Origin of the sequence: Pseudomonas fragi, from assembly GCF_025426255.1 — a bacterium.
GTDB classification, from domain to species: domain Bacteria; phylum Pseudomonadota; class Gammaproteobacteria; order Pseudomonadales; family Pseudomonadaceae; genus Aquipseudomonas; species Aquipseudomonas kulmbachensis.
Genome location: NZ_CP104861.1, coordinates 2,352,746 through 2,468,088, shown reverse-complemented (window position 1 = coordinate 2,468,088; position 115,343 = coordinate 2,352,746). Strand labels below are relative to the sequence as shown.

General features: G+C 57.6%; 86 protein-coding genes, 4 pseudogenes and 1 riboswitch (2 of these 91 running past the window's edge). Of the genes and pseudogenes, 47 read left to right on the top strand and 43 right to left on the bottom strand.

From position 1 onward, the window contains the following. On the bottom strand, positions 1 to 1,189 hold the 5' end (the start) of the coding sequence (locus N7D90_RS11240; RefSeq protein ID WP_261742223.1) for an amino acid adenylation domain-containing protein. The gene continues 3,152 nt to the left of window position 1, outside the view; the window shows 1,189 of its 4,341 coding nt (coding positions 1–1,189); the start codon lies at positions 1,187 to 1,189; the stop codon falls past the left edge of the window. 113 nt (positions 1,190 to 1,302) lie between these two features. Between N7D90_RS11240 and N7D90_RS11235 the strand changes: the two genes are divergently transcribed. The 13 genes and pseudogenes from N7D90_RS11235 to N7D90_RS11175 all read left to right on the top strand — a co-directional run bounded on the left by N7D90_RS11235 (position 1,303) and on the right by N7D90_RS11175 (position 16,634). Continuing rightward, entirely contained in the window at positions 1,303 to 2,478 is a 1,176-nt protein-coding gene (locus tag N7D90_RS11235) for an isochorismate synthase MenF (protein ID WP_410012290.1), read from the top strand. A 26-nt stretch (positions 2,479 to 2,504) separates the two neighbouring features. Continuing rightward, a complete protein-coding gene (locus tag N7D90_RS11230; RefSeq protein WP_261742221.1) occupies positions 2,505 to 4,340 on the top strand; it encodes a (2,3-dihydroxybenzoyl)adenylate synthase in 1,836 nt (611 codons plus the stop codon). A 39-nt stretch (positions 4,341 to 4,379) separates the two neighbouring features. Next, complete coding sequence (locus N7D90_RS11225) at positions 4,380 to 5,603, top strand: histidine decarboxylase (protein WP_261742220.1); 1,224 nt, start codon at positions 4,380 to 4,382, stop codon at positions 5,601 to 5,603. A 30-nt stretch (positions 5,604 to 5,633) separates the two neighbouring features. Then, entirely contained in the window at positions 5,634 to 5,966 is a 333-nt protein-coding gene (locus tag N7D90_RS11220) for an isochorismate lyase (protein WP_261742219.1), read from the top strand. Positions 5,967 to 6,230: 264 nt separating this feature from the next. After that, a pseudogene (locus N7D90_RS11215) lies at positions 6,231 to 6,377 on the top strand (ATP-binding protein); the annotation flags it as partial. A 1,577-nt stretch (positions 6,378 to 7,954) separates the two neighbouring features. Continuing rightward, complete coding sequence (locus N7D90_RS11210; RefSeq protein ID WP_019822637.1) at positions 7,955 to 8,482, top strand: fimbrial protein; 528 nt, start codon at positions 7,955 to 7,957, stop codon at positions 8,480 to 8,482. 61 nt (positions 8,483 to 8,543) lie between these two features. Then, on the top strand, positions 8,544 to 9,227 hold the full coding sequence (locus N7D90_RS11205) for a molecular chaperone (protein ID WP_019822636.1): 684 nt from the start codon (positions 8,544 to 8,546) through the stop codon (positions 9,225 to 9,227). Positions 9,228 to 9,330: 103 nt separating this feature from the next. Next, positions 9,331 to 11,868 (top strand): fimbria/pilus outer membrane usher protein, encoded by a 2,538-nt coding sequence (locus N7D90_RS11200; RefSeq protein ID WP_261742218.1) that lies wholly within the window; start codon positions 9,331 to 9,333, stop codon positions 11,866 to 11,868. Between the two features lie 11 nt (positions 11,869 to 11,879). Further along, the gene (locus N7D90_RS11195; protein ID WP_019822634.1) at positions 11,880 to 12,920 is read left to right on the top strand and encodes a fimbrial protein; all 1,041 of its coding nucleotides are present in this window, start codon (positions 11,880 to 11,882) and stop codon (positions 12,918 to 12,920) included. 328 nt (positions 12,921 to 13,248) lie between these two features. Beyond that, entirely contained in the window at positions 13,249 to 13,695 is a 447-nt protein-coding gene (locus N7D90_RS11190; RefSeq protein ID WP_261742217.1) for a hypothetical protein, read from the top strand. 182 nt (positions 13,696 to 13,877) lie between these two features. Continuing rightward, complete coding sequence (locus N7D90_RS11185; RefSeq protein ID WP_261742216.1) at positions 13,878 to 15,083, top strand: EAL domain-containing protein; 1,206 nt, start codon at positions 13,878 to 13,880, stop codon at positions 15,081 to 15,083. Positions 15,084 to 15,231: 148 nt separating this feature from the next. Continuing rightward, positions 15,232 to 16,024 (top strand): annotated as a pseudogene (locus N7D90_RS11180) (IS3 family transposase); the annotation flags it as partial. Between the two features lie 229 nt (positions 16,025 to 16,253). Continuing rightward, complete coding sequence (locus N7D90_RS11175; protein WP_261742215.1) at positions 16,254 to 16,634, top strand: type 1 fimbrial protein; 381 nt, start codon at positions 16,254 to 16,256, stop codon at positions 16,632 to 16,634. A 393-nt stretch (positions 16,635 to 17,027) separates the two neighbouring features. On the opposite strand, the gene N7D90_RS11170 is transcribed toward N7D90_RS11175, so the two are convergent. The 3 genes from N7D90_RS11170 to msuE all read right to left on the bottom strand — a co-directional run bounded on the left by N7D90_RS11170 (position 17,028) and on the right by msuE (position 19,377). Continuing rightward, positions 17,028 to 17,369 carry a hypothetical protein gene (locus N7D90_RS11170; RefSeq protein WP_261742214.1) on the bottom strand — a complete coding sequence of 114 codons (342 nt, stop codon included), beginning with the start codon at positions 17,367 to 17,369 and terminating at the stop codon, positions 17,028 to 17,030. A gap of 303 nt (positions 17,370 to 17,672) precedes the next feature. Further along, positions 17,673 to 18,767, bottom strand: a complete 1,095-nt coding sequence (sfnG, locus tag N7D90_RS11165) for a dimethylsulfone monooxygenase SfnG (RefSeq protein WP_261742213.1) — start codon at positions 18,765 to 18,767, stop codon at positions 17,673 to 17,675. 46 nt (positions 18,768 to 18,813) lie between these two features. Further along, positions 18,814 to 19,377, bottom strand: a complete 564-nt coding sequence (gene msuE / locus N7D90_RS11160) for an FMN reductase (protein WP_261742212.1) — start codon at positions 19,375 to 19,377, stop codon at positions 18,814 to 18,816. Positions 19,378 to 19,766: 389 nt separating this feature from the next. Between msuE and N7D90_RS11155 the strand changes: the two are divergent. Further along, a pseudogene (locus N7D90_RS11155) lies at positions 19,767 to 21,006 on the top strand (acyl-CoA dehydrogenase family protein). Between the two features lie 38 nt (positions 21,007 to 21,044). On the opposite strand, the pseudogene N7D90_RS11150 reads toward N7D90_RS11155, so the two are convergent. The 6 genes and pseudogenes from N7D90_RS11150 to lysA all read right to left on the bottom strand — a co-directional run. Continuing rightward, positions 21,045 to 21,197: pseudogene (locus tag N7D90_RS11150) on the bottom strand (aldehyde dehydrogenase family protein); the annotation flags it as partial. A gap of 133 nt (positions 21,198 to 21,330) precedes the next feature. Then, positions 21,331 to 22,695, bottom strand: a complete 1,365-nt coding sequence (locus tag N7D90_RS11145; protein ID WP_261742211.1) for an MFS transporter — start codon at positions 22,693 to 22,695, stop codon at positions 21,331 to 21,333. 327 nt (positions 22,696 to 23,022) lie between these two features. After that, complete coding sequence (locus N7D90_RS11140) at positions 23,023 to 23,724, bottom strand: FadR/GntR family transcriptional regulator (protein WP_261742210.1); 702 nt, start codon at positions 23,722 to 23,724, stop codon at positions 23,023 to 23,025. Positions 23,725 to 23,817: 93 nt separating this feature from the next. After that, on the bottom strand, positions 23,818 to 25,347 hold the full coding sequence (locus N7D90_RS11135) for a UxaA family hydrolase (protein ID WP_261742209.1): 1,530 nt from the start codon (positions 25,345 to 25,347) through the stop codon (positions 23,818 to 23,820). A 63-nt stretch (positions 25,348 to 25,410) separates the two neighbouring features. Beyond that, complete coding sequence (locus N7D90_RS11130; RefSeq protein ID WP_261742208.1) at positions 25,411 to 26,421, bottom strand: zinc-binding alcohol dehydrogenase family protein; 1,011 nt, start codon at positions 26,419 to 26,421, stop codon at positions 25,411 to 25,413. A gap of 234 nt (positions 26,422 to 26,655) precedes the next feature. After that, the gene (lysA, locus tag N7D90_RS11125) at positions 26,656 to 27,972 is read right to left on the bottom strand and encodes a diaminopimelate decarboxylase (RefSeq protein ID WP_261742207.1); all 1,317 of its coding nucleotides are present in this window, start codon (positions 27,970 to 27,972) and stop codon (positions 26,656 to 26,658) included. Positions 27,973 to 28,116: 144 nt separating this feature from the next. Between lysA and N7D90_RS11120 the strand changes: the two genes are divergently transcribed. Continuing rightward, complete coding sequence (locus N7D90_RS11120; protein WP_261742206.1) at positions 28,117 to 29,052, top strand: LysR family transcriptional regulator; 936 nt, start codon at positions 28,117 to 28,119, stop codon at positions 29,050 to 29,052. 97 nt (positions 29,053 to 29,149) lie between these two features. Here the strand turns inward: N7D90_RS11120 and N7D90_RS11115 are convergent, their stop codons facing one another. Beyond that, positions 29,150 to 31,354 carry an OsmC domain/YcaO domain-containing protein gene (locus N7D90_RS11115; RefSeq protein ID WP_261742205.1) on the bottom strand — a complete coding sequence of 735 codons (2,205 nt, stop codon included), beginning with the start codon at positions 31,352 to 31,354 and terminating at the stop codon, positions 29,150 to 29,152. 185 nt (positions 31,355 to 31,539) lie between these two features. Continuing rightward, positions 31,540 to 32,538 carry a LacI family DNA-binding transcriptional regulator gene (locus tag N7D90_RS11110; protein ID WP_261742204.1) on the bottom strand — a complete coding sequence of 333 codons (999 nt, stop codon included), beginning with the start codon at positions 32,536 to 32,538 and terminating at the stop codon, positions 31,540 to 31,542. 131 nt (positions 32,539 to 32,669) lie between these two features. Between N7D90_RS11110 and N7D90_RS11105 the strand changes: the two genes are divergently transcribed. Further along, entirely contained in the window at positions 32,670 to 32,828 is a 159-nt protein-coding gene (locus N7D90_RS11105; protein WP_261742203.1) for a hypothetical protein, read from the top strand. 139 nt (positions 32,829 to 32,967) lie between these two features. Further along, the gene (locus N7D90_RS11100) at positions 32,968 to 33,639 is read left to right on the top strand and encodes a GntR family transcriptional regulator (RefSeq protein WP_261742202.1); all 672 of its coding nucleotides are present in this window, start codon (positions 32,968 to 32,970) and stop codon (positions 33,637 to 33,639) included. 138 nt (positions 33,640 to 33,777) lie between these two features. Here N7D90_RS11100 and N7D90_RS11095 read toward each other — a convergent pair whose 3' ends face one another. Further along, the gene (locus N7D90_RS11095; RefSeq protein WP_261742201.1) at positions 33,778 to 34,167 is read right to left on the bottom strand and encodes a UDP-glycosyltransferase family protein; all 390 of its coding nucleotides are present in this window, start codon (positions 34,165 to 34,167) and stop codon (positions 33,778 to 33,780) included. Positions 34,168 to 34,479: 312 nt separating this feature from the next. Here N7D90_RS11095 and N7D90_RS11090 point away from each other — a divergent pair, with 312 nt between their 5' ends. The 8 genes from N7D90_RS11090 to abaF all read left to right on the top strand — a co-directional run bounded on the left by N7D90_RS11090 (position 34,480) and on the right by abaF (position 42,686). After that, positions 34,480 to 35,298, top strand: coding sequence for a transporter substrate-binding domain-containing protein (locus N7D90_RS11090; RefSeq protein ID WP_261742200.1), 819 nt, complete (start codon positions 34,480 to 34,482; stop codon positions 35,296 to 35,298). 10 nt (positions 35,299 to 35,308) lie between these two features. Continuing rightward, positions 35,309 to 37,081, top strand: coding sequence for an aconitase family protein (locus N7D90_RS11085; RefSeq protein WP_261742199.1), 1,773 nt, complete (start codon positions 35,309 to 35,311; stop codon positions 37,079 to 37,081). After that, positions 37,074 to 37,739, top strand: coding sequence for an amino acid ABC transporter permease (locus N7D90_RS11080; RefSeq protein ID WP_261742198.1), 666 nt, complete (start codon positions 37,074 to 37,076; stop codon positions 37,737 to 37,739). Before N7D90_RS11085 ends, N7D90_RS11080 begins: the two co-directional genes overlap by 8 nt. A gap of 10 nt (positions 37,740 to 37,749) precedes the next feature. Continuing rightward, positions 37,750 to 38,400 (top strand): amino acid ABC transporter permease, encoded by a 651-nt coding sequence (locus N7D90_RS11075; RefSeq protein ID WP_261742197.1) that lies wholly within the window; start codon positions 37,750 to 37,752, stop codon positions 38,398 to 38,400. Further along, positions 38,393 to 39,115, top strand: coding sequence for an amino acid ABC transporter ATP-binding protein (locus N7D90_RS11070; protein ID WP_261742196.1), 723 nt, complete (start codon positions 38,393 to 38,395; stop codon positions 39,113 to 39,115). Before N7D90_RS11075 ends, N7D90_RS11070 begins: the two co-directional genes overlap by 8 nt. A 9-nt stretch (positions 39,116 to 39,124) precedes the next feature. Beyond that, the gene (locus N7D90_RS11065; RefSeq protein ID WP_261742195.1) at positions 39,125 to 40,153 is read left to right on the top strand and encodes a trans-3-hydroxy-L-proline dehydratase; all 1,029 of its coding nucleotides are present in this window, start codon (positions 39,125 to 39,127) and stop codon (positions 40,151 to 40,153) included. A gap of 148 nt (positions 40,154 to 40,301) precedes the next feature. Beyond that, positions 40,302 to 41,219 (top strand): dihydrodipicolinate synthase family protein, encoded by a 918-nt coding sequence (locus tag N7D90_RS11060; protein ID WP_261742194.1) that lies wholly within the window; start codon positions 40,302 to 40,304, stop codon positions 41,217 to 41,219. Positions 41,220 to 41,291: 72 nt separating this feature from the next. Next, positions 41,292 to 42,686 carry a fosfomycin efflux MFS transporter AbaF gene (gene abaF / locus N7D90_RS11055; RefSeq protein WP_261742193.1) on the top strand — a complete coding sequence of 465 codons (1,395 nt, stop codon included), beginning with the start codon at positions 41,292 to 41,294 and terminating at the stop codon, positions 42,684 to 42,686. Between the two features lie 127 nt (positions 42,687 to 42,813). Here the strand turns inward: abaF and N7D90_RS11050 are convergent, their stop codons facing one another. The 3 genes from N7D90_RS11050 to N7D90_RS11040 all read right to left on the bottom strand — a co-directional run bounded on the left by N7D90_RS11050 (position 42,814) and on the right by N7D90_RS11040 (position 47,848). Continuing rightward, the gene (locus N7D90_RS11050; RefSeq protein WP_261742192.1) at positions 42,814 to 43,824 is read right to left on the bottom strand and encodes an Ldh family oxidoreductase; all 1,011 of its coding nucleotides are present in this window, start codon (positions 43,822 to 43,824) and stop codon (positions 42,814 to 42,816) included. Positions 43,825 to 43,885: 61 nt separating this feature from the next. Next, on the bottom strand, positions 43,886 to 46,012 hold the full coding sequence (mtlD, locus tag N7D90_RS11045; RefSeq protein ID WP_261742191.1) for a bifunctional mannitol-1-phosphate dehydrogenase/phosphatase: 2,127 nt from the start codon (positions 46,010 to 46,012) through the stop codon (positions 43,886 to 43,888). Between the two features lie 564 nt (positions 46,013 to 46,576). After that, positions 46,577 to 47,848: a hypothetical protein gene (locus N7D90_RS11040; RefSeq protein WP_261742190.1), complete on the bottom strand. Its 1,272-nt coding sequence runs from the start codon at positions 47,846 to 47,848 to the stop codon at positions 46,577 to 46,579. Between the two features lie 351 nt (positions 47,849 to 48,199). Here N7D90_RS11040 and N7D90_RS11035 point away from each other — a divergent pair, with 351 nt between their 5' ends. From N7D90_RS11035 to N7D90_RS11015, 5 genes are all read left to right on the top strand, one after another. Then, positions 48,200 to 50,389: a TonB-dependent siderophore receptor gene (locus N7D90_RS11035; protein ID WP_261742189.1), complete on the top strand. Its 2,190-nt coding sequence runs from the start codon at positions 48,200 to 48,202 to the stop codon at positions 50,387 to 50,389. A gap of 259 nt (positions 50,390 to 50,648) precedes the next feature. Further along, the gene (mexE, locus tag N7D90_RS11030; protein WP_261742188.1) at positions 50,649 to 51,893 is read left to right on the top strand and encodes a multidrug efflux RND transporter periplasmic adaptor subunit MexE; all 1,245 of its coding nucleotides are present in this window, start codon (positions 50,649 to 50,651) and stop codon (positions 51,891 to 51,893) included. A gap of 15 nt (positions 51,894 to 51,908) precedes the next feature. Further along, positions 51,909 to 55,088, top strand: a complete 3,180-nt coding sequence (locus N7D90_RS11025) for an efflux RND transporter permease subunit (protein ID WP_261742187.1) — start codon at positions 51,909 to 51,911, stop codon at positions 55,086 to 55,088. Then, positions 55,085 to 56,494, top strand: coding sequence for an efflux transporter outer membrane subunit (locus tag N7D90_RS11020; protein ID WP_261742186.1), 1,410 nt, complete (start codon positions 55,085 to 55,087; stop codon positions 56,492 to 56,494). Before N7D90_RS11025 ends, N7D90_RS11020 begins: the two co-directional genes overlap by 4 nt. Positions 56,495 to 56,700: 206 nt before the next feature. Next, positions 56,701 to 57,756: a tetratricopeptide repeat protein gene (locus N7D90_RS11015; RefSeq protein ID WP_261742185.1), complete on the top strand. Its 1,056-nt coding sequence runs from the start codon at positions 56,701 to 56,703 to the stop codon at positions 57,754 to 57,756. A gap of 166 nt (positions 57,757 to 57,922) precedes the next feature. Here N7D90_RS11015 and N7D90_RS11010 read toward each other — a convergent pair whose 3' ends face one another. From N7D90_RS11010 to N7D90_RS10990, 5 genes are all read right to left on the bottom strand, one after another. Continuing rightward, complete coding sequence (locus N7D90_RS11010; RefSeq protein WP_095000393.1) at positions 57,923 to 58,300, bottom strand: response regulator; 378 nt, start codon at positions 58,298 to 58,300, stop codon at positions 57,923 to 57,925. 67 nt (positions 58,301 to 58,367) lie between these two features. After that, positions 58,368 to 59,564: a hybrid sensor histidine kinase/response regulator gene (locus N7D90_RS11005; protein ID WP_261742184.1), complete on the bottom strand. Its 1,197-nt coding sequence runs from the start codon at positions 59,562 to 59,564 to the stop codon at positions 58,368 to 58,370. Next, positions 59,555 to 60,163, bottom strand: coding sequence for a chemotaxis protein CheB (locus N7D90_RS11000; RefSeq protein ID WP_261742183.1), 609 nt, complete (start codon positions 60,161 to 60,163; stop codon positions 59,555 to 59,557). The genes N7D90_RS11005 and N7D90_RS11000 overlap by 10 nt, the downstream gene beginning before the upstream one ends. Further along, positions 60,160 to 60,975, bottom strand: a complete 816-nt coding sequence (locus N7D90_RS10995) for a CheR family methyltransferase (protein WP_261742182.1) — start codon at positions 60,973 to 60,975, stop codon at positions 60,160 to 60,162. Before N7D90_RS10995 ends, N7D90_RS11000 begins: the two co-directional genes overlap by 4 nt. A 1-nt stretch (position 60,976) precedes the next feature. Then, the gene (locus N7D90_RS10990) at positions 60,977 to 64,453 is read right to left on the bottom strand and encodes a response regulator (RefSeq protein ID WP_261742181.1); all 3,477 of its coding nucleotides are present in this window, start codon (positions 64,451 to 64,453) and stop codon (positions 60,977 to 60,979) included. A 176-nt stretch (positions 64,454 to 64,629) separates the two neighbouring features. Here N7D90_RS10990 and N7D90_RS10985 point away from each other — a divergent pair, with 176 nt between their 5' ends. The 5 genes from N7D90_RS10985 to cobM all read left to right on the top strand — a co-directional run bounded on the left by N7D90_RS10985 (position 64,630) and on the right by cobM (position 67,556). Beyond that, a complete protein-coding gene (locus N7D90_RS10985; RefSeq protein ID WP_261742180.1) occupies positions 64,630 to 64,995 on the top strand; it encodes a response regulator in 366 nt (121 codons plus the stop codon). Positions 64,996 to 65,095: 100 nt separating this feature from the next. Beyond that, positions 65,096 to 65,308: riboswitch (cobalamin riboswitch) on the top strand. Positions 65,309 to 65,403: 95 nt separating this feature from the next. Beyond that, positions 65,404 to 65,592, top strand: coding sequence for a CbtB-domain containing protein (locus tag N7D90_RS10980; RefSeq protein WP_019827274.1), 189 nt, complete (start codon positions 65,404 to 65,406; stop codon positions 65,590 to 65,592). 11 nt (positions 65,593 to 65,603) lie between these two features. Beyond that, positions 65,604 to 66,305, top strand: coding sequence for a CbtA family protein (locus N7D90_RS10975; protein ID WP_261742179.1), 702 nt, complete (start codon positions 65,604 to 65,606; stop codon positions 66,303 to 66,305). Continuing rightward, positions 66,302 to 66,727 (top strand): cobalamin biosynthesis protein, encoded by a 426-nt coding sequence (locus tag N7D90_RS10970; protein ID WP_261742178.1) that lies wholly within the window; start codon positions 66,302 to 66,304, stop codon positions 66,725 to 66,727. Before N7D90_RS10975 ends, N7D90_RS10970 begins: the two co-directional genes overlap by 4 nt. 64 nt (positions 66,728 to 66,791) lie before the next feature. Further along, entirely contained in the window at positions 66,792 to 67,556 is a 765-nt protein-coding gene (cobM, locus tag N7D90_RS10965; protein WP_261742177.1) for a precorrin-4 C(11)-methyltransferase, read from the top strand. Between the two features lie 237 nt (positions 67,557 to 67,793). Here cobM and nfuA read toward each other — a convergent pair whose 3' ends face one another. Continuing rightward, on the bottom strand, positions 67,794 to 68,378 hold the full coding sequence (gene nfuA / locus N7D90_RS10960; protein WP_019827280.1) for a Fe-S biogenesis protein NfuA: 585 nt from the start codon (positions 68,376 to 68,378) through the stop codon (positions 67,794 to 67,796). Between the two features lie 112 nt (positions 68,379 to 68,490). After that, positions 68,491 to 70,788 carry a fatty acid cis/trans isomerase gene (locus tag N7D90_RS10955; protein WP_261742176.1) on the bottom strand — a complete coding sequence of 766 codons (2,298 nt, stop codon included), beginning with the start codon at positions 70,786 to 70,788 and terminating at the stop codon, positions 68,491 to 68,493. A 154-nt stretch (positions 70,789 to 70,942) separates the two neighbouring features. On the opposite strand from N7D90_RS10955, the gene metH reads away from it, so the two are divergent. After that, the gene (gene metH, locus N7D90_RS10950) at positions 70,943 to 74,653 is read left to right on the top strand and encodes a methionine synthase (RefSeq protein ID WP_261742175.1); all 3,711 of its coding nucleotides are present in this window, start codon (positions 70,943 to 70,945) and stop codon (positions 74,651 to 74,653) included. Between the two features lie 46 nt (positions 74,654 to 74,699). On the opposite strand, the gene N7D90_RS10945 is transcribed toward metH, so the two are convergent. Continuing rightward, positions 74,700 to 81,119 (bottom strand): NEL-type E3 ubiquitin ligase domain-containing protein, encoded by a 6,420-nt coding sequence (locus tag N7D90_RS10945; RefSeq protein WP_261742174.1) that lies wholly within the window; start codon positions 81,117 to 81,119, stop codon positions 74,700 to 74,702. Positions 81,120 to 81,272: 153 nt separating this feature from the next. Here N7D90_RS10945 and N7D90_RS10940 point away from each other — a divergent pair, with 153 nt between their 5' ends. Beyond that, entirely contained in the window at positions 81,273 to 81,488 is a 216-nt protein-coding gene (locus tag N7D90_RS10940; RefSeq protein WP_261742173.1) for a DUF2970 domain-containing protein, read from the top strand. On the opposite strand, the gene N7D90_RS10935 is transcribed toward N7D90_RS10940, so the two are convergent. Further along, positions 81,485 to 82,576 (bottom strand): ABC transporter substrate-binding protein, encoded by a 1,092-nt coding sequence (locus tag N7D90_RS10935; protein WP_261742172.1) that lies wholly within the window; start codon positions 82,574 to 82,576, stop codon positions 81,485 to 81,487. The two genes, N7D90_RS10940 and N7D90_RS10935, sit on opposite strands and share 4 nt — an antisense overlap. A gap of 482 nt (positions 82,577 to 83,058) precedes the next feature. Here N7D90_RS10935 and N7D90_RS10930 point away from each other — a divergent pair, with 482 nt between their 5' ends. Both N7D90_RS10930 and N7D90_RS10925 read left to right on the top strand, forming a co-directional pair. Then, positions 83,059 to 84,717, top strand: coding sequence for a nitrite/sulfite reductase (locus N7D90_RS10930; RefSeq protein WP_261742171.1), 1,659 nt, complete (start codon positions 83,059 to 83,061; stop codon positions 84,715 to 84,717). Further along, positions 84,701 to 85,195: a DUF934 domain-containing protein gene (locus tag N7D90_RS10925; protein ID WP_261742170.1), complete on the top strand. Its 495-nt coding sequence runs from the start codon at positions 84,701 to 84,703 to the stop codon at positions 85,193 to 85,195. The genes N7D90_RS10930 and N7D90_RS10925 overlap by 17 nt, the downstream gene beginning before the upstream one ends. A gap of 45 nt (positions 85,196 to 85,240) precedes the next feature. Here N7D90_RS10925 and N7D90_RS10920 read toward each other — a convergent pair whose 3' ends face one another. From N7D90_RS10920 to sohB, 4 genes are all read right to left on the bottom strand, one after another. Continuing rightward, on the bottom strand, positions 85,241 to 88,027 hold the full coding sequence (locus N7D90_RS10920; protein ID WP_261742169.1) for an NEL-type E3 ubiquitin ligase domain-containing protein: 2,787 nt from the start codon (positions 88,025 to 88,027) through the stop codon (positions 85,241 to 85,243). Beyond that, entirely contained in the window at positions 88,012 to 88,470 is a 459-nt protein-coding gene (locus tag N7D90_RS24690; protein WP_261742168.1) for a DUF6543 domain-containing protein, read from the bottom strand. The genes N7D90_RS10920 and N7D90_RS24690 overlap by 16 nt, the downstream gene beginning before the upstream one ends. Positions 88,471 to 88,635: 165 nt before the next feature. Continuing rightward, complete coding sequence (locus N7D90_RS24640) at positions 88,636 to 90,357, bottom strand: dermonecrotic toxin domain-containing protein (protein ID WP_410012180.1); 1,722 nt, start codon at positions 90,355 to 90,357, stop codon at positions 88,636 to 88,638. Between the two features lie 200 nt (positions 90,358 to 90,557). Beyond that, positions 90,558 to 91,577, bottom strand: coding sequence for a protease SohB (gene sohB, locus N7D90_RS10905; RefSeq protein ID WP_261742166.1), 1,020 nt, complete (start codon positions 91,575 to 91,577; stop codon positions 90,558 to 90,560). A gap of 206 nt (positions 91,578 to 91,783) precedes the next feature. Here sohB and N7D90_RS10900 point away from each other — a divergent pair, with 206 nt between their 5' ends. The 4 genes from N7D90_RS10900 (at position 91,784) to N7D90_RS10885 (ending at position 94,923) form a co-directional block, all read left to right on the top strand. Next, on the top strand, positions 91,784 to 92,494 hold the full coding sequence (locus tag N7D90_RS10900; RefSeq protein WP_261742165.1) for a histidine phosphatase family protein: 711 nt from the start codon (positions 91,784 to 91,786) through the stop codon (positions 92,492 to 92,494). Positions 92,495 to 92,548: 54 nt separating this feature from the next. Then, positions 92,549 to 92,863 (top strand): SCP2 sterol-binding domain-containing protein, encoded by a 315-nt coding sequence (locus tag N7D90_RS10895; RefSeq protein WP_048358034.1) that lies wholly within the window; start codon positions 92,549 to 92,551, stop codon positions 92,861 to 92,863. A 201-nt stretch (positions 92,864 to 93,064) separates the two neighbouring features. Next, on the top strand, positions 93,065 to 94,132 hold the full coding sequence (locus N7D90_RS10890) for a phosphotransferase family protein (RefSeq protein WP_261742164.1): 1,068 nt from the start codon (positions 93,065 to 93,067) through the stop codon (positions 94,130 to 94,132). A gap of 23 nt (positions 94,133 to 94,155) precedes the next feature. After that, a complete protein-coding gene (locus N7D90_RS10885) occupies positions 94,156 to 94,923 on the top strand; it encodes an SDR family oxidoreductase (RefSeq protein ID WP_261742163.1) in 768 nt (255 codons plus the stop codon). 88 nt (positions 94,924 to 95,011) lie between these two features. Here the strand turns inward: N7D90_RS10885 and N7D90_RS10880 are convergent, their stop codons facing one another. The 14 genes from N7D90_RS10880 to N7D90_RS10815 all read right to left on the bottom strand — a co-directional run bounded on the left by N7D90_RS10880 (position 95,012) and on the right by N7D90_RS10815 (position 110,058). Next, positions 95,012 to 96,118, bottom strand: a complete 1,107-nt coding sequence (locus N7D90_RS10880) for an NAD(P)H-dependent flavin oxidoreductase (RefSeq protein WP_261742162.1) — start codon at positions 96,116 to 96,118, stop codon at positions 95,012 to 95,014. Beyond that, positions 96,115 to 97,020 carry an enoyl-CoA hydratase gene (locus N7D90_RS10875; protein WP_261742161.1) on the bottom strand — a complete coding sequence of 302 codons (906 nt, stop codon included), beginning with the start codon at positions 97,018 to 97,020 and terminating at the stop codon, positions 96,115 to 96,117. The genes N7D90_RS10880 and N7D90_RS10875 overlap by 4 nt, the downstream gene beginning before the upstream one ends. 15 nt (positions 97,021 to 97,035) lie before the next feature. Beyond that, entirely contained in the window at positions 97,036 to 97,833 is a 798-nt protein-coding gene (locus tag N7D90_RS10870) for a CoA-transferase subunit beta (protein ID WP_261742160.1), read from the bottom strand. Positions 97,834 to 97,844: 11 nt separating this feature from the next. Further along, positions 97,845 to 98,720 carry a CoA transferase subunit A gene (locus tag N7D90_RS10865; protein WP_261742159.1) on the bottom strand — a complete coding sequence of 292 codons (876 nt, stop codon included), beginning with the start codon at positions 98,718 to 98,720 and terminating at the stop codon, positions 97,845 to 97,847. A 9-nt stretch (positions 98,721 to 98,729) separates the two neighbouring features. Then, positions 98,730 to 99,623: a VOC family protein gene (locus tag N7D90_RS10860; protein WP_261742158.1), complete on the bottom strand. Its 894-nt coding sequence runs from the start codon at positions 99,621 to 99,623 to the stop codon at positions 98,730 to 98,732. A gap of 193 nt (positions 99,624 to 99,816) precedes the next feature. Then, entirely contained in the window at positions 99,817 to 100,752 is a 936-nt protein-coding gene (locus tag N7D90_RS10855) for an OB-fold domain-containing protein (protein ID WP_261742157.1), read from the bottom strand. A gap of 5 nt (positions 100,753 to 100,757) precedes the next feature. After that, positions 100,758 to 101,969: a thiolase family protein gene (locus N7D90_RS10850; RefSeq protein WP_261742156.1), complete on the bottom strand. Its 1,212-nt coding sequence runs from the start codon at positions 101,967 to 101,969 to the stop codon at positions 100,758 to 100,760. A gap of 137 nt (positions 101,970 to 102,106) precedes the next feature. After that, positions 102,107 to 103,774, bottom strand: coding sequence for a DUF1302 domain-containing protein (locus tag N7D90_RS10845; protein ID WP_261742155.1), 1,668 nt, complete (start codon positions 103,772 to 103,774; stop codon positions 102,107 to 102,109). Positions 103,775 to 103,860: 86 nt separating this feature from the next. Continuing rightward, positions 103,861 to 104,946 carry an MBL fold metallo-hydrolase gene (locus N7D90_RS10840; RefSeq protein WP_261742154.1) on the bottom strand — a complete coding sequence of 362 codons (1,086 nt, stop codon included), beginning with the start codon at positions 104,944 to 104,946 and terminating at the stop codon, positions 103,861 to 103,863. Further along, positions 104,939 to 106,801: a long-chain-acyl-CoA synthetase gene (locus N7D90_RS10835; protein WP_261742153.1), complete on the bottom strand. Its 1,863-nt coding sequence runs from the start codon at positions 106,799 to 106,801 to the stop codon at positions 104,939 to 104,941. The genes N7D90_RS10840 and N7D90_RS10835 overlap by 8 nt, the downstream gene beginning before the upstream one ends. Further along, positions 106,798 to 107,871 carry an alkene reductase gene (locus N7D90_RS10830; RefSeq protein WP_261742152.1) on the bottom strand — a complete coding sequence of 358 codons (1,074 nt, stop codon included), beginning with the start codon at positions 107,869 to 107,871 and terminating at the stop codon, positions 106,798 to 106,800. The genes N7D90_RS10835 and N7D90_RS10830 overlap by 4 nt, the downstream gene beginning before the upstream one ends. 9 nt (positions 107,872 to 107,880) lie before the next feature. Then, the gene (locus N7D90_RS10825) at positions 107,881 to 108,510 is read right to left on the bottom strand and encodes a nuclear transport factor 2 family protein (protein WP_261742151.1); all 630 of its coding nucleotides are present in this window, start codon (positions 108,508 to 108,510) and stop codon (positions 107,881 to 107,883) included. A 9-nt stretch (positions 108,511 to 108,519) separates the two neighbouring features. Continuing rightward, positions 108,520 to 109,293 carry an SDR family NAD(P)-dependent oxidoreductase gene (locus N7D90_RS10820; RefSeq protein WP_261742150.1) on the bottom strand — a complete coding sequence of 258 codons (774 nt, stop codon included), beginning with the start codon at positions 109,291 to 109,293 and terminating at the stop codon, positions 108,520 to 108,522. A 30-nt stretch (positions 109,294 to 109,323) separates the two neighbouring features. Continuing rightward, a complete protein-coding gene (locus N7D90_RS10815; protein WP_261742149.1) occupies positions 109,324 to 110,058 on the bottom strand; it encodes an SDR family NAD(P)-dependent oxidoreductase in 735 nt (244 codons plus the stop codon). Positions 110,059 to 110,477: 419 nt separating this feature from the next. Here N7D90_RS10815 and N7D90_RS10810 point away from each other — a divergent pair, with 419 nt between their 5' ends. The 4 genes from N7D90_RS10810 to N7D90_RS10795 form a co-directional block, all read left to right on the top strand. Then, complete coding sequence (locus N7D90_RS10810) at positions 110,478 to 111,809, top strand: spinster family MFS transporter (protein ID WP_261742148.1); 1,332 nt, start codon at positions 110,478 to 110,480, stop codon at positions 111,807 to 111,809. Positions 111,810 to 111,827: 18 nt separating this feature from the next. Next, positions 111,828 to 112,655, top strand: coding sequence for an alpha/beta fold hydrolase (locus N7D90_RS10805; RefSeq protein ID WP_261742147.1), 828 nt, complete (start codon positions 111,828 to 111,830; stop codon positions 112,653 to 112,655). Positions 112,656 to 112,733: 78 nt separating this feature from the next. Beyond that, complete coding sequence (locus tag N7D90_RS10800; protein WP_261742146.1) at positions 112,734 to 114,863, top strand: FAD-dependent oxidoreductase; 2,130 nt, start codon at positions 112,734 to 112,736, stop codon at positions 114,861 to 114,863. A gap of 214 nt (positions 114,864 to 115,077) precedes the next feature. Then, positions 115,078 to 115,343, top strand: partial view of a VOC family protein gene (locus N7D90_RS10795; RefSeq protein WP_261742145.1) — the 5' portion only. Its footprint extends 88 nt past the window's final position; only the first 266 of its 354 coding nucleotides appear in the window; the start codon lies at positions 115,078 to 115,080; the stop codon falls past the right edge of the window.

The following is a 115,343-nucleotide window of genomic DNA, read 5'->3' as shown; positions in this document are numbered from 1 at the left end:
GGATATCCCAATTGATCAGGATACCGCCATCGGCGCAGGCAATCTGTGCATCAAGAGCCACCTGCGGCCCTTGGGAGATGACCCAATTCATCGAGCCGAATACACGCCGCACGCGCGGCGAAAGCAAGTCGCCGCCGGGCATGTCCAGCGCGGCAGTAAAGACCACCGGCGCCAGCTGTGGTGAGCCCTGATGGCGGGACAGATCGCGCATCACATTCACGCCCGGATAGGCACAATGCTCAAGCAGGCCGACCACTTTTTTCGCCAGTTGCGCACACAGCGCGGCCGGCGTGGCGGCGGACTCGATGTCAACATCCAGAATCAACACATTGGCGAAGTCACCCACCACGCGCTCAACATCATCCACCAACGGCTGGCGCCAGAACGTCGGTACATTGAGACGGAAACTACGGTCGCCGGTCTGCGCCCCGAGCGCCGCCGCAAACAGCCCCATCATCAAGGTCGACAGGGTAATCCTGCGTTCCCGTGCCACTTGTTCCAAGGCCTGGCGCTCGGCGGGACCCAGCCAGGTATGGAGTCGGTGGCTATGCGCTTGCTCCGGCGGGTGTTCAAGCAATGGCAAGGTGGGTGCCGGGGCAACGTGCGCCAGGCGCTCACGCCACCAGGCACGGTCGCGATCGCGGGCGGCCTTGAGTGCCGGGTCGACACGGACCTTATCGTACCAATCAAAGAAGGATGGCGTATTCGGCAGCGTGTCATCGGGCTGCTCGTAAAGCCGGGCCAGGTCTTCCATCAGCGTGCGGAAACTGGATGGATCGATGGCGATCATGTCGGTATCGACATGCAGGCGAAACCTATCGTCCGCCAACAGGCTCACTGAAAACCGGGCGCCCGGCTCATGACCGAGGTCCAGTTGCTGATGTGTCCACGTTTCCCGTTTGGCTAGCAGGTGCCGGGCGGCCTCCGGCTCGGTCATCGCACGCAGGTCTTCGACTTCCAACTGAGGCGATTGGTCCACGGCAGCAATGGATTGCAGCCCTTGCGCATCCACCCGCATCCGCAGCATCGGATGCAGCAGGCTGGCCCGCCCAAGCGCTTCGCGTAACCGGTCGAGTTCGATGGAATGTCCATCGAACTCGACATAAAGATGAGCCGAAACTCTCCCTAAAAAGGCATGAGCAGTACGCCCGATCCAACAGGCGGCTTGCATCGAAGTTAACTCTCTCATGGTCCACTCATGTGATTGACAAATCTAAATGATTAGCGTCACCTATTAGAAACGATAATGATTATATTTCAAGGTAAAAATTTTTGACCACAAGCCACGGAGGCTTTCTGCAAATGAGAACGGGCACCCTTAGGACGAGCGACATGGATGAGGTGCAACAGCTGGACCCAACGCGGAGTTTTTCATTCACCTCCGGTGATCATGAACTAGCTGTCAGCGGCATATTGCAACGCATCGAAACTCCGGCCATCGCCGGCGAAAACGCCAGCAGCCTGTTTCAAAAAACCGTTTCGCATGCCTTTGAACAAGCGCGCAAAGCGGGCCAGGCCAACCCGATCATCGTCGGCGCCATCCCCTTCGATCCCGCTGAAGCGTCCTGCCTCTACATCCCCGAACACGCCGAGTGGCGCGCCCGCAGCGGTGCCGTGCAAACCGGTGCGGCCTCAATGCCGGAACTGCTTGAACAAAAAAACATACCGGACGAGCAAGGCTTCAAGCGCACGGTCGAACACGCCATCGTCAACTTCCGCTACAGCGACGTACGCAAGGCAGTGCTCTCGGTTCAGCGCGAATTGCTGTTTGCCCAAGATGTGGACGTGAGCACCATGCAGAACAATCTGCGTGCCCAGAACCCCAGCGGCTACCACTTCCGCGTGCCCATGCCGGACGGCGCCACGCTGATCGGCGTCAGCCCCGAATTGCTTGTGCACAAGGACGGCCTGGACTTCGTGTCCAACCCCCTGGCCGGCTCGGCCAAGCGCATGGCTGACCCCGAAGCCGACCGTCGCAACGCCGACTGGCTGGCCGCCTCGGAAAAAGACCACTACGAACACCGCCTGGTGACCGAAGACATCGCCTCCCAGCTCGGTGAATTGTGCACACAACTGAACGTGCCACGGCGCCCCAGCCTGATCAGCACGCCTGCGCTGTGGCACCTCTCCACCCGTATCGAAGGCACCCTGGCCGACCCCAATATCTCGGCCCTGCAGCTGGCTTGCCGCCTGCACCCTACCCCTGCGGTCTGTGGTTTCCCGACCGAACGCGCCCGGCACCTGATCCGCTTCGTCGAACACGTCGAGCGAGGCCTGTTCACCGGCATGGTCGGCTGGTGCGACGCCCAAGGTAACGGCGAATGGGTCGTGACCATCCGCTGCGGCACCATCAAGCGCAACAAGGTCCGCCTGTTCGCCGGCGCCGGCATCGTCGAAGCCTCAAGCCCCGACTCCGAATGGACAGAAGTCCAGACCAAGCTCGGCACCATGCTGCGCGCATGCGGCCTGGCCCACTAACTTCCCCATTTTTATCAGTGACCCCCATGACTCTAGAATTCACGCACTGGCCCCTCGACAGAGCACAACGCTATCGGGAAAACGGCTACTGGATCGATCAACCCCTCACCCACTTGCTCCAGGCCCGCAGCCAAGCACAGCCCCAGGCTTGCGCGATCATTTGCGGCGAGCGTCGCTTCAATTACGGCGAGCTGGACCAACTGTCCTCCAACCTGGCCTCGCACCTGGCCGCCAACGGGCTTGGCCACGGCGACACCGCGCTGGTGCAACTGCCCAACATCGCCGAGTTCTACATCGTGCTGTTCGCGTTGCTCAAGGCCGGCATCGTGCCGCTCAACGCGCTCTACAGCCATCGCAAACTGGAACTCAAGAGCTACGCCAAACAAATAACGCCGAAGCTGTTGATCGCCTCCCGTGAGCATGAAGTGTTTCGTGATGACGGCTACCTCGCCGACCTCAACGAAGTCGGCGCAAGCCCTCAGGTCACGCTGTTCCTCGGCGAACAGCACGCCCCCAACAACCTGGCTGCCTGGATCAAAAGCCCAAGCGACAGCCGCGTGGATTTCTCCCCCAGCGCACCGGATGAAGTTGCCCTCTTCCAGTTGTCCGGCGGCAGCACCGGAACCCCCAAGCTCATCCCACGCACCCACAATGACTACCACTACAACGCCCGTACCAGTGCCGAGGTGTGCGGCCTGACCGCACAAACACGCTTCCTGTGTGCCCTGCCGGCAGCGCATAACTTCCTGCTCAGCTCGCCGGGCGCTCTGGGCGTGTTGTACGCGGGCGGTACCATCATCATGGCACCGAGCCCAGAGCCGCAGACCTGCTTCGCAATGATCCAGCGCCACGAAGTCAACACCGTCGCCCTGGTGCCCAGTGCCGTCGCGTTGTGGCTGCAAGCCGCGCCGGAGCACAGCGAGCAACTGCAATCGCTTGAATACCTCCAGGTCGGCGGCGCTGTATTCGCCGACTCGCTGGCCCGCCAGGTCCCCGGTGTGCTCGGCTGCAAGCTGCAGCAGGTGTTCGGCATGGCCGAGGGCCTGATCAACTACACCCGCCTAGATGACACCGACGAGCAAATCTTTACTACCCAAGGCCGCCCGATCAGCCCAGGGGACGAAATCAAAATCGTCGATGAACAAGGTGTGCCCGTAGCGAACGGCGAGCCCGGCATGTTGGCTACCCGGGGCCCCTACACCTTCTGCGGCTACTACAAGAGCCCCGAACAGAACGCCCAAGCCTTCGATAACGAGGGTTACTACTACTCCGGTGACCTGGTGCAAATGACGCCCAGCGGTGACCTGCGCGTCGTCGGCCGGGTCAAGGATCAGATCAACCGAGGTGGCGAAAAAGTCGCTTCCGAAGAGATCGAAAACCTCATCGTGTTGCACCCCGACGTCACCCATGCCGGGCTGGTCGCCATGCCCGACGCCGCACTGGGGGAAAAGAGCTGCGCCTTCGTCGTCTCGCGCAATCCCAACCTCAAGCCGCCCGCCCTGCGCCGCCACCTGATGGAGCTGGGCATCGCCGAATACAAACTGCCCGACCGCATACGGCTGATCGACACCATGCCGCTCACCGCCGTAGGCAAGATCGACAAAAAACAGCTGCGCCAACTGCTGACGGCGGAAACCACCCGCGCCTGGCTGAAAACCCGCGTGTTGCAATTGATCGAAGACGGTGAAGAACTGGACCCGGAGGAAAACCTGATTTTCTACGGACTCGACTCCCTGCAAGTGATGAAACTCGCCGCCGAACTCAAGGAACGTGGCATCACCGTCACCTTTGAAGAGCTGGCCGACTCGCCCACGCTCGCCAGCTGGTGGTTGCTGGTGGACACACGGCAAATAGCGGCCTGACCGGGCCGCTTCGCCCAGTCGATTTAAAAGGAGTTAGAGATGACCTTATCAACGGCCGACCAAAGCAGGCTTGAACACTTCTGGCAGCACTGCGTGACCCACCAGTACTTCAATATCGGCTACCCCGAATCCGCCGATTTCGATTACTCCCAGTTGCACCGCTTTCTGCAGTTTTCGATCAACAACTGCGGGGACTGGAACGAGTACAGCAACTATGTGCTGAACTCGTTCGGCTTTGAAAAGGACGTGATGACGTACTTCTCCCAGCTGTTCGACATTGAACTAGAAGACAGCTGGGGCTACGTCACCAATGGCGGCACAGAAGGCAATATGTTCGGCTGCTACCTGGCCCGCGAATTGTTCCCCGACGGCACGCTGTATTACTCCAAGGACACACACTACTCGGTGGCCAAGATCGTCAAGCTGCTGCGCATCAAATGCCGTGCCGTCGAATCCCTGCCCAACGGCGAGATCGACTACGACGACCTGATGCTCAAGATCGCCGCAGACCAGGAGCGTCACCCGATCATCTTCGCCAATATCGGCACGACGATGCGTGGCGCGGTGGACAACATCGCGACCATCCAACAACGCCTGCAACTGGCGGGTATTGCCCGGCACGACTACTACCTGCATGCCGACGCGGCGCTGAGTGGGATGATCCTGCCCTTCGTCGACCATCCGCAACCCTTCACATTTGCAGATGGCATCGATTCGATCTGCGTGTCCGGGCACAAGATGATCGGGTCGCCGATCCCGTGCGGCATCGTGGTGGCAAAGCGCAAGAACGTGGCGCGCATTTCCGTGGAAGTCGACTACATCCTGGCCCATGACAAAACCATCAGCGGCTCACGCAATGGCCACACGCCGTTGATGATGTGGGCAGCGCTGCGCAGCCACTCGTTCGCCGACTGGCGCCAGCGTATCCGCCACTGCCTGGACCAGGCGCAATATGCCGTGGATCGCTTTCAGGCAGCCGGCATCGATGCATGGCGCAATGAAAACTCCATCACCGTGGTGTTTCTATGCCCGTCAGAACGCATCGCGAAAAAGTATTGCCTGGCTACCTCCGGCGACACCGCGCACTTGATCACCACGCCCCATCATCACGACAACTGCATGATCGATGCCTTGATCGATGAGGTCATCGCCGAGCGTGACACCGATGCCTGGGGCATTGGCGCTACCCGTGCCCATCAAGGCACTCACCAACGCCCGCCCGCCGCTTCCCGGCTGGCATGCCCACGATTCGACGTCATCTGAAACCGAACTTTTTTATTAGAGACAAACACCATGTCGTCACTGAAAAAACCCGAGGCGTGCGAAAGCCTCACCGACATCCGCGCCGGCATCGACTTTTTCGACCGCCAGATACTGGAGTCACTGCAACAACGCTTGGGTTACGTGAAGGCCGCCGTGCGCTTCAAGGCCAACGAACAAGCGATCCCCGCACCGGAACGGGTTGCGGCGATGCTGCAGGACCGCCGCGATTGGGCCGTCGACGCTGGATTCGATGTGGATTTTGTGGAAAAACTCTACGAGCACATCATTTACTGGAACATCCAACAGCAGATTTCACATTGGCAGGCGCTTCATTCGGAGCGAAGCACCGAAAAAACCCGCTAAAGCGCCGAGAGCCCCGCCAATTCAAGTCCACCCACGAGGCTGGACTTGAAACTCACCTCGCCCCCTCACCCAATTCTGTCGAATAGTTGCCCGATCCTTTGAACTTGCCGATTAGGGATATCCTGAAGAAGACTTCCTGATTTTGGCAAAATGCTGGGACTCCACCTTTGAAGTACTGAATATCTGGATCGGTCAACGCTGCCGGTCGCTCTGGAGCGAGCTTGTGCATCCGCAGTACAACGGACTGACGGTGGCCGAGGTCTTGAAAAGTACGATGGCAAGGCCGGGAGAATCGCCCAGGGACTGCTTCGCAAAGACCTGGTGATACTTGATGAGCTGGGGTATTTTCCTTTTAACCAAAGCGGGGGCGCCCTGCCATTTCACTTGCTGTCCAAGCTGTACGAGCATACCTGAGCACGCGGGCACTCGCATTCGACCGCCCGCGTGCTGCGCCTCGCTACCCGACATGTGTCGAAACCGAACCGGTTACTTTGCATTAGCAGGGCCGAACAAGAATTGGGTTACGCCTAACCTGCTTTGGTTCCGGTTCACCAAGGGAGAACCTTTGAACGTGCCACTTCCCTACACCCCAGCCAACCCCAGTTTCGCTCGAACACTAGGCGCAATTGGGGGCATAATTCTACCTTTTAAGCTGAAACCACTTTCCTAGAGCCAAGTCAAAATGTTCTTTGGCGACCCTGAGAGTCTTTAGGGGCCGTCTGGCAGGCTGTTTATCTGATCATTTCTGCGTTTTCATAGACCATGGAGCTCCATACACTTCCAGTGGATTGCTACATTGGGGGCATATCTGAAGGCATACTTTGGATGGTTTGAAAAGGATGCCCTCAGCCTGAAGTCCAACAGCCCCCTTCTCGAAAAGTCACACGCTGCTGCTCTCAAATCGCCGTCGAGCGCGATCCAATCACGTCCGTTTGTAGACTTGAAGCGATCTCCTGGCGCCTCTGAAATCCTGAAAATCCTGTCCAGGAACGCCAACCGCAGCGGTCGTTGGAAGAAATAGCAGGAGTAACCATCATTGTTCTCGAACCAGAAGCCATGCGACTCGCAGATCTGATCAAACTAAGCCCGAAAAGGAGGGTCAATATCTTCGTCCAGTAAGCGAGCGAGATCTCCACTGCTCTAAAGGATGAAGACCACTGCCTCCTATCCTGGCTCACCTCACACACGCTCTGCATATGAAGTGAAGCCGCTGTCGTCCCAGAGGTCGTTTCTCTCCGTCCATGACTTGATATCGTTCTGAGCGTTGAGAAATCGTTGCTCGAGATCGCTTCGGCCAACTGCAGGCTCTTCTCCCCGCTCCTGTGATACTTCACTCACCCAATCGTCGACTCGGCGCCTTTGGGTTTCGACCACATTATCCACCCCGGGCCATTCAGGGATTGACCCTTTTGGGAGACATTTGCTCCAGCCAAGAAAAAAAATCACATCTGACGAGTACTAGTTTCAGGGGATATTTGTTCACAAAAAAAATTTAGCGCTGTCTGTTTTTTGACGATGAAGTTCGTTTTTCAAAAACCATGTAAAGCTTCGACCATCTGCCTGACACCTTAGTAAATTGAATTTTAAGGCTATCTATCCACTCAAGATCTCATTGACAAGCTACTTGCTGATCTTAAACACATAAATAATATTAGACAGATGCAAATGCAGCGTCAATAAAACGACACCGAGCATAGTGCTGGAAAAATCCCATTGTATTGACATGCTAGTTTCGGCTCGGCAATAATCTTTCAATGTCATCGAGTATGTTGATGCGAATATCACAAACCAGTGTATTGCCCAGCAATTAAGCGATCTGACATACCTTAATAGAAAGTTACTTAATCCGCCCTTGCCATGACTTGTCATGACTTACGCGGTGGTAATTATTTATTCTGTGAATTTTATTACCCTTTAGTTGCGGGCTCACTCAAAAGAGTGCTGCCAGTTATTTGCTTGCCCCTCTATTAATTGATGAGTAACGAAAAATGAAAAAAATTGTATTGTCCGTAGCTGCACTGACACTGTCCATGAGTGCTTATAACGCAGTGGCTGCAAATGGCAACGTAGCCTTCACCGGCGAAATTGTACAGTCCACCTGTAAAGTGTCGGACCAAGACCAGAACAAACAAGTTTACCTGGGTAAATACCCAACCACTGCATTCCCGACGTCAGGTTCTACCAGCGGCGCGAAAGCATTCGACATCAACCTCGAAAAATGTGAAGCAGGTGATTACACCTTGCGTTTTGATGGCAACACTCCAGCGGGCCATCCAGAACTGTTGTCTGTGACTGGCGGCGCAGGCGGTGTAGGTATTGAAGTACTGGACCACAATGGCGCCACATTGCCAATCAGCCAGAATGTCACCAGCCCCGCGCTCGTCACCGTTGCTGCTGACGGCGCTAACCCGGGCTCTGCCACATTCAACCTGCGCGCCCGTTACAAGTCTTACCAGGACGTTGTAACGGCAGGTCAAGCGAACGCTACCGCGACATTCGCTATCGAGTACAAGTAAATAACCCCGCAGGAGAATCACTGGCCAAGGATGGCCACTTTTCTGAGCGCTTGAACCCCTTATGAAAAAAGTACTCTTGTGTGCGTTGCTCGCCTGTTCCGCGAACACGTTTGCTGGCATTCAGGTAGATGCAACACGCGTTATTTATAACAGTGACAGCAAGTCCGCATCGCTCTCTATCAATAACGACAGCGAGGAAACCTACATGGTTCAAACCTGGCTGGATACGGGCGATGCAAGTCAAATACCGCGCGACATACCGATTATTGTGACGCCACCCATCTTGAAACTGGCGCCTCATAAAGAGGCTGTTTTACGTTTTATCTATTCAGGGAAAGGACTGGCACAAGATCGCGAATCCCTGTTCTGGGTCAATGTACAGGAAATTCCTCCTGCCCCTAAACAGGACAATGTACTGCAAGTAGCGATTCGTACGCGTATTAAATTATTTTATCGGCCACAGGCGTTGCAAACCAATTTGCAAGCCCAGGCTGAAGCCTTGAAATGGCAGCGTCAAGGCCAGGTGTTAACCGTGACCAATAACGGCCCCATGTACGTAACACTAGGTATTTTAACGCTCAGCAACGGCGATAAAACCTGGAAAGTAAATGCCGATATGGTCGGCCCATATGACAGTCTCAAGATTGCCCTGCCATCAAATGCACAGTCCGCAAACGGCCTGTCGTTTACCTATATCAATAATTATGGCGGGCACACCGAGATCAAAAACGTCTCGTTGAAATGAGTCATGCTTCGCAGGGGAAAGAGTCGTGGTGCACCTAAAAACAGCTACACACAAGCTGACACGCAGAATTAAAATGGTTAACCGCGCAGGTTATTTTTATGTTGTGCCATTTCTACTCGCCCCTCTTGCCAAGGCCACGGACCAGTTCAACACGTCATTCATTCGTGGCAACGAAAATGCGGCTCAGGTGGCGGCACTTTCAGGCAGCGACGATATTCTGCCCGGCAGCTATCCGTTCGACGTTTTCCTGAATGGTCAACGCATCGATCATCGTGATATCGAATTCAAAAAGCTCGCCCCCGACCAGCCAATAGTGCCGTGCCTGACGGCTCTGGCTTACCGGGGCTACGGGATCAAACTGTCCGATCGCCAAGTGCAAGATCCCACGGGGTGCTTTGCCTTGAACAAAGAAGTCCAAGGTGCACAGCTGAGTCATGACGCTGCGCTGCAACGCATGGACATTGAGGTGCCGCAATTATTTCTGGAGCCTCGCGCGCAAGGTTCCATCTCACCCAAGGTTTATGATCAGGGCGTGAATGCCGCCTTTATCAATTACAACTTCAATGGTAGCCACAACCGTTACGGCCATCAGCAAGCGGATAAATCTTCGGATTACTCCTTTCTGAGCCTCAACAACGGTATCAACGTCGGCAGCTGGCGATTGCGAAATAACTCTACGCTGAGCCAGCAATCAGGCGCGGGTTCCAGTTTCGATAATATCTCGACCTGGGCTGAAACAGATATTGTGCCCTGGCGTAGCCGTTTGATCATTGGGCAAACCAACACCAACAGTAACGTTTTCGACAGTATTCAGTTCCGTGGCGCGCAACTGTCTAGCGCCAATGACATGTTGGCAGAGAGCCTGCGTGGATACGCCCCGGTAGTGCGCGGGGTTGCATTGACCGCTGCCCGGGTTGAAGTCCGGCAGAATGGTTACACGATCTACAGCACTAACGTCCCCCCTGGCCCGTTTGCGCTTACCGATATTTACCCCAGCTCTTTAAGCGGCAATCTGGATGTAACGATCACTGAAGCCAATGGCTCAAAAAGCAGCTTTACCCTGCCCTTTTCCTCGGTGCCCAACATGTTGCGTGAAGGGATCTGGGACTATCAGCTGACAGCCGGCAAGTACCATGACGGGACTACCCACTACCAACCGTCATTTGTACAGGGCACTTTGTCACGCGGGATGACTTATGACGTTACCCCCTACGGCGGGCTGATGGTGGCGCAGAACTATCGTTCCGCCGTAGCAGGCTTGGGTAAAAACATGGGCCGTTGGGGCGCGGTGTCGTTCGACGCCTCTTACTCCGATACCGACCTGGCCAACGGCGATAGCAAACAAGGTCAGAGCGTGCGCTTCTTGTATTCCAAGTCGCTGAGCGACCTTGGGACCGAATTTCGCATTGCCGGTTACCGTTATTCGACCTCCGGTTATTACGACTTTTCTGATGCTGTAGCTGAACGTGACAGCTATGAAAGCGGCACTTACCGTAACGAGTACTACGATGAAAATGATTACCGCAATCTGGGTGTGCCAGGTTGGGCAGAGTCTCGTCGTCGGACCACTTATACCGACAACTTCGGCAATAAACGCCAACGTGTCGAGCTGTCTATCAACCAGCGCATGGGCGCCAGTTCGACGTTATATGCCAACGTGAGCAATCAGTCTTACTGGGGCGGCTCCAGTGAAGACCGAACGGTGCAGGCAGGTTTTAACAGCAGCTACAAAAATACCAGCTATGGCATTTTCTATCAGGATAGCCGCAGTAACTATGGCTATAAGGACCGCAGTGTGAATGTGACCGTATCGGTTCCGTTCAGCTTTTTCAGTAAGGAATCGTCAGACATGACGGCCAGTTTCAATGTCGGTCACAGCGAGCAGTCGGGTAACACCTACAGCTCTGGCCTGAGTGGCACGGCACTTGACGATGACCGGCTCAATTACGTAGTGCAGACCGGACATGACGAATACTCCGGGCAGACGTCCTCGGCCAACATTGGCTACCAGGGCAACAAGGGCCTGATTAACGCGGGTTATAGCTACAGCAACGACTACCAACAGACCACACTTGGCGTGTCAGGGGGCATCGTGGCACACGCACGTGGGCTCACTCTGACCCAGCCGCTGCAAAGTACATTCGTACTGATCGAAGCCGAAAACGCCAAGGGCGTGCGCCTGGAAAACCAGCCTGGCGTGGAAATTGACAGCTCCGGCTATGCAGTCATGACTTCTGCTACTCCCTATCGTCACAACCGTATCGCGTTAAGGACTGAAGACATTGGCAGCGGCCTGGATATCCCGCTGGCGGCCAGGGATGTGGTGCCAACACGTGGGGCTATTCCTCGTGTGACGTTTGAAACTCACTCCGGCCAAAGCCTTTTGGTACACAGCACGATGAGCGACGGCAACTCGCCTCCCTTGGGTGCCAATATTTTCAGCGCGACAGGCAAAAACAGCGGCACGGTTGGCACTAACGGAGACATCTACATCTCGGGTGCCTCCACGGGTGATCTCTTGTTGGTGAAATGGGGAGCCGGCATAAACGAAACGTGCTCATTGCGCGTGCCCGAGTTGGCCGTCATGGAAGAACAGAACATCGGTTATCAAGAGCTTTCGCTGGCCTGCGTGAAGCCATAAAAGGACACCATATGTTTTTTTTATTAACGCATAAACATCGAGGACTGACCGCCGGATTAATAATCACCCTGGCAGCGGTCTCATCTAATAGTTATGCCTTGTCATGTAAAAAGAACGGCAGCATCCGTCAGGATATTGTGCTCGCTGAACAGATCAAGGTCTCTACTGCCAATACCGTGCCGGGCGCATTGCTGTGGCGCTCCCCGACGTTCACGTCGACCTTCCAGTGTGTTGACGATCGAAACCATCCTGGCGGAGAAAATGCCTACCTGTATTGGGACCCAAAAAACAATTTGAAGAGCATTCATAATTCAATTGAAATAGGGGTTAACTACGGCAGTATTGACTACAAGTTGGTGAATTCAGCACGGCAAGATATCGGTCCTGGAACACGTTGCCGAAAAAGAGGCTCTACCTGCTTGTCGCCTGCGCAATCTCTCAGTTTGACGGTGTCCTATTCGATATATATAAAGGCCACCGGAGCCGCACCGCCACCGGGCGGCAGGATTACCAACACCGGGGCGTACTCCTTGTTCCAGGTCGATGGTGTGGGCGGACTTAACAATGTCGCCGACAGCAACTTCAATGCCTATGTATCCGGGCTGGGCAATATCAGGTTTATCTCGTGTAACCCTAAAGTGACCGTGACTGCAAATAATGGCTCGGCTGTAAATTTTGGTAGCATTCCACGTCAAAATGCCAGGGTGGGGTTCATCGAAAAACAGGTGCCCTTCTCCATAAGCGCCGACATCTCAGGGCCCGACAGTGGCCAGGATTGCCAGGGACAGGTTCTGAACGCCAGCTTCAGCTCGACATACCCCGTGCAGGACACAACCACTATCCTGCCGACCAGCAACAGCGGCTTCGGGATTGTGCTATCACAGCAAAATACACCGATGAGCTTTATCCCTATGAACACCCCCGTAGAACTGGGACTGGTGAATGGCACCAACGTCAGAAAAAACTTTTTAGCGAGCCTTAAGTGGCTCAGTACTACGCCTAAAGTTGGCCCTTTTCGAGCATCTGCGAACATCGATATTACCTTCAAGTAATATATAATGGCCACCTGCCATCAATTATGAGTACCGCAATGCACAAACAATATCAGCCTTTTGAAGCGCTGTACCTTTACCCGCTATTAATGTGAGGTCTCTTTAATAACACCTGGTGCGGACTATGTCCTCACCCTCTATAACCACATTAATGGGCATGGATTTAAATAATCTGTGCCCTGGCATCATCATCACTAAAGCCGATAACTTGATCACCGAGTATTGCCTCTGTGACGGGTGACTGCCGGGCAAAAACCTATTGACCCCGCACATACACACAACATATGCGACATCAGGACTGCATATAGCTCCAGGAGGAAGAAGCGTTATGAATCAAAGTAACAACGTAGAAGTCACATCTGCAGAAAAGCTCGACGTGACCATTCCACAGAACCTCTATGAATCCCTAGTAACTCTTGCTACCCGACACGACCGAAGCATAAGCGGCGAAATAAAACAAGCGTGGATGCAGTGGACCGACCAGCTATCGAGCCTGAAACTCATATTGGCGCTTCTTACATCCCAGAACGGCAACGCGGCTGAATCAACCGATACGCACATCAGTCTTCGTACGGCACCGAGCAACATAAAACACCACCTTTGCAAGTTCAAAACAGGCCAAGTGCACCAAATTAAAGAACAAGCAAACATCTTAATGGTTTCGATGAATACCGTTATTTTGAAAGCATTAGTGTGGTGGGTTAATACCTGGAAGCGTGTAGACCTTCTCAACTCGGGTGTTATGAGCCTCCCGGAAATCCATCTCGACTCGTAACGGAGGTTGCCCGTATCACGATTTAAATCCTGGCGTTGATAACCGTTTGGCACGTTTTTAACTGACTGGACGGCATGGGCATGGATGCCCACTGGTGGCCGGACGGGCTCGCGTGTGAATGCGGGATTGAATAACTGGCTGATCAGGCATTACTGCTTTCAACACAATTTAAGGAGGGACCCGTGAAACCCTATCGTGTACTGATCGTTGAGGCGCATCCTTTTCAGCTTGAGTATGTGCTGAAAGTTTTTAATGAGGTTGGCGGCTTTACCGTAGACACCGTCCGGGATGGCGTTGTCGCGTTGGAGTGTCTAGCCCGTCATGCCTATGATTTGCTTCTCTGCGACTTACTGATGCCCATCATGGACGGCGTGCAATTGATCCAGAAAGTTGCTGCCCTGGAACAACCACCAGCGCTGGCATTGGTCAGTGCCGCGCCGCGCCGCATGCTGGTCAGTGCCGAGTTGGCGGCTAAAAACCTTGGGCTCTCAGTCCTCGGCCTGATCGCCAAGCCGGTTGAGACCGATGCGCTCAGACATTTGAAAGCACGCCTCGCGGTAGCCCGACACAATGCTGAATCGGCCTGCGTACATACCCTCAATATTGACCCGCGCAGTATCGAACTGGCCATGAACAATGGGCAGATTCAAGCCTGGTTCCAACCCAAGATATCGCTGCGTAATGGCAACATTCTCAGTGCCGAAGCCCTGGTGCGCTGGGCCCATCCAGAATCCGGGCTGTTATTGCCCAAAGATTTTCTATCCGCACTGATCAGCCTGGGGCTGGAAGAGCGACTACTGTGGCTGATGCTCGAGCAAACCTTGCAGGCGCAAAGGCAGTGGCGCGCGCTGGGCCGGGATATGCCTGTGTCAATCAACTTGCCTACTCACTTACTGAATGAGCACGACTTGGTTGACCGTTTGCACAATTACGTTGTGAACCATGGTACTGAGCCGAGCCGCATCGTCTTTGAGTTGATGGAAAGCTCAACCACCGAAGAGCTGGGCAATTATTACGCCGGCGCTTGCCGATTGCGCATGATGGGGTTTGGTTTAGCTCAGGATGACTTCGGCAAGGGATTCAGCTCCTACTTCAATCTGGTTTCCACGCCCTTCAGTGAGCTCAAGATAGACCGTTCATTGGTGCATGGTTGTGCTGAAAATGAAAGTCTAGCCTCAGCACTGAGCAGCCTCGTGGATCTGAGTCGAAAACTGGGCCTTACGGTGGTTGCTGAAGGTGTAGAGACCCGAGCAGAACTCGACTTTCTACGCAGTATCGAATGCGACCAAGCGCAAGGCTTCTTCATCGGTGGTGCCACGTCATGCAGCAACTTTGTGGCGGATTTACAAGCTTACCAATTCAACTGCCCATCTTTTAGCGTCAGGTGAAGCCGATGAAAAGTCGGCCCACTATTTACACTCCTCGCTGCGAGTCAAGTGAGTGGTTCCCTTTCAAGAGCTATGGCGTGCTCTTGTAGTGGTCTAATGATTCCGGACACCCATTTAGGCGAGAATGCTCGCCAGATCGAGGTGTCAGATGACCAAACAACGCCGTGTCTTTTCCGCTGAATTCAAACGCGAGGCTGCTGACCTCGTGCTAAGCAAAATCACAGCTTCATCGAAGCCAGTCGCTCATTCGGCATTAGCGAGTCGGCTCTGCGCCGTTGGGTTGGCCAGCTTCAACAGGAACGCACAGGTGTAACCCCACAGAGCAAGGCGTTGACCCCATAGCAGCAAAAAATCCTGGAGCGGGAAGCTCGAATCGCTAGTCTCGAACGAGATAAATCGATACTAAAAAAGACTACCGCGCTCTTGATGTAGGAAGACCTCTAGCGCACGCGCCGATCCATCTGCTAAGCGCACACGAACCCATTGAAAGCTTGTGCGAGGTGTTCGAAATCACCCGTTCGACGTACTACGCCCATCGCCTGAGGCGGCGATCTCCGGGTGTTGAGAGGATTCGATTACGTAGTCGAGTCAACGAGCTGTTCACCCAAAGTCGAAGCGCTGCTGGCAGCCGCAGTATTGTGTTGAGGATACAGGAAGATGGCGAGCAGATCGGACGTTTCAAGGTGCGTGGCTTGATGCGGGAGTTGGGGTTGATCAGCAAGCAGCCTGGCGCACATACCTACAAAAAAGCAACGGTAGAGCGGTCTGACATTCCAAACACACTGAATCGTGAGTTCGATGCTCCCGAGCCAAACAAGGTTTGGTGCGGTGATATCACCTACATCTGGGCGCAAGGAAAATGGCACTACCTGGCCGTGGTTATGGATCTGTATGCGCGTCAGATAGTGGGCTGGGCGTTGTCAGGAAACCCGGATGCTGACCAGGCCGAGACAAAACTTAACGTCGTGTCCGGGATTAGTTGACCACTACACTATCGACCTATAGCTGCCGATAGAGACAGGCAGAAATCGGACAAAAGCGGATCTCCAATGACTCTACAAGATTAGGGACGATTCACTTTCGAGAAAAAACATCTGAAGTTTCCAAAATAAACTCAAAATATCAGCCAGAATTATCGATGCGTTCCTTACAATCCAAAGGAGCATTAGCATGGACAATAATCGATTGGCGATAGGTACATTCCTGGTCTTTGCGTTGAGCGATGTTAGCTTGGCTGCCGTCCCGTTAGGGCAAGGGGTTATCCAGTTTCACGGCAGTATTGAGGAGTCGGGCTGTATCACCAATGTAAAAATGAGTTCGACCTTTGAGTTCAATAGGTGCCCGAGCCCACAGCTTGGCAGTGCGGTAAACGTGCGTAGAGTTGAATCGGTCAGCTCTGTCAGTGCTACCGGACATTCCAACGTCAAAGTCAAGTTGCTCGCTGGCAGCAGTCCAGATGGTCGCTATTACAATCAACAATACGAGTTGGTGGAAGGTTCGGGAAAACCGGTGCTGTCGGGAGCTTACGTGATCACTCTGACTTTGCCCTGAAGACTAATCGCTGGCTTACATTTGGGAGGCACCTTAGATCCAGATTGGAGGTGGAGGGGTAACTACCACAACAATTTACAGCCGTTCATAAATGCGTCGTAAATGGTCACATGTCTCCAGAAACAGGTGCTTTGGGTAAACGGTATATCGCAGCCAATTTGAGCAACTACCAATTCGACATGCAGAAATTCACAAACGAAGCGCAAGTAATGTCCAGTTCAGGCTCAGCAAGCAGCCCAAGCGTGGCAAAACTATGAAAGCAATCGTCCGAAACAGACGTACTGCAACCAGATATGCACTCAAACTCTCTGTAACACCTATTGAAAATTCAACGGCATATGTCATGAGATCCGGCGATTCCATTCGAGAAAGCAAACCGGACCGCAACGAGCATTACCAGCCCATTTGAGCCTTGGTTTGCTTGCAGGTCGCTAACTGACCACGAAGCTTTCCAGCAAACATCTGAGTTTCCATTGACTGAACGGCTTGCGTAGAAGCGTATTCAGTCTGAATCTGGTCCAGCTTCGCCTTGGCATCAGTCAACTGAGATACACAGGCGTTAATGTCAGCAGAGGTCAGACTATGAGTCCCAGCCTCGTTTAGAGCCCCTTGTGGTCGGTTATCGAAAGCGACCTTCACTTCCCCAATCTTCTCCCGCACAACCTTCTCTTTGTCGTCACCACATCCGGCCAGTACAGACACAGCCAACAGCCCTAAAACGAATTGCTTGATCAATGGAATATCCCTTGTTCATTGATGAAAACAGGTCCTACACGCGCTCACAGGGCCACTCAGCGCCCAGCGATTTGCAGAGGGTGAACGCCCTCTCCCAACAGAGCTTTGAGAACGTTAGTCTTTTCAGACTCTCGAAACACGAATGGGTTCTGACACACGTCAAAATCAGCAGCAGTGGCCCCTCGCAGAATGTCACGTCGTAACCCGCCAGTTTCGGGATCGCGACAGACGAGGGCCCCAAGCCCGGCAAACACGCCGACGGCGAGCTCCCAGGCGCTTATGGTGCAGGGCGAAGCCCTCCTCTTACGCCACAGCTTTGGTCGCCACCGCCTCGCGCTCCAGCTCACGCACCAGCGGCAACACCTTGCGGCCGAAGTACTCCACCTCCTCCTGAAAGTGCAGAAAACCACTGAGCACCAGGTCCACGCCCACCGCCTTGAGTGCGACGATGCGTTCGGCAATCTGCTTAGGCGTACCGATCAGATTGGTCTTGAAACCATCGTTGTACTGCACCAAGTCTTCGAAGGTGGACTTGGCCCAGTTGCCTTCGCCTTCCGGGCTGGAAGCTCCGGCGTTCTTCGCCTCGCTGCCGAAACCGTTAACGGCCTCGGGGTCGGCCTTGGCGATAATTTCCTGCAACACCGCGCGGGCCTCGGCCTCGGTTTCGCGGGCGATGACAAAGGCATTCACCCCTACTTTCACCGAGTGGCCATTGATCGCGGCCTTGGCCCGAATGTCGTCGACCTGGGCCTTGATGCCTTCGACAGTGTTGCCGTTGGTGAAGTACCAATCGGAGACCCGAGAAGCCATGTCCCGCGCCGCGCGCGAGCTGCCACCCTGGAAGATTTCCGGGTGCGGTTGCTGCAGTGGCTTGGGTTTGAGGGTGTAGTCGTGGAAACGGTAGAAATCGCCATGAAAACTGAAGTTGTCCTGGGTCCAGATGCCCTTTAGCGCCTGGATAAATTCTTCCGAGCGACGATAGCGCTCATCGTGGTCCAGCCATGGCTCGCCAATGGCGCGAAACTCGCCCTTGAACCAGCCCGACACGATATTCACCGCGACGCGACCGTTGGTGAACTGGTCGATGGTGGCCAGCTGCTTGGCTGCCAGCACCGGACTCCATGGGCCAGGCAGGATGGCCGCGATCACCTTGAGCTTCTCGGTGGCGGCCAACAGTGCGTGGCTGATGGTCACCGATTCGTGCTGATTTTCGGCGCCATAACCGGCGGTAAAGCGGATCTGTGACAAGGCGTATTCGAAGCCGGCCTTTTCGGCGATTTGCGCCAGCTTGCGGTTGTAATCGATGTCCCAGCTAGTGCGCTGTTCGATTTTGCTGACCACAAGGCCGCCACTGACGTTGGGAACCCAGTAGGCAAACTTAATGTTGTCCTGGCTCATTGCATGTACTCCATTGATTCGTTGAAGTGAGGGTTGAGCCGGAACGTCAGGCTGCGCTGGCGTCCGGTTGAACAGTCGGAGTGAGGCTCAATACCGCCGACTCGACAGCGCGCTCGATGCGCTCGAGCAACTGCGGGCTGGTGATTTGGTAATCGGTGAAATCGGCTTCGGCGGCATACACACCGATGGGTAAGCTCAGGGCCTGGAAAAAGCCGAACAGCGGGCGCAACTGGTGATCGATGATCAGGGCATGGCGGTCCGAGCCACCGGTGGCGGCCAGCAACACCGGCACGTTGTTCAACGCCTGGTGATGGACGAAATCGAACAGGTGCTTGAACAGCCCCGTGTACGAGGCACGGTATACCGGACTGGCAGCAATCAGCAGGTTGGCCGTTTCAATGGCCTGCAGATCGGCCTCGACCGCAGCGGGCAAGTCTTCACGGCGCAGCACCCCGGCAAACTGCGGTCCGACCTCGGACAACTCGATCAGGTGCAGCTCGATCGGAAGTTTTTGCGCAAGACCGGCGATCAGTGCCTTAAGCAGCACCAGGGTACGCGTAGGCCGCTGCACGCTCCCGGATACCGCAACCACTTTCAGTGTGCTGCTCATTGCCCGTCCTCGTGATGGCAGAGGCCACCGCGGCACCTGCGCAAGGACTAGAGCAGCAACCGTGCCAATTCAGTAATTCAATATAAATCAATTAGTTATGCATATTTCGTAAACGCTCAGTGTCGCCCGACGGACATGCTGTTGATCAACTGTTGCACTCACAACAGTTGTCACGCGGCGTTTGGCACATAGCCCCACCCGGACCTCTGTTGTCGGGCGGTCAGCGCTTCAACAAATTGCCCGGCAGGCGACAGGAGTGAGGACCGTTGACACCTCGCACGGCCTGTAAAACGGCTTTTACATCGCCAGGCACGACCTGTGCACTGACAGCAGTACGCAACAGATCGACCGCGCTGTTGCGTCTCTTGCCTTCCAAAAGGAGTTGCACCATGACAGTCCAGCAACAACACCTGCCACGCCCCCTCTCCACCGGTACTGACTACCAGGCCCTGGCCGAGCGCTTCCGGCCGATCTTTGCACGCATCGCCGCTGGTGCACTGGAACGCGAGCAAAGCCGCAGCCTGCCCTTTGAACAAGTGAAATGGCTGAAGGAAGCCGGCTTTGGCGCTGTGCGTGTGCCAACCCCGTACGGTGGCGCAGGCGCTTCCCTGCCCCAACTGTTTGAATTATTGATCGAGTTGGCCGAAGCGGACTCCAATCTGCCACAGGCGTTGCGCGGTCACTTTGCCTTTGTCGAAGACCGCCTCAATGCCCAAGCCGACGCACCACAGGACACCTGGTTCAAGCGTTTTGTCGAGGGTGAGCTGGTGGGCAATGCCTGGACCGAAATCGGCAGTGTCAAGATCGGCCAGGTCGGCACTCGTGTCTCGCGTCTGGGCGAACACTGGGTGGTCAATGGCACCAAGTACTACAGCACCGGTAGCATCTTCGCTGATTGCGATCGACCTCTATGCCCAGCGCGATGACAACGGTGCCGACGTGATTGCCGCCGTCCGCGTGCAACAACCGGGCATCACGCAGAGCGACGATTGGGATGGCTTTGGCCAGCGCACCACCGGTAGCGGCACCTCGGTATTCGAAAACGTCGTGGTGGAGCCCGAAAACCTGCTCGACTTCGCCACCCGTTTCAAGTACCAAACGGCCTTCTATCAACTGGTGCTGTTGGCGGTTCAGACCGGTACCGGCCGTGCCGCGGTGCGCGACATCACGGAAGAAGTGCGCACACGCACGCGCATCTTCAGCACCGGCAATGCCAGCCACGTCAGCCAGGACGTCCAGGTGCAGCAAGTGGTAGGAAAGGCATCGGCGCAGGTCTATGCCGCACGCGCCACCACCCTGCGCGCGGCGACCGCCTTGCAGATAGCGTATGAAAGCCGCTTCGCCCATGACGAAGTCGCAGAACGCGAGGCCAACATCGCGGCCGAACTGGAATCGGCCCAGGCCCAAGTGGTGATCGCCGACCTTGTGCTGCGCGCCACCAGTGACCTGTTCAACGCCCTCAGCGCCTCGGCCACCAGCACTGGCAAGGCCCTCGATCGTCACTGGCGCAACGCCCGCACTGCGGCCTCGCACAACCCGATCATTTACAAGGAACGCATTATCGGCGACTGGGAAATCAACAATACCGAGCCGCCCTACGTCTGGCAGATCGGCGCTGGATCGAAGTAAGCCGACATCACGCGGGTGCCAGATACCTCACCAACTAATCATCTGTAATCAGCCTCAAGACAAAACAGATCGAAATCACCTGCAGACGACGGTCGAGCAGGTGAACGGACCGCTCTTTCCAGGTATTCGTCAAACCCCGACTCCCCCCACTCACGCCCATTACCCGACTGCTTATAGCCGCCAAACGGCGCGGCTGCGCTCAAGGGTTGTCGAGGTCGCGCAGTAAACCCTCTCTGGCGCCTTACCGGCAGCACCAGATGCAGGTATTTCTTCATCGGGCGCTGTGATCAACATTGACTATTTAATTGGCAGAGCCTGACCCCTTCAGCTCTGTTCCGGGCTCTGCATCAGGCGCAAACCACTGGCCAGCGCGCCCGCCAGGGCAAAAGCGCAGCCCAGCCACAGCGCGTATTGCGGACCGCTGTCCGTAGACAGGTGAAAACACAACGCCACCAGTGACGCGCCGAGCGTTTGCCCCATCAGCCGCGAGGTGGCGACGATGCCACTGGCACCGCCACTGCGGGCCATCGGGGCGCTGGTCATGATTGCCTTGAGGTTAGGTGACTGGAAGAAACCAAAACCGGCACCGCACAAGGCCATGCGCCAACCGATGTCAAAGGTCGAAGCGTTGTTGCTCAACAGCGCCAGGGACGCCATGCCCGCGCTCAACATCAGCAGCCCGGTCCCGCACAGCAGCGCCAGCGACACCCGGTCCGCCAAGCGCCCGGCAATCAGCGCCATGACTGCCACCACCGCAGGCCAGGGCGTCATCAGAAACCCCGTGGCCACCTGGCTGTGGCCGAGCCCCATCTGCAACAGAAAAGGCAGCGACACAAATGCCAAGCCCTGGGCGCTGAACGCGCAAATGGCAGTCAGGGAGGACAAGGCGAACAGCGGCCGCTTGAACAGATCAATCGCCAGCATCGGCGCTGGATGCCCGGCCTGGCGCCGCATCAGCCATAGCCCACACGCCAGCGCCACGCCGATCAGGCCCAGACTCAACCCTCCCTCGCCCCCGTGCACCGATGAGCCCAAGCCCAGTACCAGCAAGGCGAACAGCCCGGCACACAGGATCGCGGCCAGACGGTCGAAGGTGTGCCCGCTGATGGGGATTACCGGCAATGAACGCAGCCCGAGAACAACGGCCAGCAGGCCCAGCGGCACATTGATCAGGTACAACCAATGCCAGGTGGTTACGGACAGGATCGCCGACGCTGCCGTCGGCCCCAAGGTAAAGGCCAGCCCCACCACCAGTGAGTTATAGCCCAGCCCACGGCCAAGAATTTTCGCCGGGTAGATATGCCGCAACAGCGCGATGTTCACGCTCATGATCGCCGCCGCGCCCAAGCCCTGTACCACTCGCGCTGCTGTGAGCGTCGGCAGTGACCAGGCCAGACCGCAGAACAGTGACGCTACGATAAATACCAGCAGGCCGCCGAGAAACACCCTTCGATGACCCAAAACGTCACTGAGCGCGGCGAAAGGCAGTACCGCAGCAATGGTCGCCAGTTGGTAGGCATTGACCACCCAGATAACTGAGGCAGAGTCAGTGCCGATGCCTTCGGCCAGGGTCGGCAGCGCCGTATTGACGATGGCGGTATCCAGGGTCGCCATGCCGATCCCCAGGGAGATCGCGATGACCGCTGGCAAGCGTGTATTACTGGGCAACCCATCGGCAACTGAAGGCATGGTCAATCCGCACACAGGATAAAGGCGTCTAGATTAAGGGCTCCAGCGGTTTTTTTCAGCTGGTAATTGCGCGATTTCATCTGCCGACAGGGAACGCAGGCCTTGGTAGCCGCTGCCGCAGGAACGAGGCTGAATTCGGTTGCGAGGCAATCGTAAAATCAAGGCCCCTTGTCTGACTGATACACCGCGCTGCCTGAATTCACGACGGCTGCGCCGCCGGACGCAGCCTCGTTCCTACGGCAGCGGCTAGAGGATTTTCGTAACGAGCCTTGCATTTCAGCCGCCCGCCACTGCACGTGTTCGAGCATGTATTCGATGTGTGTGAGGCTAGGGAGCCTCCAGCGCCCCCAACCAACGCGCTTCGGAACACAGTAAATGCTGGCGCATGGCAGTCTGGGCAGCAATGACGTCCTTGCATTCCAGCGCGTGCAAGATCGCTTCATGTTCGATCACTGCGGCATCCCAGGTGCCGTGGTTTTCCGAGCGCTCGCTAAGGTGCGCAGAAATTGGACTGTGACGCTCATCGAACAGCGAAGTTATGATCCTTACCAACGCTGAGTTACCGGTCATTTTTGCCAGGCGGTGGTGAAACTTGCGGTCGTCTTCCAGCGGTGGGCGATTGGCTTCGATGCTCGCACGCATGGCCTCGATGCAATCCTTGAGGTAACGGTAGTCGCTTTTTTTCCCATGCATGCACGCCAGCACCACCGCCTCGCCTTCGATCAGCGCCCGTGCCTGCATCAGTTCGGACGGGCTCTCGCCGAGCGTAACCGTTCGTGCGCCACCCTCGCGCAAGCGTGCAGCGACGTAGACGCCCGACCCCATCCTGATCTCGATGCTGCCTTCAATTTCCAAAGCAATCAGCGCTTCTCGCAGCGACGGTCGCGATACACCGAGCAACTGCGTCAGGTCGCGCTCAGGAGGCAAGCGCATGCCTACCTTGAAGTCACCCTGAACGATGTATTCACGCAACCGGTCGGCGATTTTCTGGTAGAGCTTGCGCTCTGAAGACGCAAAGGAAGAGACCATCGAGGCAGAGTCCGAGAAATGATGCCAAAGGCTACCACAGCGGTCGAGGCGCATTGCACTAACCTCGGTGCTGGGGCCTTTGGCTTGTTGGTCTCACATCACCGCGCCGATTTGCCAGGGCACAAACTCGTTGTCACCCATGTCGTTTTCTTCACTGCAGGTTTTGCGCCCAGAGGCTGTTGCGAGCATGAGTTCGAACAAGCGTGCGCCCGCTTCGGCCACCGATTCTTCACCGTCGACAATCCCTCCGGCATTGAAATCCATGTCCAATGACATGCGTTGAAACAGCCGGGTGTTGGTGGCGATTTTCAGTGACGGGGTGGGTTTGCAACCATAGGTCGATCCACGCCCGGTAGTGAAGCAAATCAGGCTCGCCCCGCCCGCTACCTGGCCAGTGGCCGACACCGGGTCGTACCCGGGAGTGTCCATGAACACCAGGCCTTGGTGCTCGACCCTCTCGGCATATTCATACACCCCCATCAGGCCTGTAGAACCGGCCTTGGCCACTGCGCCGAGAGATTTTTCGAGAATGGTGGTGATACCTCCAGCCTTGTTCCCAGGCGATGGATTGTTGTTCATGTCGCCGTGATGCTGGCGTACGTACTCCTCCCACCAATGAATCCGCCCCATCAGTTTGTCGGCTATCGGCGCCGAGGCCGCGCGGGCCGTCAGCAAGTGCTCGGCACCATAAATCTCAGGGGTTTCCGAGAGGATCGCAGTACCGCCATGACGCACCACCAAGTCAACTGCCGCACCCAGCGCCGGGTTGGCGGTGATCCCGGAATAACCGTCCGAGCCACCGCACTGCAGGCCAACAATGAGGTGGCTGGCCGACACGCTGCTGCGTTGCTGGCTGTTAACCTGCGCGAGCATGGCCCGTACCAGACCGATGCCACGCTGCACCGTTTCACGGGTGCCCCCCGCGTCCTGGATCACCAGACTGGCCTTGAGTACTGCGGTTCGGTCGGCCAACTGCTCCATCAGCGGGGCCAGTTGATTGACTTCACATCCCAGACCGATGACCAGCACACCCGCGAAATTCACATGATCGGCATAGCCGCGAAGTGTGCGCTTGAGGATCTCGATACCTTCGCCCTTGGCCCCCATGCCGCAGCCGCTGCCGTGGGTAATGGCGACCACGCCGTCAACATTGGGGTAATCGCGCAGAAACCCGGCATCGAACGCCGCAGTAATTTGTTTGCACACGGTGGCCGAGCAATTGACGCTGGAAATTACCCCGATGTAATTGCGCGTACCGACACGACCGTCTGCACGAACATAGCCAGCAAAACGAGCCTGGTCAGTGTGGTAAACGGTGGGCTGGTAGACGTTGGCCAACGAGTGGGTGGAACTGGCCAGCGGCATCTGCAGGTTGTGCACGTGAACATGCTCACCGGGACGCAGATCGCTGCTTGCCTGGCCGATGATCTGGCCATATTTGCGTACCGGCTGTCCCTGGGCCACATCGCGCAGGGCGATTTTATGTCCCGACGGGATATCGGCCAGCGCGGTCACGCACAGGCCATCGGCACACAGTAGCTGGCCACAGGCGATATCGCCGCGTGCAACCGCGACGTCATCACCTGCAGTCAGTACCAGTAATGATGAGTTAGCAGGGTTCATGGTGGTTCCTCAACGGTTCAGGTGCGCTGCTCAGGCCTTGGCGGCAGAGGCAGCGCCACGCTCCTAGCACTCGATAATGGCTTTGACCACGCCTTGCTGCGGGTCCAGCAGAGTGGTGAACCGGGTGGCAACTTCGCTAAGCGGGATGCGGTGGGTGTTGAGTGCCTGATCCGGGATCAAACCGTCACGCAGGCATTGCTCGACATAGCGGAAGTCTTCAACGGTGGCATTGCGACTGCCCATCAGGGTGGCTTCGCGCTTGTGGAACTCAGGGTCGGAGAAGGTAATCGAGTCACGCACCACCGAGATCATCACGTAAGTGCCGCCGTGGGCGATAAATTCAAAGCCGCGCTCCATCGCCCGGGCGTTGCCGGTGGCATCGAACACCACGTCATAGAAATCGCCTTCAGTCAGCTCGGCCAGCGCCTCTTTATCACCTTCGCCAATTTTCACTGCCGCGTGAATATTCAAGTGCTTACGGCAAAAATCCAGGCGGTCGTCACGGGTATCGAGCACGGTGACCACAGCCCCGCGCAGCCCGGCAAATATTGCCGCCGCCATGCCTATCGGCCCGGTGCCGACTACCAGCGTACGCTGCCCGGCCTGGAGGTTGGAGCGGCGCACTGCATGGGCACCGATGGACAAAAACTCGATCATTGCCGCTTGGTCCAGCGAAACCCCCACGGCCTTGTGGATGAACTGATGGGCGACGCTCAGGTATTCGGTAAAGGCGCCATCACAGTGCACACCGAGCACCTGGATACGGGTGCAGCAGTTGGTCTTGCCCTGGCGGCAGGCGATGCAAGAGCCACACGAGATGTAGGGCATTACGTAGACAACATCCCCAGCGACCAGGCCACTGCCCTCGTCACTGGCTTCGACGATCCCGGAAAACTCGTGCCCCATTACCCGCGGGTACTCCAGAAACGGCTGGTTGCCGGTGAAAATGTGCAGGTCAGTGCCACACACCCCCACCCGCTTGATTCTGATCAGGGTTTCGCCGGGCTGGCGGTCAGGCATCGGGCTTTCGATAGCGGTGAGCGAGCGCGGCTCGTTACAGATCACAGTCAGCATTTTTTATTCTCCGTCGTTAGTGCAAGGGCTAACGGGTATTGGCGAGACGAGTGAGGGGGGGCAAACAAGGGGGGCGCAGCAACGCAGGGAGCAAGACAGGGCATCTGGATCTCCTATTGTTGTTGGCTGGCTTGAGTGCCGCCTGGATGATCACGCCTCGAAAACTACACGCAGGAAAAAATATTGGCAAGACCAATTTATTATTTATCTTAATTGGCCTTACCAGATAGATCCTCAGCCAATAGCATCCATCTCCCTGGCAACCAGATCCTCAAAGCGCTCTCTGTGACGCACGATCCGATACTCCTCGCCTATGACCAGCACTTCAGCCGGGCGAACTTTCGAGTTGTATTGGCTGGCCATGCTCATGGCGTAAGCACCTGCCGAAAAAATGGCCAGGGTGTCACGCTCCGAAAGTATTGGCAGAGGTCGCGACAACGCAAAAAAGTCGCCGGTTTCACAAATCGGCCCCACTACATCCACGGGCGATAGCGTGGCGTGTGAATCGGACTTCGAAGAAGTGCTCAGGTGTGTCCAGTGCCCGCTGAAATGCCCATATCGGATCGGCCACATGGCATGGTGTGCGCCGTAAAGCGTGGGCCGGAGCAAGATATTCATGCCCGCATCGACAATCACAATCTGCCGATCCCAGCCCTCCTTGATGTATTCGACACGCGTCAACAGCACACCAGCATTGGCGCTGATAGAGCGGCCGGGCTCGATCACGAACCGCACCCCCCGCGCCTTGAGCCCCAGTAGCCGCTGAGAAATAATCCGCCCCATTTCCTGCAACGAAATGCTCGCGCAATCAGAGGCCTCATAAATGGCCGCAAAGCCACCGCCAATATTGATAGTTTCGACAGTGGCGCCTGCCTGCTCCACCTCATCCAGCAGTTTCTCGATGACATCAATGCAAGCCAGATAAGACGCGCTGTCATGGATAGGCGAACCAATGTGTGCATGGATTCCGACAACGTCGACGTTGCCGTACAACCCTGGCGCGTAAAGACGTGCCGAACGTGTCACCGGAATGCCGAACTTGGTTTGACGCCCTCCTGTGGCGGTTTTCTGCGGCGTATCGCGATCCGCCACATCGGGATTGATCCGGATTGAAACCCTGGCCCTGCAGCCGTACTGAGCGGCAATCGCATCGATCCTCGCCAGTTCACCCTCAGACTCGACATTGAACTGATAGATCCCTGCCTGCAGTGCATAGGTGATCTCTTGCACAGACTTGCCCACGCCTGCAAACACAATGGTTTCAGGGCGAGCACCGGCCAACAGCGCACGGTAGATTTCGCCCCCGCTGACCACATCCAGCCCCGCCCCCTGCTCAACCAGAAGCTTCAGGATGCTCAAATTGCTGCAGCTTTTGACCGAAAAACAAATCAGCGGGTCAATCGTTTGAAAAGCGTCACGCATGCTCTTTAAATGCGCCGCCAGGGTACTCGTGGAATAGACAAACAACGGCGTACCCAACTTTTCAGCCAGGACTTCCAAGTCCACCCCTTCGGCATGCAAAACACCTTGCTTGTAACTGAAACCATCCATTGGAACCTCTCTGAAAATCAGCGGGCATACTTGCTTGCCTGCCATTTTCTGCAAGGTTCAGATAGATTAAAAATACTACTTTATACGTAATCAATTCATATCTGATATGGTCAAAAACTCACCATTACCGAGGCAAGGATCGCCATGGCGTCGCTGAACTTCAGGCATATCGAGATATTCTGGGCGGTCATGACAGCCGGTAGCGCTACCGCCGCAGCGGCCCTGTTGCGCACCTCACAACCGACCATCAGTCGAGAACTGGGCAGGCTGGAGTCGCTGACCGGCTTGACCTTGTTCAAGCGCACCAATGCCAGGCTGGTCCCGACTGAACAGGCGCTACTGCTCTTCGATGAGGTCAAGAGGTCTTACTTCGGCCTGGAACGGATCGTCAAGGCAGCTGACGCCATTCGCCAGTACCGGCACGGGCAAATCAGCATCGTTTGCCTGCCAGCTTTCTCCCAGGCAGTGGCGCCCAAGGTCTGCAAACATTTCCTGGATCAATACCCCGCAGTGGGAATCAGCATTACGCCCCAGGATTCGCCGTTGCTCAACGAGTGGCTTTCTTCGCAGCGTTTTGATCTGGGACTGATAGAAGACAACAGCGCTCCCCTGGGCACCGATCTGGAGACCATCTTCACCTCGGATATCGTCTGTATCCTGCACACCGGGCACCCGCTGTGTGCCAAGGCGGTTCTGTACCCCGAAGACTTTGAGCACCAGCCGTTCATTTCTCTGGCGAGCAACGATCCCTATCGCAACAAGATCGACAGTTTATTCGACAGTTCGGGGATCAGCAGGCAATTGGTCGTTGAAACGCACAGCGCAGCGGCAGTTTGCGCAACGGTAGCCCTGGGGGTAGGCATTTCCATTATCAACCCGCTCACGGCACTGGCCTACGCGAAGCTCGGGTTGGAAATTCGCAGGCTGTCACTTTCCATTCCGTTCACCGTCAGTGTGGTGCGCCCCCTGCATCGCCCCTACTCTCCATTGGTCGATAACTTCATCAGTTCATTGAAGCATTGCTGCCTGGAGCTGAGCGATCAATTGCGATCCATCATTGACAGCGATGCCTTGGCATAACTGACTGACCGGCTTGTTGTCATCGCGAGCAAACCCGCTCCCACAGTGGTTATTTAAACCTTGTGGGCGCGGGCTTGTTCGCGATGGCAACGTCAGATCAATCCGACAGGCCCACCGCCTTGGCCCGTGCCGAATGCAGTTTTTTGTAGCTGTCGATCAACCGCAGGTGCCTGTCGAGCCCTTCCAGCTTCATGCTGGTAGGTGTCAGGCCATGGAAACGCACGCTGCTTCGCACCGAGCCGATCGCCGCGTCCATCCGTTCGTTGCCGAACATGCGACGAAAGTTGACCTCGTAGTCTTCCAGTTCCAGGTCTTCGTCCAGTTCCATTTCCAGCACCGCATTCACGGCCTGGTAGAACAAACCACGATCAACGGTGTTGTCGTTGTACTGGAGGAACATTTCCACCGCTTCTTTTGCCTCTTCATACTGCTTGAGGGCAAGGTAGATCAGCAGCTTCAGCTCCAGGATCGTCAGCTGACCCCAGGCGGTATTGTCGTCAAACTCGATGCCGATCAAGGTGGTTATATCGGTGTAGTCATCCAGCTCGCTTTCAACCAGACGCTCAACCAGCGCTTTCAGCTCTTCTTCGTCGAGGCGGTGCAGGTTCAGAATATCGGCGCGGAAGAACAGCGCTTTGTTGGTGTTATCCCAAATCAGATCGTCAGCCGGGTAGATTTCCGAATAGTCCGGTACCAGGATGCGACAGGCCTTAGCCCCGAGATGCTCGTACACCGCCATATACACTTGCTTGCCCATGCCCTCGAGAATGCCGAACAAGGTCGCGGCTTCTTCGGCGTTGGCGTTTTCACCCTGGCTGGTGAAGTCCCATTCAACGAATTCGTAATCGGATTTTGAGCTGAAAAAGCGCCATGACACCACACCGCTGGAGTCAATAAAGTGCTCGACGAAATTATTCGGCTCAGTCACCGCATGACCTTCGAAAGTCGGCTGGGGCAGATCGTTCAGGCCTTCAAAACTGCGCCCCTGAAGCAACTCGGTCAGGCTTCGTTCCAGCGCCACTTCCAGGCTTGGGTGGGCACCGAACGAGGCGAAAACACCGCCGGTACGCGGGTTCATCAAGGTGACGCACATCACCGGAAATTCACCGCCCAGGGACGCATCCTTGACCAGCACAGGAAACCCCTGCTCTTCCAGTGCCTGGATCCCGGCAACAATGGCCGGGTACTTGGCCAGCACCTCTTGCGGCACATCCGGCAAGGCGAACTCACCTTCAATGATTTCGCGTTTTACCGCACGCTCAAAGATCTCCGACAGGCACTGCACCTGAGCTTCAGGCAGGGTATTGCCGGCGCTCATGCCGTTGCTCAGGAACAGGTTTTCGATCAGGTTGGACGGGAAATACACCACCTCGCCATCCGACTGACGCACGAACGGCAGCGAACAGATGCCGCGTTCTTCATTACCGGAGTTGGTGTCGATCAGATGCGAGCCACGCAGCTCGCCTTCGCGGTTGTAAATCTTCAGGCAGTACTCATCAAGAATCTCGCTCGGCAGCGCGTCCTTGGCCCCCGGCTTGAACCAACGCTCTTCCGGGTAATGCACGAACGCTGCATTAGCGATTTCTTCGCCCCAGAACTGATCGTTGTAGAAGAAGTTGCAATTAAGACGCTCGATAAACTCACCCAATGCCGACGCCAGCGCGCCTTCCTTGGTCGCGCCCTTACCGTTGGTAAAACACATCGGCGATTGCGCATCGCGGATGTGCAGCGACCACACATTGGGGACGATATTGCGCCACGAAGCGATTTCGATTTTCATGCCCAGGCCAGCCAGAATGCCGGACATATTGGCGATGGTTTGCTCCAGCGGCAGATCCTTGCCTGCAATGTAAGTGCCGGTCTCTGAATCGGAAACGGGCATCAGCAGCGCCTGGGCATCGGCGTCGAGGTTTTCCACCTCTTCAATCACAAACTCAGGGCCCGCTTGCACGACCTTCTTTACGGTGCAGCGGTCGATGGAACGCAAAATGCCCTGACGGTCCTTTTCAGAGATATCTGCCGGCAGTTCGACCTGAATCTTGAAAATCTGGTTGTAGCGGTTTTCCGGGTCAACAATGTTGTTCTGCGACAGGCGGATGTTTTCCGTGGGAATGTTGCGGGTCGCGCAGTACAACTTTACGAAATACGCCGCACACAACGCCGACGAAGCCAAAAAGTAGTCGAATGGGCCTGGAGCCGAACCATCGCCTTTGTAGCGAATCGGTTGATCGGCAACGACCGTGAAATCATCGAACTTGGCTTCAAGTCGAAGGTTGTCGAGAAAGTTGACCTTAATTTCCATGCGGGATTACCAGAATAACGAGCTAAACAAAATGGCGGCCATTATCCGATTTTTCGGCAGCAAGTGTTGCGCTTTTCAGAAATGAACCCGCCTGCGACAGCGTCCGCCCTTCAAATCGGACGATCCACAGCGGCTGAATCGCCTGCTGCAGCACTCGGACTGAAAGCCGACAAGTGAAGGGGCTGCTACAGGGACAGGCGCTCCACCAGCGGGCAACCCACCCTGTGGGTGAAGGGTTCGTCCTTGCTCTCGATCAGATGCAGAGCTGCACGCTGACCCATTGCGTAATAGGGCAATTGCACAGTGGTCAATGGGGGATAGAACAGCTCTGCAACGCCCACCATATTGTCGAAACCGAGCACGGCAATGTCAGCCGGAATTTTCAGGCCCTGGCCGAGCAGAAACTGGTAGGCGATCAGGGCAATACGATCATTGCCGCAAATCAGCAGATCAAAACCGGGCACTGAGGGCGACTCAGCCAACTGCCGGCTGAGCTCGCTGATGACTTCTTCATAGCCATCATCCGCGGACAGGTCGTATTGCTGGATGCTGTCCAGGGCAAGCCCGGCCTCCTCAAGGGCGCGCGCCAAACCTTGCTGGCGCAGTTGCCAGGCCATGCTGTGGCGCGGCAGATTGATGCACAGCGGGCGTCGATAGCCGCGCTGCAACGCCAGACGCACGCCCTGGTACTGGCCGTCTTCATCATCCGGGACATAGCACGCCACATCAGGACTGCTGCTCAAGCAGTTGCTCAGCACCAAAGGGTAATCGCGCAACACTGCGGGAATATCCAACTCACGCAATTGCATGGCACTGAACACAATCCCGTCAGGTCGATGGGACAGCATCAGGTCGATGGTTTGCTGGTTTGGAGGGGTTTCGAAGACGTTGATGATAAACACGCTCCAACCGTTCTCCCGCGCCGTGCGCTCCAGTGCCAGCAGCATGTCCACGGCGAAAGGCGTGGTTGCGGTGTCAAGGGCGAAAACGCCGATTGTCTTGCTGCTGGAAAGACCGCCGCGCATCTTGCGTGCAGACTCGCTGGGTACATAACCCAGGGTCTCGATGGCCTGGCGCACTGTGGCCAGGGTTTCTGCGTTGAGTTTTTGCGGGGTATTGATCGCTCGGGACACGGTCATCAGGGAGACCCCTGCCAATCGTGCGACATCTTTAACCGAAGCCATTTACAGCTGCCCTTGTGTGATTCTCTGTGCATGAGTCATATCGACCCGGAGCATGACATCAAGCCTGCAGTGGCGCAAACCGCAGCAGGGCAGCCGACTTGCGGCCAGGCGCCCTGCCCGGAAACGGCGGCTTGCAAGCACCAAAAAAACCGGTTGCTGCGAACGTGCTGCCAGTAGACCTGAACGACGGTGCCGCAGACAGCGAGTTCAACGTGCGCCAGACCTACTCCAAACTCGACCATTTGGCGTCGTTCCAGAACAGCCCGATGTTTCGTGATGCACGGCTGTAGGCAGGCAAGCGCCACGACCTGGATAATGACGCGGGTGCAAGCCCGCCCGCACAAAAATCAGACCTGGCCGACCATCGGCACAAGGAATACCCTATGTTTTTCGTATACCATATCTTTTTTCCAGCGAACGATGACCGCCGTGGCCCACCCAAAATTTAATGCTCCCGACTTGGGCAACTCCCCTTCCACGTCGGAAATCATCACCCTGCACCTGCGTGATGCCATCGTTGCCGGGCACTTCGCTGAAGACGAGCCGATCCGTCAGGACGATATCGCCCGCCAGTTCAATGTCAGCAAAATCCCGGTGCGCGAAGCCCTCAAACGCCTCGAAGCTGAAGGGCTGGTGATGTTCCAGCGTAATCGCGGAGCCATGGTCACGCGGATTTCCGAGGTGGAACTGGCACAGATGTTCGAAGTGCGCATGCTACTTGAAGACAAGTTGCTGCGCCTGGCCATTCCTAACATGACCGAAGACACCTTCGCCCGCGCCGAGCGCATCTGCCAGGAATTTGTCGGCGAAGATGATGTGGGGCGCTGGGCCGAACTCAACTGGGAACTGCACGCCTGCCTTTACGAGCCTGCGCAGCGCCCGTTCATGATCAGCCTGATCCGTTCGGTCAATGACAAGCTTGAACGCTACCTGCGTATCCAGATGAGTTTATCGGCAGGCAAGCACCGCGCCGATCACGAACACCGCGAGATTCTCGACGCCTGCCGTGCCGGTGATGTAGAGCGGGCGGTCAAATTGCTCGACGAGCACATTGCCGGTGTATGCAAAACCCTGTTTGAGCATTTGCCGCAGAGCCATTGACCTGCGCAAGGACCAAACACCTGTAGATACTCTGTTCCAGATCAAGCCCTTAGTGGGAGCGAGCCTGCTCGCGAATGATTTTCGCGAGCAGGCTCGCTCCCACGGTTGAAGTATCTCTGTACGCTCCTCAGGCAGGTTTCAGTAAACCGTGATAGCCAGATCAATCCCCAATATGTGCATGCGGGCAAGCGTGCCGAAACAGAGCGGGTAAGTCAGGCTGTGCGATAACTCATCACTTCGAAAACCGATATCCATTGTTTTTTGCGTACAGGCTTGCCACAGGGGTTTCAGCGCTTGCGGGAGCTGCTCAACAGCATCAAGCAGCACATTGATGCTCTCTTCAGGTGTGTCGTAACTACCCTGCGGGCCAAAACTTTCCAAAACCACTCTATGGCCAACACCTTCGAAATAAGAATCTTGCAAACAACTGACCGGACAATTGTCCTCATGCTCCGGCGCCATGGCCTGCGCGAGTAAAGTCAGGTCAACAGGAGCCGTCAGTAGCAAGTCTGTATTGATGTAGCTCACGATGGTTCACGCTCTCAAGAAATCCCCTCGCGCCCATACTGCCTAAAGCCAAAGCCATAACCAATACCGCAAAATGCCACTAAGTGTTCCCTTGTGGGGCATTTCCTACGGCAATGCTCCCTTCTGTAACACCACCCTGCTACCCGGCCATCCCTCCTGCTCCTGAGTGCCATCACACAAGCCAGCAAAAACCTCATTCGCGAACTAATTGCGGGCCTGTAGGAAAAATCGGCACATGATTTGCTAAACAAATATCGTATACGAAATTCTCAATACGACATTTAACAGCACTTCAACGACTTCGAGGCTTCTATGAAAAACCCCGTATTTGCCGTAGCCCTCAGCGCTGTTCTCAGTACCTCCTTTATTGCCACCGCCCAGGCCGACAAGCTTGATGACATTATTGGCTCGGGCAAACTGCGCTGCGCCGTGACCCTGGACTTCCCGCCGATGGGTTCGCGTGATGCCGCCAACAAGCCGGTAGGCTTCGATGTGGACTACTGCAACGACCTGGCGAAAGTACTCGGAGTCGATGCCGAAATTGTCGAAACACCTTTCCCCGACCGTATCCCGGCGCTGGTCTCGGGTCGCGCCGACGTTATCGTGGCATCCACCTCGGACACCCTGGAGCGCGCCAAAACCGTTGGCCTGAGCATTCCGTACTTCGCATTCCAGATGGTGGTGCTGACCCGCGACGATACCGGCATCAACAGCTTCGCCGACCTCAAAGGCAAGGCACTGGGCAACACCAGCGGCACTTATGAAGCCATCGCCCTGGAAAAAGACGTGAAAAACTGGGGCAGCGGCTCGTTCCGTGCCTATCAGTCGCAAAACGACACCTTGTTGGCCGTTGCCCAAGGCCATATTGAAGCCACCGTCGTCACCAATACCGTGGCCGCAGCTACCCTTAAATCAGGCAAGTACAAAAACCTCAAAGTCGCCGGTAACGCGCCTTACGTGGTTGATTACGTGTCCCTGGGCGCCAAGCGCAACGAGTACGGCCTGCTCAACTACCTCAACCTGTTCGTCAACCAGCAAGTACGCACCGGACGCTACAAGGAGCTGTGGGTCAAATGGGTCGGTACCGAGATTCCACCGGCTGATCTGACCGTACCTCACGTCTACTACTGAGGTATCCAGCATGTCCGGGAAAAGTTCTCTTGCCGGTCGCAGCCTGGTTGATGGCGCGGCCTTTGGCCCTTTGCTGTACGCCGATGTCGGCCTGAGTTTCTGGGGCGGCGTCGACCCGTTCAGTGGTGAGGTGATTGACCGTCACCACCCGCTCAGCGGGCAATGCCTGGCTGGCCGGATACTGGCAATTCCAAGCGGGCGCGGCTCCTGTACCGGCAGCAGCGTGATGATGGAATTGATCAGCAACGGCCACGCCCCCGCCGCACTGGTGCTGGCTGAAGCCGATGAGATCCTGACCCTTGGCGTGCTGGTGGCCCGGACCCTGTTCGAACGTTCCCTGCCGGTGCTGTGCATCGGCAAGGAAGCGTTTGGCGCCTTGCGCGGCAAAGCGTTCGCCAGGGTCGACGGCACACACCTGAGCCTGTTCGACTCGGTGCCTGACGACACCACATCAGAACCGCTCAGCGATGTACCCACTACAGATTCCGCTACCCCGATTGAGCTGACCGAGCACGATCGGGCACTGCTCGACGGTAGTTACGGAAAGGCGGCCCAAGTCGCGATGCAAATCGTGCTGCGCATGGCGCAACTACAAGGTGCCGGGCAACTGATTGACATTACCCAGGCCCATATCGACGGCTGCATTTATACCGGGCCTGCGAGCCTGCGCTTTGCCCAGCAACTGGTTGAATGGGGCGCCAAGGTACGAGTGCCCACCACTCTTAATTCGATTTCCGTAGACCAGCGGCGCTGGCGTGAACTGGGCATAGACCCGGCGCTCGGCGTGCCGGCCAGTGCGCTGGGCGATGCGTATATGGCCATGGGCGCGCAACTGAGCTTCACCTGCGCGCCTTACCTGCTCGACAGCGCGCCCAAGGCGGGCGAGCAGATCGTCTGGGCCGAATCCAACGCGGTGGTTTACGCCAACAGCGTGCTTGGCGCACGCACGCTCAAATACCCCGACTATCTGGATATTTGCATCGCCCTCACCGGCCGTGCGCCGTTGATTGGTTGCCATCTGGAAAGTCAGCGCAAGGCCCGTCTGCACGTCGAGTTACCGCCACTGGCCAACCTCGACGACGCCTTCTACCCCCTGCTCGGCTATCACATTGGAGCCCTGGCCGGCAGCCGCATCCCGCTGGTTTCAGGACTGGAGCAGCAGCACCCGGACCACGACGACCTCAAAGCCTTCGGCGCGGCCTTTGCCACCACCAGCGCTGCACCGCTGTTTCATATCGCAGGCGTTACACCCGAAGCGCTGAATCCGGAGCAGGTAGTGGATGGCCCGTTACCGGTGATCAAGATCAGCCTGCAGGACTTGCGGCTGAGCTGGCAGGAACTCAACAGTGCCCGCGACCCCAAGGTGGATGTGGTGTCGCTGGGCAACCCGCACTTCTCCCTCAGCGAATTCGCCCATTTGGCACGCCTGTGTCAGGGCCGCCAGCGCCACCCGGAGGTGGTGCTGGCGATCACCTGTGGTCGCGCCATCCTGGAACAAGCTCGCGCAGCCGGGTATATCGCCGTGCTCGAAGCCTTCGGCGCCACGCTGGTTAGCGATACCTGCTGGTGCATGCTCGGTGAGCCGGTGATCCCGCCTGCCGCCAGAAACCTGATGACCAATTCGGGTAAATACGCCCATTACGCCCCCGGCCTGGTGGGGCGCAAGGTGCATTTCGCCAGCCTCGCCGAGTGTGTGGATGCGGCATGCAGCGCCACGGCCAGCGGTCGCTTGCCGTTGTGGCTGCAAACCACTGCCTCACTGGAGAACCCTGCCCATGTTTGACTACACCTTCCAATGGCGCTCTGCCCTTCGGGCCTTGCCCGACATGCTCGCAGGCGCTGTGGTCACCTTCGAGACCGCCGCACTGTCGATGATTTTCGGCGTGCTGATCGCCCTGGCCCTGACGGTGATGCGCGAAACCAAAAACCCGCTGTTGCGCGGCGTTGGCAATGCCTGGGTATCCATTGCCCGCAATACCCCGTCGCTGTTCCAGATTTATGTCCTGTACTTCGGTCTCGGCTCCCTAGGCCTGCATGTCAGTTCATGGATCGCTCTGTTGGCCGGGATCACGTTCAACAACGCAGGCTACCTGGCGGAAAACTTTCGCGGCGGCCTCAAAGCCGTGCCCGATACCCAGATCCGCGCGGCACGCTCACTGGGCATGAGTGCGTTTCAGACCTACCGCATGATCGTGGTTCCGCAACTGTTGCGCATTGTCTTCTACCCGCTGACCAACCAGATGGTCTGGGCCGTGCTGATGACCTCACTGGGGGTGATCGTGGGGCTCAACAATGACCTCACTGGCGTGACTCAGGACTACAACGTCAAAACGTTCCGCACCTTCGAATACTTCGCCATTGCCGCGGTGCTGTATTACCTGATTGCCAAAGCGATCGTTGCAGTAGCCCGGCTGATGGCCTGGCGACTGTTCCGTTACTGAGGACTCACCCATGTTTTCCACCAGTTTTACCTGGAACGACTTTTTGTTTTTGCTGGACGGGGCCTGGGTCACCCTGCAACTGACAACCTGGGCAATTTTGCTCGGCACCGTTGCCGGGTTGTTGTTCGGTCTGCTGCGCGCCTTGCTGCCACGAGCCAGCCTGCCGCTGGCCTGGGTGCTGGATGTGTTTCGCAGCGTGCCGTTGCTGATCCAGTTTGTGTTGTTCAACTCGCTCAAAAGCATTGTCGGCCTGAACATCAGCGCCTTCAGCGTCGGGTGCATCGTGCTTGGGGTTTACGCCGCCGCGTACTTCACCGAAATCGTGCGCAGCGGTGTGCTCGCGGTGCCATTTACCACGCGCCGGGCCAGCCGCTCGCTGGGCCTGAGCTACTTGCAGGACCTGCGTTACATCGTGCTGCCCATCGCCATGCGGGTGGCCTTTCCCGGCTGGCTCAACCTGGTGCTCAGTGTGATGAAAGACACCGCCCTGGTGATGTGGATCGGCATCGTTGAACTGCTGCGCGCCTCGCAAACCATCGTCACTCGTATTCAGGAACCGATGCTGGTGTTGTGCATCGCGGGCCTTATCTATTACGTCATGAGCCTGGTGGTTGCCCGCCTTGGCGCTCGCCTGGAAAAAAGGTGGCAAGAAAATGATTGAGATCGACAACGTCCACAAATCCTTCGGCGAACTTGAAGTGGTCAAGGGCGTGAGCCTGACCGTCAACAAGGGCGAAGTGGTATCGATTATCGGCGGCTCAGGCTCCGGCAAGTCGACCCTGTTGATGTGCATCAATGGCCTGGAACCGATCCAGAAAGGCCATATCCGCGTCGACGGCATCGAAGTCCACGACCGCGCCACCAACCTCAACCACCTGCGGCAGAAAATCGGCATCGTGTTCCAGCAATGGAACGCCTTCCCGCACCTGACCGTGCTCGAAAACGTGATGCTCGCGCCGCGCAAGGTACTGGGCAAAAGCAAGGCCGAAGCCGAGGCGCTGGCCGTGCAGCAACTGACCCATGTGGGCCTTGGCGACAAGCTTAAAGCTTTCCCCGGCAAGCTCTCCGGCGGCCAGCAACAGCGCATGGCGATTGCCCGCGCCCTGGCCATGTCACCGGACTACATGCTGTTCGACGAAGCCACCTCGGCCCTCGACCCGCAGTTGGTGGGCGAGGTGCTGGACACCATGCGCATGCTCGCCGAAGACGGCATGACCATGGTCCTGGTCACTCACGAAATCCGTTTTGCGCGGGATGTGTCCGACCGTGTGGCGTTCTTTCGCAATGGCCTGGTGCACGAAATCGGCACCCCCGATCAAGTCATCGGCAACCCTGTGCACGCGGAAACCGCGGCGTTCCTCAAATCGGTCAAATAGGAGCAGAACATGCGTTCATCGAAGGTCATTCATGTGGTCAGCTGTCACGCCGAGGGCGAGGTCGGTGACGTGATCGTTGGCGGTGTGGCGCCGCCACCCGGGGCTACGGTGTGGGAGCAGTCACGCTGGATTGCCCAGGACGAAACCCTGCGCAACTTCGTCCTCAATGAACCTCGCGGCGGCGTGTTCCGTCACGTCAACCTGTTGGTGCCAGCCAAGGATCCACGGGCACAAATGGCCTGGATCATCATGGAGCCGGCCGACACGCCGCCGATGTCGGGTTCCAACTCCATCTGCGTGTCCACCGTACTGCTCGACAGCGGCATTTTGCCGATGACCGAACCGCAAACCCGGCTGGTGCTCGAAGCCCCTGGCGGGCTGATCGAAGCGGTTGCCGATTGCCGCGACGGCAAGGTGCAGCGGGTCGAGATCAAGAACGTACCCTCCTTCGCTGACCGTCTGGATGCCTGGATCGAAGTGCAAGGCCTGGGCTCGATCAAGGTCGACACCGCCTATGGCGGCGACAGCTTCGTGCTCGCCGATGCCAAGGAACTGGGCTTTTCCATCAGCCCGGATGAAGCCAAGGACATCGTCGAAGTCGGCTTGAAGATCACCCGCGCCGCCAACGAGCAACTGGGCTTCGTCCACCCGCTGAACCCGGACTGGTCGCATATCTCCTTCTGCCAGATCGCCGCCCCCGTGGTGTATGAAAACGGTATTGCCAGCGGCGCCAACGCCGTAGTGATCCGTCCGGGCAAGATTGACCGCTCCCCCTGCGGTACCGGTTGCTCGGCACGCATGGCGGTGTTGCAGGCCAAGGGCGTGCTGAAGGTTGGGGATCGTTTTGTGGGGCGCTCGATCATCGGCTCCGAGTTCCATTGCCGCATCGACTCCATGACCGAAGTCGCCGGGCGCGCAGCGATCTACCCGTGCATTTCAGGCCGTGCCTGGATTACCGGCACCCACCAGCACCTGCTCGACCCAAGCGACCCGTGGCCGCAGGGCTATCGCCTTTCCGATACCTGGCCGGGGGCCTGAACAACTGGAACCAGATACACCCTGTAGGAGCGAGCCTGCTCGCGAAGGTCGTTATCGCGAGCAGGCTCGCTCCCACAATTGGAATTTGTACAAAACGCTCGAAATTAATCGTATACGAAATACCATTATAAAACCGGAGGCAACAAACATGAGCAAGCGCATCAACTGGAGTGGCGTCTTCCCTGCGGTGACCACTCAATTCAACGATGACTTCACCATCAACCTGGACAAGACCCACCAGGTGATTTCCAACGTGATCCGTGACGGCGTCTCGGGCCTGGTGGTGTGCGGTTCGGTGGGGGAAAACACCTCGTTGACCGCCGAAGAGAAAATCGCCGTGACTGAAGTCGCGGTGGACGCCTCCCGCGGTCGGGTGCCGGTGATCTGCGGCGTGGCCGAATTCACCAGCGTGCAAGCCGCCAAGGTGGCCAACGCGGTGCGCAAGGTCGGCGTCGATGGCGTCATGCTGATGCCCGCGCTGGTCTATGGCTCCAAGCCCTTCGAAACCGCCGAGCATTACCGCTACGTGGCCAAAAACGCCGACGTGCCGCTGATGGTCTACAACAACCCGCCCATCTACAAAAACGACGTAACCCCCGAAATCCTGATTTCCCTGGCCGATTGCGACAACGTGGTGTGCTTCAAGGACTCCTCGGGTGATACCCGCCGCTTTATCGATATTCGCAATGAAGTCGGCGACCGCTTTGTGCTGTTTGCGGGCCTCGACGACGTGGTCCTCGAAAGCCTCGCGGTGGGTGCCGAAGGCTGGGTATCGGGTATGTCCAACGTGTTCCCAAAAGAAGGCGAAACCATCTTCCGTCTGGCCAAGGCCGGGCGTTTTGCCGAAGCCATGCCGATCTATGAGTGGCTGATGCCGATCCTGCACCTGGACGCCCGCGCCGACCTGGTGCAGTGCATCAAGCTGTGTGAAGCGATTGCCGGTCGCGGCAGCGCGCTGACCCGCCCACCGCGTTTGGCCCTGCCCCGGGAAGATCGTGAATTTGTCGAGCGGATCATGGCCAAGGCTCTGGCCAACCGTCCGCATCTGCCCGATGTCGGTCTTTGATTGATTGCCGGGGCGGGCGTTTGAGCGACCGCCCCGGCCCACCTGTTTTCACGGCCCTACAGGACACACTCCATGTCGACCAAACCCTCTCACGCTACAACCACTCCGGCGGGACTGAAACGCGTCGTGGCCGCAGCCATGGCCGGCACAGTCGCCGAGTGGTATGAGTTCTTCCTCTATGGCACCGCCTCGGCACTGGTCTTCGGCCAGCTGTTTTTCCGCCAGACCGACAGCCCGATTGACGGCATCATCGCCGCCTTCGCCCTGTACGCGGTCGGTTTTCTCGCACGGCCAATAGGCGGTCTGGTGTTCGGTCACTACGGTGACAAATTCGGCCGCAAGCGCTTGCTGCAACTGAGCCTGGTGGTGGTCGGTATCACCACCTTCCTGATGGGTTGCCTGCCTGGTTTCGACAGTATTGGCTATGCCGCGCCGGTGCTGCTGGTGCTACTGCGCCTGATTCAGGGCTTCGCCTTCGGCGGAGAATGGGGCGGTGCCATTTTGCTGGTTTCCGAACACTGCCCGGATAACCGCCGGGGCTTTTGGGCCAGTTGGCCGCAAGCCGGAGTGCCCGCAGGCAATCTGGTAGCCACCGTGGCATTGCTGCTGTTGTCGACAACCTTGTCTGAAGCGGACTTTCTCGCTTGGGGCTGGCGTATAGCGTTCTGGTTCTCGGCAGTTGTGGTACTGATCGGCTACTGGATCCGCACCAGCGTCGATGATGCGCCGATCTTCAAGGAAGCCCAGGCGCGCCAGGCGCAAAACAAGCAACAACAGCTTGGTGTGGTTGAAGTGCTGCGTCACCACTGGCGCTCGGTACTGGTGGGCATCGGTGCCCGCTTTGCGGAAAACATTCTGTACTACACCGTGGTGACCTTCTCGATCACCTACCTGAAACTGGTGGTGCACAAGGACACCTCAGAAATACTGCTGCTGATGTTCGGTGCTCACCTGCTGCATTTTTTCATGATCCCGCTGATGGGCTATCTGTCCGATCTGGTCGGGCGCAAGCCAGTATATCTGGTGGGTGCCGTACTCACTGCGTTCTGGGGTTTTGTCGGATTCCCGATGATGGACACCGGCAACAACTGGCTGATCATGGCGGCCATTACGCTGGGGCTGGCGATTGAGTCGATGACCTACGCACCGTACTCGGCGTTGATGGCCGAGATGTTCCCGACCCACGTGCGTTATACAGCGTTGTCGCTGTGCTACCAGGTAGCGCCGATCTTTGCCGGTTCACTGGCCCCGCTGATCGCCATCACCTTGCTCAACAAGTACCACAGCTCGACACCCATCGCCTGGTATCTGGTCGGAGCATCGCTGATCTCGATCGTTGCCGTCGCCCTGACCCGCGAGACTCGTGGCAAGTCGCTGCATCAGGTTGATGCGGAATCTGCGGCGCGGATCTCGGCGCTGGGCGAGCCTGTTGCGCCAGCTTCTCGTCGTAGTGACTCATTGGCGTAAACACAACCGTCGCCGCTGAGGAGATACTTCAAGCGTGGGAGCGAGCCTGCTCGCGAAGAACATTCGCGAGCAGGCTCGCTCCCACCAGAGCTTGACCTAGAACAGAGTATCTACAAACGCAGCAGGATCAGTTAAGCACCAACGCCTGCAGATCGTTATACAAAGCCTGCGGGATCTGCACCCCCTCCACCTCGCTACGCGCCCGTGCCTCATAGCGTCGTTGTGACGGCAAACGCGCACCCTGCCCTTCAATACCGGCAAACAATACCTCGGCCCGCGCCAGATGCTGCTCGGTGGCAGCCCCCAGAAAACGCTGCGGATCGAACGCGATAATCAACTCGCCATGGTACGGCGACGACTTGCTGCCCGCGTCATACGCCAAGGACTCGGCACTGGTCAAATCGCCGATCAAGGGCCCGGCAATCAACTCCACCATCGCCGCCAGCGCCGAGCCTTTATGCCCGCCGAAAGTCAACATCGCCCCCGTATCGAGCACCACATTGGCATCGGTGCTCGGCTGCCCCTGGGCATCAACCCCCCAACCTTCAGGAATCGCCTTGCCCGCCCGGCGATGCAGCTCGATATCGCCACGGGCGATAGCGCTGGTGGCGAAGTCGAACACAAACGGATCACGCCCCTCCCGTGGCCAGCCGAATGCAATGGGGTTGGTGCCGAACACCGGTTGGCTACCGCCCGCCGGCGCCACCCAGGCATGACTCGGGTTGCAGGCCAGCGCCACCAGCCCGGCTGCGGTCAACTGTTCGATCTCCACCCAGAGTGCCGAGAAGTGCACACAACGATTGATCGCCAATGCCGCTATACCGTTAGCCCGGGTTTTTTCCTCCAGCAATGGCAAACCTGCCTGGAATGCCAATTGGGAAAAACCTCCCGCCGCATCCACACGCACAATTGAAGGCGCCTGATCGATCACTTGTGGCACGGCATCAGCACAAACCTTGCCCGCACGCAGTGAGTTCACACAACCGAGTACCCGGTAAAGCCCGTGGGAAGCACAGCCATCGCGCTCCCCGGCCAGCACCGTAGCGCTCACCGCGCGGGCATGGGCCTGGTTGAAACCGTTATGCAACAAGATCGATTCGGCCAGCTCGTAAGCCTCGGCCAGGGTCAGTCGGATCATCATCAGCTCCTTTAACAGACCTTCCAGACTGGCCCATTGCAGACCTCACCGCTTGATCGAATCAGATCACAGGCATGACGAATTCAGCACAGACGGGGCCATGGAAATGTTCGCAGACAGAGGTGATCAGCGCTGCATCCTTGATCGGGTCCAGCCCCGGATACGGCTGGCCGTTGTAGCTCCCGGTATAGGTCAGCACAGCCTCGATGCTGCCGCTGGCCTGATACAGACTACGCATCAGTTGGCACTCCTGATCCTTGCTGTCGGTTGTGCGCAGCGCGTAGTGCAGCGCCAGTGCAGTGCCGAACTCCAGGGCGCTGCTGTCAATTCCGTGCTTTTTGGCCAGGTCGATACTGCGGAAAATCCGCTCATTACGTTGCAGCTTGCGCAGCGGATCACGCCCCACTCGAGCGCAGGGGTCCTTGAAGGAAGTGTTGCAGCGCTGCAGAAAGGTTTTCGAAAACCCGGTCACGGCATCGGCCATATGCGGGTTTTCGGCCACCAGTGCCGGGCCGACTGCCTCGCCGATCAGGCGCTGCGCCAACTCGCTGACCCGTGGATCGCCCATGCCCTGCCCCAACCAGGAATACCCCAGCAGGCTGGCATACCAGGCAATGATTGCGTGGGGGCCGTTCCACAACAGGTTCTTGATTACCTGGGTCTGGGTGATGTCATCAACAGTCTTCACCTGGCGCAAGCGCTCAAGCAAATTACTGCAGCGCTGGGCATAAAGCGGCATGTCCGGCTCACTGTTGAACAGGATCAAATGCAACTGGCTCAAAGCGTTACTGGACTGGGCGAAAGGCCGAAAGCGGCTGATCAGACGCTCGTATTCCGGCACCGGGGTCCGCGGGGCTGCCGTAGGCACAACCGGTTCATCGCTCAAGCTGTTCTGGAACATCTTCGACTTGATCCGCAACTGGCGCACCAGCGCTTCGTTGGACAGTTTGGAGACAATGCGGCTGACCACGGTCTCGACAAAATGGGTGTTGTCGAGAATCTTGCGCGACAGTTCAGGGGATACCAGCAGCTCCAGTTGCGCCTGCACATGTCGACGGACAAAGTCCGCGCCGCCGACTTTGTTCAGCACAATCAGAATCGTCAATTCACGACCACGGCGCTCGTAGCGACGGATCAGGCCCTTGGCAATAACCCCGGCCTGCTTGCGGATTGCCGTTTCAGGGAGGCTCAGCCCAATGATTTCTGCCACGTCGTACATGCGGATCACCGCTTCGGCGTCGTCCATGTCGATCATGTTCAGGTTTTCGATGGTCTGGTCGAAAGACGTGGCGCTGTAACGCACGCTGAAGCGGCCAAACGCCTGAATGGTTTCGCGCAGCATCCGTGAACGGGTCGCGGCGATAATCTCGCACGGTCGGGTGTAGCCATCCCAATGGGAGAAAATTTGCGTCAGGTAGCCGCCCCCCATCGCACCGAAACCATGAATCCCGGCACTGAATTGATTGAGGGTCGGCGGGAAGCTCTCGGTCAGCGCCGGGGTGCCCAGGTCAGGCATGCACTCGTTCAGGTCGCCCAAAAAGCCGTGCATGCTCAGGTACGCCTTGAGTGCCCCGGCCTTGACCTCGGGCGCCGGAGGCTTGATGTCTTCGATCAGGATCGGCTGCCCTTCGGCGCGTATGGCCGACAGCAGACCGTTTTGCGAGTCTTCCAGCATCAGGCAATGCTGTGGCAGACAATTGAGCGCGCTGGCCGCCTTGAGGAAGATTTCGGGATGGGGTTTGCCCTGGCTGACCTCATCACCGCACACCGTGACATCGAAATACTTGAGCACATTGGCATTGATCAAGTACTCCTCGGCGATAGCCCGGCGACTTGAAGTAGCCACGGCCATGGTCAGACCGTATTTGCGCAGGCGCTCCAGCACTTCGAGCAGACCATCCTTGATCGGCACACCATGATCACGCACAAAAGCCAGTTCCAGCTCATCGGCGCGCAACCTGACCTGTGCGTAGGGGAAGTCCTGACCGTGGTTGGCCTTGGCCAGTTCCTCGGCTTTTTTGGCACTCAAACCCAGTGAGCCGATCAGGGTCTCTTCACTAAGCGGCGTACCGTAAATCTCTAGAGCTGCCTGCTTGAGGGTCTTGAACCTCAGGCGCTCGGTGTCGAACATGGTGCCGTCCATATCGAAGATGGCACTGAAAATTCGTTTGCCCTGAAAATAAATCATGAGTACAGCTCCTTGTAGCGCGAACGTCGATGGGGTCGCTCGCTGAAACGCTTCGGATCAAAAAGTGGTTTCAAATACAAAAACCGGGCAGCAGAACGCACCGTTAAAAGCGGGGCATGCGCGAGCCGGAAGGGCTAGTAGTCAGAAATGATCAGGCGGAGGGAAGTAACACAGGCGCCCATTGGCGCAACTGCCTGAGAAGCAGGGTCTCAGCAGAGGTAAAGCGAAGTGTGAAAGAAGGCGGGAAACAAACCCTGTGACTGCACTGAAGCAGCATTTGACGTGAGGCCCACAGCTTGCAATCAGGGATGCGAAGTGTGAGCCCAACTGGCGATTGATACGTGTGATTCCATCCATATGGCGTTGAAATTTCCTGTATTACGTTGAGTCGGCCTATTAGCTATACCCCATCCAAAGCCTCTAAATCAAGGTTTGCCCCACTACCAACCTGCTGGTTGCCAGGCCGTAGCCACTGCAACAGGATGCGATGGGCGGTGCACCAGCCCCGCTTTTGAAGGCCCTTTGGGCCTTGTCGCAGCCTGCGGCAGCGGCTACAGGACAGTTTCAGATTTCACTGTTCCAGATCACCGTGATATTGCCCTTGTATGTGCTACCCGAGTGCTCATCAATCATTGTTTTGACCTGATCTCGATCGACTTCGAAGTGCAACGTAGCATTGCCGTTATCCACGTACTGGCTGGGCGAAATCACCTCAGGGTTGGTACTTAATAGAAAGCGCTCGAGCGTTTGATTCGAGGCATTACGCAAGCCGCCGGGCAACGTTAATCGCGTAGCCACTGGGACAGTGTGGCCCGCAGCGTTCTTGATCGCGCACTGGTCATTCAATGCGTTATCACACTGCAGCGTTACACTGAACGGCGAGGATGCCCATATTTTGAAGCGCTGGTCGGCCCACAACTTTTCCGGACGTCGCCCCTTGTTCAACCATTGCTGCCAACCGCCTGCAGGGTTAAGGGTGACGGAACCGTAGCCAGCCGGAAACTGAAACTTGAGGGTATGTTCAACGGTCAGGGTGAAGTTCAAGGTGACACTGTCGTCGGTGGCGAGCAGATTATCGCCAAAGTCGAAATCCCCACCCGGGCCCACTGAGTAAGTCAGCGAACCCTCATAAGTTCCAGACTCCATTTTCAGCGGATCAGGGGTGGTCATCCGGTAAGACACGCTAGGATTGCTCAGTCTCAGGCTATCGATCTCATATGATGGGCTTTTGGCACAAATTTCTTCACGTGGTGTCCACCAGAAGTAATTGGCGAAGGTATGGGCGGCCCCCATAAAGCTACCAAGCGTACAGGGCATACTTGCAGCCGCCCCCCATGCACCCGCCCAAAGTCTATTTTGGCTATCATTTGCACCCAACCCCAGCATACCAATCATAACTCCAACATTGCTTGTATTGTGGGTCGCGCTAAAAGCTGTAATGGACAACTTGATCTCAACCGACTGCCCCCTCGAATTTGTTACTAGAACGATTCTGTCATTGGCCGGGATCTTGATCATTGCGCCCTCTCGAGGATTGGCATGCTTGGCGAGAATCGCGCGCTGCGTTCGCGCCTCAAATCGCAAGCTAATACTGAACAGATTACTCGCACGGCACAAAGTGGCGTAGATAGCACAAATACCAGAGTCAGCGGTTGTGTTTTTAAACTCGTTAATCTGCGGGTTGCTCGAATCAGGGGAGAAATGGGCAGAAATCGGGATCGTTACCGCCTGCACCGGGAGTGTTGCAAGCCCTGCCAAGAGCGCCAGACAACAACTTGCAAGTACACGCCCCCCGGAACGGGTTCTATCAGAAACTTTCATGATTTGATCTTTCATCCTGGTGCTCTTGTTGCCCTCAATCTGCTCAAACTTGCATATATCGCTGAGGGGAAGTGTAAATTCATTGAGTTGACGAGCGCCGTTAGCCACGCTGGATACAGCAAAGCAACATCTGCGGGTGATACAAAAACAAAATGATAAAAATGGCTTTAAACGCAAAATCCATACTGGAAGTCACGCACTTTAACTTACGTCAGCAAGCTATTTATGTAGGGATTTTCTCAATTTTTAAACTAAAAAAACGCGCCTTAAAATCATCTGACCGCTACCCTGTGCGGACGGTTATGTATGATGCGCGCTTGAGAAACAGGCCTGGCCTCAAGCCTGCCCATCGTTCAGGAGCTTTGCATGAACATGCTTTACCGGACTTTCAACGAGGGAGAGTCCGCCCCGCGGTTCACGCTCAACCTGCTGACCCTTGGCCTGCTGCTGTCCAGCACAGTGCCTGTGGCCCACGCGGCCAACACCGAACTGCCCGCGACGTCCATTACCGCCGATGACACCGGCGGCTACCAGGCTGACAACGCCTGGGTCGGTGGCTTCGAGGCGGCGCCCCTGCTGGATACCCCTGCGGCGATTTCGGTGTTTACCGACACCCTGATCAAGGATCAACAAGCCCGGCTGCTCAGCGAGGTGTTGCGCAATGACGCTTCCGTGGGTGAAAGCTATGCGCCCATTGGTTATTACGAGAACTTCGTGGTGCGCGGTTTCTCGCTGAACTCGGCCAGCAGCTACAAGATCAACGGCCGCACCATCACCGGCGAGCAAAACGTCGGCCTGGAAAACAAACAGCAGGTGGAGTTGCTCAAGGGCCTGTCCGGCCTGCAAAGCGGCGTTTCCGAGCCCGGCGGCGTGGTGAACTACGTGACCAAACGGGCGGCCGATGTGCGTTCGGTCACCGTTTCGACCGACGACCGTGGCAGTGGCTACCTGGCCACCGATGTGGGTGGCTGGTTCGGCAGTGAGCAGCAGTTCGGGCTACGTGCCAACTTCGCCCATGAAGATCTCCACTCCTATGTTGAACACGCCAATGGCCAGCGCGATTTCGCGGCGGTGGCGTTTGACTGGAACATCAGCCCTGACGCGCTGCTGCAACTGGATGTGGAGTATCAAAACAAGGAGCAGCGTTCGGTGCCGGGCTATCAACTGCTCGGTGGCACCGAGTTGCCGCACCATGCCTCGCCGAAAAAACTGCTGGCGCACCAGAGCGGCTCCAGGCCGGTGACCATTGATTCGCTGAATATCAACGGCAACTTCGAATACCACTTCAGCGAAAACTGGAAAGGCAGCCTCAGCGCCTCGCGCAGCAAGGTGGTGATTGATGACTACAGCTCGTTTGCCTGGGGCTGTTACGGCTCAACCAGTTGCACCAGCACGGTGCCCAACTACTTCAGCCCCGAAGGCGGTTACGACATTTACGACTTCCAGAGCCCGGACGATACCCGGCGCAACGACGAAGTACAGGCCGCACTGAGTGGTCAGTTTGATACGGGCGGCATCGGCCATGAACTGACCGTCGGCAGCAGTGCATTCAGACGTGTGGTCGATCAGCGCGAGCTGGTCAACGAAATGATCGGCAGCGGCAATATCGACAGCGAACCGCAGGACTTTGCGCGCTACGACGGGCCGCTCCAAGACAGCTATCGCCGTCTGGACAGCCGCCAATACGGGGTATTTTTCAACGACCGCATCAGCTTTAACGAACAATGGCAGACCGTAATTGGCGGGCGTGAAGTGCGTCTGGATGAGCGTACCTTCGACGATCAGGGCGACACCACCCGCCATACCCAACGCTACGAGTTCCTGCCCCAGGCCGCACTGATCTACAAGCCGGTGCAAAACCTGTCGCTGTATACCCGCTACAGCAAGGGTTTGTCGCTGGGCGGCACAGCGCCGTGGTATGCCAGCAATGCCTTTGAAATCCTGGCCCCTAGCGTGTCGCGGCAGATCGAGGCTGGGGTCAAGTACGACTGGCGGCGCATCAGCCTGAGCGCCACGCTGTTCCAGATCCGTCAGGACTACCAGTACGCACGTCCCGATGCGACTCCGGGTGAGTTCACCTACGTGCAGCAGGGCGAGCAGAAAAACACCGGTCTGGAACTCGCCGCCAATGGTTGGGCCAGCGAGCGCCTGCAGATTGCAGCCAGTGTGGCGGCGATTCGCTCGCGGGTTACGGGTAGCGGCACCCCTGACTATGAAGGGCACCAAACCATCAATGTGCCAACCCTGCGTGCCAGCCTTTACGGCGATTACGCCCTGCCCTGGGTCGATGGGCTGGCGCTGCTGGGTGGCGTGCAATACAGCGGCAAAAAGTACGCCAGCCAGCAAGGTGGGGTACAGGCGGACGCCTACGCCATCTTCAATATCGGCAGCCGTTACAGCACCCGAATCGAGGGCTATGACACAGTGTTCCGGCTGAGCGTCGACAACCTGTTCGACAAGCGCTACTGGCGCGATGTGGGCGGATACATGGGTGACAACTATGCATTCCAGGGTGCTCCGCTGACGGCCAGGTTGAGTGCCTCGATCAACTTTTGAGGATTACAGTGAAGCAACCGTGGGAGCGAGCCTGCTCGCGAAGGTCTCACCAGGGCTCTTCGCGAGCAGGCTCGCTCCACATCAATAATGAGTTCATGCTTTTTTTAATTGATAGTACCCTAACAAAAAGCGCAGGCTAGAGGGCTCGGTTCGGCTTTCTATCATTCCGGATGATATTGATCTTCGCTGGGTTCGATTCGTGCGCCAGCTCGCGTGCCAGCATTATCCGCCCATCTCAATAGATTGGCGGACTCCCCCCATGGAACGGTCACTTAAACATTTGCGCTTCCCACTCGCGGCCTTGGCCATCGTGGTGATGAGCGCATGCGGTAAAACACCACAAGCGACTGCTCCTGCTTCCGCTGCAAAAGTCAGTGTGGCCAAGGTGCTGGAACAGCCGGTCAATGAATGGGACGAATTCACAGGTCGCCTCGAAGCACCGGAAACCGTAGAAATTCGTCCACGCGTGTCGGGCCAGATTGATCAGGTCGCCTTTACCGAGGGCGCCCTGGTGAAAAAGGGCGACCTGCTGTTCCAGATTGATCCGCGCCCGTTCCAGGCTGAAGTACGTCGTCTTGAAGCCGAGGTGCAACAAGCCCGCGCCAACGCTACCCGCAGTGAAAACGAAGCCCAGCGCGGCGAACGTCTGCGCCAAAGCAATGCCATCTCGGCTGAGCTGGCCGACTCGCGCAGCACAGCTTCCCAGGCTGCACGCGCCGGTGTCGCGGCGATCCAGGCACAGCTGGACCTGGCAAAACTCAACCTGAGCTTTACCCGCGTCACCTCGCCAATCAGTGGCCGCGTCAGCCGTGCCGAAATCACCGCAGGCAACATCGTCAGCGCGGATGTCACGCCGCTGACCAGCGTAGTGTCCACCGACAAGGTGTATGCCTACTTTGACGCAGACGAGCGTGTGTTCCTCAAGTACAGCCAGCTTGCCCGCCAGGGCCAACGCGGCCAGAGCACGCCGGTGTACCTCGGCTTGTCCAATGAAGACGGCAACCCGCATCTGGGCCAGATGAATTTCGTCGATAACCAGGTCAACCCGAAAACCGGCACCATCCGTGGTCGCGCCGTGTTCGACAACACCGACGGCAGCTTCACTCCTGGGCTGTATGCGCGATTGAAGCTGGTCGGCAGCGGCACTTACTCCGCTGTGCTGATCAATGACGAAGCGGTCGGCACTGACCTGGGCAAAAAATTCGTGCTGGTGATGGGTGACGACAACAAGTCGGTGTACCGCGCCGTTGATCTTGGTCCGAAAATCGAAGGCCTGCGCATTGTTCGCAGCGGCCTGAACAAGGACGACACGATCATCGTCAAGGGCTTGCAGAAAGTGCGCCCTGGCTCACCGGTGACGCCTGAGGTGATCCCGATGGCCAACGAACAAACCCTCGCCGCACTGGCACAACAACGACAAGCCCTGGAAGCCAGCAACCTGTCACCTGCCAAGCCCGCCTCTGGCGCGCCGAAGCTGGCCAGCGTCGCGACTCCTCGCGGTTAAGGGACGAAAACACCGATGAATTTTTCCCAGTTCTTCATCCAGCGGCCGATTTTCGCCGCTGTGCTTTCACTGTTGATACTGATTGCGGGCGGCATTTCGCTGTTCCAATTACCTATCAGTGAATACCCGGAAGTGGTTCCGCCTACCGTCGTGGTGCGCGCCAGCTTCCCGGGTGCCAACCCTAAAGTGATCGGCGAAACCGTCGCAGCGCCGTTGGAACAAGCCATTACCGGTGTTGAAAACATGTTGTACATGTCTTCGCAGTCCACCGCTGACGGCAAGATCACCCTGACCATCACCTTTGCCCTGGGCACTGACCTGGACAACGCTCAGGTGCAGGTGCAAAACCGCGTCACCCGGACCCAGCCCAAGCTGCCCGAAGAAGTGACGCGCATCGGTATCACGGTAGACAAGGCTTCGCCCGACCTGACCATGGTTGTGCACTTGACCTCCCCGGACCAGCGCTACGACATGCTGTACCTGTCCAACTACGCCATCCTCAATATCAAGGATGAGCTGGCACGGCTGAACGGCATCGGCGATGTGCAACTGTTCGGCATGGGTGACTACTCGTTGCGGGTGTGGCTCGATCCAAACAAGACCGCGTCGCGCAACCTGACCGCTACCGATGTGGTCACCGCCATCCGCGAGCAAAACCGCCAGGTGGCTGCCGGTGCGCTGGGTGCCCCCCCTGCCCCCAACGCAACCAGCTTCCAGCTGTCGGTTAACACCCAGGGCCGACTGGTCAGTGAGGAAGAGTTCGAAAACATCATTATTCGCTCCGGCGATGATGGCCAGATCACTCGCCTCAAAGACATAGCTCGGGTTGAACTGGGTTCCAGCCAGTACGCCCTGCGTTCCTTGCTGAACAACCAACCGGCGGTGGCGATACCGATCTTCCAGCGCCCAGGCTCCAATGCAATCCAGATATCCAATGACGTTCGCGCCAAGATGGCCGAACTGAAACAGAACTTCCCGGAAGGCATGGACTTCGACATCGTGTATGACCCGACAATCTTCGTTCGCGGTTCGATCGAAGCGGTAGTCCATACCCTGTTTGAAGCACTGATTCTGGTAGTACTGGTTGTTATCCTGTTCCTGCAAACTTGGCGCGCCTCGATTATTCCGTTAGTGGCCGTGCCCGTATCGCTGATCGGTACGTTTGCTGTGATGCATATGTTCGGCTTTTCGCTCAACGCCCTGTCGCTGTTCGGGCTGGTGCTGGCCATCGGTATCGTGGTCGACGATGCCATTGTGGTGGTGGAGAACGTCGAGCGGAATATCGAACTGGGGCTCAACCCGGTGGACGCCACCAAGCGGGCCATGCGTGAAGTGACCGGCCCGATCATCGCCACCGCCCTGGTACTGTGTGCGGTGTTTATCCCGGCTGCATTTATCTCGGGCCTGACCGGACAGTTCTATAAGCAGTTCGCTCTGACCATCGCGATTTCGACGGTGATCTCGGCTTTCAACTCGCTGACCTTGTCCCCTGCCCTGGCCGCTGTACTGCTCAAGGGTCATAACGCACCGAAAGACCGCTTCACCCGTGTACTTGATCGACTGTTCGGGAGCTGGCTGTTCGGTCCGTTCAACCGCTTCTTCGTCAAGGCCAGTAATGGCTACGTCGGCACCGTGCGCCGGATTATTCGTGGCAGCGGGATCGCAATGCTGGTGTATGCAGGTTTGATGGTGTTGACCTGGGCCGGTTTTGCCCACACCCCGACCGGTTTTGTACCGCCGCAAGACAAGCAATATCTGGTGGCCTTTGCTCAACTGCCAGACGCCGCGAGCCTGGATCGTAGCGAAGAGGTGATCAAACGCATGTCGGAGCTGGCCCTCAAGCAGCCCGGTGTTGCCAACTCGATCGCCTTCCCCGGCCTGTCGATCAATGGTTTCACCAACAGCCCGAACAGCGGCATCGTGTTTGTCGCGCTCAAGGACTTCGATCAACGCAAGGACCCAAGCCAGTCAGCCGCAGCTATTGCCGCCACGCTGAATGCAGAGTTTGCGGATATCCAGGAAGCCTATATCGCGATCTTCCCGCCACCACCAGTACAAGGGCTGGGCACCATTGGCGGCTTTCGCCTGCAAGTCGAGGACCGCGCTGGCCTGGGCTATGACGAACTGTACAAGGAAGTGCAGAACGTAATTGCCAAGAGCCATAGCGTGCCGGAACTGGCCGGGTTGTTCACCAGCTATCAGGTCAACGTTCCGCAAGTCGATGCTGCCATCGACCGCGAAAAAGCCAAGACTCATGGCGTTGCCATCAGCGACATCTTCGACACCCTGCAGATCTATCTGGGCTCGCTGTATGCCAACGATTTCAACCGCTTCGGTCGCACTTATCAGGTCAACGTACAAGCCGAGCAGCAGTTCCGTCTGGAGCCCGAGCAGATTGGCCAACTGAAAGTGCGCAACAACAAGGGCGAAATGATCCCGCTGGCGACCTTCATCAAGATCAGCGACACCGCAGGCCCGGATCGCGTCATGCACTACAACGGTTTTGTCACCGCAGAAATCAACGGCGCAGCGGCACCGGGCTACAGCTCGGGTCAAGCTGAAGCGGCGATGGAGAAACTGCTCAAGGAAGAACTGCCTAACGGCATGACCTTCGAATGGACTGAGCTGACCTATCAGCAAATCCTTTCAGGCAATACCGCCCTGTTCGTGTTCCCGCTCTGCGTACTGCTGGCGTTCCTGGTACTGGCCGCCCAATACGAAAGCTGGAGCCTGCCGCTGGCGGTGATCCTGATCGTACCGATGACGCTGCTATCAGCGATTACCGGGGTGATTCTGTCGGGAGGCGACAACAACATCTTCACCCAGATCGGATTGATCGTACTGGTGGGGTTGGCGTGCAAGAACGCGATTTTGATTGTCGAGTTTGCCAAGGACAAGCAGGAAGAAGGCATGAACCCGCTGGATGCGGTACTGGAAGCCTGCCGCCTGCGTCTGCGGCCGATCCTGATGACGTCGTTCGCCTTCATCATGGGTGTGGTGCCTCTGGTGCTCTCCAGCGGCGCCGGTGCAGAAATGCGTCACGCCATGGGTGTAGCGGTGTTCTCCGGGATGCTCGGGGTGACCTTCTTCGGTCTGCTGCTGACGCCGGTGTTCTACGTCTTGATCCGCCGTTATGTGGAGCGCAGTGAAGCGCGCAAAGCCGCCAAACACCTCAAGCTGGAGTCGCAACAATGAGCGTGAGAGTATTCCTGCCAAGCCTGTTGGTACTGGCTTTGAGCGCCTGCGCCGTTGGCCCGGACTACAAAACCCCGGCGACAGAACCTGCACATATCAGTGCCGACAACCTCAAGGGTTTTGACCGAGCGCATTTTGAAGGGATCTGGTGGCAGCAGTTTGATGACCCGACCCTCAACCAGTTGGTGACTCAGTCACTGGCTGGCAACCGCGAGCTGCGCGTGGCATTTGCCCGCCTGCGCGCGGCCCGGGCGATCCGTGATGACGTCAGCAATGACGCCATGCCGACCATCACCAGCCGAGTCAGCAGCGATGTCGGCAAGGGCCAGATTCCAGGGACCACCGAGAAGCGCGTCAACAGTGAGCGCTATGACCTGGGCCTGGACATGGCCTGGGAAATCGATCTGTTTGGCCGCATCCAGCGTGAGCTGGAGGCCAGCGACGCCGACGAACAAGGGGCTGCAGCCGATTTGTATCAGTTGCAAGTGACCATGATTGCCGAGCTGGTGGACGCCTACGGTGAGTTGCGCGGTGCACAACTGCGCGAGCGTATTGCCCTGGCCAACCTGAAAAACCAGCAAGATTCCAAGGCCATTACCGAAAGCCTGCGTGACGCAGGCGTTGGTGACGAACTGGACGTGATGCGCGCTGATGCTCGCTTGGCGGCAGTTGAGGCAAGTGTGCCGCAATTGCAGGCCGAACAAGTACGCGAACGCAATCGTATCGCCACCTTGCTGGGCCAACGCCCTGAGCAGCTCAGCGTTGACCTGAGCCCGGCGCAGCTGCCGGCGATTGCCAAAGCCTTGAACATCGGTAACCCCGGTGACCTGCTGCAGCGCCGACCCGACATCATGAGTGCCGAGCGCAAGCTGGCCGCGGCCACTGCCCGGATCGGGGTGGCCAAGGCCGACTTGTTCCCTCGGGTCAGCTTGAGCGGCTTCCTCGGTTTTACCGCCGGGCGTGGTTCGCAAATCGGTTCGGCTGCGGCCAATGCTTGGGCCCTCGGCCCGCGCATTACCTGGCCAGCGTTTGATCTGGGCAGCGTGCGTGCACGCCTGCGCGGTGCCGACGCAGAAGCCGATGGCGCCCTGGCCAGTTATGAACAGCAAGTGCTGTTGGCACTGGAAGAGTCAGAAAACGCTTTTAGTGATTACGGCAAACGCCAGCAGCGTTTGGTGTCGCTGATTCGTCAAAGCGAATCCAGCCGAACTGCCGCTGACCTGGCTGCTATCCGCTACCGCGAAGGCACAGTGGACTTTCTGGTCCTGCTCGACGCCCAGCGCGAGCGTTTGGCGGCTGAAGACAGCCAGGCCCAGGCCGAGGTTGAGCTGTATCGCGGCGTAGTGGCCATCTACAAAGCGCTGGGTGGCGGCTGGCAAGCCGAGACCGTCGCAAGCGCGCACTGATTCAACGAGCTCCTTTGGTTGGCCGCAACCAACCATTTTTTAGCCCCGCGCTCATTCGGTCGCGGGGCTTTTTTTATCCGCCAGTGTCGCCAGGCTGCGGCGCCGGTCGTAGCCTCGCCTCGCTCTTCAACGGCTACAGCGTTTGACTCAAGCCCTCTACTGTCCCAATCTTGCACCTCATACGCTCGCCTGTTTCTGGATATTGGATGACCCAGCCACGCCGCTACCTCGTCATCAGCCTTCTGTCCGCGGTTATTGCTGCGGGTCTTTGGTATTCGATGCGCCCTGCTCCGACTGTCCCGACGCCCACTCTGAGCCAACGTTATTCCATCGCACTGGATATGGCCCAAAACGGTAAGCCCGGTGCCGCTCGCGTGCTCTATCAGCAACTTGCGCGCAACGACTTGACCGATGCGCGCCGCGTCAAACTGCATGCCGAGTTGCCTAACTACCCAAGCCCACAGGCGCTGAAGTTGGCCGACGCCGATTTGCACAGCACCTCACCACTGGTGCGCACGGCTGCGATCCAGAGCATTGTCGGGCTGGTACCCAACGCCCAGCGCACGCTGCTGCTGGGGCCGCTATTGGATGATCCGGAGCAGACTGTGCGTTTTGCTGCGGCCAATGCCCTGCTCGGGTTGTCCCCGGATGAACAGGGGCTGTACTTCGGCCCGTTGCAGCAAGTAATCGACGAGTTCGAGCGCGACCTCAAGACCCGTCCCGACGACCCGCAAGCTCAGGGTCAGCTTGCCCGGCTGTACCTGCACGAAGGGCAACTGGATAACGCCCAGGCTGCACTGGAACAAATGACCCGCCTGGCTCCGGACGACATCAAGGCCGTGGCCGCGCAGATTGACCTGCTGGATAAGCGCGGCCAAGCGGAGCAAGCGCGCCAATTATTGGCCAGCCAACTTGAGGCACATCCTGACTCGGCTTACTTGCAACATACGCTGGGAATCTGGCTGCTCAATCACGGCCAGACCGAGTACGCCCTGCTCGGTCTAGCCAAGGCCGTGGAGCTGGAGCCTGACAACAGTGATTACCGCTACAAGCTGGCCACCGCCCTGCATGACCTCGACCAACTGGAAGCTGCGCAACGCCAGCTCGAAGAGCTGCTGCAACGCCAGCCTGCCAATCGCAAGGCACGGGTGTTGTTGATCGGCTACTGGAAAGAAGCCGGGCAATTGCAGAACGTGCAGGTGTTGCTCGCGCAACTGGAGCAGCAGAACCCGGATGATCCGGCGTTGCAGCAGGGGCTTTGAAACACCTGATTACGTAGCAGCTGCCGAAGGAACGAGGCTGCGTTCGGCGGCGTAGCCGTCGTAAAATCGAGCAACACGGTAATCTGGTACTCCCCGATTGCCGGGATTGCGAGCGCTGCGCACTCGAACGCAGCCTCGTTCCTTCGGCAGCTGCTACAAGTTTGGGTCAGGCCAGCAGTTTCTGGATTTGGGCCTGCAGCGTGTCGAGGTCGAACGGCTTGGCCAGAATCGGCGCCGTCAGGGTAATCGGGCTGCCCGTGTCACGGATTTCTGCCGGGTAACCACTGATAAAGATGACTTTCAAATCAGGTCGCAACTTCAGCGCAGGCTCGGCGATCTGTACCCCCGAAATACCTCCCGGCAGGCGAAAGTCGGTGACCATAAGATCCAGGTGCGGCTTGCTGGCCAATATTTCGAAGGCCTGCTCACCGTTTTCAGCCTGCAATACCCGATAGCCCTCGCCGGACAAGTAGGCACTAAGGACCATCAGGATCGAGGGATCGTCTTCGACAATCAAAACAACATCTTGCGCATCTTCACTCATGGGGAACCTTAATTCATGCAGTCGCTGCCCAGTAAGACTCCGGGCATGGTCACAGGTTGCATCGAGTTTATGTCTTTTGTACCAGCGGCAGGCAAACCCTGAACAAGGCACCCTCGCCCAATGCACTCTGTACGCTGATTGTACCGCTGTGGGCGGCGACTATCTGCTCCGAAATAAACAGGCCCAAACCCAGCCCCGCGATGACATGGCTGGATGAAACCCGTTCAAACTGCTGAAAAACCCGCTGCTGGTTTTCTTCGCTGATGCCAATGCCTTGGTCGCGCACGTCGACCACCGCCTGGCCACTTTCGATATAAACAGACACATCAATGGGCTTTTTTGCGCCATAGCGCAAGGCGTTGGTCAGCAGGTTGGAAATCACCTGCTCGATCCTGAACTCATCCCACTGCCCCACCACTGGCTGCTCTGCCGTGAAGTTGACACTCGACTGCGCCGCGCTGATCTGCGCCGAGAAGCTTTCCAGTAGCTGCGCGACGGTTTGGGCCAAATCGAACTGGCCAGGGCGGATAGACAGCTTGCCGGTGCGGATCCGCGATACGTCGAGCATGTCTTCGATCAGGCGGATCAGGCTCTGGATCTGGCGCTCATCACGCTCGACCATGGCCTGCATCTTGTCCATGGTGAACGCCGCCGCGTTATCGCGGGCCAGGTGCATCTTGCGCAGTTGGGTTTCCAGGATCAGGCCGTTTAGCGGGGTGCGCACCTCATGGGAGACGATCGACATAAAGTCATCGCGCATGCGTACCGCATGTTCCAGTTCAACCTGGGTCAATTGCAACTGTGCCAGCAAAGTTTCCTGCTCGCGACGGCTCTGTTCCAAGGCTTCGACCTGCTGCTTCATTGCCTTGCTCTGGCGATACAGCTCGACAAATACATTGACCTTGCTTTTGACCGCATGGATATCCAGCGGTTTGTGCAAAAAGTCGACCGCGCCGCTTTCGTAGCCCTTGAAGGCATAGTTCATTTCGCGCCCGGCGGCGCTGACAAACACGATCGGGATGTTTTTGGTCTTGGCCGTGCCACGCATCAACTCGGCCAGTTCAAAACCGTTCATGCCGGGCATTTGCACATCAAGAATGGCCATTGCGAACTCATGCTGCAGCAGCAACGACAACGCCTCATCCGCAGACAGGGCCTTGTATACGATGCGGTCCTCGCGCTTGATCAACGCTTCGAGCGCCAGCAGGTTTTCCGGCAGATCATCGACGATCAGCAGTTTGGCTTGAATATCACTTAGTAGCATGCGTTATGTTCCAGCTCGACGAGCAGACGGCCAATGCCGCGCAAGGGAAGAATGCAGTCCGGTTGGCACAGATCCAGTGCCGCTCGCGGCATGGTCGAAACCTGAGCTTCGTCAGGGTCCTGGATGATCGTCAAACCGCCCAATTCCTTGACCAGGCTCATTCCCCGCGCACCATCCTGGTTGGCGCCCGTCAGTAATACCGCAGCCAAACGCTGTTGATACACGTCGGCTGCGGATTCAAAAAGGTAATCAATGGCAGGTCGTGAGTAATGCACTCGCTCCTCCTGACTCAAGGAAAAACTGTGATCATGCTCGATCGACAGGTGATACCCAGGGGCTGCAAAGTACAAGGTGCCCGGCTCGATTGGCTGTTTGTCCTGAGCCTCCCTGACCGGTACTGGCAAGCGCCGGGCAAACACCTCGGCCACTTGGCTGCGACGCTCGTCAGGCAAATGCAGGACCACAATGATCGGCAGGCGAAAACCGGGTTTGAGGTCGGCGAAAATCGTCAGCAAGGCTTCGACGCCGCCCGCAGAAGCCCCGATCACCACCGCTTCGACAGGTCCCTGGTTAGCCCAGTAGCTGTTTTGGACAGTCATAGCTTGCGATAGATCCGTTCTTGTTTGAGCACGGATGTGAATTGCTTGCTGTAGTCCGAAAAATCCAGGGTTTCCTTGCTGCCAAGCATCAAGAAGCCGCGATGGCAGAGCGACTCCTCGAACAGCCCAAAGGCTCTGTTTTGAAGATTTTTATTGAAGTAAATCAATACGTTACGGCATGAAATTAAATTGGTTTCCGAGAACACACTATCGGTCGCCAGGCTGTGATCAGCGAACGTCACGTTCTCGCGCAACGTCTTGTCAAAAATCGCGTAGTCATAGGCGGCGGTGTAGTAATCGGCAAACGAGCGCTGACCACCGGCCTTTTGGTAGTTGTGGGTATAAGCTCGAATGTTCTCCAGGGAAAAAATCCCCTGCTTGGCTTTTTCCAGGGACCGCGGATTGATATCGGTTGCGTAGATAATGGTGCGGTCCAGCAGGCCTTCCTCACGCAGCAGGATGGCCATCGAGTACACCTCCTCGCCGGTGCTGCAACCCGCAATCCAGATTTTCAGCGACGGGTAGGTCTTGAGGATCGGCACCACCTCCTGGCGAATTGCCAGGAAATGCTCCGGGTCGCGAAACATCTCGCTCACGGGAATGGTCAGGAACTGCAGCAACTGCATAAAGGCCGTAGGGTCATGCAGGATGCGCTCCTGCAGGGCCGAAATGGTGTTGCAGTCGAACTGACGCAATGCGTGATTGACCCGACGCTTGATCGAAGCGCCGGAGTAATCGCGAAAGTCATAACTGTATTTGAGATAGATCGCTTCGATCAGCAGCCTTAACTCAATATCGGTGTTTCGATGCACTTTAGAGTCGTTCCATTTTCGGTAGCCAGACCCGGATCAAGGAAAACAGCCGGTCCAGGTCAATCGGTTTGGCCAGGTAATCATTCGAGCCCGCTTGCAGGCAGCGTTCCTGATCGTCCTTCATCGCCTTGGCCGTGACCGCAATGATCGGCAGCTTGCGCCAGCGTGGATTCTTGCGAATTTCAACGGTGGCTTCGTAGCCGTCCATCTCCGGCATCATTACGTCCATCAACACCAGGTCGATGTCTTCAATTTCGTTCAAGCGCTCGATGGCTTCACGGCCATTGCGGCCAATAACCACAATGGCGCCTTTTTGCTCCAGCGCACTGGTCAGGGCAAAGATATTTCGTACATCGTCATCCACCAGCAAAATCTTGCGCCCCTCAAAGACCTTGTCGCGGCTGCGAGCGGTCTTGAGCATCGTTTGCCGCTCATGGGACAACTGAGATTCAACTTTGTGCAGAAATAATGTCACTTCATCCAGCAAGCGCTCCGGCGAGCGGGCACCCTTGATGATGATGGAGCGCGAATACTTGCGCAGCTCGGCCTCTTCATCGCGGGTCAGGTTGCGCCCGGTGTACACGATCACCGGCGGGAACGAGCAGATATCCTCGGTCGACATGCGCTTGAGCAAATCGTTGCCCAGCATGTCCGGCAACTTGAGGTCGATAATCATGCAGTCGTAAATATTGCTGCGCAGCAGGTCGAGTGCCTCTTGGGCGAAGCCAACTGCGGTGATTTGAATATCATCGTCGCCGATCAGGCGGGCAATACTATCGCGCTGCAGGTCATCGTCTTCAACCAGCAACACGCGTTTGACCTTCTGCGTGAGCTTGGCCTCCAGACGGGCGAATACATTTTTCAGTTCCTCGCGACTGGTGGGTTTAACCGCATAGCCCACTGCGCCCATGTGCATCGCCGCCTCGACTCGATCTTCGACGGAAATCACGTGAACCGGGATGTGCCGGGTAGGTGCCAGCGCCTTAAGGCGCTGCAATACAGTCAGTCCGGAGTGATCCGGCAGGCGCATATCGAGCAGGATTGCATCAGGAATAAACTCTGCGGCCAGGCTGAAACCTTCGTCCGCGCCATGGGCAACCAGGCAGCGATAACCCAGCTCATGCGCAAGATCGAAGAGGATGTGCGCAAAATTAGGCTCGTCTTCAATCACCAAAATACAGCGCGTGGAAAACGGAGCCTGTTCCCGGTCATCCATAAAACGTGGGATGTCGAGCGGTGCAACCACCGCTGGCAGCGGTTGGGGCTTGGCGGCCACCAGCGCAACCCGTGGCGCGGCGGCAATCGGCAGTTGGGCAGGTTCTTGCCCGTGCTCTACATACTGCTCAGGCAGGATCAGGGTAAAGATGCTGCCCTGCCCCTGTTTACTGCTGACATTGATCGAGCCACCGAGCAGGGTCGCCAGATCCCTGGAGATCGACAAGCCAAGTCCAGTGCCCCCATAACGGCGGTTGGTGGTGCCATCGGCCTGACGGAAGGCTTCGAAGATGCTGTCCTGTTGCTCCGGGGCAATACCGATCCCGGAATCACTGACCGCAAACGCAATGCCAACACCCGGCTGACGCGACACGGCCAGGCTGACCCGACCTTTTTCAGTGAACTTGATCGCATTGGACAGCAGGTTTTTAAGAATCTGCTCCAGGCGCTGGCTGTCGGTGTAGATTATCGACGGAGTGCCAGACTGCAACTGGACTTCAAAGGCCAGCGACTTTTCACCCGCCAGTGGCTGGAACATGCCGCGCAAACCTTCGACCACTCGCGCCACGCTGGTGTTCTCGGGGCGTACTTCGAGCTTGCCGGCTTCGACCTTGGAGATATCCAGAATGTCGTTGATCAGGTTAAGCAGGTCATTGCCCGCCGAATAGATCGACTCGGCAAACTTGACCTGCTCTGCGCTGAGGTTCTGTTGCGGGTTTTCCGACAGCAGTTTGGCCAAAATCAGTGAGCTGTTCAGCGGCGTACGCAACTCGTGGGACATATTGGCCAGGAATTCGGACTTGTACTTGCTGGAGCGCTGCAACTCTTCGGCGCGCTCTTCAAGCTGCACTTGCACCTGATTAAGCTGACTGTTCTTGCGGTCCATCGCATCGCGCTGGCCTGCCAGTTCTTCGTTGGTCTGCTCAAGCTCGGCCTGCTGGGTTTCGAGGCTGGTTTGCGACTCTTTGAGTATGCGCGACTGCTCTTCGAGCTCTTCGTTAGCGGTTTTGAGTTCTTCCTGCTGCACTTGCAGTTGCTCATTGAGCTGCTGAGTCTCGGCCAGCACCTCTTGCAGACGCTGACGATAGCGCGCGGCCTCAATCGACATGCCAATGTTGTCGGCAATCAGTTCGAACAGCTCGATATCCCGATCGGTCAGAGGCCTGAGAAAGCCCAGTTCGATGACGCCATTGACCCGATCATCATCGCTGGTGGGTACTACCAGCACGCTGCGCGGACTGCCTTCGCCCAACCCTGAGCTGACTTTTAAGCAGTAGTCGGCGGGCACGTCGTCCAGGCGAATCAGCTGATCCTGCTGTGCGGCCTGCCCAACAATGCCTTCGTCATTGTGGATCAGTTGATCCTGCGCTTCTTGCTCGCGAGAAAAACCATAACTGGCCACACGCTTGAGGCCACCGTGATCTTCACGTACATACACCGCAGCGACCACTGACCCCAGGTACTGGGCGCAGAACTGCAGAATATTACGGCCCAGCATATTGAGGGTCAGACGGCCCAGCACCTGTTCGGCCAGTTCAGTTTGCCCGTTACGCAGCCATGCCTGCTGCTCGAGACGCTGCGCAGTCTTGATTTGTGACTCGAAGGCATTGTTGTAACTACTTGAAAGTTCGATTAAATCACGACGCCCGATATAGGCCAGAAAGCCGCTCAAACCCAATACAAAAAACAGATAAAGGCCAACACTGATGATTGTCGTGCGACTGACATCTTCACTGCGGGTGACCCGCAGTTGCTGCTCCATTTGGATGAAGTCGTCGTATTCCTTGCGAATGACATCGCTCAGGCGCTTACCTCGACCGGCCTGTACCGCCGAGCGGTAGTCACCGTCCTGACGGCGCATATCGACCATCGATTGCGCATAGGTATTCCACTCCTCTTGCAGCGCTTCCAAGCGCTTGAGGCGGTCGACCTGTTGCGGGTTATCCCTGACCAATTCCTGCAAACCCTTCAATTGCACATTGATCTGCGGTTTGGCCACGGCATAGGGGTCGAGAAAATGTTCATCGCCGGTGATCAGAAAACCGCGCATGCCGGTCTCCAAATCGACCGTCAGGCGCACGGCTTCGTTGGCATTACTGATAACCCGGTCACTGTGTTCAACCCACCTGATCACTGACAACAAATAGCTGACCATAACCACAAACAGTGCGGCACTAAGCACACCGACGGCTAAAGGCAAGCCAACGTTGCGACTCAAGAGCTTACGAAAGCTGCGCTCATCAATTGATGCGGGTGAGTTCATTCTTCAGGCCCGTGTACTGTCATAAAAAACTGGAGTTTGCCGGATTACCGAGCAATAGTTCTATTTTCTTACCTTTAAGAGCACTTTTACGCACAAACAAACACACTCAAATGCGGGTGAAGGCTATTCTTGCTGCCTGTGAGACCCGCGCTTAAATTTTTATCGAGATCATGATTATGTCCGCTACACCCTCCACCATCCTTGTGGTCGAAGACGACGCCATTGTTAGGATGCTCATCGTAGACGTGCTGCAAGAACTGGAGTTCAGTGTGCTTGAAGCTGATGGCAGCGAGCGCGCCATGGAACTGCTGGCAGACCAGGCCCAGCACATCGACTTGCTGATGACCGATGTCGGATTGCCGGGCATGGACGGCCGGGCGCTGGCAGACAAGGCCCGCGAACTGCGCCAACGGCTGCCCATCCTGTTTGCCAGCGGCTACGCCGAAACCCTTGAGATTGCAGAAGGCATGGCGGTGATTGGCAAGCCCTTCTCGATTGATCAATTGCGCGACAAGGTCAAAAGCATGCTGGCAACTGCATGAATTCATAACTGTGGGAGCGAGCCTGCTCGCGAAGCGCTTGAGGCCTTCGCGAGCAGGCTCGCTCCCACAGGACTTGTGCATACCCACATCCCTGTGGTTTCCTACACATCTTGTATCAGGTGCCCTTCACAGGGTGAAACGGGAAACCGGTGCGTCAGGCGTTTTGCTCTGACAAGTCCGGCGCTGCCCCCGCAACGGTAAGCGAGAGAAACATCAGATCCACTGTGCTCGATGCATGGGAAGGAGATGTTTGCAGGCTCAACAGTTGAGCCCCTCGCAAGCCCGGAGACCGGCCTGGTTAATATGAATAACAAACCCGCGGTGGGCGGGCGCTGTTAAACCCTGCGAGCTTCGTTCGCGGGGTTTTCTTGCGCTTTGCTGCCCGTCGTCCGACCAGAGGCAAGCGCCATGTCTATCAGCACCAGCCGTACCCATTCCGCCGCTACTACCGCTACCCAAAGCCAACGCATTGTGGCCGCTGTCGGCGCTGCCGTGCTGGGCGCTTTTCTCGTGTACTTTGCCGGGTTCTCGCATATCGATGCGGTCCACAACGCGGCCCATGACACCCGTCACAGCTCCGCCTTCCCGTGCCATTGAGAGTGCCTGCCATGATTAAGCGTATCGCTCAAACCGCAGGCTTCACCGGTCTGCTGGCCGCTCTACTGCTGACTTTGCTGCAAAGTTTTTGGGTCGCCCCGTTGATTCTGCAAGCGGAAACCTACGAGAAACCGGCCGCCACCGAAGCACACGAGCATGCAGATATGGCCATGCCTGCCCACGAACATGATGCCGAGGCCTGGGAGCCGGAGGACGGCTGGCAGCGCGTGCTGTCCACCACTGGCGGCAATCTGGTAGTTGCTGTTGGTTTCGCCCTGATGCTGGCGGGCCTGTACACCTTGCGCGCGCCAACTCGCACATCCCAGGGTTTGCTCTGGGGCCTTGCCGGTTATGCGGTGTTCTGTCTGGCGCCAACCTTGGGCTTGCCGCCCGAGTTACCGGGCACTGCCGCGGCTGATCTGCTGCAACGGCAAATCTGGTGGGTCAGCACTGCAGCCTCAACCGCCGTCGCAATCGCACTACTGGTATTCGGTAAGCACTGGGCACTGAAAGTGCTGGGCGTAGCCATTCTGGTGGTTCCCCATCTCTTTGGTGCACCGCAGCCACTGGTACACTCCAGCCTGGCGCCCGCAGAGCTGGAGTCGCAGTTCAAAATTGCCTCACAACTGACCAACTTTGCCTTTTGGCTGGCTCTGGGTGTAATCAGCGCCTGGCTGTTCCGCCGCAAGTCTACTGGTCAGTACTCGGCGTGACAGTACACAGCACCTCGCCAATCCTGGTGATTGGCCTGGGCTGTCGTCAGGGTTGCAGTACACAAGAACTGTTGACGCTGATCGAGCAATCACTGGGCCGGGCCGGGATCGCACTGAGCGCAGTCAGCGCCTTGGCCAGTATCGATCGCAAACGCCTGGAACCTGGTTTGCTGCAACTGGCCGCGCAACTCAACCTCGGTTTCGAGGTGTTCAGCGCGCAACAACTTGCACCGTACGCGCCAGAACTGAGCCATCGCTCGTCCCTTGCGTTCGAACAAACCGGATGTTTCGGCATTGCCGAAAGTGCCGCACTGGCCTTGGCCGAACAACTCGGCGGTGCAGCGGCATGCCTTGTGATAACACGACAAAAATCGCCTGGGGCGACCTTTGCGTTGGCCTCTATCGAGCAAAACCCGCGATAATCCCCCGCCTCACTATGAGCGTTGTTCAAGAACAGCTCTATCACGACCCTTTCAAGAGACTGCCATGACTGTTTATTTCATCGGCGCCGGACCCGGCGATCCAGAGCTGATTACCGTCAAAGGCCAGCGCCTGATTCGCAGCTGCCCGGTGATCATTTACGCAGGCTCACTGGTCCCCGAAGCGGTGTTGCAAGGCCATCAGGCCGAGCAGGTGATCAACAGCGCCGAGCTGCACCTTGAGCAAATCATCACGCTGATCAAGGCGGCCGACGCCAAAGGCCAGGATGTGGCCCGCGTCCACTCCGGCGATCCGAGCCTGTACGGGGCGATTGGCGAACAGATCCGCTGCTTGCGCGAGCTCAATATCGCCTTTGAAATCATTCCTGGGGTGACGGCCACTGCGGCTTGCGCGGCCATTTTGGGTGCAGAATTGACCCTGCCCGATATTTCACAAACCGTGATTCTGACCCGTTACGCGGAAAAAACCGTGATGCCTGCGGGCGAAGAACTGGCCAGCCTGGCGCAGCACAAAGCGACCATGGCCATTCACCTGGGGGTCAAGAACCTTGAAAATATTGTGGCCGAGCTGACACCGCATTACGGCAGTGATTGTCCGATTGCGGTGATCCACCGTGCTAGCTGGCCGGATCAGGACTGGGTGCAAGGCACGCTTGCGGACATTACAGCCAAGGTCCAGGCCAAGGGTTTTCGGCGCACGGCGCTGATTCTGGTGGGCCGGGTACTGGCCAGTGACAGCTTTGCGGACTCGTCGCTGTACCGGGCCGGGCATGCGCATTTGTATCGCCCCCAAACCGGTGAATACCCGTAGCAGCTGACGAGCTCCGCGAGGCTGCGTTCGGCTGCGCAGCAGTCGTAAAACCTGAGAAATTGACTGTTCAGATACACCGCGATTATTGGGTTTGCGAAGGCTACGTCCTCGAACGCAGCCTCGCGGAACTCGTCAGCTGCTACGGGTTTCGCCGACAACAACACACAAAAATACAGGCATAAAAAAACGGTGCTCACGGGGCACCGTTTTTTCTTCAGCTTCGCAGCGAACGCCCTGTTAGTAGTAGGCGTTTTCTTTCTGCGAGTGGTCGGTCACGTCACGTACGCCTTTGAGTTCCGGCACACGCTCAAGCAGGGTGCGCTCGATGCCTTCACGCAAGGTCACGTCTGCCTGGCCGCAGCCCTGGCAACCGCCACCAAACTTGAGCACCGCAATACCGTCTTCTACCACTTCAATCAGGCTGACCTGACCACCGTGGCTGGCCAAACCGGGATTGATCTCGGTTTGCAGGTAGTAGTTGATGCGCTCGTTGATCGGGCTATCGGCGTTAACCATCGGCACTTTGGCGTTTGGCGCCTTGATGGTCAGTTGGCCACCCATGCGATCGGTGGCGTAGTCCACCACGGCATCGTCCAGGAACGGTTCGCTGAACGAATCGATCCAGGCCGTGAAGCTTTTCAGGCCGATGGCGGTATCTTCAGATTTAACTTCAGCCGGCTTGCAGTAAGCAATGCAGGTTTCGGCGTACTGGGTACCAGGTTGGGTGATAAAGACGCGGATGCCGATGCCCGGGGTGTTCTGCTTGGACAGCAGATCAGCCAGGTAATCGTGGGCAGCGTCGGTAATCGTTATGGCGCTCATGGAATCTCCTCGCAGACATGGGACAGAGTTTACGCCAATCGGCGCCCCTGACAAAGTCCTAGTGTTTTTGTCAGGAAAGCTACGCCCCATTCGTTCGAATACAACCGCACTTTTACAGGTTTTCGTAGCGGTTCATGTCCAGCACGCCCGCTTCGACCGGATCGGTTTCATTGATGTACTGACCAATATCGTGGAAGTACTGCCAAAATTGCGGATGGCTGCGCCGAATCCCCCAGCGCTCGACGATGGTGTCGAAAGTCTCCTGGTCCTTGCATTGTTCCATAGCCTCAACAAAGGCCTCGACCTGACCCGGCGGGATATTGAACATAAAGTTCGGGTAACTGCTGAGCACGCCAGGGTAAATGGTCAGGGTGTCCAGCCCCGGCACCAGGCGGTATTCCTCGCCCATCATAAAGGCAACGTTGGTATGCGCGCGATTGCGCAGCATGCTGTACATCTCGCGTTTGCCGTCGGCACCTTCGATGCGCAGCATGGTGGCTTCCGGCAATTGATTGATGACTGCCAGCCCGGCCGCGGGGCGCGAGGTCAAGCGGCTAAGGGATTGCTCAGCGTATTTGAACTCTTGCGGGATATCGGGCCGCGAACAGTACGCTCCAGTACAGCGATTGATCGGATCTGGCCGCGCATTCAGGGTCCCAGTGCGCTCAATCAACTTGAGCGCGAAGTCACGCTTGGGGTCCGCCGGTTCGAGCTGCATGCCGGTCGGGGTGGAAGTATCGATTTTTTGATAGTCCATCCACATTTTCAGCTTGCCGCTGTTCTGATACCAGTCGCTCAGGATGGTAGAGCGTGAATAGGCTGGCATCAGGCGCAGGAAGTTGACCTCGGCACCGTTGCGGATCAAGTCGAAGTACAAGCGCGTCTGCGCCTGATGCGAGACGTTGCCGAACACATCGAAGTTGACCGCCAATTGGTAATAGGTGCGTTCCAGCAACGGGTAGTCAAACAGCCACATGGTTTGCGGGATCTCGCCGATCAGCCCCTTGCTGACACTGGCGCTGTCGAAGTGACGGAATACCGTCAACAAGGCGTTGTCGTTGCCCGCCCACAGGGTCGACCAACTTGGCGGCGGCATGTCGGCATAGGCCTCCTGGCGCAGCTTTTCATAGTCGTTGCGCTTGTCGCGGTAGTTATGCCACAGCGAAATGACGCTACCAACGTCGTCGATCTGGCCGGGCATTGCCAGCAACGGCGTGGCTTCGCCACGATAGGCAGCATCGGTCACGTAGCGGTCATGGGCCGGCTCCTGGAACACAGTCCAGAAATTGTCGCGAATGACATCGGTCGCAATTTGCCCACGGCATACCGGACCACGGATAAAGGTACGCACGAAATACTCGGCGTTATCGAGCATAAACTGATATCGCGCAACCGCCGGAATCGCCTCAAAGGTTTCAAACGGATTGGCTCGCCCGCGCGGCCCGTAGCCTGGCAGGCTGGTGGCATGCCAGTCGCCGCTGTAGAACAGCTGTTTGACCCGAGCCAACTTGCTGGCCCCCATCGGGTAGGTGATGTGGGTTTTATGCACGATCACGCCCTGCACCGGCATCAGCCGGTAGTAAAAAGCCGTGCCAGGGTCGTCGTTCGGACGGCGGGTCGCGATCAGATCAATGGGCTGCCCGCTTGGTGTGCGCGAGCGCACCCACTGGAAGAAATGCCCCGGCACACCGTTGTCGAAATAGGCATGGGCCAGGAACAGATGCTCGTACAACCATCGCCCGACAAGGGCTTCGGTCGAACCCGAGCGATTGAGCAGCTCTTCCCACTCGCTAATCTGTACCGACTCAGCGGCAGTGGGTTGGATCGCGTGCTGATCAACTTTGGCACCCTGGGCCAGCCAGGTTTGCACCGTGGTGTATTGCTTGTCTGTCAGCCCGGTTACGGCCAGTGGCATGCCCTCTTTGGGATGGTTTTGAGCGTAAGCGTTGAACTCACCCGGTGCCGGGCAGACATTCTCGCGATTGAGGCCAAGGACGATTTCTGCAGGCAATTTGGCATTGGGGGTCAGCGGCGTACGGTGGCCCAACTCAAGCATGCGAGCCATCAAGGCAGCTTGGGCGCCCTGAGCATCAAGCACCGAGTAAAAGCCTTTGTTACGCCACTCACTTGGGCCGCTGGCATCATAAAAAATCCGCGTCGGCGCCACGGCATCAACACGATCCCCTTTGTACACCGGCACCTTGCTGGCACCCCGGGTCGCGCCCTCCGCGCTCCCCAGGTTCAATTGACAGGCTGCGTCGTTACAGGCGTGGCAGGCAACGCATTTTTCAGTGAGGATCGGCTGTATATCCCTGGTGTAGGAAATAGCCGGGCTTACCAACGGGGCCTGTGCCATCGCTGTACTGCACACCACCAGCGTCACGGCGCTGGTGAGTAGGCGAAAAAACATGTGCCATTGTCCTGATATCAAAAATATGTCGCGATTCTACCCGTCGAGCACCTGCAGCAACATGAATGAAATTCATGTAAATTCCAGAGCACTCAAATCCCACGCAGGTTTGTTATGATTTCGCATCTTTTGCATGGCTCTAACAGGTAGTCCTATGTCTGACCGCAGCGCTCGTCTCCAAGCACTTCAGCAAGCCCTCAAAGAGCGCATTCTGATTCTCGATGGCGGCATGGGTACTATGATCCAAAGCTACCGCCTAGAGGAACACGACTATCGTGGCACACGCTTCGCCGACTGGCCGAGCGACGTCAAAGGCAACAATGACCTTTTGATCCTCAGCCGTCCCGATGTGATCGGGGCCATTGAGAAGGCGTATCTGGATGCCGGTGCCGATATTCTCGAAACCAACACCTTCAACGCCACCCAGGTTTCACAGGCCGACTACGGCATGCAGGCGCTGGCCTACGAGTTAAACGTAGAAGGCGCACGCCTTGCCCGCAAGGTTGCCGACGCCAAGACTCTCGAAACCCCGAACAAACCACGTTTTGTCGCGGGCGTGCTCGGCCCTACCAGCCGTACCTGTTCCCTGTCGCCGGACGTAAACAACCCCGGCTACCGCAACGTCACCTTCGATGAGTTGGTAGAAAACTACACCGAGGCCACCAAAGGCCTGATCGAAGGCGGTTCCGATCTGATCCTGATCGAGACCATTTTCGACACCCTCAACGCCAAGGCCGCGATCTTTGCCGTCCAAGGGGTGTTTGAAGAGCTGGGCATCGAGTTGCCGATCATGATTTCCGGCACCATCACCGATGCCTCCGGCCGTACCCTGTCAGGCCAGACCACCGAAGCGTTCTGGAACTCGGTGAGCCACGCCAAGCCGATTTCGGTGGGCTTGAACTGCGCCCTGGGCGCCAGCGAGTTGCGCCCCTACCTCGAAGAGTTGTCGAACAAGGCCAGCACCTACATCTCGGCTCACCCCAACGCCGGTCTGCCCAACGAATTTGGCGAGTACGATGAGCTGCCGTCCGAAACCGCCAAGGTTATTGAAGAATTCGCCCAAAGCGGCTTCTTGAATATTGTCGGTGGCTGCTGCGGCACCACGCCGGGGCATATCCAGGCCATCGCCAACGCCGTGGCCGGTTACGCGCCGCGTCAGATCCCGGATATCCCAAAGGCCTGCCGCCTCTCGGGCCTTGAGCCGTTCACCATCGATCGCAGCTCGTTGTTCGTCAACGTCGGCGAACGTACCAACATCACAGGTTCAGCCCGCTTCGCCCGCCTGATCCGGGAAGACAACTACACCGAAGCCCTGGAAGTCGCGCTGCAACAGGTTGAGGCCGGTGCGCAGATCATCGACATCAACATGGACGAGGGCATGCTGGACTCGAAGAAGGCGATGGTCACCTTCCTCAATCTGATCGCTGGCGAGCCGGATATCTCCCGCGTACCGATCATGATCGACTCCTCCAAGTGGGAAGTGATTGAAGCGGGCCTCAAGTGCATCCAGGGCAAGGGCATCGTCAACTCGATCAGCATGAAAGAAGGCGTCGAGCAGTTCATCCATCACGCCAAACTGTGCAAGCGCTATGGCGCCGCCGTGGTGGTAATGGCCTTCGACGAAGCCGGCCAGGCCGACACCGAAGCGCGCAAGAAGGAAATCTGCAAGCGCTCCTACGACATTCTGGTCAATGATGTGGGCTTCCCGCCGGAAGACATCATCTTCGACCCGAACATCTTTGCCGTGGCCACCGGTATTGAAGAGCACAACAACTATGCTGTGGACTTCATCAACGCCTGCGCCTATATCCGCGACGAGCTGCCATATGCACTGACCTCGGGCGGCGTGTCCAACGTGTCGTTCTCGTTCCGCGGCAACAACCCGGTGCGTGAAGCGATCCACTCAGTGTTTTTGCTGTATGCAATCCGCAACGGCCTGACCATGGGTATCGTCAACGCAGGCCAGTTGGAAATCTACGACCAGATCCCCGCCGAGCTGCGCGATGCCGTGGAAGACGTGGTGCTCAACCGCACCCCGGACGGCACCGACAACTTGCTGGCGATAGCAGACAAGTACAAGGGCGACGGCAGCGTCAAGGAAGCAGAAACCGAAGAGTGGCGCGGCTGGGACGTCAACAAGCGTCTGGAGCACGCACTGGTCAAGGGCATCACCACCCATATCGTCGAAGACACCGAAGAGTCGCGCCAATCCTTCAAGCGCCCCATCGAAGTGATCGAAGGCCCGCTGATGTCGGGCATGAACATCGTCGGCGACCTGTTTGGCGCGGGCAAAATGTTCCTGCCGCAAGTGGTGAAATCCGCCCGAGTGATGAAACAGGCCGTGGCTCACCTGATCCCGTTTATCGAGCTGGAAAAAGGCGATAAACCCGAGGCCAAGGGCAAGATCCTGATGGCCACGGTAAAAGGCGATGTCCACGATATCGGCAAGAACATCGTCGGCGTGGTGCTGGGCTGTAACGGCTACGACATCGTGGACCTGGGGGTGATGGTGCCTGCGGAGAAAATCCTGCAGGTGGCCAAGGAGCAGAAGTGCGACATCATCGGCCTTTCGGGGCTGATCACACCGTCACTGGATGAAATGGTCCACGTCGCCCGCGAGATGCAGCGCCAGAACTTCCATCTGCCGCTGATGATCGGCGGCGCGACCACTTCCAAGGCGCACACCGCGGTCAAGATCGAACCCAAGTATCAAAACGATGCAGTGATCTACGTGACTGACGCCTCACGCGCCGTGGGCGTGGCCACGCAGTTGCTGTCCAAGGAACTGAAACCGGCTTTCGTCGAAAAAACCCGTCTCGAATACATCGAAGTCCGCGAGCGCACCGCCAACCGCAGCGCGCGCACCGAACGCCTGAGCTACGCGGCCTCCATCGCCAAGAAGCCGCAGTTCGACTGGGCTAACTATCAGCCGGTCAAACCAACCTTTACCGGCGCCAAGGTGCTGGACAATATCGATCTCAAGGTACTGGCCGAATATATCGACTGGACGCCGTTCTTTATTTCCTGGGACCTGGCGGGCAAATTCCCGCGCATCTTGACTGACGAAGTGGTCGGCGAAGCGGCGACTGCACTGTATGCCGATGCCCAGGAAATGCTGAATAAACTGATCGACGAAAAGCTGATCAGCGCCCGTGCCGTGTTCGGCTTCTGGCCGGCCAATCAGGTCAACGACGATGATCTGGAACTGTACGGTGATGATGGCCAGCCTTTGGCCAAACTGCATCACTTGCGCCAGCAAATCATCAAGACCGACGGCAAGCCGAACTTCTCGCTGGCCGACTTTGTCGCGCCAAAAGACAGCGGCGTAACCGACTACGTAGGTGGTTTTATCACCACCGCCGGGATCGGCGCTGAAGAAGTGGCCAAGGCCTACCAGGACGCAGGCGATGATTACAACTCGATCATGGTCAAGGCCCTGGCCGACCGCCTGGCCGAAGCCTGTGCCGAATGGCTGCACCAGCAAGTGCGAACTAACTACTGGGGCTACGCCAAGGACGAACAGTTGGCCAATGAGGATCTGATCAAGGAGCAATACAGCGGCATCCGCCCTGCTCCCGGCTACCCGGCCTGCCCGGATCACACCGAAAAAGGCACCTTGTTCGCCTTGCTGGACCCAGAAGCCGAAGAAATGCGCGCAGGCAAAAGCGGCGTGTTCCTTACCGAACACTACGCCATGTTCCCTGCGGCAGCGGTCAGCGGCTGGTACTTCGCCCACCCGCAAGCGCAATACTTTGCCGTGGGCAAGGTCGACAAGGATCAGATCGACAGTTACACCGCGCGCAAAGGCCAGGACTTGGCCGTAACCGAGCGCTGGCTGGCGCCAAACCTTGGGTATGACAACTAAGGGCTGATGCACCTGCAGGAGCCATCACGGCTCCTGCAGGCTTTTGTCAGATGTGCTCTATCTCTGTTCGCTCACGCTGTGTCAGGCGCAAGAGTAGCTCCCGCTCTTCGCTGCTGTTCTTTTTACCCAGCGCTTCGACCTCAACACTGTAAGCCGTACCAAAATCCGGATGACGATCTTCCAGCGCTTCAGCCTGCTCCTGGCGAAGCTGCTCAAGTTCCGTGAACTCTTGCGGGTATTTGCGCTTCAGGTAATCCACCCAATATTCCCGCGCCAGCAGTTGCTCCATAAATGCGGGGGTGTTTTCGGCAGCCAACACGTCGACGTATGCCGCCTCAAGCTCCTGGCTACTGACTTTGGCTGCGTTTCTGTAGAGCATGTCCTTCGGCTGCCTGGGAAGCTCAAGGCGCTTGGCCAGATCGACGCGATAAGCCATACGAATTTCCGCAGGGTCGATTTTCGGCCGCTGGTTAATCGCCGCCTGGGCGATTTCTTCCACTTGCCCCAGACGGAACAGCCCTCTGGACAGTTTGAGCAGAGCGGCCCCCTCCTCACCCGCAACCACTGATTTGAGCACAGTGAACTCATACACTTTCACTTCGATATTACTGAACAACAGGATTCTGCCGTCGCCGCAGGTGTACTGGGAGCGTGCGCGGGCAAATACATCTCTGCATAACTCTGGATCCGAGTCTATAGCCCGCAGAACGTCCCACACCCGTTTTGTCAGATCGGTCTTGTCCTGAATAAAGTCGCGGGAGTTCTTCAGTTCACTGAGCAGATGGAAAAGCGCTTCGCTGTCTTCCTGAGCCTGCAGGCCAGCCCAGATCCCGTGCTTGGGTGAGTCTTGGGCAACACCTTCAAACCATCGGGCCTTTTGCTGCGCCACGGGCTCCGAGACCAAGTGGTCGTAATCCTCATCGGAATCACTGATGGTGCTGTCTGATTCGTCGCTTTCCTGCAGCGCACTGTCAACTTCCTCTCGGGTAAAGCCAAGGTTATTACCCGAAAAGTCCATATAGTCGCGCAGTGTTCTGTACCCCGAGTACGACAGCAGGTTATCGGACAGATCGGTGCCTGCCATCAGCGTATCGTTGTTGCCTGCAAACAGCTGCGTGGGAATGTCTTCGATTTGATTGTTGCTCAGGTTCAGGGTTCTGAGGTTGGGCGTGTCGAGTACTCGGGTGGGCCATCGCGCCAGATTGTTACCGCTCAGATCGAGGGTTTGCAGCTGTGCCAGCCCGCTCAAGTCAAAACTCTCAAGGCGGTTATGGCTCAGGTCGAGCCACTCCAGATGCGCCAGCGACTGCAATTGACGATGCAACTGTTCGCTGTCTTCCAGGCTGTTAAATCCGGCCTCAAGCCGTGTGAGGTTGCCCAGTGAACCGACAGCCTCGGGCAGACTGGTCAGCGCATTGTTATTGAGTCGCAAGGTTTGCAACTCCGGAAAATCGGCGATGAAGACATCCGAACCTTGAGCTGTAAGCCTGACACCACTTAAATTCAGCGTCATTACATGTTCCAGCTGGACAGGTAGCTGCGGCATATCCCCCAGGCACAGATCCGAAAAATCCAGCGTCTGGCTGCTCTGTGCATGCCGGGTGCCCAGCGTTTGACCCCAGGCCTGCATGATCCGGTCAGCCGCACGTCTGCGATCGAGGGCACTGACCCACCGCCCGCCTTCTCTGTAGCCAGGCGTGTCAATCCAGCCATTGAGTTTCTGGACCAGAGCGCCATGTTGTTGGCCCCACTCGGCAAGCTGGAGTTCAATCTCGCTCAACCCCATGCCAGTGGCCTGCAGATCATCGATACAGGCAATCGCATCTCTTAGCGTCAGCTCAGGGTTCAACCTCTGGAGTATGGCCGCCGGGGTCAATTGCGACGCACCTTGCGCAAGTTCCGGCAGGTAGGCCAGCAACAGTTCCGGGATATCAGATACCGACCGGGGGAAATACTCGGGCGTGCCTCCGGTTTTGCCTTGCTCCAGCAAGTGCACGCCGATCCCTCCCGCACTGTCACGTCCTGCCCGTTGAGCATAGGCAAGCAGCTCTGCACAGCTGGCAGGCGCCAACTGGCAACCGTTCAGGCGAATGCCCGGCATCAGCAACTCATGGCCAGTCAATACCGCCTGCGGGACGTGAGTGATGGCACTGCGACTCAAATTCAGCTGTCGCAACAACCCCAGTTCCAACACACCGGTGGGCCACTCCCGGATACCCGTGTCACTGAGGTTGAGCACCTGCAATTTGGGCAGGGATCGCACGTCCAGGGACGTAACGCGATTACGCTCAAGATTCAATTTGCGAAGCTCGCTCAACCGATTCAAACACCCCTGTATCGGGGGGCTGACCGTCAACTCGTTATAGGCCAGATTGAGCTCCGTGAGCCGCCTCATGTCACTCAATGCTGCTGGCAATGCAGTCATGCCGTTGCGGCTCAGGTCCAGGGTCTGAACATTGGTGAACGCGGCCAAAAACCGATCAACTTCATTCAGAGGAACGCTTAAGTTGCTCATATCCAAATGCTCTACATGAGCAAAGGCACTCGCAGGCAACTGCGGCAAATCGCCCACCACACCGGCTGATACTTCCAGCACTCCGGAGTTTGAGTTTCTCCGCCAAGCAGCCCCCGCTGCTTGATCCTCCATCCCCAGCCGAGCAGCAATATTGAGCTTCCAGCAGTTTTGAATCCTGTCAGCCGTGTGCCTGCGAAAAAACAGGTCGAGGGCCATCGGCCTCTGGTTTAACCAGGTGTCCAAAGCGTCCACAAGTGCCCGCTGCTCTTCATGCAGCCGATTAAGCTGGTTGAACAGCTCAGCAAACCCCTGTTCCTTGAGGGCGGACTGGGCCAGCACCATCTCGAAAAACAGCTGATCCTGATCCGTAAATCGTCTCAGGCAACCCTGGCAGTACTGCGCCAGCCACTGTTGCAAATCTCTAAAGTGGGCCGGCTCGGCACGCAGGTATTGATAGGCTTTCATTACTGTTTGCGGGTCTATATTCGACCAGTCCAGGCGCAGCCCCTTCCATAGCTGCAAATGCTCGGCAAACAGCTCATCAGGCAGTGTCTGGATTGATGTTCCATACAGGTCAAGGGTCTGGAGATGCTCAAGCGCGAATACCCCGGTTGGCCACTGCGCCAGTTGCCCAGTTACTCGCAATACCTGCAACTGTGGCCAGGCACTCACATCCAGAGCATCCACAAACCCGTTCAACGCCAAATGGTCAATTTGCCCCAAGGCGTAAAGCCTCTCGATAAACGCCTGGGTGAACCCCGGGTAGCCTGCCTCCAGCGACAGTTCCTTGAGGCTTGGTAGTTCAGCCAGGGCGGCGGCTACCGGGCTCATGTGACCCTGGATATCACTCAACTCCAATCGTTGCACACCGGGGAAACGCTTCACAAAACCGGCACCCGGTTCACTCAACATCAGGTCTACGTCGAGCTTTATTGCCCTGACATGAGAGAAGTCGGCGTCCAGAGCAGGGAAATCACTCACCGACCCGAAATCAAGGTACGCAGAGGGCTGCGGATTGCGCAGCAAGCCTGTTCGCCAACAGGCAATCACCCTGTCTGCCACCGGCTGACGTTCCCAGTCGTTGCCCGTACGCATCCAGCGCTCCAGCGTGGCGCGCAAACCCTCCAGTTCGCGCTGCTGATTGGCCAGAAAGTGAAACAGGTGCTGAGCCGTCTCGCCCCCACTCTGCCGGTCGTACAGATAGCGGCTGGCCGCCTCGTCAGTCATGTTCGGGTAGATGGCGCGCATTCTGGAGAGTAGCGAAGGGGCGACCTCCGTCGCCTCTCCACGTCCCGACAAGGGATAGCCGATTTGCCCATTGAGCCGTTGCAGACCAGGCCTGGAGCGCGGCAGGCGGATCTTCAGGGCGCGCGCCATCTCGAGACGATGGGTGGTTGCATAGCTTCCCAGTGTGTCTTGGCTGACCCCAGGTATCTTCAGGCAATGCTCTGCCAGACGCTCGCTGTCGACCGACGCCAGACCCGGCAGATACAAACCGGCCAAGGCCCGATTCAGACGGCTTTGCTGCGCAGCGGAACGCGCCAGGTCATCGAGGGCACCCGACACCCGCCCCAGCGTGCGAAGCTGTGCCAGATCGCTTTGACTGGCCTGGGCAAGTACCTCCCCCGCCGTGCGCTCCGACAACATGGGAAACCTGCGACACAACCTTTCAACGTCCGGATTTTCCCGGTCGCCAGTTTCAGTCAGGCGCCTGAACAGGTTTTTTTCTCGGGTACCCAATTCATCGTAGTAATGTTGGTTAAGCGATGGTTTGTGCTCAATCAGTTGCCGTTCAACCCAAAACTGCTCAAGGGTATCCAGCAAAAGCGCAGACGGTGGCAGCCCATCAACATGCATCTTGCGCAATGCGTCGTCCGTGACACCGCTGACGTCGCCAATCCGGGCCAGGGTTGCGTCATCAAACCCTTGGGTCACATGCCCCAGCCGCCGCAGCAAGGTCGGGCGATCCCATTGCAAGGGCTGCTCATGGCTGTGACGCCAGGCACCGGCATTGTTGTGCTGGAGCACCGGCTGATAAGCCTCGCTGTCAGTCGGGTGCAAGACCTTCCATACGTTCAGTGCCTGGTCATGGGCCTGCTTATAAACCTGTTGATCCACCTGCACATAGAGCCCCCCTTGGACGTCATATTGTCCCAGCGCATTGGGCTTGAGCTGAGAAATCAACGAACCATCACATTGATACGGGATCAGGTCCGGCTTCCATAAACGGGTTTGGCCATCGCGCAATGTAATCGAGACCAGTTGATCGCCCCAGCGGGACACAGCGCCTGGCGGAATTTTACTGATGCCGTGGCCGATACCGCCCACCACACCGGCTACTGCCAGGTTTATCGCCACACTCTCAAAATTCGACCAGGCCCCTTCTGTATCACCGACGCTCCATGACTCGATGCCGTGATAGACCTGCAGGCTCATTTGCAGCGCCATAACCGCCATCATCACCTCCCCTGCGCCAGGGATAAAAAACGCGGCAACGTTCACCGCGTCCAATCCCAGGCCCAGGTAGTAGTCCAGGCGCTGCTGCAACAACTGGCGGTCGGCATCGGCGGTCGGCACGGCGAGCAACCGCGCATTGGCCTTGAGGCGTTGCAGATGCCAGCGATATAGCTCGCTGAACAGCTCGGCGGGCGCGGCCTCTATGTAACGCTGGTTTAGTTTGAGGTCCACTTCATCGACATAAACCGGCGCTTGCCCCGTACCAAGGTCGGGTTTGGTTTTATACAGCTGGGCGTTCAGGCGCGCCAAAAAAGTCTGGGCGGCCCCTTGCGGCACCAGGCTTGCGAACAACTGCTGATAGGGCGCGGTGCGCAAGTTCAGCCCCAACTCGTACTGGAATGCTTCGAGCGATGGGTATTCCTTGAGCGGATACAGCGGCGCCCCCGGGATATAAACCACCAGACGCTCCATATCAGGCTTTTTCATCACTGGCAGCTCAAAGCCCAGCCGGGTATTTGCCCACTCTGTTACCGGCAGCGTTGAACGATACGGACCAATGAGCAAGACCTCGCCCAAGGTAAAGCCATACAACTGGAGCTGACTGAAGACCACGGGCCTTCCATACAGCACGGGGGCCGCATCCCTGGCCAGCACTGACTGCAACATGGCGTAGGCTTGCCGGGATATATCCTTTTTCATCAGCGCGATGTTCATCCGCACGCTCAGCAGTTCCTTTTGCGCCCGAATCATCTGGTAGCCCACCACCGGCGCTGTATCAGGTGCTTCGAACACGGCATGAAGATGATCCTGATACTGCTGCCCCAGATCCAGCGCACGGCAGATATCCGAGAAAACCTGGGGCGTCATATCGAGTTTTTCTCGGTAACTGAAGCCCGACACAGGCTTGAGATTTTCCCGGGCTTGCTCAATTGCCCCAACGGCATAACCCGAACCATGCACCAGCGCATCGGCCATTTGCGAGTAGATACCCGTTGAACTTACGGGAGTCCATTTGTCGATATCCAAAGCACCCTCGGGCGCCAAGGCGCTGACCTGCCCATTGACCACCAGAGAAAACTCTTCATTGCCTTCAAAGTTCTGCAACGCTGCTTGGAGCAGGCTTTGATGCTGCACGGGTTGTTCACGGCGCAGGTAATAAAGACGGTTCTGGTTAACGTCAATTTCGACACCTGTCGTACTGTGGCTGTGCAACGCCTCCTTAAGCCTGGGCTCGGCAAACTGGGTGATGCCCTGGAGGTCTTTCAGGGTTCCAGCCAATTCGTCATTGGCCCGACGACTACGTTCCTGGCTAGCAGCCAACGCCCGGCGCAACCATGACGGCGGCGTGTGATCCCCGGCATCCGCGTGCACAAACAGCCCCTGTTTGAGCCGCTTTATATCGGCAACTCTGCTGTGCTTGATCCAGCCGGGGACTTTGCCTTTGATAAATGCCGCATGCGGCCCAAGGCCTGCGGATACTCGCCATGTGGTCATTGAGCCTCTCCTGATGCTCGATTAAGAAGCCCCAGTACAACGAAAGGGTTGGCGGCTATGGCGGTATGTATATGTCGGCCCTGCCTTCAAACAGTGGCCATCTTGACTATCCTGTGATGTGAGCAGTCTCGCTTGACGATGCACGAGGACCTCATGGACGATCCAGACAACAAGCCCCCGACCTTCTGGCAAGTGCTGCACAGCGTGATGGCCGCCGCTTTCGGGGTGCAAAGCGCAAAGAACCGCTCCCGCGATTTCAGCCACGGCAAGCCCAGTCAGTTTCTGCTGATGGGCTTGCTGTTTACGCTGATTTTCGCGCTGAGCCTGTTCGGGATCGTCAAGTTGATCCTGTATCTGGCGGGGGTCTAGGGTGCTTGCAGCACCGTATTGAGGCTGAAGGGATAGTGCCAGGACGCGGGCTTACCCTGGGCTGAAAGGCGCGCAAAAGGCACCTGCCAGGTTTCGCTACGAACCTGTACCAGCAAGTGTTGCGCCTGCTGGCGATCAATCAGTTGCAACAGCGGCACTTTGCGGTTCCTGCCACCGAATTGGCTAATATCGATGCCCTTGGCATCATCGCCGATCAGCACCATGGCCCAACCGCCCAAGGTAAAGTGCCCGCCGACCAACGCACTCAAACGCCCGTCGATGCGAGCCTCAAGCGCCGGAATTGAACTGTTGACCGCGCTGAACAGTACATCTCGCCCCACCACCTTGCCTGCCTCTTGCGCAGCCTGCATGGCGCCAAACGCCATCTCGTCATTGGCCGACCAGATCAGTGCCGTTGCGGGGTAGCGCTTGAGCAACAGGGTTGCTTGATCATAGGCGCGGTTCTTGTTCCATTCACCGTAGACCCGTTGCCGCAAACGAACTTCAGGATGCTCGGCCAGTGCTCTGTACAGGCCCTTCTCCCGCAGTTGCGCGGCTGGAGTATTTTTTGGCCCCGAGAACGCCAGCAAATCCACCGATTGGCCCGCACTGACCGGGCCGTGCTGGCGAATTATTTCGCTGAGCATCAGGTAACCCGCCTCCTCGTCGTTGGCCACCATGCTGCCAATCCAGTATGGATCACGCTCCAGTTCAGGGCCCACAAGACTCAATTGTTCAGGGGTCAGGGCGTTGTTGACCATAAACAGCTTTACACCACTGTCCTTGGCCATGCGCAAGATTTGCGGAGCGATGTACTCCTCGTTGACGAATACCAGATAGTCGGGGCGAACTTCGCCCTTCAAGGCTTCGCGCGCCTGCGCGACGGCCGTTGGTGCCGATCGGTCGGCATAGCGGATTTGAAGCTGCAGGTGTAGATTTTTGGCGGCAGCCTGCATGAACTGCGAATAGCTGACCCAAAAGGTTTCATCGGCATGGCCAGGGTTAAGAAACAACACCGTAGCCCCGTGCGCCACAGCCGAGAAAGGCAGGCACACGACAAGCGCGCACTGACAGAGAAATTTGAGCATGGACTGCTGCCCCAAGGAATTGACCTGCATTATTGCAGGCACAATACCATCAGGCACGCAGCCGATTACCGTATACCGAGCATCGCCGGATTTATCAAAAGACCGGCAAAGCGTCAGACGTTAAAGGTTATTGGTGACTGACCCAGAACACGGCAGTTGAAACCACCAGAACAATCAGAAAAAAGATGGCCCACGCATCGACCTTGCTGTCGTTTTTACGCACTTTGACTGGAGTACTCATCGCATCGCCTCTTTTCGGTTTTATGGGTGATTGCTTGAAGACTTCCGGACAGTTAAGCCCAGCAATGCCCTTCTCACAAGTAAGGGATTGAGAATCAACCTCTTATAGTCGTTTTGGTTCTTTGCATATGCTTAAACATCACTTTTGCGCATAACTACAAACTGGTATCGTGCCCCGCTCCGTGGGGAGTGCGCGGCCGTGCGCGCAGATAAGCTGTTAGCAGCCTGAGAACAGGACCTATATGTACGTATATGACGAGTACGATCAGCGGATCATCGAGGACCGCGTCAAGCAGTTCCGGGATCAGACCCGACGCTATCTGGCAGGTGAGCTGAGCGAAGAAGAGTTCCGCCCCCTGCGCCTGCAAAATGGCCTTTATGTTCAACGCTTTGCCCCAATGCTGCGGGTTGCCGTGCCTTATGGTCAGCTGACTTCGCGCCAAGCGCGAATGATGGCCAAAATCGCTCGCGACTATGACAAGGGCTATGCCCACATCAGCACCCGGCAGAACGTTCAATTCAACTGGCCTGCGCTGGAAGATATTCCGGACATCCTGGAAGAACTGGCCACCGTGCAAATGCACGCAATCCAGACCAGCGGCAACTGCCTGCGCAACGTCACCACCGACCAGTTTGCCGGTGTCGCTGCCGACGAGCTGATCGATTCGCGCCCTTGGTGCGAAATCGTGCGTCAGTGGACGACTTTCCACCCGGAATTCGCCTACCTGCCGCGCAAGTTCAAGATTGCTATCAACGGTTCGGCGTCTGACCGTGCCGCCATTGAAGTGCATGACATTGGCCTGGAGCCGGTGTTCAACGAAGCTGGCGAGCTGGGCTTCCGTGTGCTCGTGGGTGGCGGCCTGGGCCGTACTCCGGTGATCGGTGCCTTCATCAATGAGTTCTTGCCGTGGCAAGACCTGCTCAGCTACCTCGAAGCCATCCTGCGTGTGTACAACCGCTATGGCCGTCGTGACAACAAGTACAAGGCGCGGATCAAGATTCTGGTCAAGGCGCTGACGCCTGAAGTGTTCGCCGAGCGTGTTGAAGCCGAAATGGTTCACCTGCGCGGTGGCTCCAACACCCTGACCGAAGCCGAAGTCCAACGTATCGCCAAGCACTTCGTGGACCCCGACTACAAAGACCTGCCCGACTTCGGCGCCGAACTGACCGAACTCGACAAGCAGCATCCGGGCTTCGCCCGTTGGCGCTCCCGTAACACCCTGGCCCACAAGAAGCCGGGCTATGTCGCCGTGACCCTGTCGCTCAAGCCGACTGGCGTTGCACCGGGCGATGTAACCGACAAACAGTGGGACGCCATTGCAGAAATGGCCGACCGCTACAGCTTCGGCCAACTGCGCACCTCCCATGAGCAAAACATCATCCTGGCCGATGTTGAAGAAAACCGGTTGTTTGCCATGTGGGGCGAGTTGCGCGAAAACGGTTTCGCCACGCCAAACATTGGTTTGCTGACCGATATGATCTGCTGCCCTGGCGGCGATTTCTGCTCGTTGGCCAACGCCAAATCGATCCCGATTGCAGAGTCAATCCAGCGCCGTTTTGACGACCTGGACTACCTGTTCGATATCGGCGAGCTGGACCTGAACATTTCCGGTTGCATGAACGCCTGCGGTCACCACCACGTCGGTCATATCGGGATTCTGGGAGTGGACAAGAAAGGCGCCGAGTTCTACCAGGTGTCTTTGGGTGGCAGCGCCAGCCGTGATGCCAGCCTGGGGAAAATCCTCGGCCCATCGTTCGCCCAGGACGCCATGCCGGATGTGATTGAAAAGCTGATCGACGTGTATGTTGAAAAACGTACCGAAGATGAGCGTTTCATCGACACCTACCAGCGTATCGGCATCGACCCTTTCAAGGAGCGCGTCTATGCAGCGAATAATTAAGAACAACCAAGTCATCGATGAAACCTGGCACTTGTTGCCCAAGGAAACCACCTTTGACGAAATCTCCAACTGCGACGACCTTATCGTCCCGTTGGTGATGTGGCGCGAACACGGCCACGCCCTCAAGGCTCGCGATGGCGGCTTGGGCGTGTGGCTGGACAGCGATGAAGAAGCGGAAGAAATCGGCGAAGATGTGGCCAATTTCCAGGTCATTGCCCTGAATTTCCCAGCCTTCACCGATGGCCGCAGCTACTCCAATGCACGCCTGCTGCGTGACCGCTACGGTTACAAAGGCGAATTGCGTGCCATTGGCGATGTATTGCGCGACCAGCTGTTCTACCTGCACCGCTGTGGTTTTGACGCATTTGCCATTCGTGCCGACAAAGACCCATACGAAGCGCTGGAAGGCCTGAGAGATTTTTCAGTGACCTACCAGTCGTCTACCGATGAGCCGATGCCACTGTTCCGCCGACGCTGATCACCCCGCCGGCCTTGGGTTCGCCCAAGGCCCGCGGGCAGCCGGTCAGACATCACTGGAGGTTGAGATTTTCGGCTCGGTAAAGGGGTGCTCTTCGAGCTCCTTTTTGGTCAGCCGGGCAATCAGTGCATCCCTCACCTGCTGACGGCTTTCGCCCACTGCATGTGTCTTCGAAACATAGTCCTGACTGGACATACCCTCACGCGCGATGTAAATCACCTGCATGCGTGCATGCAAGGGAGAGTCGGCAGCGCTGAACTCATCAGGGTATTTCTTCTCCAGAAACGCGCCCCAAAAACCCTGTTTTTCGATAAAAGCCGTCTTCGCCGCCGGAGTGTCCTCACTCAATACCAGCTGCTTGGCGACCTCCAGTTGCTGTGGCGTTACATTAGCCATCCGCTCAAAAATCATTCTTTTTGGCCGGGCGGGCAAGCCAAGGTCCCGTGCCAGCTTGACCTGATAAAACATCTGCACTTCCAAAGGCTCAATACGGTCAATGCGTGCTTGCAAGTCGGTAGGGCTCAACCGCTGCGCCAGCCGCAACGCAGCTCCCGTGCCCAGCCGATACGCGACACCCTGCTGCTCCTGCGCCGTCATGGCGGACAAAGGGCCGGATACAAAGTCCGGGCTGACGGCATCAATCAAACCCTGCAGCTGCTGGACATACGCGCGCTGCTCGGCATGAACCTCAGCCACTCGGCCTTCAATGACGCCCAACACATGCTTGTCCAGCAACTCCAGGCGAAATAGCCCGTGTGCCAGGTTCAGCAACTTGCCTTCAGTATTGCCCGTGTTCAGGGCAGTGAAGATTTGCTGACGAAGTTCCATATCCGCAAAAATCATCGGAATGCCATCAGCACAGGTATTAGGGTTGGCCGACACCTCGAACAACTGATCGCGTAACTCACTGTGCGAGTGCATATCATTGAGCATGGCCCAGACACGCCGACTCAAATTTTCGCGGTGGTGCAAATACTGCGCCGACGCGGTGAGGTCTTCCAGCACCCGGAAAAAATCAGCCGACGGGCCAATGCCGCTTAGGTTGCGCCACACCCTGTGTTGCTCGTAACTGGGCTGAACCGACCAATTAAGGACGCCGCCAGCCTGGGCAATATGTTGACGGCGCGGGGTGATGCCGAAATCGATACCCATTTCGCGCCGGTAATTATCCAGGCGCCGCAAGGAGTCTGCACTCAGGGGGTTGTCATGCAAGTGAGTGACACGATTGACCGACGTTCTCTGGGCATCAAACACATCCTGGGGAATACGCGTAATGTCGTTATCGCGCAGATCAAGGGTTTCCAGATGGCTGAGCGCCTCAACCCCCTCAGGCCAGGTTTGCAGGCCGGTATAACGTAATCTCAGATGCACCAGATCAGTCATACGGCGCACCGAGATACGTCGCCCCAGAGGATTTGCCATCAGATTCAGCGATTTCAGCCTGGTCAGCCCAGACAACAACGTGGACGTGCGATCGCTCAAAACAATCTGATTGCCCTGCAGGTTCAGATCGATCAATTCAGGCATGAGCAAAACTGCCGAAGGCACCTCGGTCAGTTGGCTACTGACTATAGACAGCACCCGCAAGTTGGGGAAACGTTCCAGAAATTGAACCGGGAATCTGCCGTTTGGCGAGTTGTGTAAACGCAGTGAGCTCACATGGCCAAAATCGGCCGACAGTTCAGGCAGGCAATCCACCGGCCAACCATTGAGATCGAGCGCATAACCGGAGTGATCCGCAAACTGCACACTTTCACTTTGCCTGCGCCAAGTGCTGATCAGTGCCTGGCTGATGTCCCGCTTGATATGGGGCGGGACCAACACGCGGGGCCCTGCTGCAGAGGTTTGAGTCCACACCGTTGCTGCCACCCAATGGTCAAGCCCGCTACGCAGCGTCTGCAGCTCTGCCTTGAGCTTGTTCAGTGCCCGAATCGTCAGCTCCGGGGTGAGCTTCAAGCGGTACAAGAACTGCCCCGCTTGCCCCTCGTTCATCAACGGAAACAGATCGGCAACCAGATCCTGAAGCAGCACGGCACGGTCCTCTTCCAGCAGATGCCCCGAACGACCACCCAGCGTGTACCCCAACCGGCCAGAAGCCATTCGAAGCGGCGACCTGAACCAGGGTTTTATCCGCTGCATTCTCAATATGCCTGCACTGCGCCCCCGATTGATGGCCGCAAGGTTGGCAACCTTACGCTTCAAAACCACGCCAGGGTCAGTGGCGGGCAAACTCAGTGCAGCACGTTGCGATGGCGTTAACCCTTGCGCCACACACATCAATAGATCAGGGCTGCGGTAAATGTCTTGATCTACGGTTCCATGAAACTCGTAAACATCGCCGGTTTTAAAAAGCTCTTGGCTATAGATGGCCGTGTCACGGCCCAGAGTGTTGAGCACTGTACCGTTGCTTTTATCCCGAACCACCAGACGCAGATTGGCTGGCCAGCCAGGCAAATCAAGCAAGGTGCGCCACCCCAGCGCCGAGCTGTCGGCGCTGCGCAAAGCCTCGAAGTACAGGCCCTCGATCGAACGATTCAAGCGCATGACCTGAGCATAACTGCGGGCCTCCTCGAGCACATGCAACGGTAAGAGGCGGCCACTGTTCAGCGCCATAAGCTCTTCAGGCGACAGGTGACTGATCAATTCCTCCAACACCACCACTGGTAATCCGGGGAACTGATCTTTCAGGCTATGCGTCTGCGTCGGAGCAACTTCGCCAATGTCATAAAGACGCGAAAACAACTCCTGCCTGGTGGACTCGGCATACTGACCCAGCTTGCGCGAAAGCGCTTGAACCTGCTGCTCCAGCCCCAGGTCTAGCCGCCCCAGCAACGCTTCAATTTGCTGGGTGGAAAAAAATCCAGCGTGACTTTCAACAGGTCGCCCCTGCTCACCTGGGTTTCGACGACTTGCAGCCGTGGATTGGACGGTGTCATATCCGAGCCGTACTCCCTGATCGTCACGCCCTGCATATCAACCACACGCAGTACACGATCCGCAGGCCAGCCGGGAAGCCGGGTCAACAGTTCCAATTGCAATGGCCCATTGTCCGGCGAACTATTGACCCCCTGTTTCATCTGCGCGATGAAACTCTCGATCATTTCACTCAAGCGCACACGCTTGATGCTGTCCGCCAGCGCTGGCGGCATAGGGCGGTTATCCATATAGAGCTTGCGCAGCACCGCTTCACGGGTGTCGGTCGCCAGCAAAACCTGCTCGGCCGTGGCATCCGAAAACCCTCGCACTTCAGGCCCCAGACGACGGAACAACTGCATACGCGACCACTTCCGGGGGGTTTCCAGTTCATGCACCCATGCACCGCTGCCGTTATGTTCAATCCGCGGCCTGTAGGCCTGGGGATCGGTGGGATGCCGGATAACGCCCTGACGACTATCCGGGGAAACTTCGACCCGGAATATCTGCTGCTCAAACTGGAGATACTACTTCTCGCCCACGCTATACAGCCCATGAGCATCTGGCTTAAGTCCTGCCAGCAATCCATTTTTCACCGCGTAAGGCTCAAGGTCAGGCCGCCACAGGCGCTGGCGACCGGTTACCGAGCGCACTGCCACCAGAGCATCCACCACAGGTTCGGGCCTGAGTACTTTTGCCGCCCCGGCGCTGCTCGCGACCAAGGCAAAGTTTTGCGCAATATCGAACAAGTGCTCCAGGGCTGCGGCACGGTCACCTTGCTCCCAGGCCTTTATGCCGTCGTACAACTCGACGCCCAATTGAATGACACTGGTGACCAGCAGGATGTCACCCAAAACAGGCACAAACCCTAGCGCAATGGTGAGCAGGCTCAGCCCGATATTCAAAAAGGACGCCTGGCGTTCCAAACGACTTTTGGAGTCTTCGTCTTCGGTGGGCACGACCAGTAACCTGGCATCGTCCTTTATTTGCGCCAGTTGCAGGCGCCAGGCCACAACAAACGGATCATCTGTCTGAGGCACATGCCGGCTCTCGGACATCAGGGCAGGTTCATTGATGATGGGTGGGCTACGCAGTAATAACGAGTCCCAGGTCACGTTCTGCATATCGGTGCGGCGCATAAATTCAGCACGATGGCGAAGCGGCACCAATTTAACAAAATAATTGGCGAACACACGGCCCTTCAACCACTCCCGTAACGTCGCCTTCAACAGTTCAAACGACTCAAATTCATGAAAGGCCTTGTGCGGACTGTTCGGCAGATAAAGCACACAGGATTGCGCCTGTGCGGTCGACTTGCTTTCTGGCCAGAAGACAATGACGCCCGGGACTTCAAACCCCATGATTTGCAAAGTGCCGTGGGCTGATTGCAGAAGTGAAAACAGGGCAGTAGGCGCGCCTAACAGGGTCATCATGAATGCATGAATATTTGTCGTTATTTCCTTCTTCATATAAGCCATGTGCAAGGCGCAGGTAAATTCATGGCGTAAGTTCTGGGTGAACGCAAATTTCAACTTATAGGCTTTGGAATTAATATCTTCAGCGGACAAGTTATCATCAACCGGCTCGAACACACGCGCCAAGTGCCATTGATACTGAAAGCCCAGATCGAGGTCGCGGCATATCAGTGCAAAGTGTTCCGGTTTAAGTGCCGGATGTTCAATCGCCCGGCGCGCGCTGACTTCATAAATACAGCTGCCTGAATCAAACCCGTCACTGGCGGTTTCTTCAATCTCAAAATTCTGCAGAGCGGCCTGCAGCAAACTGTGCTGGGTAATACCGGAGACCAGATTCAGCTCCAACGACTCGGGCGTGAGAAGATCAGGCATGGTTAACTGGGCAAAGGTATCGACCAATTTAACTTGCTGACGAGCGAAGAACAGTGTCAGGTTGCTCAATAGTCGAACCTGTTTGAGGCCGTAAGTCCTGGGGTTCACGTCACCCCACCCGCGGGCTGCCAGTGCGGTCTTGAGCAACGGCTCGGCAAACTGTTCGATCGGTTTTACCTGAGCCAATACCGCAGAGACTACGCGCTGGGTAGCCTGGCCCTGCTTGAAGCTGTCGCGCAACGCCTCACGTATCCGGGGCGGCGCGTGAATGAACCAAGGTTCCAGCAAAGGCGGAATATAGGTTTTATGTTGATTGACGGCCAGCGTATTGGCCAATCGGCGGGAGTGTTCAATAACGGTTCGTTCAGCATCTGATACAAGAGCGTTGGTCGCGTCTGTCATGATTCTAGCCTGGCATGGAGTTCATGCCTCAAGCTTATAGACAGCCTTAAAACCTAGTGCGTTAATTACTTGTTCAAGAATCGGCTAACGCAATTAAAAACACGCTTTAAATACTAGATAATTACCGCACCTGAAGTCGCACTTTAGCAACCAAAATAATGACCCTGTTGCAATTACCCACTTACAACAGGGTTACAGCTTTACCAGTAACGCTGCTGGGTCAAACGGGACCACAACGAATCGGCTACCTTCTCTACCGAAGAACCGGCAGCCAACCCCACACGCTCCTGCAAACTTTTGCGCTGGGCAAAGTGCAAGTGATACAGCTGGGCTTCCTTGGCGCGTTCGGACAAATACTCGTCACTGGTTTTCAGTTCGTCGACCAGTTGCATGTCCACCGCCGCTACACCCAACCAGACTTCACCAGTGGCCACTTCGTCAATCGCCAGTTGCGGCCGATATTTGGCCACGAAGTTCTTGAACAATTGATGGGTGATATCCAGGTCCTGCTGAAATTTCTCACGACCTTTTTCGGTATTTTCGCCAAACACTGTCAGGGTTCGTTTGTACTCACCGGCGGTCAGCACTTCATAGTCGATATCATGCTTTTTAAGCAGGCGGTTGACGTTAGGCAACTGTGCAACCACGCCAATGGAGCCCAGGATTGCAAACGGGGCGCTGATAATCTTCTGCCCAATGCACGCCATCATGTAACCGCCACTGGCCGCGACTTTATCGATACAAATTGTCAGCGGAATGCCTGCCTGGCGAATACGTGCCAGTTGCGACGATGCCAGGCCATAGCTATGTACCATGCCGCCGCCGCTTTCCAGACGCAGTACCACTTCATCTGTCGGCTTCGCCAGGCTCAGCAATGCGGTGATTTCGTGACGCAGGCTTTCTGTAGCCGATGCCTTGATATCGCCTGCAAAGTCCAGAACGTAGACATTAGGTTTGTCTTCAGGCTGTTTTTTCAGCTTTTTCTCAGCTTTAGCGGTCTGTTTGTGCAGCGCCTTGAGCTGACTCTTGGACAACAGGGACTGCTCCAGACGCTCACGCAGACCTTTGTAAAAGTCATTGAGCTTGGTGACCTGCAACTGCCCGGCAGAACGGCGTCCTTTGCCACGCAATGCCGCCAGGGTCACCAGTACCACCAAAATGGCAATCACCAAGGTCACGGTTTTAGCCAGAAAACTGGCGTACTCGGCAAGAAATTCCACAGCCTCTCCTTAGAACGTCTGCAGCCCTCAGGTCAGGGCTGCGCAATGGCAACCAGCATACCGGCGCCAACCGGGGCCTGCCAGCCGTGAAACACCTTACGCGCTGGCACTTGCAGGAATTCAAACAAGCGTATGTTTTTTCATTGACAGCCACTTGCCATCCTCCTAACCTCGCCAGACTTTCAGCGGACCGGGACGACGCGGACGTGGGCAGCATCTACTTGATAAGACATGGCCAGGCCTCTTTCGGCGCAGATAACTACGACATGCTGTCGTCACTGGGTGTGCGCCAAGCAGAAATTGCCGGCCAGCATCTGGTCGATCTGGGTCTGCGTTTTGACCGCTGCCTGTCGGGGGATCTATCCCGTCAGCAAGACACCGCGCGTCATGCACTGGCACAGTTCAGCGCTGCTGGACTGCCTACACCAGAACTTGAAGTAGACGCCGCATTCAACGAGTTCGATGCATTCGCCATACTTGACGCCCTGCTTCCTGGCCTGCTGCCAGACGAACCTGGCGCATTGGCGGCGATGACTGATGCCGCCCATAACCCGGCGGAATTCCAGCGCATCTTTGAGCTGATCATCGACCGCTGGCTCAGTGGCACCTACGACACCCCTGGGCTGGAAACCTGGCTGGGGTTTGTCGAACGGGCCCAGGCGGGCTTGAACCGGATTCTCGACCTGGCCAAAGGCCAACAGACCATTGCCGTGTTCACCTCGGCAGGTACCATTACTGCCCTGATCCACATACTGACCAACATTGCGGCCAACGATGCCTTCAAGCTGGCCTGGCAAATTGTTAATACCTCGCTCAGCCAACTCAAGTTCCATGGCCGCGAGGTGACCCTGGCTTCCTTCAACAGTCATGTGCATTTGCAACTGTTGAAGACGCCGTCACTCATCACCTATCGTTGAGCGTCGGCAACCGCGGCCCAGCGCCGCTGAAACCCACCACAAAAGGATCGAACCATGACTTCTGTAGCTGATGCCGTTCAAGCAATGAAAGCCAAATTCAACCCAGCCGCTGCTGCAGGCCTGGACCTGGTATTTGGTTTCCGCATTGATGACGACAAAAACTTCTCGCTGATCGTCAAAGACAGCACCTGTGAACTGAAAGAAGGCGAAAACCCGGACGCCCAGGTAACACTGGTAATGGACGGTGAAACCCTGGAAGGCATCGTCAGCGGCGAAACTGACGGCATGCAAGCGTTCATGGGTGGCAAACTGCGCGCCGAAGGCGACATGATGCTGGCCATGAAGCTGAGCGAACTGTTCCCGGCTTAAGCAGCAGGCAATACCCAAAACCGAAGCCTGCGCGCTTCGGTTTTTTTTGGCCTGCACTTCACTCAGGCAATGCTTATCAAGGATGCTGATCACGCACTAACACCCACACCTATTAAGGCCCTGCATGCCTTGTCGACGACGTGGCCGCCCATTAGATTAACGAATATTGCCAAGCCCTAAATATAAGCAGAAGAGATAGATATGGCGCTTACCGACTCGTCCACCCGCATCCGTTCCGGCGAAGAACTCGACGCCAGCCGCATCGATCCTTATATCAAGGCGCATATCCCGGGGCTTGCAGGGCAACCGACAATCAGTCAATTCCCTGGAGGCGCCTCCAACCTGACCTACCTGATTGAATACCCCGGCCAGGAACTGGTGCTGCGCCGCCCGCCGTTTGGCCAAAAAGCCAAGTCAGCCCACGACATGGGCCGCGAGTTCCACATCCTCAACCAGCTCAAGAACGCCTTCCCCTACTGCCCCAAAGCCTATGCCCACTGCACCGACACAACCCTGATCGGCTCCGAATTTTACGTGATGGAGCGGGTCAAGGGCATCATCCTGCGCTCTGACATACCCGACGAACTGGCGCTTAGCGCCGACAATATCCGGACGCTGTGCAAGCGCTTTATCGACAAACTGGTCGAGCTGCACAAGGTCGACTACAACGCCTGCGGCCTGGGTGATCTGGGTAAGCCGCAAGGCTACGTGCAACGCCAGATCAGTGGCTGGACCGAGCGCTACGACAAGGCCCTGACCCCGGATGCACCGCGCTGGGAAGCCGTTAAAGACTGGCTGCAGGCCAACATGCCGGCCGACCATCCGACCCCGGCCATTGTTCACAATGACTACCGCTTTGATAACGTGATCCTCGACCCCGCCGATCCGATGCAGATCATCGGTGTGCTGGACTGGGAGCTGACCACTCTGGGCGACCCGCTGATGGACCTGGGCAATACCCTCGCCTACTGGATTGAAGCGGGCGACCCGGCACCGGTGCAATTAATGCGACGCCAGCCAAGCAATGTCTCCGGCATGTTGACCCGCCGCGAATTCGTCGATTACTACGCCGAGCGCTCCGGGATCCAGATCGACAACTACGATTTCTACTACACCTATGGATTGTTCCGTCTGGCGGGTATCGTTCAACAAATCTACTACCGCTACTACCACGGCCAGACCCAGGACAAACGCTTCGCGCAATTCGTGCAAATGAACGCCCTGCTTGAGCAGATGAGCCTCAATGTCATTCGCCGCTCCAGCCTCTAAGCCCGAGATAACAAGGAACCCGCATGTCCAGGACTCAACTGTTCGACCTTGATGGCAAAATTGCGTTCGTGTCCGGTGCCAGTCGCGGTATCGGTGAAGCCATTGCCAAACTGCTGGCCCAGCAAGGTGCCCACGTGATCGTTTCCAGCCGCAAGCTCGAAGGCTGCCAGCCCGTGGCCGATGCGATCATCGCCGATGGCGGCAAGGCCACAGCCATCGCTTGCCATATCGGCGAAATGGAACACATCACCCGGACCTTTGCGCGTATCCGCGAAGACTTCGGGCGCCTCGATATTCTGGTCAACAATGCCGCCACCAACCCGCAATTTTGCAACGTGCTGGACACCGACCTCAGCGCCTTCCAGAAAACCGTCGACGTGAATATTCGCGGTTACTTCTTTATGTCGGTCGAGGCCGGCAAGCTGATGCGCGAGCACGGCGGCGGCAGCATCATCAACGTGGCCTCGATCAACGGCGTTTCACCGGGGGTATTCCAGGGGGTGTATTCGATGACCAAGGCGGCGGTGATCAACATGACCAAGGTGTTTGCCAAGGAATGTGCGGCATTCGGCATCCGCTGCAACGCCCTGCTGCCAGGCCTGACCGACACCAAATTCGCTTCGGCGCTGGTCAAGAATGACGCCATCCTCAAGACCGTCCTGCAGCAGGTTCCGCTCAAGCGCGTGGCCGCGCCGAGTGAAATGGCCGGAGCAGTGTTGTATCTGGCAAGCGATGCATCGAGCTACACCACCGGTGTTTCGCTGAATGTGGATGGCGGTTTTTTGTCGTAGGGCCAGCTTGGCTGGCTACCTGCCCCACCGCCTGGATGGGGCTGGTGTTGTTATCCAACCAAGTACAGATGCAACATTGGAAGCCGTTTCAGATGCCTGCTGGCTGTGACGCCTTGGTGCGTACAGCCTGATGACGTGCATTCACTGCCATCAGGCAACGTTCAGCTTCTTGCACCATCTCGTCGATCAATTGCTGGCAACTTTTCAACTCGCCGATGGAGGCCGCTACTTGCCCGCACGGCAGGATCCCTTCATCCGGCACGCCATCGACCATCGAGCGTTGCAACAACACCGGCTGGTTGGCTGCCATAACGGTTTGTGACAAGGCTGCGGGGTCTTCTTTCACCGATTGGACGAACACGCTGAGCATATGCCCAAGACTCATGCCGGTCTGTTGCTTCCAGTGCCAGGCGCTGCCCAGAGCAATGCGCAGGCGGCCAAAGGCACTGGCCTTTTCCAGGCGATTGATAAACGCGTTCTCGATCATCCGATGGCGCATGCCGTCCACCGCCGTCGTCACGCGAATGTGCTGGGGATCAGAGACTTTTACGTAACGGTCCAAAGTTGCGATAGGGGTTGGCGATTCCTGGGTCATCAGGAACCGCGTACCCATGGCAATCCCGGCAGCGCCGCTGGCCAGCGCCCCGGCCAGCCCACGGCCGGTGGAGTAGCCACCCGCTGCAATCACCGGCACCCGTACTGCATCCAGTACCTGCGGCAGCAAAATGGTGCTTGGCACGCCACCGGTATGCCCGCCACCTTCACCGCCCTGCACGGTGATCATGTCCGCGCCAAGCTCCACGGCCTTGATCGCATGCTTAAGCGCGCCCACAGTCGGAATGCACAACACCCCGGCTTTCTTGAAGCGGTCGATGGTCTGGCGATCCGGCCCACGGCCATAGCTCACAGAACGCAAGCGGTATTCAATGGCCAGATCCACGCACTGCGCGGCATTTTCCTGGAACATATGGAAATTAAGGCCAAAGTTTCTGCCTCCCGTGGCCTCGATCACCCGCTGAATTTCAGCCTCCAGTTGATCCGCCGCGATGGTCGCCCCGGCCAGAAAACCGAAAGCTCCGGCGCGGGTACTGGCGATCACCAGATTGGCGTCCGCCACCCAGCCCATCGCGGTTTGCACGATTGGATAACGACAGCCCAAGGCATCGGTCAATGCCGTTTGCAAATACTCGCTCATCGACGATCACCTGCAGCGGTCTTGTTCGCTTCAATCATGGCCTTGGCGTCATAGCCGCCAAGCTTGTCGCCCGAGAGCAACTCGTTATGGCTATGGGCAAAGTGATGCCAGGCAAACACCGCATCCATCGCCGTGCGCTTGCCCTGCAAATCTTCAACGTGATTGATCGCCTGCTTGGTCAAGGCCAAGCCCATGCGCGGCTGTTTGGCAATGGCCGCGGCCAGTGCGTATGTGCCCGCCTCCAGCTCCTCGCGGGCAAACAGGCGGTTGACCATGCCCATTTGATAGGCGCGTTCGGCGTTCATACGATCACCGGTAAACAGGAATTCCTTGGCGATACGCGGGTTCAGTTCATAGGGATGGGCAAAATACTCCACCCCCGGAATGCCCATGCGCACCACTGGGTCCTGAAAAAATGCATCGTCGCTGGCCACGATCAAATCGCATACCCAGGCCAGCATCAACCCACCTGCAATGCACGCTCCCTGCACCATGGCAATGGTCGGCTTGGGCAGTTCTCGCCAGCGCCGACACATACCCAGGTACACCTCCTGCTCGCGGGCATACAGGTATTCGCCACCGGGTTTGTTGGTGTGATCCCACCACAGGCTGGCGCGATCAAACGCTTTGTTGATATCGCGCCCCGGGGTGCCAATATCGTGACCCGCCGAGAAGTGCTTGCCATTGCCGCGCAGCACTATGACTTTCACCGCATCGTCATTCACCGCGCGGCGAAAAGCATCGTCCAGGGCGTAGGTCATTTGCGAGTTTTGCGCATTGTTCACGGTCGGCCGGTTCATGGTCAGTGTGGCAATACCATCGGCCACCCCATAGAGCACCGGCTCTTCGGTTTCATACACAGCGGTATCAGCCCGCTGCACAAATTCGCTGTCGCTGCTCATGTGAATTCCTTGCCTTCAGGCCTGGCGAATGCCGGGCGGGTTGCCCTTGAGCGCTGCTGCGCGATAATCGTGGGGGTCCAGACGGCGAATCAGGGCCAGTTGCTCCGGAGTCGGGGCAACGGTTTGCTTGAGGTCGGCAGCCTTGAGTAACGGGAAGCCAGTATTTTCCTGCACTTGTTCAAAGCTCACACCGGGGTGCAGGGAGCGCACCTGTACCGCTCGATCCGGGCCACCGAAGTCCATCACGCACAGGTCAGTGACGATCAGGCGGATATCCATCAAGTCGCGGCGCATACCCTCTTCCCAACGCTCAGCCTTGAAGCCGACACCCGATACCATGTCCACTTCGCCCGAGACGAAAGCGCGGGTGTTATGGGCCGGAACAAAAAACGAGTTGATATGGTTGATGCTGTTGCCCGGCAAGCCGCGCACCCCAAGCATCGCCACCTTGGGCTTTTGATAGTCGCCAATGCATGACAGATTGGTCTGGCCCCAGCGGTCGATCTGGGTCGGGCCGATCATCGCGTGGCGGCGTCCGCCCCATACGCACTCGAACACCCGCTCGAACGACAGGTAACCCGAGTAGCGCGGTACATAATCACCACGAGGCCCCAGCGGGATCGGTTCTTCCACCAGAAATGCTTCGCTGTCGGTCATCAACAGTTCAGGGCTGTGGGTCAATTTGGCCAGGCTCGCACCCAGGCGCGGAATCACGCCCAGGCCCGAAGCAATCACTTCACCGTTGCCGCGCCAGGCTTCACAGGCAGCCACGATCAACAGTTCAGCCAGGGTGTATTCGCTAATAGCAGTCATGTCCAAACTCCTTAAAACACGGGCAGCGGCAAAGCGCTGAGTCGATCGACACCGCCATTGCTGGCCTGGTAGGCGCTTTCGCCCGGGGTCACAAACTCGGCTACATAGCCTTCCCAGCCGCCTTCCTCAGCGGCACTGGCGCTGTAGCGTTTCAAATGGCTCATGTCCCAGCCGTAGTCGGACGGGCACGACGTCGGGTGCGCGCCAAACGGTGCATGAACCACGCCGCTGACCAGATAGCGCTCGAACGTGTTGAAGCGGGCTTGAGCGGCATCCAGGCTCAAGCGTTCCTCAATCCGCTCGCAAGACACAAAACACTGCTTGGCAGCACGGGCGAACAGATGATCAAAATACGGATCAGGACCGGTGACCAGAGTGTTACCCAGACGGTCCGCCACGTTGACGTGCAAAAAGGCCATATCCAGGTTCAATGCCGGCATCGCCAGCAACACTTCGCCATCGTCATAGGGCGACTGCACCTGCTTGATCTCGGGGTTCAGGCGGCTGACATCAGTGGCCAGGCCGCATCGGGTCGGCAAAAACGGCAGGCGCATACCCGCGGCGCGCAGGCCCCATTGCAGCATGCCTTCGTCCAGTTCCATCAGCTCCAGTTCACCGGCCTCGCGGGCCTTGCGAAAGTAGGCTTCGAGCGGGATCGCATCGAGGGTGGCAAAGCCGAAAACCAGTTTTTTGACCTTGCCGGCCGCGCACAGCATCCCGACTTCAGGACCGCCGTAGGCGACCACAGTAAGGTCCTTGACGTCCGAGCGCAGGATCTCGCGCACAATCGCCATGGGCTTGCGCCGTGGGCCCCAGCCGCCGAAGCCGATGGTCATGCCGTCGCGCAACTGGCCGACCACGTCTGCCGCTGTCATTTGCTTGTTCATGGTGATTCCTTACTGTTCTTGGCCCACGGAGAAATCGTGGCCCCACAGGCTTACCCGGGTGAATTCAAAAGCGCTGTGCTCTTGCCAGTCCACCAGCAAGCCGCCGTAGCCGTACTCCAGGTCAAAGCCTGAAGGGGTTTTCATATAGAACGAGGTCATGCGGTCGTTCAGGTGCTGGCCGAGGGTGGCCGACAACGGCACTTGGTGGGCGATGCGCCGGTCATGGGCGCGACCGACTTCGGTCATCGACTCGACCTCGACCATCACGTGCACACAACCGGACGGCACCGGGTATTCGGCCAGCGCCAGGCTGTGGTGACGGCTGTTTTTGCAATGTAAAAAATGGATGCGGACCGGTGGCGCCGAAGGGTCGGGCCGGAAGTTGAAAATGTCCGACAGTTCAAAGCCAAGCACATCCTTGGCAAACGCCAGCGTGGCATCGAAATTCGGTGCAGGCAGCACGGTGTGGCCCAGGCCCATATCGCCAGTGATAAAACCTGGTACGCCTTGCGGCGAGATAAACGGCTGGCAATCGGAGCGATGGCCCCAGCTCAGTTCATGACGGTTGCCCGACGGGTCGGTGACATGCAGCAGCGCTTGCACACCGCGCTGATCGCACTGCTCGGGGGTGCCCAAGCGCCAGTTCACATCAGCTTGATCCAGTACTTCGATGGCGGCATTGAATGCCTTCTCGCTGGCCAGTTCCCAACCGGAGGCCAGGTAGCGCGACTCACCGCCTGGCACGATCAGCATGCGAAACGGACGCTCATCCATTTTCACGTACACGCCACCGGCGGGTGCTTCGCTGACCATCATCCCGAGCACGTCCTGGGCATAACGCTGCCACTGAACGGGGTCGGCAGACTCTGCAACGAAGTAGCTCAAACCACGAATATCGATCATGTGCCTGCTCCTCAATGCCTGTATTTATTGGCTGAGAGCAGTATGGGAAGGAAGGTTGCGAGGCTCATCGTCCGTTGAGACTAAAGCTTGATTGGCGGAACACACATAAAAACTGCAGGAGCGAGCCTGCTCGCGAAAGCGATCATCCAGTCAAACACGCTTTCGCGAGCAGGCTCGCTCCCACAGGGGGGGATTACATATAGAGAATCACCAGTTCATTGATCACCGACGGCCGCTCGCTGCCCAGTACATGGGTGTTGAGTTCAAGGGTCAACTGGGTGCCGCTCTTGACGCGCTCCACCTTCTTCACCCGTGCCCGCGCATGAATCGTCGAGCCCGCTGGCACCGGTGCCGGAAAGCGCAGTCGATCCGAACCGTAGTTGATCATGTTGCTGAAACCGGTGATCTCGTACCCCAGGTTCAGTTTCATCCGTGATTGCAGAATCTGCACCAGCGCCCCATGGGCAATGGTGCCGCCAAACGGGCTTTGCTTGCGCGCCCGCTCTGGGTCGGTATGAATCCAGTAGTCGTCGCCCGACAACTGGGCAAAGGTGTCGATCAAGGCCTGATCGACCACCACCTGATTGCTCCAAGGGCTGAATTGGTCGCTGACCAAGGCCTGTAATCCTGCTTCGTCATCCAGAGCAATCTGACGCACCGCTACTGCTGCTGCAACCGGTTGCTCGACCACGCGTAAGGTCTTCAACGCATCTGCGTCCTTGTCCAGCCCGGTAAAACGCAGCAGCCGATTTCCTTTGCCATCGACCTCGGCAAACACCGGTTGCAGACGCATGCCGATCTTCACCTCTGACTCGTCCAGCCCCACCAGATTGGTATTGATCCGTACGCCTTGATCCAGTTCGACCACCGCCAGCATTTGCGGCATTTCATCGGCGAAATCCGGCAGGGTCGCGATGCGGGTTACGGTAAAGCTGTATAACGTCGCCCCGCCGCTGACTTCACGCCAGGTCAGGGCATGGGTGAAGCACGCCGGGCAATGCCGACGCGGATAAAATACCCAATGGCTGCAGTGCTCACATTGCTGAATCAGCAGACGCTCAGCCTTCAGACCTTCCCAGAACGGCGCAGAAATTTCGGTCGCTACCGGCATTGGTTTGTTATTCGACATCGGATTCAAGCTCCCTGAAGTATCAATGCGCCCTGCTCACTCATCACCCCACCGGTGCCTGATACATACACCGTGTCGCAACGTTTGAGCTGGCGTTCACCGGCTTCACCGGCAATTTGCGTCACGGCTTCGATTACCTGGCTCATGCCGCCGGCCGAGCCTGCCTGACCAAAGCTGAGCTGGCCGCCGTGGGTGTTCATCGGGAAGTCGCCGCGCCAGGTCAGATCGTGTTCACGCACAAAGCTCATGCCTTCGCCCTTGGCGCAAAATCCGGCGTCTTCCAGGGTCAGTAAGGCAGTGATGGTGTAGCAGTCATAAATTTGTGCCGCATCCACATCACCTGGCTTGAGCCCGGCCATCTCGAAGGCGCGGCGCGAAGCAGGCCCGATTGGGGTGTGCAACATGTCAGCGGCATAGGACGGCGACTTGAATGCCAGGTGCTCGCCAAAACCAGTGATCCAGGACGGTCGCTTGCGGGCTCGCGCTGCCACCTCTTTGGAAGCGATGATCATCGCGGCGCCACCCGCCACAGGCATGACGATTTCCAGTACATGCAGCGGGTCAGCGACTTTTTTGCTGGCCAGTACTTGCTCAATGGTCAACGGCTGGCCGTAGAACATTGCTTGCGGGTTGAACTGCGCATTGGTGCGTTGATCCACCGCGATTTTTGCCATCGCCCGCGGGTCGTAGCCATATTGCGCGGCATAGCGCTGAGCGATCATCGCGTAACCGGTGTTCTGACCCATATGGCCGTATGGCAAATCGAACTCGGCTTCAGGTGCGCCAAACGCCGTGCTGTGCCCCCCAAAGCGCATGGCCCGGGCCATCCAACTGGCGTCTTCATCCGGACCCATCGGTGCCATGCGTGCAGGCAATACGCACAGCACCGCCTGGCACAAACCCAGTTCGATGGCGGCCGCTGCGCGCCAGACCATACCCACCGAGGTACAGCCACCAAGGTCGACGACTTCGGCAAAATTGAGTCGCAAGCCCAGGTATTCGGCGGCCATGGCCGGTACGAACACCGAAGCTTCGTGAAATTGCGGGCCGTTGATCACCAGCCCGTCGAGATCGGATGCCTGCAAACCTGCATCCTGCAATGCCTGAGCCGCCAGGTCGGCAACTTGCTCCAGATGGAACATGCGCGGGGCCGTAGCGTATTTCTCCGGTTTGTACTGTGCGCTGCCGACAATGGCCGCGTGACCTTTAAGACCCATGGGTTTCTCTCTTTGAATGCGAACTGGATCACCTGTGGGAGCGGGCTTGCTCGCGATGGCATCAATGCGATCAGACAGAAACAACGCGCTGCCTGCATCGCGAGCAAGCCCGCTCCCACACCAGGGTGGGGCGTGTTTTAGAAGGTGTATTTCATCGAGAACGTGGCGTAGTCACGGTCTGCCAGAGGCCGGTAGATCGGGTCAGGCGAGCCCAGATATCCGATGTACTTGAGCGACACTTCCAGGTTGCTCAGGTATTTGAAGGTGGTGCCCGCACTCAGGCGACGGTCACCCGCTACCCCGGCAATCGTCCCCGACATCGGCGCCGCGCCGCTGAACACGTCCGAGAAGGTGAACGGAACCTCCAGGTCCCAGCCCTGGAATACGCCCGGATAACTGAACGAAGCACCGACGGTGTACGCGCTGGATGAGCGAGTACGCCATGCACTGCTGGTCTTGTAGGTGTAGTCATTGGACGGTTGCACCGACGGTGCCAGCGATGGCAACAGAGGCAAGCCTTCAAGGTTGGGTGCTGCCGAGGTGTCGTCGGCATGGTCGGCACGCACGGTGACGATTTCACCGGTCAATGTGGTCTGGCTGGCCCATGGGCGGTCACCCAGAATGCGCATGGCCGAAAACTGCAGCTGCTGGCCCTTGCCCCTGGCAGGTACAGGCCCCAGCCCAGTGTTGACCATCACTGGCGCACCGTCGCGATACGACCATTCCGCACCGAGCTGGTACTCGCCCAGCTTGGTGGTGGCGCTGATACCGGTCAGCTTGATGTCTTCAAAATACTTGACCCTATAACCGTTGGCCTTGTACGCCAGCCCGCCGGGCCCGGCCGGGATCGGGTCCCAGCCCACCAGTGCGGTGGCCGGGTTTTTGTCGTGGTACACCACATGGAACAGCGACAGTTCAAGCTCGCTGACCGGGCGATAACGGATCTGCGCGCCCCACTGCCCGCTATCACGTGGTTCATCCGTGCCCAGGTAAGGCACCTTGTTGGCGCCCATATACAGAAACTCGCGACCCGGCCCGATTACATCCGAGGTCGACAGAAAGCTGCCCACCGGCGGCAGTTCAGTACCCTTCCACTCGTACTGCACATAGCCGCCCAAGGTAATTTGCGGGTTGATCCGATAGGACGCCGAGAACTGCCCGACTGGCAGCAGCACTTCCTTGACCTCAACCCCCGGCTGCGCAGCCTTGACCGCATCGGACGGGTTCTGCACACCATTCACGCCAGGGTAGTAAAGGCTCTCGCCCCACGACTCGATATGCCGACCGGCTTTAACATCGAGCATCGTGTCGTTCTCAAAACGCCAGCCGCCAAACACATAAGCGTCGAGCAAGCGCGTACGACCTCCGCTGTAATAGCGGGTATCGCTGGTGAACTCGTCATTGCTGCCGTATTTGTTGACGGTCGCAGGCGAATTATTGTCGTTATTACGGTGGTATACATCGTCGTAAAAGGTACTGGCACGCACCACCGCGCCGTAGTTGTCCTTGCGCAGGATCATCTCGCCCAGCGCGCCGACCCGGTTGGTGGTGAGGCTGTGCTGATCGAAGTTGCGGTTAGGATCATCAGCGTTTACCCCCATCAACCTGTCGCTGGGATTACCCAAGCGCATGCCGATGCCATAACTGGTGGTGACCGACCAATCGATGGTGGTGCCGTCATCAAACTCGATGGTATCCCCTGCCCACACTGGGCTGGAGACCAGTGCCACGGCGACCGCCAGGCCACTGACCTGATAACGGTGCGGGCGCGGCCCTGGACATTTATTGTTATTTTTATTGATCACTCTGCCTCTCCTGGTTGACGACTCGGTGGCCGCCTCGATGGGTTCAAGCGTCATTGCGTTCTGCGTACCGCGCCTATAGCCACTGCTCAAAACAACTCAAGCGGGTCGAACTTCACGACTCCTGTCGGGGCCTGTCGATAACGATGCAGCCCTCCTTGTTCCTCACGAACGAGCGCCCCCTCGGCCATAAGGTAATTGGCGTGAGCCAACGTCTCCCCAAGCGCCATCAGCTCGTCAAAGCGACCTGACAGCTTTTTAAACAACACCGCCATCATCTCCAGCGCCGTGCGTGGTTCCTGGCAGGCAACAAGCAACTGCTGCAGATGATTGAGATGGTGATCACGCAACTGATCCAGTCGCAGATGCAGATTGAAAAACGGCCGCTCATGAGCCGGCAGCACCAGCACGCTGTCGGGGATTACCCGCAACCGTTCGATAGAGTCCAGCCAGTCACGCAATGGATTGGCGTGCGGTTCGGTGACATACACCGCAATGGTCGAGGTGATACGCGGCAACACCTGGTCACCCGAAATCAGCAAGCCGTCGTCCGGTGCGTACAGGCAGGCGTGCTCCGGTGAATGCCCGTTGCCCATCACCACCTGCCAGCGGCGCCCGCCGATGGTGAGTTGGCTGCCTTGAGTTAAACGGGTAAAGCCCGCCACCCGTTGCGGGCGAAAGTGCTCACCCTGAATCAGCGGTAAAATTGCCAAGGTCTGCTCGGTGCTGAACCCGGCCTTTTGATAAAAATCCACAAATGCCCAATCGGGTGCAGCGGCCTCTGGCGGGCCATGATGCATCGCTTCGAACTCGCCATGAGTCATCAGCACCGGGCAACGAAAACGCTCGGCCAACCAGCCGACCACGCCGGTGTGGTCACTGTGAAAGTGGGTGCAAATCACCGCCTTGAGCGGTAAACCTGCAAGCACTTCAACAAACACCCGCTCCCACACTTCACGGCATTGATCGCTGTTCAGGCCGGTATCCACCGCCACCCAGCCGTCGCCGTGACGCAGCAAATACAGGTTGATGTGATCGAGCCCAAACGGCAGCGGCATGCGCAGCCATAAAACGCCCTCGGCAACTTCCTGAACCTGCCCGTTGGCCGGTGCTTGCGGCCAGGGATAGCGCAGGCCATCACGCCATTGGTGGCCTTGGGCGTCCAGTTCACTCATGGCTGCTGCCCACAAAGGGTGGCAAACCGGCACGGGCCAACACTTGCAACGAATACGGCTGATAGGTGCGAGTGCTTTCATCGCGCACAAACAGCGGATCGGCAAATAAACCCGGCGAGTAGCCCTGGCGCTGCAAATCGACCTTGCGCAACTTGAAGGTACTGGTCAGGTCGGCCGCTGCCGAGACCCGTACAAAGATTGGCGCGGCATAGCGTGGCAAGCGCGCTTCTGTAAGCTCATAGAAAGCCTGCGGATCAAACCTGTGCCCGGACTGCATCAGAATCGCAGCCATCCCGGCGCGCCCCTCGTGTTCGGGCACCTGCACCCCGTACACGTTGATCAGTTCCAGGCCTGGCATGTCGCTCAGGGTATCGGCCACCTCCAGAGTCGAGACGTTTTCGCTTTTCCAGCGGAAGGTATCGCCAATGCGGTCGACAAAATAGAAATAACCGTCGTCGTCATAGCGCAGCAGATCACCGGAGCTCCAGTAGGCATCCCCGGCCTGGAACACGTTGCGGCGGATCTTGCTTTCGCTGGCAGCCGTGCTGGTGTACCCCTCGAAACGGCCACCGCCAATCTGTGGATGATCAACGATAAAGCCCATGGCCTCACCCAATTCACCGGGTTGGCACAGCTGGTAAAAACCGTTCTCGTCCCGTGGATGCGTGTCACTTTCGACGTCGTAACGCACCAATCGCAGATTGGTACGGCTCCAGTCCGGTACGCGACCACAGGAGCCCACATAGTTATCGACATTGATCAGGTTGGCGTTGGCTTCGGTGGCACCCCAGCCCTCGAACACCTGAATCGGGCCAAAACGTTCCAGCCAGCGCTGCCACGATTCAGGCGTCAGACCGGCACCGAGCATATAACGCAAACTGTGTTCGCGTTCACCGGCCACCACGGGCTGGTTGAGCAGGTAACGGCAGATCTCGCCGATGTACTGGAACACGGTGATGCGGTTGCGGCGCACATCAGGCCAGAATTCGCGCACGCTGAACTTGCGCCGCACCACGATGCTCGCGCCCACGCGCAGCGCAGTCGAGGTCACCGAAGTAGCTGCCGCGCCGTGGTACAGCGGCAGACAGCAGTAAAATACGTCGTCACAGGTAGCGCCCAGGGTAACTTCCATCACGTCACCCGACGACATCCAGCGCATATGGCTGTAACGCGCAGCCTTGGGTAGCCCGGTGGTGCCCGAGGTGAAAATCAGCAGCGTGGTGGTTTCAGCCGTGATCGCGGCACGCACCTCACGGGGGAAGACAGTCTCCGGTGCCGCGCAAATCAGTTCGCCAAAATGGCTGTCGACAAAAGTCGGCAGCTCACCGTCAAAAGGGTTTAGTGCATCTTCGACCAGCCATAGCGGTACATCCGGCAGGCCTTCAGTGCCCAGCAGGTTGGCCAGGCACTCTTCGCCCACCACCACGGCCTTGGCAGCGGTGGATTGCAGTGCATGAACCAGCGGCTTACCGCTGACCTGAGTGTTGATAAACGCCACCACAACACCGAGCTTGACCAGCCCGAACCAACTGAAGAAAAACTGCGGGCGGTTCTCCATGGCAATGGCGCACATATCACCAGGGCGCAGGCCCTTGGCGTAAAACACATGAGCCATGCGATTGGCTTGGGCATCCACGGTGGCATAAGTGAAACGCTGCTCGCCGTCGATCAAAAAAGCCCGCTCGGGATAAGCCCGCGCCTGCTCCTCAAGACGGTCGGCCAAGGTGTACAGGTCTGCCGGTTTGATCCGGGCGCTGGCCGCAGAACGCAAGTCCAGCAGCGCCTGGGTCTGCTCCCGTGGTACAGGCTGTTGTTTTGGCGCTGCCAGAGCGCTGATCCGCGACATATCGTTCATTGCGCCACCGTCTCGCTCAGCGGGTAATCGCTGTAGCCTTCGGGGCCAGGGGAGTACAAGGTCTTGCGGTCGAAGCGGGCCAGGGGCAGACCCTTGCGCAGGCGCTCGACCAGATCCGGATTGGCGATAAAGTGTCGGGCAAACGACACCGCTTCACCCTGCCCGGCCTGCAACGCAGCAGCTGCCGATTCACCGTCGAACCCGTCATTCAAAATCAGCCCGTTACTGCAATGGCGCTGGGCCAGGGCAAAGGCATCCAGCTCCGCCAAAGGCGAACGCATGATATGCACGTAAGCCAGGCCCATAGGCTCGGCGGCCTTGCACAATGCAACCGCAGTGGCCAACGGGTCTTCGTCATCTATGTCATTGAACGGATTACCTGGGCACAGCCGCAGCGCCACGCGCCCGGCACCAATCGCCGAGGCCATCGCTGCCAGCACCCGCGCCGGGAAACGCACGCGGTTCTCGACGCTGCCACCGTACTGGTCTTCGCGCAGGTTGCTGCCCGAGGCCATAAACTGCATCGGTAGATAACCGCTGGTGCAGTGCAGCTCAACGCCGTCAAAACCGGCTTCACGGGCATTCAGCGCCGCCTGGCGATACTCCTCGATCACCTGTTCGATATCTTGCAGCGACATGGCCTGAGGCTCGTCGGTGTCGACCATCCCCGCGGTGTCGGTAAACAGCTGGGTGCGTGCGCGCAAGGCTGATGGCGCAACCGTGGCCGCACCAGCAGGTTTGTTGTGAGCGCTGGATGCACGGCCAACATGCATCAGTTGCAACACAATCAGCCCGCCCTCGGCATGTACGGCATCGGTCACGGCCTTCCAGGCGGCGATCTGTTTTGCGTTGTAAATCGCCGGGGTACGGCAATAGCCCAGGCCACTGGCCGAAGGAGCAGTGCCTTCGGCAACGATCAGGCCGGCAGTCGCGCGCTGGCGGTAGTACTCAACCATCTCGGCAGTCGGTACGCCATGCTGATCCGCGCGGCTGCGGGTCATCGGTGCCATGACTATACGGTTGGCCAGTTCCAGCTCGCCGAGGCGCACAGGTTCAAACAAAATGCTCATGGTGGCTCCTTAGCGCACGCGAATTTTCGGTGCGCCAGCCCCTCGGCGCAGGGTGGCAAGAAACTGTTCAACTGGAGCGGCGGTGGCCACTTGGGGCAGTTGATCCTTGTCTGGGCGGTTGGCCCAGAACTCGGTCCAGGACGGGAACAGATCGTGAAAGGTTCCGGCGTAGGGGTCGCGGCCCGGCCAGCGCATTTTTTGCGTGCCGATCGGCGGTTTGTTGAGGTCACTGGCGTACCAGTAGCACGGCAAGCGGCGCCGGAAATACCAACGCCCCTGCATCCGCTCGTAGTCATCCCAATAGAGCATTTGCATGGTCACCCACTCGGGGCCGGTCTCGTGCTCGTTCTTGGAATACACCACGCCAACGGCATGGTCCGGATCGGTGAATTCGATAAGGTGCTGGCCCAGGTGGTGCGAGGTGCCGTGAAATTGATCGCGCAGGGTGTCATCGACCCAGGCTTTAAGGTGTGCACGCCCGATTTTTTCACGGCCCACACGAATGTCTTCGGCAAACAGATTGACGTGGGCATCGAGGTCGCGCATGTCCAACGACAGCGAATATTTGCCGGCCAACTGGCGGATCTCATCAATCGACTCAAGCCGGTCGAGACGGGCAAGCAAGGCGTTCTGTTCCATAAAAATTCCTTATTCCAATACCGTGTACAGCTCACTGCTGCGTCCACCATCGACCGGCAAGCAGGCACCGGTGATATACGAGGCTTCATCGCTGGCGAGAAACAGAATGGCGTTGGCCACTTCAACGGGCTGGCCGACACGCCGAAGCGGAATCAGCTTTTCGGTATTGATGCGAGTTTTGTCGTCGGTGAGCATGCCCGCCGTGGCTGGCGTCTCGACCACACCGGGGCTGACCACGTTGCAGCGAATGTTGTGGCTAGCACCCTCGCTGGCGGCAGCGCGGCTGAAATTGATCACTGCGGCCTTGGCGGCGGAGTAACCGGCCATCCAGGGCGTACCGAACTGACCACAGATCGAGGCCAGGTTGATGATCGAACCGCTGCCCTGGGCCCGCATCAGACTCATGGCCGTGCGAGTGCCCCAAAAGGTGCCGTCCACGGTGGTGGCGAAGTTGGAGTGCCAATCTGCCGTCGAGGTGCTGTCAATCGCCCCCCAGCTGTAAGCCATGGCGTTGTTGACCAAAATATCCAATCGACCGTGGCGCTGTGCAACATCGCTGATTGCGCTGACATAGGCAGATTCATTACTGACATCTGCCACCACGCATTCAGCGCGGCCACCGGCATCATGGATCTGCGCAGCCACTGCTTGCAGCGGTTCGATACGACGACCGCAGAGCACTACCCGCGCGCCCTCCTCGGCAAACCGCAGCGCAGTGGCTGCACCAATGCCCGATCCGGCGCCGCTGATAAATGCAACCTTGCCTTGTAAACGAGTACCCATGCTCTGCTCTCCCATTGCTGTCTCCAGCTATCAGATAAACGCCATGCCGCCGTTGACCGCGAGGTTTTGACCGGTGATAAATGCCGCGTCATCGCTGGCCAAAAAGGCTGCGACGCGAGCGATCTCATCGGTTTCCCCCATGCGGCCCAGAGGGATGGCATTGAGCATGCTTTGCATCCAGTCTTGCGGGATGTCCGCCATCATCGGGGTGTTGGTCGGGCCGGGAACGATGGTGTTGACGCGAATACCGTTGCCAGCCAATTCGCGAGCCATGCTGCGGGTCAGTCCCATCACGCCAGCCTTGGCCGCGCAGTAATGGCTAGGGCCTTCGCCGGTGAGGGCCGAAGTACTGGAGATATTGATAATCACGCCGGGGGTGGCGGCTGCGAGCATCAGTTTTACCGCTTCACGGCTGCAGTAAAACGGGCCGGTAAGGTTGACGCCTATCACCCGCTGCCAGTTCTCGTCGGGGGTTTGCGCAAAGGCATCGATAGAGCCGATCCCAGCGTTGTTAACCAGAATATCGAGACTGCCGAAGTGTGCGTGAACGGCGGCCATCGCGGTGGCGACCGAGTCGCTGTCAGCCACGTTGCAGCTCACGGCCAGTGCCTTGTCGCCGAGCCCTTCTATACTCTGGCGCGCGGCGTCCAGATTGATATCGGCAGCGACAACCTTGGCCCCCTGCTCGGCAAAGTGACGCACAATAGCTCGCCCCATGCCCTGACCTGCGCCGGTTACAAACGCCACTTTATTCAGCAATTTCATAGGTTTCTCCCGCCTGCCCGATGTCGGCCGCCCTAAAGCCTGGGCGGTGTATGGGAGCAATCATTGACTGGAGAAAAAAGCTGAACATCGTCCGATGGGACTAAGCAGCCGAGCCCGCGCTCCTGGCTCACCGTTAAATCCGGCTTTACCAGGGCTGCGCCGTCTACCCCACCTTGTAGCCGCTGACGAGTAGAACGAGGCTGCGTCCGGTTGCGGAACGGCCGTACCCCCTCAGACTCACTGCGATATCCGGTTTTACGACGGCTGCGCCGCCGAACGCAGCCTCGCGGAGCTCGTCAGCGGCTACAGGTGCAGGTGCAGGTGCAGCAATATGATCGGCTGGTCTAAATGGACGATGTACTCGCCACACGGTTCGTGGAATAACTGATTCACTAGAACAAAAACCGGGAGAGCCCGTCGTGTCCATACCCTTGCGCCCCACCTGGCGAACCCATTACGCACTAGGCGTTTTGGCTGCCATCTATATCTTCAACTATATCGACCGGCTGCTGATGGCCATTTTGATCGAGCCGGTAAAAGCCGAGTTCGGCATTTCCGACACCGGTATCGGCCTGCTGTCAGGCGTAACCTTTGCGGTGTTTTACACAATTTTCGGCTTCCCGCTGGGACGTCTTTCCGACCGTATCGGGCGCAAAAAAGTCATCGCATTCAGTTGCATCGCCTGGAGCGTAATGACCATTTTCTGTGGCTTCGCAGCCAGCTTCTCGATGCTGGTGGTGGCGCGGATCGGGGTGGCTATCGGTGAAGCCGGTGGCACGGCACCGTCCATGGCGATGGTCTCGGACCTGTACCCACCCGAGCGCCGTTCAACCGCGCTGTCAGTCTTGATGCTCGGCTCAAGCCTGGGGGCGATTTTCGGCTTGGGGCTGGGCGGCTGGATCGCGCAGCATTACGGCTGGCGTTTTGCATTTGTGGTTATCGGTGCACCAGGGATTTTTCTCGGCCTATTGCTACTGTTCACCGTGCGCGCGCCCAAACCCGCGATGCTGGTCAATCCCAATCAGGTGGTGCAGGCACACTGGGCCGTCACCGTGCGCGAACTGTTCCAGACCCCGTCCTTTCTATGGATAGTGCTCACCGGCGGCTCTGCAGCAATTGCCGGTTATGCCATCGGCACCTGGAGCCCAAGCTTTCTGATCCGCTCCCACGGTTTGAGCCTGCAGGACGCCGGGCTGCTGGCCGGTGTAGCGGGCGGTGCCGGGGCTACGTTCGGCACCCTGACCTGCGGCATTTTGTGTGACCGCTTGGCGCGTCGCGACAAGGGCTGGCAAATCGGCGTGCCGCTGCTGGGCACGCTGATCAGTATCCCGTTCGCGCTGGCTTATTTCCTGTGGCCAGTGGGCACTGCGTTCCATGTAGGCAGCACGCCGGTGCCGACCGCCTTCCTGTTTTACGGCGTATTCAGTTTCTTCGGTACATGGTGGGCAACACCGTGCCTGGGCGCGATTTCCCATCTGTTCCCGGCCACCCGGCTGGCCCAGGCCACGGCGATTTTTGTAATGGCCATGACCCTGCTCGGCGTCGGCGTCGGCCCACTGTTGATCGGCATGCTCAGTGACGGTTTCGCTCATACCCTGGGCAACGAAGGCTTGCGCTATGCCCTGGCCTCTTGTGTCTCGCTGCTGGTATTTGCCTCGGTGTTTTTGGCCATGGCCTTGCCGCGCTATCGCAACCACCTGATGAACAAGACCCTGCCCCCAGCACAGCTGGCTGACGCGGCTACAGCCTGATTTTTTGGAGATTGAGTGATGACTGAACAAGACCTTCCCCTGCCCATCGGCCACTTTGTGACACTGGACAGCGGCCTGCGCCTGCACTTTCTCGACGAAGGCAGCGGCCCAGTGGTGTTGTGGTTACATGGCAGCGGCCCGGGCGCCAGCGGTTACAGCAATTTCAAAGGCAATTATCCGCAGTTTGTTGCCGCAGGTTTTCGCAATCTGGTGGTGGATTTGCCGGGTTTCGGGCGCTCCGACAAGCCTGAAGATGCGCAGTACAACCTCGATTTCTTCGTCAATGCCATGTCGGGTTTTCTCAAGGCTGTCGGAGTAAAACGGGCGACCCTGCTCGGTAACTCCTTGGGCGGCGCCATTGCCCTGGGCCTGGCGTTGGCCGAGCCTGCGCGTGTCGAGAAACTGATCCTGATGGCCCCCGGCGGCGTTGAAGATCGCGAAACCTACTTCAAAATGGTCGGTATTCAACGCATGGTCGAGCTGTACAACGCAGGCCCGCTGGGCATCGAGCAAATGCGCCGGATCATGAGCCTGCAACTGTTTGACAGCTCGCAGCTGGACGACAATCTGCTGGCCGAACGGGTCGCCGTGGCCGTGCACCAGCCGCGCAATCTGTTTACCACCATGATGGTGCCGAACATGACCGAACGCCTCGAAGAACTGCAGGCACCCATTCTGGGATTCTGGGGCACCGACGATAACTTCAACCCCGCCAGTGGCGCGCTCAAAGTGTTGAACCACGCACCCAATGCGCGCTTTATCATGCTCAACCGATGCGGCCACTGGGTGCAAGTTGAACACCGCGAGTTGTTCAACAAGGCGTGCCTGGAGTTCCTGCGCAGCTGAACCCTGAACACGCATGACCTACGGCTGCCTGCGGGCGGCCGTATCCCCTTCCAGATACCCGCTCGGGCTGAAATAACAATGACAAAATACCCTCAGTTGCTGGCACCCGGTCGCATTGGCTCTCTTGAGCTGCGTAACCGCATCATCATGGCGCCCATGGGCTCCAATTTCGCCGAAGCCGACGGCCAGTGTGGCGAACGTATTCAGGCCTATTACGAAGCTCGCGCCCGTGGCGGCGCCGGGCTGTTGATCATGGGCGTATGCTCGGTGGCGTTTCCGGCCGGGACCGCCGAGCCGTTTCAGGTTGGTGTCTCCAGCGATGAGTTTATCCCTGGGCTAAGCCGCCTCGCTGAACGCGTCCACCAGCACGGGGCAAAAATCGCCATGCAATTGCAGCATGCGGGCAAGACCTCGGTACGCGACATGGCCGAAGGTCGGCAACTGTGGGTGCCTTCCGTACCGCCGGTACTGCAAAGCGACATGATGGCCGCGCTGACACCCGAAGAGCTGGCCAACTTTGTCAGTTCCATGAAGCGTCGCGCCGAAGGCTCACCGATCCGGGTAATGGACAGCGCCGATATCGCGCAGATGATCGACTGGTTCGCCTGCGCCGCCGACCGTGCCAAGCGAGCCGGTTTCGACGGTGTGGAGCTGCATGCGGCCCACGGTTACATCATTGCCGGCTTTCTCTCCGGCTATTACAACCAGCGTGAAGACGCGTATGGCGGCACCCTGGAAAATCGCGCCCGGTTGCTCCTGGAAATCATCGCGGCAGTACGCGCCAAGGTCGGTAACGAATTCGCTGTCTGGTTGCGTCTGGACGCCGAAGAGCTGCACACCCCCGGCGGCATCAACCTGGAAGACGCCAAGGCCGTGGCACGCATGGCCGAGGCGGCTGGCGTCGATGCTGTCAGCGTATCTGCCAGCGCCCGCATCACCAGCGGTGTGGTCTTTACCGAAGCGCCTCTGGTGCACCAGCCCGGCGGTTTTCTGGAGTGGACCGGCGCGCTCAAGCGCAGCGTGCAAGTGCCGGTGATTGCCGTGGGGCGTATCGAGCCGCAGGCCGGTGAAGCAGCCCTGAAACGTGGCGACTGCGACTTTATCGCCATGGCTCGCAAACTGCTGGCCGACCCGGAACTACCGAACAAACTGCTCAACGATCAGGAAGCCAGTATCCGTCCGTGCATTTACTGCTACGTGTGCGTCAGCCAGATATTCATCAACGAGCGGGTCAAATGCGCGGTCAACCCCATGACCGGTCATGAGTTCGAATACGTCATTGGCCCCACGGCCACGCCAAAACATCTGGTGGTGGTCGGTGCCGGGCCTGCCGGGATGGAAGCCGCACGCATCGCCTCCTTGCGTGGGCATCGCGTGACTCTGCTCGAACGCAGCGACCGCCTGGGCGGTACGCTGTTTTTTGCGGGCCTGGCCTATGCCGAAAACGCCCGCCTGCTGGATAACCTCAAGGTTCAGGTACAGCAGTCAGCCATCGATATCCGCCTGAACACCCAGGCCAGTCCCGCCCTGCTCCGCGATCTGGGTGCCGATCAGGTGCTGGTGGCTGTCGGTGCAGAGCGTGCGGCACCGGCGATCCCCGGCGCCGATCAAGACCACGTATGGAGCGGCGACGAACTACGCCGCCTGATGACCGGCGACCGCGCCGAGGAAATTGCCAAGCGCAAACTGTCCTTTACCCAGCGTGCGCTGATGAAAGCCGGCAGCCTGACCGGCATTACCGACAGCCGTGAAGCCATGGAAAAACTGTCGCGGGTATGGATGCCCTTGGGCAAGCGCGTGACCATTATCGGTGGCGGACTAGTGGGCCTTGAGCTGGCAGAGTTCCTGATTGCCCGCGGGCGTCAGGTAACCGTGCTGGAAAGTGGCACCCACCTTGGCCGCGAACTGGCCATCGTGCGCCGCTGGCGGGTGTTGCATGAAATTCGCGTGCATGGCGCAAAGTTGATCACTGGCGCCAGCGTGACCGCCATTGATGGGCATTGCGTGCGTTACCAATTGGCAGATGGAACCGCAGCACAGAGCGAGGCCGACTCCGTGGTACTGGCCATCGGTGCACAGCCTGATACCGGGCTGCTCGACGAATTGACCCGCGCAGGGTTGAGCGCTACCAGCATTGGTGATTGCCATAGCATTGGCTACATCGAGGGTGCTATCAGTGCTGGCCACCGGGCTGGGCGAGAGGCCTGAATACAGCGTTCCCACAATTTCAGGCCTGGCTTACTCGTCCTTTTTGACAAAGGTGACGTTGCAGCCGGACCTGAAATTGATGCACATCAAACATCCTCTGTTAACTGCTCTCGTCCCTGACTACTTTAGAACTGCAGCTATTGTAAAAAGGCGATTCCCGATGAACCATTAAGGATTCAAAGAGTTCCTGCCAGCACCACCCTAGGAGATACTCGTGACTGCAGATAACCGCCATTACAAAATCGACAACATCGAATTCAACGTCCACGACATTGCGCGCAGCAAATCCTTCTATGGCGCCGTATTCGGCTGGACGTTCACTGACTATGGCCCCACCTACAGCGAATTCACTGATGGGCGCCTGAGTGGCGGTTTCACCACGGGCGAACCGGTACGCCCCGGCGGCCCGCTGATCATTGTGTATGCCGACGACCTGGCCCGGGCTCAGCAGGTAATCACCGCTGCCGGAGGCCTGATTAC

Bases quoted from the DNA above. Each gene is read 5' to 3' on its own strand.
- N7D90_RS11235 (WP_410012290.1), top strand. From the start codon at position 1,303: ATGAGAACGGGCACCCTTAGGACGAGCGACATGGATGAGGTGCAACAG.
- N7D90_RS11230 (WP_261742221.1), top strand. From the start codon at position 2,505: ATGACTCTAGAATTCACGCACTGGCCCCTCGACAGAGCACAACGCTAT.
- N7D90_RS11225 (WP_261742220.1), top strand. From the start codon at position 4,380: ATGACCTTATCAACGGCCGACCAAAGCAGGCTTGAACACTTCTGGCAG.
- N7D90_RS11220 (WP_261742219.1), top strand. From the start codon at position 5,634: ATGTCGTCACTGAAAAAACCCGAGGCGTGCGAAAGCCTCACCGACATC.
- N7D90_RS11210 (WP_019822637.1), top strand. From the start codon at position 7,955: ATGAAAAAAATTGTATTGTCCGTAGCTGCACTGACACTGTCCATGAGT.
- N7D90_RS11205 (WP_019822636.1), top strand. From the start codon at position 8,544: ATGAAAAAAGTACTCTTGTGTGCGTTGCTCGCCTGTTCCGCGAACACG.
- N7D90_RS11195 (WP_019822634.1), top strand. From the start codon at position 11,880: ATGTTTTTTTTATTAACGCATAAACATCGAGGACTGACCGCCGGATTA.
- N7D90_RS11190 (WP_261742217.1), top strand. From the start codon at position 13,249: ATGAATCAAAGTAACAACGTAGAAGTCACATCTGCAGAAAAGCTCGAC.
- N7D90_RS11175 (WP_261742215.1), top strand. From the start codon at position 16,254: ATGGACAATAATCGATTGGCGATAGGTACATTCCTGGTCTTTGCGTTG.
- sfnG (WP_261742213.1), bottom strand. From the start codon at position 18,767: ATGAGCCAGGACAACATTAAGTTTGCCTACTGGGTTCCCAACGTCAGT.
- msuE (WP_261742212.1), bottom strand. From the start codon at position 19,377: ATGAGCAGCACACTGAAAGTGGTTGCGGTATCCGGGAGCGTGCAGCGG.
- N7D90_RS11145 (WP_261742211.1), bottom strand. From the start codon at position 22,695: ATGCCTTCAGTTGCCGATGGGTTGCCCAGTAATACACGCTTGCCAGCG.
- N7D90_RS11140 (WP_261742210.1), bottom strand. From the start codon at position 23,724: ATGGTCTCTTCCTTTGCGTCTTCAGAGCGCAAGCTCTACCAGAAAATC.
- N7D90_RS11135 (WP_261742209.1), bottom strand. From the start codon at position 25,347: ATGAACCCTGCTAACTCATCATTACTGGTACTGACTGCAGGTGATGAC.
- N7D90_RS11130 (WP_261742208.1), bottom strand. From the start codon at position 26,421: ATGCTGACTGTGATCTGTAACGAGCCGCGCTCGCTCACCGCTATCGAA.
- lysA (WP_261742207.1), bottom strand. From the start codon at position 27,972: ATGGATGGTTTCAGTTACAAGCAAGGTGTTTTGCATGCCGAAGGGGTG.
- N7D90_RS11120 (WP_261742206.1), top strand. From the start codon at position 28,117: ATGGCGTCGCTGAACTTCAGGCATATCGAGATATTCTGGGCGGTCATG.
- N7D90_RS11115 (WP_261742205.1), bottom strand. From the start codon at position 31,354: ATGGAAATTAAGGTCAACTTTCTCGACAACCTTCGACTTGAAGCCAAG.
- N7D90_RS11110 (WP_261742204.1), bottom strand. From the start codon at position 32,538: ATGGCTTCGGTTAAAGATGTCGCACGATTGGCAGGGGTCTCCCTGATG.
- N7D90_RS11090 (WP_261742200.1), top strand. From the start codon at position 34,480: ATGAAAAACCCCGTATTTGCCGTAGCCCTCAGCGCTGTTCTCAGTACC.
- N7D90_RS11085 (WP_261742199.1), top strand. From the start codon at position 35,309: ATGTCCGGGAAAAGTTCTCTTGCCGGTCGCAGCCTGGTTGATGGCGCG.
- N7D90_RS11080 (WP_261742198.1), top strand. From the start codon at position 37,074: ATGTTTGACTACACCTTCCAATGGCGCTCTGCCCTTCGGGCCTTGCCC.
- N7D90_RS11075 (WP_261742197.1), top strand. From the start codon at position 37,750: ATGTTTTCCACCAGTTTTACCTGGAACGACTTTTTGTTTTTGCTGGAC.
- N7D90_RS11070 (WP_261742196.1), top strand. From the start codon at position 38,393: ATGATTGAGATCGACAACGTCCACAAATCCTTCGGCGAACTTGAAGTG.
- N7D90_RS11065 (WP_261742195.1), top strand. From the start codon at position 39,125: ATGCGTTCATCGAAGGTCATTCATGTGGTCAGCTGTCACGCCGAGGGC.
- N7D90_RS11060 (WP_261742194.1), top strand. From the start codon at position 40,302: ATGAGCAAGCGCATCAACTGGAGTGGCGTCTTCCCTGCGGTGACCACT.
- abaF (WP_261742193.1), top strand. From the start codon at position 41,292: ATGTCGACCAAACCCTCTCACGCTACAACCACTCCGGCGGGACTGAAA.
- N7D90_RS11050 (WP_261742192.1), bottom strand. From the start codon at position 43,824: ATGATCCGACTGACCCTGGCCGAGGCTTACGAGCTGGCCGAATCGATC.
- mtlD (WP_261742191.1), bottom strand. From the start codon at position 46,012: ATGATTTATTTTCAGGGCAAACGAATTTTCAGTGCCATCTTCGATATG.
- N7D90_RS11040 (WP_261742190.1), bottom strand. From the start codon at position 47,848: ATGAAAGATCAAATCATGAAAGTTTCTGATAGAACCCGTTCCGGGGGG.
- N7D90_RS11035 (WP_261742189.1), top strand. From the start codon at position 48,200: ATGAACATGCTTTACCGGACTTTCAACGAGGGAGAGTCCGCCCCGCGG.
- mexE (WP_261742188.1), top strand. From the start codon at position 50,649: ATGGAACGGTCACTTAAACATTTGCGCTTCCCACTCGCGGCCTTGGCC.
- N7D90_RS11025 (WP_261742187.1), top strand. From the start codon at position 51,909: ATGAATTTTTCCCAGTTCTTCATCCAGCGGCCGATTTTCGCCGCTGTG.
- N7D90_RS11020 (WP_261742186.1), top strand. From the start codon at position 55,085: ATGAGCGTGAGAGTATTCCTGCCAAGCCTGTTGGTACTGGCTTTGAGC.
- N7D90_RS11015 (WP_261742185.1), top strand. From the start codon at position 56,701: ATGACCCAGCCACGCCGCTACCTCGTCATCAGCCTTCTGTCCGCGGTT.
- N7D90_RS11010 (WP_095000393.1), bottom strand. From the start codon at position 58,300: ATGAGTGAAGATGCGCAAGATGTTGTTTTGATTGTCGAAGACGATCCC.
- N7D90_RS11005 (WP_261742184.1), bottom strand. From the start codon at position 59,564: ATGCTACTAAGTGATATTCAAGCCAAACTGCTGATCGTCGATGATCTG.
- N7D90_RS11000 (WP_261742183.1), bottom strand. From the start codon at position 60,163: ATGACTGTCCAAAACAGCTACTGGGCTAACCAGGGACCTGTCGAAGCG.
- N7D90_RS10990 (WP_261742181.1), bottom strand. From the start codon at position 64,453: ATGAACTCACCCGCATCAATTGATGAGCGCAGCTTTCGTAAGCTCTTG.
- N7D90_RS10985 (WP_261742180.1), top strand. From the start codon at position 64,630: ATGTCCGCTACACCCTCCACCATCCTTGTGGTCGAAGACGACGCCATT.
- N7D90_RS10980 (WP_019827274.1), top strand. From the start codon at position 65,404: ATGTCTATCAGCACCAGCCGTACCCATTCCGCCGCTACTACCGCTACC.
- N7D90_RS10975 (WP_261742179.1), top strand. From the start codon at position 65,604: ATGATTAAGCGTATCGCTCAAACCGCAGGCTTCACCGGTCTGCTGGCC.
- cobM (WP_261742177.1), top strand. From the start codon at position 66,792: ATGACTGTTTATTTCATCGGCGCCGGACCCGGCGATCCAGAGCTGATT.
- nfuA (WP_019827280.1), bottom strand. From the start codon at position 68,378: ATGAGCGCCATAACGATTACCGACGCTGCCCACGATTACCTGGCTGAT.
- N7D90_RS10955 (WP_261742176.1), bottom strand. From the start codon at position 70,788: ATGTTTTTTCGCCTACTCACCAGCGCCGTGACGCTGGTGGTGTGCAGT.
- metH (WP_261742175.1), top strand. From the start codon at position 70,943: ATGTCTGACCGCAGCGCTCGTCTCCAAGCACTTCAGCAAGCCCTCAAA.
- N7D90_RS10945 (WP_261742174.1), bottom strand. From the start codon at position 81,119: ATGACCACATGGCGAGTATCCGCAGGCCTTGGGCCGCATGCGGCATTT.
- N7D90_RS10940 (WP_261742173.1), top strand. From the start codon at position 81,273: ATGGACGATCCAGACAACAAGCCCCCGACCTTCTGGCAAGTGCTGCAC.
- N7D90_RS10935 (WP_261742172.1), bottom strand. From the start codon at position 82,576: ATGCTCAAATTTCTCTGTCAGTGCGCGCTTGTCGTGTGCCTGCCTTTC.
- N7D90_RS10930 (WP_261742171.1), top strand. From the start codon at position 83,059: ATGTACGTATATGACGAGTACGATCAGCGGATCATCGAGGACCGCGTC.
- N7D90_RS10925 (WP_261742170.1), top strand. From the start codon at position 84,701: ATGCAGCGAATAATTAAGAACAACCAAGTCATCGATGAAACCTGGCAC.
- N7D90_RS24690 (WP_261742168.1), bottom strand. From the start codon at position 88,470: ATGCAGTTGTTCCGTCGTCTGGGGCCTGAAGTGCGAGGGTTTTCGGAT.
- N7D90_RS24640 (WP_410012180.1), bottom strand. From the start codon at position 90,357: ATGACAGACGCGACCAACGCTCTTGTATCAGATGCTGAACGAACCGTT.
- N7D90_RS10895 (WP_048358034.1), top strand. From the start codon at position 92,549: ATGACTTCTGTAGCTGATGCCGTTCAAGCAATGAAAGCCAAATTCAAC.
- N7D90_RS10890 (WP_261742164.1), top strand. From the start codon at position 93,065: ATGGCGCTTACCGACTCGTCCACCCGCATCCGTTCCGGCGAAGAACTC.
- N7D90_RS10885 (WP_261742163.1), top strand. From the start codon at position 94,156: ATGTCCAGGACTCAACTGTTCGACCTTGATGGCAAAATTGCGTTCGTG.
- N7D90_RS10880 (WP_261742162.1), bottom strand. From the start codon at position 96,118: ATGAGCGAGTATTTGCAAACGGCATTGACCGATGCCTTGGGCTGTCGT.
- N7D90_RS10875 (WP_261742161.1), bottom strand. From the start codon at position 97,020: ATGAGCAGCGACAGCGAATTTGTGCAGCGGGCTGATACCGCTGTGTAT.
- N7D90_RS10870 (WP_261742160.1), bottom strand. From the start codon at position 97,833: ATGACTGCTATTAGCGAATACACCCTGGCTGAACTGTTGATCGTGGCT.
- N7D90_RS10865 (WP_261742159.1), bottom strand. From the start codon at position 98,720: ATGAACAAGCAAATGACAGCGGCAGACGTGGTCGGCCAGTTGCGCGAC.
- N7D90_RS10860 (WP_261742158.1), bottom strand. From the start codon at position 99,623: ATGATCGATATTCGTGGTTTGAGCTACTTCGTTGCAGAGTCTGCCGAC.
- N7D90_RS10855 (WP_261742157.1), bottom strand. From the start codon at position 100,752: ATGTCGAATAACAAACCAATGCCGGTAGCGACCGAAATTTCTGCGCCG.
- N7D90_RS10850 (WP_261742156.1), bottom strand. From the start codon at position 101,969: ATGGGTCTTAAAGGTCACGCGGCCATTGTCGGCAGCGCACAGTACAAA.
- N7D90_RS10840 (WP_261742154.1), bottom strand. From the start codon at position 104,946: ATGAGTGAACTGGACGCCCAAGGCCACCAATGGCGTGATGGCCTGCGC.
- N7D90_RS10835 (WP_261742153.1), bottom strand. From the start codon at position 106,801: ATGAACGATATGTCGCGGATCAGCGCTCTGGCAGCGCCAAAACAACAG.
- N7D90_RS10830 (WP_261742152.1), bottom strand. From the start codon at position 107,871: ATGAGCATTTTGTTTGAACCTGTGCGCCTCGGCGAGCTGGAACTGGCC.
- N7D90_RS10825 (WP_261742151.1), bottom strand. From the start codon at position 108,510: ATGGAACAGAACGCCTTGCTTGCCCGTCTCGACCGGCTTGAGTCGATT.
- N7D90_RS10820 (WP_261742150.1), bottom strand. From the start codon at position 109,293: ATGGGTACTCGTTTACAAGGCAAGGTTGCATTTATCAGCGGCGCCGGA.
- N7D90_RS10815 (WP_261742149.1), bottom strand. From the start codon at position 110,058: ATGAAATTGCTGAATAAAGTGGCGTTTGTAACCGGCGCAGGTCAGGGC.
- N7D90_RS10805 (WP_261742147.1), top strand. From the start codon at position 111,828: ATGACTGAACAAGACCTTCCCCTGCCCATCGGCCACTTTGTGACACTG.
- N7D90_RS10800 (WP_261742146.1), top strand. From the start codon at position 112,734: ATGACAAAATACCCTCAGTTGCTGGCACCCGGTCGCATTGGCTCTCTT.